Below are 115,343 nucleotides of genomic sequence, written 5' to 3' on the forward strand. Positions count from 1 at the left end.
CTCCTGGATCGACGCCTACAACACCCGACGACCCCACTCGGCCCTCAACGGCATCCCGCCATTCCAGAGGCTGAACAACCTTCTTGGAAACGACATCTAGAGCATTGTTACGCGACATGGATGCCGGTCCGCGCGAAGATAGCGCGCGGAACAAAGCTCTGGCGGCCACGGGCGGGCAGTCGAAGCGGGCGACCTAACCTATTGAACAATAATGCGGATACTCGTTCCGGAACGCGCCAGGCGCTTGCTTCGCAACGCTTGGAGGTGTCGCATCCTCAATTGTCCTCTTAGGTTCCATAATCATGCTTATGCGTATTCAGCATCTCGGCGTAAGTGGTTTTCAGTGTCCCATCGGCCGTAGATCGAGCCCCCTCGGCATTCCGCCTCGCCGCCTTAAAGATAAGATTTCACAGCGGGTTATGGTCCTGATCTCGCGCTTGTAACGACCGCTTACGGACGAGATGGCCTCGTCCCGGCTACCACCGCGGCGTCTTGCGGGCCGCGTCCAGAGCAAGGCCATCTTTTTTCGGACTTGCTCCGATCCTTCTCGTCGGATCTGTTCTCAGCTGCACCGGCAGGCATGCTGCTGTCTGCCGGCGTAGGCGTTGACACGTCTCTGCGTGGCTCAGCCGGCCTGTCTCTGGAAAACATCCGCGAAACGCTGGCGCAGGATGTTCTTCTGGACCTTGCCCATGGTGTTGCGCGGCAGCTCATCGACGATGAACACGTGTTTCGGCTGCTTGAACTTGGCGAGGCGCTCGGCCAGCGCCGCCGCGATGGTTGCGGGATCGGCCGGGTTTTGCGGATCGGCGACCACGGCGGCGACCACGCCCTCCCCGAAATCCGGATGCGGCAGGCCGATGACGGCGCTCTCAACGACGCCCGGCAGGTCGTCGATCGCCTCCTCGATCTCCTTGGGATAGACGTTGAAGCCCCCGGAGATGATCAGGTCCTTGGCGCGCCCGACGATATGGACATAGCCGGCCGTATCGACCTTGCCGAGGTCGCCGGTGATGAAGAAGCCGTCGGCGCGGAATTCTTCCTGCGTTTTCTCAGGATTCCGCCAGTAACCCTTGAAAACATTGGGGCCCCTCACCTCGATGACGCCGATGCCGTCGGGGCCGACGGCTTGGCGCGTATCGGCATCAACAACCCGGAGGTCCACGCCGGGCAAGGGGTAGCCCACCGTGCCGGCGATGCGATCGCCGTCATAGGGGTTCGAGGTGTTCATGTTGGTCTCGGTCATGCCGTAGCGCTCGAGAATGGCGTGGCCGGTGCGCTCGCGCCATTCTCGATGCGTCTCGGCCAGCAGCGGCGCCGAGCCGGAGACAAACAGTCTGATATGGGCGGTGGCATCGCGCGTCAGTCCGTCATGCTGGAGAAGGCGCGTGTAGAAGGTCGGCACGCCCATCATGCTCGTGGCCTCAGGCAGAAGCGCCATTACCTTGTCCGCATCGAACTTCGGGAGAAAGAGCATGGTGGCGCCGGCCGCCAGGATGGTGTTGGTGGCGACGAACAGGCCATGGGTGTGGAAGATCGGCAGCGCATGCAGCAGGACGTCCTGGTCCGTGAAGCGCCAGTAGTCGACCAGGGTCAGCGCGTTCGACAGGAGATTGTCGTGGCTGAGCATGGCACCCTTGGAGCGCCCTGTCGTGCCGGAGGTGTAGAGGATGGCGGCCAGGTCATCCGCGCCGCGGGGCGCGTCGACGAAAGCCGCCGCGGCGGCGTCCGGCAGTGCGGCGGCCTTGTCGACGAGGCTGCCCCTGCCCTCGCCGTCAAGGGTTTCCACCGCCGCGATCCCGTGCCGGCCGGCGAGTTCCTTGATTCCATCGTATTTCGCCGGGTCGCAGACGACGAGGCGCGGCTCGGCATCGCCGAGGAAATAGTCGAGTTCGGTGAGCGTATAGGCGGTGTTGAGCGGCAGAAAGATGGCGCCTGCCCGGACCGTCGCGAGATAGAGCACGATGGCCTCGGCGCTCTTGTCCACCTGCACGGCAACGCGATCACCCGGCCGAACCCCGAGCTCGACCAGTGTCGCGGCCAGCCTTGCGCTCTCCTTCACCAGATCGCCATAGGTAATCGTGCGTCCGCCGGCGACTTTAATGAACGGCTTGTCCGCGGCAGGGGCCTTGGCCATCAGTCCGGAGAGCAGGTGTGAGGTCATAGGGCGTAAGCTCCATTCGTTTCTTGGTCTGATAGCCTCAGTCCGTCACCGTGGCGAGCGCGCGTTGCGGCTTATCGGCCTTGACGAGCTTGCGAATGGCGGGTGCGGCGATGATCTCGCCGGCGCGCGCATAGGCTTCGTGGTTCGCCTCGATATCGTCAAGGGCATAGAGATAGTTGACCATCAGACCGTAGGACTGCGTCAGCCCCTTGGGTGAGGGATCGCCCAGGAAGTCGAGCTTTTCCAGCCGCGCGCCGTTGCCGAGATGGAAGCGTGCGACCGGGTCGACCGGCGTGCCGCGCGGGCTCTTCGCCTTCAGGAAATAATAGGCGGCGGCCTGCAGCATCACCTTGCGCAGCGCCGGCAAGCCGGCCTGGTTCTCGTGCCAGCCCGGCTCGTCGAGGGCGGCGAGCGTGGCCTTGTCCGCCTCGTCCAGCGCATCGGACACCTCCGCCCGGCGTTCGCGGTTGAGCCAGGCGGCGAAGCCCGGCACCGGCGAGAGGGTCACAAAGGTCTTGAGGTTGGGAAGGTCGCGTTTCAGGTCCTGCACCACCTGCTTGATCAGGAAATGACCGAAGGAGATGGCGGCAAGGCCCTTCTGTGTATTGGAAATGGAATAGAACACGGCCGTTGTCGCATCCTCAGCGCGGATGGGATCACGCTTCTGGGCCAGCAGCGGCGCGATCGCACCCGGGATCTCCCGGGTCAAGGCGACCTCGACAAAGATCAGCGGCTCGTCACCGAGCTGCGGGTGGAAGAAGGCGAAACAGCGCCGGTCGGCGGGCTCCAGGCGCCCGCGCAGGTCGTTCCAGTCACTGATGGCGTGGACGGCCTCGTAGCGGATGATCTTCTCGAGAATATGCGCGGGTGAGCTCCATTCGATCGGTCGCAGCACGAGAAAGCCGCGGTTGAACCACGACGAGAAGAGATGCCGGAAATCGCTGTCGACCGACCGGAGCGCCGGCTCCTCGCGCAGATGTTCAAGGATGTCCTCACGCATCTTGACGAGCGCCGCCGTGCCGCCGGGGGCGAGATTCAGCCGGCGGATGAGTTCCTGCCGCCGTGCCTCCGCCGCGTTGTGGAGCTCGTGGATCGTGTCGTCGTCAGGATTGGCGCGAAAGGCCTCCAGCGCCCGGTCGAGCCGCGCCCGATCGGCGCCGAAACGCTCCGCGAGCACGCGCAGGAAGGCAAGGCGCGCCTCAGGCGGGGCCGCGGCATAGCTGTCGAGGAGCGCCTGCGCCAGCGCCACGCCCGACGCCTCGCCACGTTCCGACAGGAGTTGCTCCGCAAGCGCGCTCGGATCGGCCCTCAGCGCAGGATCAGGTGGCAGGCCCAGGAACGTGCGGCCCCGGTTGGTCAGCGTTTGCAAGAGGTCGTTCAGAAACGACGTCGGCATGGTAGCTCCTCGACAGGCTCTCGATGATCCGGGATTGCCTCCCCTGGCGCCGGCAATACTGTCCGATCAGACGGCGGCTGTCAGCGAAAACAACGGGTGAACGGTCTAGTTCCCGTTTCCGGATCCCGAAGCGTCTGCGCGCATGTGTGACGGGACGCACGCAACGCATTCAGCTTGCGTTATCGCAATCGGACGGACCACCAGCGTCGTCAGGTCGCATTGGCTCCCACGTGGATTGGCGAAGCTTGCCCTCTTACCTTAGAATGATAATAGACGCCCGAGGTGGGGTCGAAATGGGAGGTTACGGGTCATCATGTCTCAGTCGCGCCACGGGGACGACCGGACAGCGGTCGAGCCGAAGGATTTGAGTGGCGCGCAGCGCGATGAGCTGTCGGCCATCATCGCACGCTTCGAGACGGTGGAGGGGGCGACGCTGCCCATCCTTCACGCGATCCAGTCCGCTTTTGGCTTTATCCCCCCGGCGGCGGCGCCGATCGTCGCGGAGAAGCTCAACCGCTCACGCGCGGAAATCCATGGCGTGGTTACCTTTTACCATGATTTCCGCAGCCAACCGGCCGGCCGGCATGTCCTGAAACTCTGCCGGGCGGAGGCCTGCCAGTCCATGGGGGCCGAGCGTGTCGCGCGGCTGGTGGAGGCAGGCCTCGGCGTCACCATGGGCGAGACGACGGCGGACGGCCGCGTGACCCTCGAGCCGGTCTATTGCCTCGGCTTGTGCGCCGTCGCACCCGCCGCCATGGTCGATGGGCGGGTTGTCGGTCGCCTCGACGAGGCAAAGGCCGGCGCTCTGATCGCCGAGGTGGCGCCATGACGATGCGCATTTTCGTCCCTGGTGATTCGGGCGCGCTGGCGGTCGGCGCCGATGCGGTTGCGGCGGCGATCACCGCCGAAGCGGCCCGGCAGGAGCTTGCGGTCACCCTGGTGCGCAACGGCTCGCGCGGCCTCTATTGGCTGGAGCCCCTCGTCGAAGTTGAAACGCCGGCCGGCCGGATCGCCTTCGGGCCGGTCGCACCGAGCGACGTGCCGGAGCTGGTGGCAGCTCTGGCCGATCCCTCCCCTCGAGGGGAGGGTCCTCCGCGCGGCGGAGGTGGGGCCGCGCCTTTCACCACGCATCCGCTCTATCTCGGCCTGACCGAGGAGATCCCCTTCCTCAAACGCCAGACGCGCTTCACCTTCGCGCGCTGCGGCGTCGTCGATCCCTTGTCGCTGGACGATTACAAGGCCGCTGGTGGCCTCAAGGGGCTCGCGGCGGCGCTGGCGCTGGCGCCGGAAGCGATCGTCGACCAGGTGACGCAATCGGGGCTGCGCGGCCGCGGCGGCGCGGGCTTTCCGACAGGCATCAAGTGGAAAACGGTGCTGGCCGCCGAGGGCTCGCGTAAATTCGTCGTCACCAATGCCGACGAGGGCGACAGCGGCACCTTCGCCGACCGGATGCTGATGGAGGGGGATCCCTTAATCCTCATCGAGGGCATGATCATCGCCGGTCTCGCCGTGGGGGCGAGCCACGGCTATATCTACAGCCGCTCCGAATACCCCCACGCCAACGACGTGATGGCGAAGGCCTTGGCCATCGCCGAGAGGGCTGGCCTTCTCGGCACCGATATTCTCGGCTCCGGACGCAGTTTTTCCATCGAACTCAGGATCGGCGCCGGCGCCTATGTCTGCGGCGAGGAAACGGCGCTGCTCGAATCGATCGAGGGCAAGCGCGGACAGGTGCGGGCCAAGCCGCCCCTGCCTGCCATCAAGGGGCTGTTCGGCGCGCCGACCGTCATCAATAACGTGCTCTCCCTTGCCTCGGTGCCCTTCATTCTGGCGGAGGGGCCGGCTGCCTTTGCGGCAGTCGGCTTCGGTCGCTCGCGCGGGACCATGGCGGTCCAGCTCGCCGGCAATATCCGCCATGGCGGGCTGTTCGAGACGGGCTTCGGCATCACCTTGGGCGCATTGGTCGACGACATTGGCGGTGGCACGGCAACCGGCCGGCCGGTCAAGGCGGTGCAGGTCGGCGGGCCGCTCGGTGCCTATTTCCCCCCTGCCCTGTTCGACACGCCCTTCGACTACGAGGCCTTCGCCGCCCGTGACGGGCTCATCGGCCATGGCGGCATCGTCGTCTTCGACGACACCGTGGAAATGGCGCGGCAGGCGCGCTTTGCCATGGAATTCTGTGCCATCGAGAGCTGCGGCAAGTGCACCCCCTGCCGCATCGGCTCGACGCGCGGCGTCGAGGTGGTGGATCGCATCATCGCCGGGCGCGATGTCGACGCGAATGCGGCACTCCTGGCCGATCTCTGCGAGACGATGAAGTTCGGATCGCTCTGCGCGCTTGGGGGCTTCACGCCCTACCCCGTGATGAGCGCGCTGACCCATTTCCGCGAAGATTTCGGCCTTCTCCCGCCCAATGGTAGAATGGAGGCGGCGGAATGAGCGGCATGATGGACCTGGGTGAAGTGTTACCCCCCTCCCTAACCCTTCCCCGCCTAACCCTCCCCCGCAAGGGGGGAGGGAAACGCTGCATTGCGTGTGTCGCGATACGATTAGCGTGCTCTCCCCCCTTGCGGGGGAGAGACAGAGAGGGGGGTGCCGGTGCCCGCCTCGGACCTATCATGAGGCCCCTGCCATGACCCTCATCCACGAAACCGATTACGGCACGCCTGCCGCGCGTTCCGAGGCTATGGTCAGCCTCACCATCGACGGACGGACCGTCGCGGTGCCCGTCGGCACCTCCATCATGCGCGCCGCGATGGAGATGGGAACGCAGATCCCGAAGCTTTGCGCCACCGATATGGTCGACGCCTTCGGCTCCTGCCGCATGTGCCTTGTCGAGGTGGACGGCATGCGCGGAACGCCGGCCTCCTGCACGACGCCGGTCGCCGCCGGCATGGTCGTGCGCACCCAGACCGAGCGGCTCGCGCAGATCCGCAAGGGGGTGATGGAGCTCTATATCTCCGACCACCCGCTCGATTGCCTGACCTGCGCGGCCAATGGCGATTGCGAATTGCAGGACATGGCCGGCGCCGTCGGCCTGCGCGAGGTGCGCTATGGCTACGAGGGCGAGAACCACGTGGTCGCGAGCCGCGCCGGCGCGGTCAACGACCGCTTCCTGCCGAAGGACGAGTCGAACCCCTATTTCACCTATGATCCCTCGAAATGCATCGTCTGCTCGCGCTGTGTGCGGGCCTGCGAGGAGGTCCAGGGCACCTTCGCCCTGACCATCGAGGGGCGCGGCTTCGACAGCCGGGTTTCGCCCGGCATGCACGAGAGCTTCCTCGGTTCGGAATGTGTCTCCTGCGGCGCCTGCGTGCAGGCCTGCCCGACGGCGACCCTGACCGAGAAGTCCGTCATCGCCATCGGCCAGCCCGAGCATTCCGTGGTGACGACCTGCGCCTATTGTGGGGTCGGCTGCACCTTCAAGGCCGAGATGCGCGGCGAGGACGTCGTGCGCATGGTGCCCTGGAAGGACGGCAAGGCCAATCGCGGGCATTCCTGCGTCAAGGGACGCTTCGCCTGGGGCTACACGACGCATCGCGACCGCATCCTCAACCCGATGATCCGTGAGAAGATCACCGATCCCTGGCGCGAGGTGAGCTGGGACGAGGCACTCGCGCGCGTGGCGAGCGAATTCCGACGCATCCAGGCCACCTATGGCAAGGACGCGATCGGCGGCATCACCTCGTCGCGCTGCACCAACGAAGAGACCTATCTCGTCCAGAAACTGGTGCGCGCCGGCTTCGGCAACAACAATGTCGACACCTGCGCCCGGGTCTGCCATTCGCCGACGGGCTACGGCCTGAAGACGGCCTTCGGCACCTCGGCCGGCACCCAGGATTTCGATTCCGTCGAGCATAGCGACGTCGTCATGGTGATCGGCGCCAATCCGACCGACGGGCATCCGGTCTTCGGCTCGCGGCTGAAGAAGCGCCTCCGGCAGGGTGCGAAACTTATCGTCGTCGATCCCCGCCGCATCGATCTCGTGCGCACGCCCCATGTGGAAGCGGCCTTCCACCTGCCGCTGAAGCCCGGCACCAATGTCGCCGTGCTGACGGCGATGGCCCATGTCATCGTCACCGAAGGTCTCGTCGATGAGGCCTTCGTGCGCGAGCGCTGCGACTGGAGCGCCTTCGCGCATTGGGCGTCGTTCGTCGCCGAGCCGCGCAACAGCCCGGAGGCCGTGGAGGCGATTTCCGGCGTGCCGGCCGAGACCATCCGCGGTGCCGCGCGGCTCTATGCCACCGGCGGCAACGGCGCGATCTATTATGGTTTGGGCGTGACCGAGCACAGCCAGGGCTCGACCACCGTGATGGCCATCGCCAATCTCGCGATGGCCACCGGCAATCTCGGCCGGGAGGGCGTGGGCGTCAATCCGCTGCGCGGCCAGAACAACGTGCAGGGCTCCTGCGACATGGGCTCCTTCCCGCATGAACTGCCGGGATACCGGCATATCTCGGACGACGCGACGCGCGACATCTTCGAGAAGCTGTGGGGCGTGACGCTCGACAACGAACCGGGCCTGAGGATCCCCAACATGTTCGATGCCGCCCTCGACGGCTCGTTCAGGGGCCTCTATGTCCAGGGTGAGGATATCGTCCAGTCCGATCCCAATACGCACCACGTCACCGCAGGCCTCAGCGCCATGGAATGCGTGGTCGTGCATGATCTCTTCCTCAACGAGACGGCCAATTACGCCCATGTCTTCCTGCCGGGCTCGACCTTCCTGGAGAAGGACGGCACCTTCACCAATGCGGAGCGTCGCATCCAGCGCGTGCGCAAGGTGATGACGCCGAAGAACGGCTATGCCGACTGGGAGGTGACGCAGCGCCTCGCCCAGGCGATGGGGCTGCCGTGGGCCTATACGCACCCCGGCGAAATCATGGACGAGATCGCCGCGACGACGCCGAGCTTCGCCGGTGTCTCCTATGACAAGCTCGAGGCGCTCGGCTCCGTGCAATGGCCCTGCAACGACAAGGCGCCGGAAGGCACCCCCGTGATGCATGCCGCCGGCTTCGTGCGCGGCCAGGGCCTGTTCATGATCACCGAATATGTGGCGACGGATGAGAAGACCGGGCCGCGCTTCCCGCTGCTGCTCACCACGGGGCGCATCCTCAGCCAGTACAACGTCGGGGCGCAGACGCGCCGCACCGCCAATGTGGTCTGGCATGAGGAGGACCTTTTGGAGATCCACCCGCATGATGCCGAGAACCGCGGCATCCGCGAGGGCGACTTCGTGCGGCTCGCGAGCCGGGCTGGCGACACGACGCTGCGGGCGACGATCACCGACCGCGTGGCGCCGGGGGTGGTCTACACTACCTTCCATCACCCCCTCACCCAAGCCAATGTGGTGACGTCAGACTATTCCGACTGGGCGACCAACTGTCCGGAATACAAGGTTACGGCCGTTGAGGTTGCCCCCTCGAACGGGCCGAGCGACTGGCAACGGAGTTATGGCGAGCATGCGGCTCAAAGCCGCCGGATCGCGCACCGGCTGGATGCGGCGGAGTAGCGGGACGTGATCGCACCGACGGAGACGCGCGCCGTCTTGCGATGGCAGGATGGCACGGCGCGCCAGGCGCGCCGGGAGGTTGCCGAGGAGACCGCCATCGCGCTGACCTATGGCGGAAGCACCCAGGCCGTGATGATGGCGACCCCCTGCGATCTCGAGGATTTCGCGGTGGGCTTCAGCCTGACGGAGGGCATCGTCACATCGGCTGCGGACATCGAGCAGATCGCTGTCGAGGAGACCGAGCTTGGGCTCGACATCCAGATCGAGCTCGCGTCACCGCGCAACGCGGCCTTCGTCAGCCGCCGGCGGGCCATGGCCGGCCCGGTGGGCTGTGGCCTCTGTGGCATCGAAAGCCTGGCCGAGGCCATGCGCCCCCTCCCCGCACTCGCGCCCGGCAGGTCACGCCTGAAGGCGGATGTGATCGCCAACGCCTTGCGCCGCCTACCCAAGGCTCAGGTGCTCAACCGCGCCACGCGCGCCGTCCATGGCGCGGCCTTCGCGACGCCGGCGGGGTTCTTCGTCGTGCGCGAGGATGTCGGCCGGCACAATGCGCTCGACAAGCTCGTGGGGGCGCTCGCCCGCGCGGGGATTGACCCGGCCACCGGCTTCATCATGGTCACGAGCCGTCTCTCCGTGGAGATGGTGCAGAAGGCCGCCATTGCCGGCGCGCCCGTTCTCGTCGCGGTCTCGGCGCCGACCGCGCTCGCCATTCGCAGCGCCGAGGCGGCGGGCATGACCTTGATCGCCGTCGCGCGCGAGGATGGCTTCGAGGTGGTGACCCATCCCGACCGTATCGACTTCACGCGTCTCGAAACCACAGCCGAGGAAGGCCACATTGATGTCGCCTGAAACGCTCATCCGCATGGCCAACCAGATCGCCGCCTTCTTCAAGGCGCAAGGAACGGCGACGGCACCGGCCGCCATTGCCGAGCATCTCCAATCGTTCTGGGATCCGCGCATGCGCAAGGCGATCATCGCGCTTGAGGCCAATGGCACGGCAACCGGCCTCGATCCCCTCGCCGCCGCGGCCGTGCGGATGCTGAAGCCCGTGGATGCCGCCGCTAAGGTGGTCTGAGATCCAGCGAGGCCCAACGGATATCACCGTCATCACCGTGACAAGCCCGGCCACGACGGCGGCATGATGCTGTATGTCGATAGCTGGCCGGCCATGTCTGCGTGGCCAAGCCTCGGCGCAGTCTCTATCATGCGCATGCAGATTAACCGGAGCCCTTGCCTTGCCCGAGACCGTTGCATTGCCCGCGACCATGATCGCCATCGCCATGGATGGCTTTGGTGCCCCGGAGGTGCTGAAGCCCGTGGAGCGCCCCCTGCCGCAGCCCGGCAACGGCGAGTTGCTCATCCGGGTGGAGGCAGCCGGCATCAACCGGCCTGACGTCGCCCAGCGCAAGGGGGGGTATCCGCCGCCGCCTGGCGCGCCGGACATTCCGGGGCTCGAATGCGCCGGCACGGTCGTCGCGGTCGGCCCGGATTGCCGGCGCTTTCGGCCCGGCGATAAGGTCTGCGCCCTGGTCGCCGGGGGTGGCTATGCCGACTATTGCCTGGCGCCCGAGCCGCAGGTGCTCCCCATTCCCGGCAGTCTCTCCATGATCGAGGCTGCCGCCCTGCCCGAGACGTTCTTCACGGTCTGGAGCAACGTCTTCGACCGCGCCAAGCTTGAGCCGGGCGAGAGCTTTCTCGTCCATGGCGGCACGAGCGGCATCGGCACCACCGCCATCCAGCTGGCACACGCCTTCGGCGTCCGCGTCTTCGCCACGGCCGGCAGTGCCGAGAAATGCGCGGCCTGCCAAGATCTCGGCGCGGATGTGGCGATCAACTACCGCGACGAGGATTTCGTGGCGCGCGTGAAGGCGGAGACCGACCGCCGCGGTGTCGATGTCATCCTCGACATGGTCGGCGGCAGCTACACCCAGCGCAATATCGATGCGCTCGCCGTCGACGGGCGGCTGGCGCAGATCGCCTTCATGGGCGGGGCGAAGATCGAGGCCGATTTCACCAAGCTGATGACCAAACGCCTGACCTGGATCGGCGCAACGCTGCGCCCGCGCTCCATCGCCGACAAGGGCCGTATCGCCGCGGCGCTGGAGGCCAAGGTTTGGCCGCTGATCGCCAACGGCCGCATCAAGCCGCTGATCTTCAAGACCTTTCCGATGGCGGAGGCGGCCAAGGCGCATGCGCTGATGGAAACGAGCGAGCATATCGGCAAGATCGTGCTGACCAACGGTTAAATCACGCTGGTTTCACACGCAATCCAGCCGGTCATTCCGGGGCCTCGCGTCAGCGAGGAGCCCGGCACCCATGAACACGAGGTCGGATAAGAAGACACGTCAGATGGGGCCCCTTCCTGGTTTACCGTCGCGTTCATGGGTTCCGGGCTCGGGCCTTTGGCCCGCCCCGGAATGACCGCGCAATTCCTAAGCTTGCACTGCGCGTCGATTGATCTTACTTTGAGCACGTGATGATCAATTTGCGACTGGATGCTGTCATGAACGCCGCAGCTTTGGAAATTGCCGTAACCCGCTTCCGCGAAGGTGACGCCCCTTTCCTGTCGGCACGGCGCATCGCCGCGCTGCTCGGCGTGACCTTGACGGAGCTCGCAGCGCTGGCGGGTGTCGCCCGCAACACCCTCACCGCCAAGAGTGGCGCCCGCAAGGTGGATCAGGCCCTGAGCCCGGTCGCCCGGATCGTGGCGATGGCCTCGGAGATGGCCGGCGGCGACGAACGCGCCGCGCTCTGGTTCAAGCATCAGCCCATCCCCGGCTGGGCCGGTAAGACCGCTTATGATCTCGTGCGCGAAGGCAAGGCCGACAAGGTGCTCGCCTATCTCGAGGCGGTGCGCTCAGGCGTCTATGCCTGACCAGCTGCGCCCGCACGCGCGAAACCGCCTGTCCAATGCAAGCGTCATTCTCTGGCGCGCCTATGTGCCCCGCTGGGCGCATGCCCCCCTGTCCGGCGACGGCGCGGCGCAGTTCGGCGGCCGATGGAACCCTGTCGGCGCACCGACCCTTTATGCGGCGCGGGAATTGTCGACCGCCTGGGCGGAATACAACCAAGGCTTTGTCCAGCATCCTGCGACCATCGCGCAGATGAGCCTTCGGGGCGCCATGCTGGCCGATCTCTGCAACGAGGCGGTCCTCGCCGCGCATGGCGTCGATAAGTCAATCCACACGTGCGAGTGGCGCGCGCGTCTCGATGAGGGGACAGTCCCGGCGACGCACAAGCTGCGTGAGCGCCTGCTCGCGGCCGGGTTCGATGGCGTGATCTATCCGTCCTTCATGTCGCCCGGCGGTAGCTGCGTCGCCCTTTGGCGCTGGAATGAGCCGGATGGGCCTGAGCTCACCGTGATCGATCCCGAGGGCCGCCTGCCGCAGTCGGCCGCCTCGTGGCGATAGCGCCAGCGCCGTCATTGCGCAGCGCAGTCATTTCTGCAGCGTGAATTCCGCCGCTTGCAGGTCGGCGGCATTGGCCCCGGTCATCACGCGGAAGCGCCCGGCGTCGGTGGCCCACCGTCCATCCTGATGCCAATAGGCGAGATCCGCGTCCGTGAGGGACAGCGTGACCGTGCGCGTTTCGCCGGGTTCCAGCGCAACATGCTGGAAGCCGCGCAATTCCTTCACCGGCCGTGAAATCTCCGCTACGGGCTGGTTGACATAGAGCTGCACCAGGGCCGTGCCCGGCCGCCGGCCGGTATTGGTGACATCGACCGCGACCGCGATGGGCTCACCGGCCTTGACGATGGGTGAAATGCGCGGCGGCGAGAAGCCGAAGTCGGTGTAGCTCAGCCCGTAGCCGAAGGGAAAAAGCGGTTCCGTGCCCTCGTCGAGATAGCTCGCGGTATAGGGGCGTGGCGGATTGGTCGGCGGCCGCCCGGTCCTGAGATGATCGTGATAGATCGGGATCTGTCCGACCGCGCGCGGAAAGGTCACGGGCAGACGGCCGCGCGGCTCGTTCTCGCCGACCAGCGTGCGCGCAATCGCCAGCCCGCCCATGGAGCCCGGGAACCAGGCCGAGAGGATGGCCGGCGCGTCCTTCACGAGCGGCGTCAGCACCAGCGGTCGCCCATGGAACAGCACCACCGCCGTCGGCCGGCCCACGGCGAGCACGTCCCGGGCGAGTTCCATCTGATCGCCGGGAAGGCCAAGATCGGTGCGGCTCGCCGCCTCGCCGCTCTGCGTCGATTTCTCGCCGAGCGCGAGCACGACGACATCGGCGGTGCGGGCCACGGCGACGGCCGCGGCGCGCGCCTCCGGCGAACTGCCATTGACGGAGCCGGCGGAGACGACCTCGACCACGGCCTTCGGCAGCACCTGGCGCAAGCCGGCGGCCAGCGTGATGGCATCGTCCGGCTGACCGTTCGCCGCCCAGGGGCCGAGCGTATCGGCGCGGTCGTCGGCGAGCGGTCCGATAACCGCGATGCGCCGCACGTCGGGCGAGAACGGCAGCGTTTCGCGATCGTTCTTCAGAAGAACGAGCGATTTTTCGGCGAGTTCGAGCGCCGCCTGACGATGGGCGGGCGCAAACAGCGCCGTCCGCTCCCGCGCTTCGTCCATGCGGCCGAAGGGCTTGTCGAACAGGCCGAGTTCCTCCTTGAAGGTCAGCACATGCCGGACCGCGTCATCGAGGACAGCCATCGGGATCGCACCCGATGCGACGAGGCGCGGCAGGTCGCGACGGAAGGCCTCCCCCTGCATCTCGATATCGGTCCCGGCCGTGAGCGCACGCTTCGCGGCTTCCTCGCGGTCGGCCGCGATGCCATGCGTCACGAGTTCCTCGACCGCACCGAAATCGCTGACGACAACGCCCTGGAAGCCCCATTCCTTGCGCAGGATATCCGTGAGGAGATGGCGGTTGGCGACGCCGGGCACGCCATCGAAGGTGTTGAAGGCCGCCATGAAGCAGCGCACGCCGGCGGCGACGGTTGCCTTGAACGGCGGCAGATAGATCTCGCGCAGGGCCCGTTCGGAGACCGATGCGGCCGTATAGTCGCGGCCGGATTCCACGGCCCCGTTCGCACCGAAATGCTTGACGCAGGCCGCAACCGAATCATCTGCATCGAGGCGCTCGCCCTGGAACCCCCGGACGCGGGCGGCGCCGATCTGGCCGCCGAGCCACGGTGATTCGCCCGCCCCTTCGACGATGCGGCCCCAGCGGGGATCGCGGGTCACGTCGAGCATCGGGGCAAAGACCCAGTTGATGCCGGCGGCGGCGGCCTCGCGCCCGGCGATCCGCTCCGCGCCTTCGATGGCCTTCAGGTCGAAGCTCGCTGCCTGCCCGAGCGGGACGGGAAAGATGGTACGGTGCCCGTGCAGAACGTCGAAGCCGAAGAGCAGGGGAATGCCGAGGCGCGTGTGCTTGACGGCCGTCTCCTGCAATTGCCGCGTGAAGGCCACGTCATAGGTGTTGAAGATGCCGCCGAGTTCGCCCCTTTCGAGGGCGCCGGTCACATCCGGCGTGGTGTAGGGGCCGGTGACCGCGCGGTTGCTCGACAGAAGCACGAGCTGCCCGACCTTTTCCGCGATGGTCATGCGGGCGATGAGGTCCTCGACGCGCGCCGAGGCGCGTTCTGGCGCGTGCTGGGCCACGACCGGCGCAGGTGCGGAAGGCGGCTGCCCGGCCACCGGCGTTTGCGCCTGCGCCGCGGAGGCAATGCCGGCCACCAGCAACGCCGCGGTCAGGATCCCGATCTTACGGCCATGCGTCATGACGTGATGCCGCTCGTCGCGGTCCCTGGATGCGCCAAACTCGATGATCAGCGGGTGATCGGTGCCATGGCCTTCGGAACATTCGTCTCCGATACGGCGGGCTCGCCGGCGGTCAAGGTGGGCTTCGGCGTAGCTGCCTCGACCACAGCGGCCCGGAACCGGCTGAGGCTTACATCCGGCGCGCTGGTATTGTGGCGCGAAGGCAGAACCCGGCCGAGCCAGAACTCGGGGGTCGAGGCCTTCGTGAAGCCCATCACAGGCGCCTCTCCCCAGCCCTTGCCGTCCTCATGGACCCAGGCGACCCGCGCTGCATCGGCGTTGGTCTCGGTGACATACATGGAACGCAGCGCGGCGAAGGGATGGTCGGCCGGCACGGCGCCTTGGAAATTGATCGACAGAGCCAGTCTGTCCCGATCCAGCGCTGCGATGGCAAGCGAGCCGGAGCCGCCCCGCGCGAAGTCCAAACGAAAATCGCCAGTGGCGGGATCAAAAGACAGGGCCTTCAGGGCAACGATTGGCCTGCCCTCCGTCTCCACCGGCCCGACGAGGAAGGACGTGCCATAGGCGCTGTTGCCGAGATGCCTGGGGCTCAAAGGCCGACCACGCCAATAGCCGTCCTGGGGGTAGACGACCAGCACCTCTTCGGACGGGCCGTCCTTCTCCTTCGCCCAGAGTTGGAGCAGATGGATCCCCTCCTCCCGCTTGTCGCCGATCAATACAGGCACCGTGCTCGGCCGCCAGAGAGACGGGTAGGAGTAGGCGACCAGCTTGTAGCGCGCGTTGTCGACGAGCATTTCCTCGCGCGGCTTGCCGAGATGAACCGGGTCCGCCGTCATGTCGCACTGCGCCCAATCCGGAGCCTGCCGATCGGCCGCGAGCATGCCGATATAGGCCGGATGCAGCACCTCGATTTGGAAACTGCTCAGCACCGGACCATTCGCGGCCGCCTGGAACGGCAGATACACATTGTCCTTCTCAGCGCAGCGGACCGGCTCACTCAGGTTGCGGACCTCCACCGCGATATCACGCGGATCGGCGAGCGCCGCATGCGGGAGATTGACGGTCCCGAAAGCAGCGAGAACAGGGCATGCGAAGGCAACGAACCGGAACAACGAACAGCGATCGGGCATGGGGCCCTTCCGGGGTGATGTTGAAGGGTGGACGATTGGACGGCGAAGACAATCAGGATTCAGCGAGCCGCAGGAGATGGCCCACTGTCAATCAGGCCCCGCAACCGAAAGGATTGTTGATGGCGGAGTTATGACGATTTCGACATTTCGTCACGTTTCTGCAACGCTCGGCAACTACGGGACCCGCGGTGCCGCGATCTCCCCTCCAAGCGTGAGCTCTTGACGCCATCGCCCGGCCATGCTGTATTTGTAACTATACGGTTACTTACAAATCGCCGCTCCTCCGGCGATGTAAAGGGGAAACACCATGGCGGTACAACGTCTCGGCCTCATCATGCACGGCATCACCGGCCGCATGGGCTACAACCAGCATCTCGTGCGCTCGATCTGCGCCATTCGCGATCAGGGCGGTGTTGCACTGCCGAACGGCGACCGGGTCATGCCCGACCCGATCCTGGTGGGACGCAATGGCGAGAAAATCGCCGAGATCGCCAGGAAGCACGGCATTGCCCGCACCTCGACCGATATCGACGGCGCACTCGCCAATCCCGAGGACACCGTCTTCTTTGATGCCGGCTCCACCGTCATGCGCGCCGGCTTGCTGACCCGCGCGATCGAGGCCGGCAAGCATGTCTATTCGGAAAAGCCGATCGCCGAGACGATCGGGGAGGCGCTGGCCGTCGCCGAGCTCGCCCGCAAGCGCGGCGTCAAGAACGGCGTGGTGCAGGACAAGCTCTATCTGCCGGGCCTGCGCAAGATCAAGATGCTCAACGAAGCCGGCTTCTTCGGCCGCATTCTCTCGGTCCGCGGCGAGTTCGGCTACTGGGTGTTCGAGGGCGACTGGGGGCAGCCGGCGCAGCGGCCGAGCTGGAACTATCGCAAGGGCGACGGCGGCGGCATCATCCTCGATATGCTCTGCCACTGGCGCTATGTCCTCGACAACCTGTTCGGTGAGGTCAAAGCCGTCTCCTGCCTCGGCGCCACCCACATCCCGACGCGCATCGGCGAGGACGGCAAGCCCTATACCGCCGATGCGGACGACGCGGCTTACGCCACCTTCGAGCTGGAAGGCGGCATCATCGCCCAGATCAACTCCTCCTGGGCCGTGCGCGTGAAGCGCGACGATCTCGTGACCTTCCAGGTCGACGGCACCCACGGCTCGGCAGTCGCCGGCCTCACCCGCTGCTTCACGCAGCACCGGGTGAACACGCCGCGGCCGGTGTGGAACCCGGATCAGCCGCAGACCATGAAATTCGCGGATCAATGGGACGAAGTGCCCGACAACCAGGTCTACGACAACGGCTTCAAGGCCCAGTGGGAGGATTTCATCCGCCATGTGGTGGCCGACACGCCGTGGAAATTCGATCTCATGCAGGGCGTGAAGGGCGTGCAGCTCGCGGAGCTCGGCCTGAAGAGCTGGGCGGAACGTCGCTGGCTCGACGTGCCGCCGGTCGAGACGCTGGCACAAGTGCGGTGATGGCCATGACCCATCTCACACTTCCCCGCCCTGGCGGCGTCCTCGAGACCTATACGGTCCGCAACGCCCCGCTGCCCGCGCCAGCCGCCGGCGCGGCGCCCCAGTTCAACCGCATCGCCTATGCCGCCGTCCACGTGGTCGCCGATCCGTTCGCCGACAACGATCCGTGGCTCGACATCGCGATCGACTGGGACAAGACGATCGCCTTCCGCCACTACCTGTGGGACCTCGGCTTCGGCGTCGCCGAGGCCATGGATACCGCCCAGCGCGGCATGGGCCTGGACTGGGCCAACGCCCGGACACTCATCCGGCATGCGCTGGAAGCGGCCCGTAGCCGCCCCGGCGCGCTGATCGCCGTCGGGGCCGGGACGGACCAGCTTGCCCCCTCCCCCGAGGTCACCATCGACGACGTGATCCGCGCCTATGAGGAGCAGATCGAGACCATCGAGGCGATGGGCGGGCGCATCATCCTGATGGCGAGCCGGGCGCTCGCCAAGGCGGCGAAGGGTCCGGACGACTATGCCCGCGTCTACGGACGCATCCTCGCCCAGGTCAAGGAGCCGGTCATTCTGCATTGGCTCGGCGAGATGTTCGACCCGGCGCTGGAAGGCTACTGGGGTTCGGGCGATCATGACGCGGCGATGGCGACCTGCCTCGATGTCATCGCAAGCCATGCCGACAAGGTCGACGGCATCAAGATCTCCCTCCTGTCCAAGGACAAGGAGATCCGCATGCGCCGGCTCATGGCCGCCGGCAACACCACCTCCGGCGTGCGCATGTATACGGGCGACGACTTCAACTATGCCGAATTGATCGCCGGCGACGCGCAAGGCTATTCCCACGCGCTGCTCGGCATCTTCGATGCGATCGCGCCGGCGGCCTCCGCGGGGCTCGCGCGGCTCGGCGCCGGTGACGCGGCGGGCTTCCACGATATTCTGGCGCCGACGGTTCCGTTGTCGCGCCATATCTTCAAGGCGCCGACGCGGTTCTACAAGACGGGCGTCGTTTTCCTCGCCTATCTCAATGGCCTGCAGGACCATTTCACGATGCTCGGCGGGCAGCAGAGCGCCCGCTCGATCGTGCATCTGGCCGAGCTCTTCCGGCTGGCTGACGCCGCCCGCTGCCTGAAGGACCCGGAGCTGGCAGCCGCGCGCATGCGCAAGGTGCTCGCTGTGGCGGGCGTGGAATAGGGCCTTTTAAAGCGGTCATCAAATCTGTGCGTGTGAACAAGATTCTCCGCCGACTGGATGGCGCACGACCACTTCCGCTTGTCATCCCCGAAGCCGCCACAGGCGGCTGTCGGGGATCCATGAACACCGGCGGTATTTATCTGGATCGACAGTGTTCATGGATCCTCTTCCCGGCGCTACGCGCCGCCGAGGATGACACCCAAGACATCGCCCTATGCGCATCATGTCATCCTCCGCGGCGCGTAGCATCAGCGCCGGCGAGGCGCGGAGATGCAACGACAGGCGGCGTGAGCCGCGATGAAGGAGAGAAGCGTGCCCGTAGAAGGTCTGTCCATCAATCTCGCGACCGTGCGCCAGCAGTGGGACATGCGCCAGGCGGTCGATGCCTGCCTCGCGCAGGGGATCACGGCGATTGCCCCGTGGCGCGACCAGGTTGCGAAGATCGGGCTTGACGAGGCGGCGCGTCTCGTCGCGAACAACGATCTCAAGGTTACCGGCCTCTGCCGCGGCGGCATGTTCCCGGCGGCGGATCCGGCCGGTCGGGCGGCGGCGATCGACGACAACAAAAGGGCGATCGACGAAGCCTGCACGCTGCGCGCCGATTGCCTGGTGCTGGTCGTGGGCGGCTTGCCGGAGACGTCGCGCGATATCGTCCACGCCCGCGAGATGGTCGCCGACGGCATCGCCGCCATCCTGCCGCATGCCCGCGCCGCCGGCATGCCGCTCGCCATCGAGCCCCTGCATCCGATGTACGCTGCCGACCGGGCCTGCGTGAACACGCTCGCCCAGGCGCTCGACATCTGCGAGCTCCTCGGCGACGGCGTCGGCGTCGCCATCGACGTCTACCATGTGTGGTGGGATCCCGATCTCGCCCGGCAGATCGCGCGCGCCGGGGCCATGGGCCGCATCCTCGCGCATCACATCTGCGACTGGCTGGTGCCGACGCGCGACCTTCTGCTCGACCGCGGCATGATGGGCGACGGCGTCATCGACTTGAAGGGCATCCGCGCCATGATCGAGGCGGCCGGCTTCCACGGCCACCAGGAGGTGGAGATCTTCTCCGCCGAGAACTGGTGGAAGCGCCCGGGCGAGGAGGTCCTCGCCACCTGCGTCGAGCGCTTCCGCACGGTGTGCTGAATCCGGCCTCAAGCCGCCTTTGGCGCAATCCCCGCGACGATGGCCTCGGCGTCCGCGATGGCAGCGAGCACGTCCGCTTGCGAGACGGGCTTGCCCGCCACCGTCAGGACCTCGCGCACATGCTCGATGATGAGATGGCGATAGGACTTCGGCCGCCGCAGCACCTCGCCCGCGAGGAAGATGCGGATCGCCGGCGTCCAGATCTCGTTATAGCGTTCGCGCTCCGGACCGAAGGCGAACTGCGGCACCGCGCCGTGGGGCCGTGAGGCGCGCTCCGCCTCGGTGGCCGCTACGTCGACGGCCTCGGCCGTGGCGATGACACCATAGCGGGCCTTGGCCTCGGCCACGCTGAGGAGTTCGGCCTGGACATCGCGGCGCACGAGGTCCGGATCGCGCGCGAAGGGGTCGCCGAACCCGCCGCCCGACGGCGTGACGATCCGCACCGCATCGCCGCGCTTCATCTGCAGCACCCGGATCTTGCCGATCGATTCCTCGGGCTTGCCGGCCGGCTTGAAGATGACTTCGCCGAGCTTGCCGAAATGCCCGCCACGGAAGCCCCACGGGCGGAAGTTGAAGCGGTTCATGCCGCGTACGGTCATGCTCGCCTCAAGCCCGGTGTTCTCGATCTCCATCACCAGCGCCGCGCCGCTACGCCACTCGCCGGCCGACTGAGTGTCGGGCATGAGATGGCAGGCGCGCATATGCATGACTGTCTCGACCTCGATGACCTCGGTCGGGATGCTCTTGAGCGCCCCGGAGCGGCCGTCAACACCGTCGATGCCGTCAAGACCCGTGCGTCCGCCGCCGCCGCCGATGATCGGGTTGAGCACGCTGACGCGTGGCCGGCCGGTGGAGGGATCGCGGGCATTGACGACGATGATGCCGACCATGCCGGCGCCGGCGGCCATCAGACCGTCCGGCAGGGCCTGGTTGAGACAGCCGAGCACGGTGTCGAACACGCGCGTGCCCGCCGCCACCCGCGAGCCCATGGCCGCCGGGAATTCGGCGTTGATGACCGTGCCGCGCGGCGCCTTCATGGTGATGGGCTTGAGCAACCCCGCGTTCTTCGGCGCGCTCGGCTCCAGGCTCATGATGTAATAGGTCAGGGCTTGCGTCACATAGGGATGTGTGCGCTCGCCGATGATGAAGTTGTAGGCGGCCGCCACCTGCGGATCGGTGCCGGTGAAATCGAGTTCGATCTCCTCGCCCTTGACGCGCATGGTCGTGATGACATGGGCGTGCTGATTTTCTTCAAGCCCTTCGAGATAGTCCGAAAAGGTGTATTCGCCGTCGGGAATGCGCGCGATGACGGACCGGGCCTTCAGCTCGGCGAAGTCGATGACCTCCTTCATGCCGGTGCGCACGGTCTCAACGTCGTAGCGGTCGCAGAGCTGGTTGAGGCGCCGGTCCATGCTCTTCAGCGCCGACAGCATCGCCTGGAAGTCGCCCCACATTTCTTCGGGAATGCGGCTGTTGTCGAGGAAGATGTTCTTGGCGTCCGGATTGAGCTCGCCGCGGCGGAACAGCTTGATCGGCCGCACCCTAAGCCCTTCCTGGAAGGACTCGGTGAAAGCCGGCGAGATGCTGCCCGGCACCGCGCCGCCGATGTCGGAAGCGTGGACGAAGGACCAGCCGAAGGCGATGAGTTCGCCGTCGCGGAAAACGGGATAGATCATGGTCACATCCATCATGTGCGTGACCAGGCCGTCCGTGAAGAACGGGTCGTTGGTGATGTAGCAGTCGCCCGGCTCGAAATTCTCGCGGCCGATGCGGTCCAGCGTTTCCTGCAGGGGCAGGCCGATGAACACGGTGACGCCGGACTGGCTCGGATAGGCGAAGATGTCGCCATCGGGCGTCGCCAGCGCGCATTGATAGTCCTGCACGAGCTTGACGAAGGTGGTATGCGCGGTGCGGTGCAGAACGGCCGAGGCTTCCTCGACGATCGCCGTGAAGCGATTGTTCATGATGGCGGTGCGGACGGGATCCATGGCGGTTACTCGCGGGACAGGATGAGATCGCCGAAGTCGTTGACGACGGCGGTGAAATCGGGCGGCACGAGGATTGTCGTGTCGTCCTGCTCGATCATGGCAGGCCCAGGAATGCGCGAACCGGCGGCGAGGCGCGCGCGGTCGAACACCGGTGCCTCGCGCCAGCTGTCGCCGATACGGATCGGCCGGCTGCCCGCCTGTTCGACGGGGATATCGCGCAGCTTCGCCGCGTCGGCGCCGGGCGCCGGCAGCGCGCCGGAGATGCGCACGCGCAGCTGCAGATATTCGACCTCGGCGCCGGGGTCGGAGTGGCTGTAGAGCCGGTCATGCTCGGCGTGGAAGGCCTTCGCGAGGCGTCCCAGATCGCCCGCGGCGAGCACATCCTCGGGAACATTGACCTGCAACTGGAAGGACTGGCCGCGATAGCGCATGTCCACGAAACGCGCGATCGCCACCTTGACGAGGAGCTCCGGCGCGATCTGCCCCGCCAGCCACGCGCGGGCGCGGGTCTCGATATCGGCGAATTCCGCCTTCAGGACCCCGGCATCGATCGTCTGGCCCTGGACAGTCGCCACCGTGTCATGGACGAGCTGGGTGACGAGACCGCCCGAGGCGCAGAACACCGACGGCGTCGGCGGAATGAGCACCTGGCCGATGCCCATCTCGCGGGCGAGCAGCGGGCCGTGCAGCGAGCCGGCACCGCCATAGACGACGAGCGTCACGTCCTCCGGGTCCACGCCATGGCGGGCGAGATAGGGTAGCACGCGCGCCACCATGTTGGAGGTCGCGACCGTAAGCGCCGCTTCAGCGGCCGCCCCCACGTCGAGCCCCGCCGCATCGCAGACAGGCTGCATCGCCCGTTCCGCGGCGGCGCGGTCGAGGCGCATGCGGCCGCCCAGGAAGTTCTCGGGATTGAGATAACCGCAGAGGAGATAGGCGTCGGACACCGCCGGCTCCGTCCCGCCATGCCCGAAGCAGGCTGGCCCCGGCCTCGCGCCGGCGCTGCGCGGACCGACGCGCAGGACGCGCCCGTCGAGCGAGATGATGGAACCGCCGCCGGCGCCGATCGCCTCGATTTCCGTGACCGGCATACTGAGCGGGAAGTCGCCGACCTCCGCGCTCGACGAGACGGTGGCGGTCGCATTGCGGATCAGCGAGACGTCCGTCGAGGTGCCGCCCATGTCGAAGGTCAGGAACTGCCCGCCGCCGAGCCGTTCCGCCACCGCGAGCGCGGCGGTGACACCCGAGGCCGGGCCCGAGAGAAGGGTCTGCACCGGGAACTGACGGGCCTCGGCCGCCGCCATCGCCCCGCCGTTCGAGCGGGTGATGAACAGGCTCGCCTTTGGCAGGGTCTTGGCCAGGAACGCCTCGATATCGGCGATATAGCTGTTCATCTTCGGCTTTACGAAAGCGTTGAGCACGGCCACGACCGCCCGCTCGTATTCGCCGATCTGCGGCCAGATCTCGCTGGAGAGCGACACATCAACATCGCCGAGCTCTTCGCCGAGTTCTTCGCGGATCGCCTCGCGCGCCGCCTGTTCATGGTCGGGGTTGCGATAGCTGTGGTAGAAGGCGATCGCGAAGCCTGTCGCGCCCCGCTCCTGCGCGGTGCGGGCCGCCCGGCGCACGCCATCGAGATCGACCGGTTTGCGCACCGAGCCGTCGGCCATCAGCCGCTCCTCGATCTCGAAAACGAGATGGCGCGGCACCAGCGCCGGGACGCGCTGGTTGAAGATGTCGGTCGGCTGTTTCAGGCGCAGGCGCTGGAGGTTGAGCACATCGCGGAATCCGGCCGTGGTCAGAAGCGCGATCGGCGGTGCAGAGCGTTCGATAACGGTATTGGTGCTGACGGTGGTACCGTGGACGATCATGATGTCCTCGTCCGCCCCGGCGCCGACACGTCCGAGCATTTCCGTCAGGCCTGCCTTGAAGCCCTCGGCGTAGTTCGGCGGGGTCGACGGCACCTTGAAGGACACCGTCTCGCCGCCGGCAGAACGCCAGGCGACGAAATCGGTGAAGGTGCCACCAATATCGATGCCGATGCGAAGCATTTCACAATTCCTGTTCAACGACGCGATGGGCCCAATCACGGGCCAAAATCCATGGGCCGAAATCATCGCAACTTGGGATCGAGCCGGTCGCGCAACCAGTCTCCGGACAGATTGACGGCGAGCGCGGTGATGAAGAGCGCGAGACCGGGATAGACGGACACCTCGGGATAGGTGCCCATGTAATTGCGGCCCTCGGCGAGCATCCGCCCCCAGCTCGGCCATGGCGGCTGCACGCCGAGCCCGAGGAAGCTCATGCCGGCCTCGAGGATGATGACGCGCGCCAGCTCCAGCGTCGCGATGACGAGGACCGGCGTCAGCACGTTGGGCAGGATATGGACGAAGATGATGCGCAGGTTGCCGACGCCGATCGCATAGGCCGACTGGACGAATTCGCGCTCCCGCACCGCCAGCACCTGGCCGCGCACCACGCGGGCGTAGCGGACCCAGCTTGTCAGCGCGAGCACGATGATGAGGTTCTGCAGGCTCGGCCCGAGCGCCGCCACGACCAGGAGGGCCAGCAGCATCAACGGGATCGAGAGCTGCACATCGACCAGCCGCATCAGCACGCGGTCGACCCAGCCCTTATAGAAGCCGGCGAACAAGCCGACGATAACCCCGATCACGCCGCCCAGCCCGACGGCGAGCGCGCCGATCGCGAGGCTGACCCGGCCGCCGTAGACGATCCGGCTGAAAAGATCCCGCCCGAGATGGTCACCGCCGAGCGGATAGCGCGTCAGATCGAGAAAGTTGAACGACGGCGGTACGAAGCGGCCACGCAGATTGTTGCGGACGGGATCCGGCAGGCCGAACAACGGGGCGAGCACGACGATGAGGATCACCGCCGCCAGCAGCACGAGGCCGATCCAGCCGCTATGGCCGCCGGCGAACGTGCGGACTTTGCGGAGCGCTGCGATCATCGCGTCACCCGGATGCGCGGATCGAGAAGCGGATAGATCAGGTCGATCAGCAAATTCGTGAAGACGAAGATCACCGCGATCAGGAAAACGCCCGCCTGGATGACCGGGAAATCCTTGTTTTCGATGGCTTGCAGCAGAAGCCGGCCGACACCGGGCCAAGAGAACACGGTCTCGGTTACGGCCGAGCCGCCGAGAAGTTCCGCGGTGAGGATCGCGACCATGGTGACGACGGGAATGAGCGCATTGCGGCCGGCATGGCGGGTGTAGATCGTGCCCGGCGGAAGCCCTTTGGCGCGCGCCGTACGGACATAATCCTCCGACAGCGCGTCGAGCATGCTGGAGCGGAACAGCCGCGAGACAGTGGCAGCGACGAAAATCGAGAGCGTCAGGACGGGCAGGACGAGAGAGGCGAGGCTGTCCCAACCGCCGGTCGGCAGCCAGCCGAGGTTCACGCCGAAATACAGAATGAGCATGATGCCGAGCCAGAACACCGGTGTCGCCTGCCCGAGCAGCGCGACCGTCATGGCCAGGAATTCGAGGAACGAACCGCGTTTGACGGCGGCGACGAAGCCCGCGAGCGAACCGATGATCACGCCGAGCACGATCGACGTGCTGGCGAGGATTGCGGTCGCCGGCAGACGCTCCAGCACGAGGTCCATCGCCGGGCGGAAAAACTGGTAGGACAGGCCGAAGTCGCCCTGCACCGCGCGGATGAGAAAATCCAGATACTGGATGACCATGGGGCGCTCCAGGCCGAGTTCGGCCCGGAGCGCCGCCACCTGGGCTTCCGGCGTCCCGAGGGGGAGGAGAAGGACGGCGGGGTCGCCCAGCATGCGGGTGACGACAAAGACGATCGTCACGATGCCCCACACCGCAACGAGCGCTTCACCGAGACGCTCAATGATGTAGCGGGACATCGTGCGGGCCTTACTTCTTCACCACGTCGGTCGCGCGCACCCAGTCGCCCCCCCGCGCCTTCCAGGTGATCTTTTTCGACGTGCCATAGGTGAAGGGCTGCGCGAACAGGAAGATCACCGGCGCTTCCTCGCACATGCGCGCGGTTGCAGTCTTGTAGGCCTCCAGACGCTTGGCGGGATCGGTCGTGCCGCGGCCGGCCTTGAGGGCTTCGTCGAAGGGCTTGTCGTCGAAATAGGCGGTCGGGTTTGCGGCGGCGTAGAGGCTCAGCATGCCGTCGGCATCGAGCGTCGGCCAGGCCTGGCCCAGCAGCGCCATCTGGCCCATGTCGCGGCCCGCATAGGTCTTGACCCAGGCGCCGAAGTCCATCTCCTTGATGGTCGCTTCCACGCCCACGTCCTGCAGCTGGCCGGCGACGATCTGTCCGATCTCGCTCGCCATGAAATAGCGGTTGAGCGGGACTTCGAGATCGATCTTCAACGGGGTCGTGACGCCCGCCTCCTTCAAGAGTTGCTTGGCCTTGGCAGGATCATAGGGATAGGGCTTGAGATCCTTGTTGAAGCCGAAATAGGCCGGCGTCATGATCTGGCACTGGCTGACGGTGCCAAGCCCGCCCAGCAGCGCCTCGACCATGCCTTCCTTGTCGACCGCGTAGTTGAGAGCCTGGCGCAGCTTGGTGTTGCCGGCGAGCGGCGCCTTCAAGGTGTTCATGCGCACGACCATCGAGCGGCTGCTCGGCACCCAGCCGGCGTCCGCGCGTCCGCTCTTCTTGATGCGCTCGACATCCTCCAGCGGCAGGTCAAAGGCAAGGTCGAGCTCGCCCGCAAGGATGCCGGCGACCCGCGCCGAGGCCTCGGGAACAACCCGCATGGAGACTTCGTCGAACGTCGGCTTCTCAAGAACCGCCTTGTCGTTCGGCGCGAGAATCAGCCGGTCGCCGGCGACGAACTGCTTCAGCGTGTAAGGGCCGGTGCCATAGGCCTCGGTCGCCGGATTATGCGTCTTCATCCATTCCGGCGAGAGGAAGAAGATCATCGACAGCTGGTCCGGCAGCGTGGGGTATGGACCCTTCGTCTTGATGCGAACCTGGGTCGGGCTCACGACCTCGACCTCGGAGACCGGATCGAACCAGGCGCGGTTGCGCGACTTCGTCTCGGGATTGCGGATGCGGTCGATGTTCCATTTCACCGCTTCGGCATCCAGCGGTTCACCGCCCGGGAAGGTGACGCCCGGCTTCAGATTGAAGAGCCATGCGGCATCGCCTTCCGGCTGCCAGCTCTCGGCAAGAACGCCATAAAGCTTGCCGTCCGGGCCGCGCGCCACGAGCGGGGAATAAAGATGCGCCGCAACGCTGACGTCCGTACCGACGACCTGTGCCTGGGTGGGGTCCAGGGTATTCACAGTCGAGGACAGCGCGATGGTCAGCGTCTCCGCCGAAGCGCTGGAGGCGAGAGCCCCGGCGAGCGACGCACCCAGCCAGGCCGCGACAGTCAGGGATCGCCAGGATCCCGGCGCGGCGCCGGCCAATTTCGAAATCGTTGTCACCATGATCACCTCCCGAAAGGACGATCTGCCCGCTACGCCCGGGCCAGCGAATGTTCCCTTGGCCTCATTAGTAGTCAGAGACTGAATATTCTTTCAAGAGAAAAATGGGCGTCGGCGCGCGGCAAATGCACGCGATCGCTTCTTAGTGTTGGATGGGACGTTGGTGTGATGGCGCCGCTTCGTGGATCCCTTCCCGTCGCGACGCGACACCAGGGATGACACAGAGCTGTGGCCGCCCCTCACCTCTCCCTGGCGGGGAGAGGGAGAAGCGCGGGTGGTCCTTCCACATCCGTGGAACGACGAAAGCGCGCGGCTTGCGCACTGCAACCGCCTTCATGGGCATAACCGGAACGGATGCGCGCCTGTGAACGTCGATCCTTTAGCCAGCCTTGGCTTTCCGTTTGCGCGGCTCTGGCTTCGGCACGCGTTTGGCGGGGGAGAAATCCTCCCGATCCGGCTCGAAGGCGGGTTCGTAGGGCAACCGGCTGCGCACGAAGGAGCGAATTTCCTCGCCCAGCGGAATCATGCCGAAGGACTGGCGCAGCTTGTAGAGCGCCGGACCGAAGGCTTCTTCCACCTCCTCCTCGAAGCGCATCATGATCTCGGCGAGATAGAGCTCGTGCCGCAGAAATACGCCTGCGAGATAGACGAAGGAACGGTTCTCCGAAAACGCGCCTTCCTGCCTGTCCTGCGAATGGATGAGAGCGCTGCTGAAGTCAGCGCAGATCGTGAAGAAGTCGGGGCCGAGACTTGCGCCGTTGCCCTCGTGCGGCCAAAGCCTCACATGCGGCAGGTCCGGCAGATCCGGCCTTTCGCCGTAATACACGAACAGACATTCGACCTTGCGGTCGATGGCCTTGCAGAGCTCCTCCCAGACGGCCGCCGGCAGGATCGACGGGCCGCGCAGCACGAGCTGACGCGTCGAGCCGGCGATGAGGGCGATCAGCCGGCGTTCGATGGCGTTCCAGCCATCGAGCATCTCCACATAATCGGCGTTGGCGGGCGGGCTCAAGGTCGACAGGCGACTGACCAGTGCGTCACAACGCTTCTGGGTCTCGCTCGCCAAAGTTCCGAAGAACTGGTCCGGTGGAACAGCGATGTAACGGGCCGGACGCGCGGAGATCTGGACAGTCGCGGCCCGCTTCATGAGGCCGCGTATGACATTGTAGGTATTGGGCACCGGCAGACCCGCCTGACGCGCAAGCTCATAGGCCGTGGCCGGGCCTATGGCCACAAGAGCCACATAGACCTTCGCCTCGTGATCGGAGAAGCCCACCGCGATCAGATCGCGCTGTACGTCCTGCAGGCCGCGCTCCAACGCCATGTCCCGTCCTCGCCAAGTCGTTTGATCGCCCGTCGTCCTTGCCTGCCCTATCACGGCTCGCACATCGGCACCAAGGTCGGCAGATATTATTCAATTGTTGACTATCATAAATGCCGCGACTACGAAACAACGCGTGGCGAGCAGGGAAATGGAGCGATCGGGCCATGAGCGCGAGCGATGTGCAGGCCGTTGTGGCGATGATCGATGCCGAGACGGCCGCGATCCTGAACCAGGAGCCAGAGGAGGCGAGAAAGCTGCGTGAAGGCCGGCTCGATGACAAGGCAGGCGCCTATGGGCAGTATTTCGGCACCTGGGACATCGCCGCCGGAATGCTCCGCGACTGTTCCATGTATGCGCTCTATCCCTTGTTGCGGCTGGCGCGGCAGCAGCGAAGCGACCTGAATATTGCCGCGATGGCGGACGAGATGCTGCCGCCCTACACGAACTACCTGGGCTATAGCGGCTTTCCCACCTTGGAGCGGCTGGGCGATGCGCTGCGCCCGGTTCTGAGGGAAGCAACGCCCGAAGAAGCCGATGCGCTACTCTCAGCTTATCTGCGTTATGCCAACCGGCTCTACTGCTGGGTCTATCACTACTTTCCCTGGAATCTCGGGGAAAACTTTCGTTATCCCGATGATGCGGGTTCCCGCGCGGCCGATGCTGACGCGGCACGCGCGGCGGCCGCGATCGTCGATGGTTTCAGCCCGAGCGATACCTTCATCACCCTGAGCTGGCAGCCGCTCGGCGTCAGCGTCCGGGCCTGGCTCGCCGTCAACCAGAACCCCGAGCTCTGCCGCGACCTCCTCGAGGCCCTGCCCTTCACGGTGCTGCAGGAGCATCCGATGGTCACGGGCGAATCGATGTTCGCCTGGACGCCCCTGACGACGACCGCGCCGGTGCATGTCACCGAGGAAATCCGCTTCGCGCCGCTTGGCCGCCTCCGCTTTTCGCAGCGCACGGGCCAAAAGCTCGTGGTGCAATATGGCGCGACCAAGGAGACGATCCGCGCCCCGCTTCTCGGCGGCGTGGTGGCAGAGGACAAGGCGAAGCTGCCGGCCGTCGGCCGCGCGGTGTGGGATGCGACCTATGCCTCGAAAGAGCTGATCTGGCTCACCGTCGCGCGCGCCTGACCCTTTTCAGGCGCTAACGCGGCGCTGCGCGCGGGCGTCGCGCAGCATCGCGAGGAAGGCGCGCATGACGAAGGCGTGGTTTTCCCAGGTGCGGCCGCTGACCAGGTTGCCGTCGACGACATAGGGTTCGTCGACGAAAGTGCCGCCGCAGACCTCGAGGTCGAAGCGGCATTTGCGCACGCAGGCCATGCGCCGTCCGCGCACGCGGTCGGCGCGGGCGGGGATCTCGACCCCGTGGCAGACGCTGGCGATCGGCTTGCCGGTATCGAAAAAATGCTGCGTGATGCGGATCAGATCCGCGTCGTCGCGGATATATTCCGGCGCGCGGCCGCCGCTGAAGAAGATGCCGGCATAGTCGGCGGGGTCGATGTCGCTGAAGGCGACATCCGCGTTGATCTGATAGCCCTCCCACTCGCGGGTGATGGTCCAGCCCGGACGCACCTCGTGCATGACCATCTGGAACAGGCGCCGTTCCGGGCCCGCGACCACCGGCAGGAAATCGTCCTCCTGCAGCCGGATATAGGGATAGAGCGTATCGAGCGTCTCGGACGCATCGCCGACGATAATCAGAACCTTGTCTTGAGCCATATGCAGTCTCCGGCAACGAAGCGTCGTTGGCGTCCCGGCTGATGGTCCGGTGCGGCCTCAGGCGACGAGCGAGGGTCGATGGTCATCGAAGACGCCCCGCTCGAGGAAGATGCGGGTGATCTTGTCGACGAGATCGGCGAAACGCGGATCAACCCGCGCGCCGAGCCCCCGCGGGCGCGGGAGATCGACCTCGAAGATGCGGTCGATCGTGCCTGGCCGCGGGCTCATGACGACCACCCTGTCGGCAAGCAGCACGGCCTCGTCGATCGAATGGGTGATGAAGAACACGGTCATGCGATCGCGCGTCCACAAGGTCTCGAGATCGAGCCGCATCTGCTCGCGGGTCAGCGCGTCGAGCGCGCCGAACGGCTCATCCATCAGGAGAATGGTCGGCTGATGGATGAGGCCGCGCGCGATGGCCGCGCGCTGCTGCATGCCGCCCGACAGTTCGAAGGGAAAGCGATCCATGAACTGGCCGAGGCCCACCGCATCGAGCAGGCTTTCCGCCCGGGCGCGATAGGCCTTCACGTCGAGCCCGCGCAGCTGGATCTGCAGGAGCACGTTGCCCAGAATGTCCCGCCAGTCCACCAGCGTCGCCCGCTGAAAGACGATGCCGGTGTCGGAGCGGGGACCGCTGACCTCCTCCCCCGCCACGCGCACGACGCCGGAGGTGGCGGGCGTGAGACCTGTGACCAGCCTGAGGAGCGTGCTCTTGCCGCAGCCTGACGGACCAACGACGGCGACGAACTCGCCCTGGCGGATGTCGAGGTCGACCTGTTTGAGCGCAACCGTCTGCTGAAGGTCGCGGATGAAGACCTTGCCGACACCCGCGAGCTCGATATGTGTGGCCGTCATGGCGCGCTTATTCAACGAATGCGTTGGTGAAGAAGGCAGTCGCCGGCTTGTCGGTCTCGACGCCCTGGTATGTCTTCAATAGGCTCAGCGTATTGGCCCAGTCCGCCTCGGATCCGGCGCCGATCGGCTTGCCCTTGGTATTCGGCGATTCCATTTTTGCGAGAGACACATCCATCTGCTGGCGCAGGATCTTCGCGTCGAGAACGGGCTTGCTCTTGAGGGCCGCAGCGATCACGCCCTCGGGATCCTTCTTCGCTTCGGCGAAGGTCTTCTGCGTGGCGCGGGCAAAGCGCTTGACGAGGTCGGGCGATTTCTCCGCGGTCTGATTGTTGGTGATGACGGTGAGGCCGACCAGGCTGACGCCGAGATCGTCGAAGGCCATCACGGAGGCGGGAACCCCCTGCGCCTCCATCACGAAGGACTGGGCGTCGACACTGCCGAGCGTCGCGTCGGCGCGCTTTTCGAGGACGGCCACGACTTTTGCCGCGGCATCGACATTGACCAGCTTGATCTTGCTGGCATCGAGCTTGTTGGCCGCCACGACGGCAGGAAACAGCGCGGTCAGCGCGTCGCCGGCGGTGATCGAGATGGTCTTGCCCTCGAGATCCTTGGCCGTCTTGATGTTGGCGTCCTCGCGCGCGACCACGGCAAAGATGCCGCTGTTCATCAGCGACATGACGGTCTTGATGGGGAGGCCCTTCGATGCGGCGACAATGAGGGTGCCGGCGTCGACGATCCCGAAGGTGTCGCCGTTGGCCCCGAGCGCCTGGGCGGTCGCGGCGCCGCCGCGCCCTTCGTTGATGGTGAGATCGATGCCTTCGTCGCGATAGAAGCCCTTCTCCACGCCATAGTAGAACGGCGCGTGGAAACCGAGCAGCTGCCAGTTCAGCCTGAGGCTCGCCTTGTCGGCCGCGGCCGCACTGCCAAGCCCGATGGCCATCGATGCGGCCAGGCCCGCGGCAATGCCAAGGATGCGCTTTATTGTCATGTTATATCCTCCCCTGTTCGACGTTGAATCTTAGTCGTCACGTCTTCTTGTTGTATAGATTACGTACCATGGCCCAGTCTTGCGACATGCCAAGGCAGAACGATCTTCTCGAGAACCTCGATGATATAGTAGAATCCAAGTCCTATGACGCCCAGAACAAGGATCGTCGCAAAGACCATCGCGGTCATCAGCTGGCCGTTATAGGTAATGATGAGATAGCCGAGCCCGTTGTCGGACGAGACGAATTCCGCGACCACCGCGGCCGTCGCCGCCAAAGCGGCAGCGACCTTAAGGCCGGTGAAGATCGAGGGCAGCGCGCTCGGAAACTGGATCCGCAGGAAGGTGCGCAGGCCCCTGGCGCCGGTGGCGCGCGCGAATTCCATGACGCCGGGATCGACCGTCTTGAAGCCGACGACGGCGTTGACGATGATCGGAAAGAAGGTCAGCAGGAAGACCAGCAGCAGTTTCGGCATCGCGCCGAAGCCGAACCAGATGATGAAGAGCGGCGCGATGGCGATCTTCGGCACGATCTGCAGGAACACCACGATCGGATAGACGGCGCGCTCGAACAAGGCGGAATAGGCGAGCGCCATGGCGAGCGGAATGCCGACCGCGGCGCTGAGCAGGAAGCCGCCGACCATGTTGACCGTGGTTGGTACGGCATTATCGGCGACATGCGTCCAGTTGCCCGCCAGGCTGCCGACGATCATGCTCGGCGACGGCAGGAGATAGGCGGGAATGGCCAGGACCCGGACCAAGGCCTCCCACGCGACGACGAGACCAACGGCGGTCACGATGGCGAGGGTCGGGAAGCGCCGCTCCGTCATGATCCTGTCCTCGATGGCCGCGTTTGCGCGTCTGCGATGCGGCGGCAGAACGGAGCGATGGCCGCTTTCGCCGCGATCGCCGCGGCCGCCTCGTTCAACGCGGGAGCAAGCTCGCTGAGCTTGGCCTTGGTCCACCGAACGGTCGGGCCGACGACGGCGACGCTGCCGAGAAACGCACGGTTCTTCGGGTCGAGGATCGGCACGGCGATGGCGGCCGCGCCGAGGTCGCCTTCGTCATAGGCGAGCGCATAGCCCTGCCGCTCCACGCGCGAGAGCTCGAGCGCGAGTTCGTCCTCGGTCTGGATGGCGTTGGGGCCTGTATCGGGGCTGCCCATCAGGCCCTGCTTGCGCAGGAGACGCAGCGCCTCGGCCCGCGGCTGCGAGGCGAGGAAGACCTTCCCCGCGGCCATGGTGTGCAGCACCACGGGGCGGCCGAGATTGGCATCGAAACGCAGCCCCGGCTTCGCGCCCTGCGCTTCGCTCAGGATGACGAGACGATCCTGATCACGCCAGGCGAGGCGCACCAGTTCGCCCGACAGGGCCGCGAGTTCGTCGAGCGTCGGCTGGCAGACGTCGAGGAAGCCGAGTTCGCCGAGCTGCTTGAAGGCGATCAGCGCCAGCTCCAGCGTGAGCGCGTAGTTCCCGCTTGCCTTGTCCTGGCGCACGATCCCGCGCCCGATCATGTCGGTCAGGAGACGATGCGCGGTAGGCTTGGACAGCCGCGACGCCTGCGCGGCCTCCTGCAAGGACAAGCCGTGCGGCTCGCCCGTGAGGGCACCCAGAAGGTCAAAAATTCGATCGACAGCGGTGCGCATGAAAAATCCGGAATGTCATTCCGACAATTTCTGCCCCACAGGTCCGCGGCCGTCAAGACATTTATGCAGGCTGTAGCATTGCGCGGCGTGCCAATCGCCGGGACATGGGCTGCGACATGGGCGCTTGACTTGTATCGAATTTGTATCTTTTATGCTTGAAACATTCATCCAGGGGCCGTTCGTGATCCGTTATCAGGAGATCGCCTATGATCTGCGCGGGAGCCTTGAGGCTGCCGGCGATCTGACGCGGGCGATCGCTTCGGAGAGCGAGCTCTGCCAGCGCTACAGCGCAAGCCGCACAACGATTCGCGCGGCGCTCAAGCAGCTCGAGAATGAGGGACTGATCGAGCGCCGGCAGGGCAAAGGCACCTTCTACAAGCCCCCTCACATCGCCAAGAATCTCGGCAGCATCGTCGACTTCCATACGGAAGCGCGCCTCGCCGGTCGCACGCCCACGACCCACGTCGTCGCGATGGACACGCGCATGGCGACCCCGGCCGATACGGTCCTGTTCGGGCTTCCCATGGCGCGAGCCGGTGTCGTTGAACTCACCCGCCTGCGCAAACTGGACGGGCAGCCCGCGGTCCTCCAGCGCTCCCTGCTCGGCCGGTCCGTGGTCAAGGGCATCACGGCCGGAATGCTGGAAAACGCTTCGCTCTATGGACTGCTCGCGGAACACAACGGGATACGGGTCGCGACGATCGAGGAAACGCTCGTGCCGTGTCAGGTCGAGGCCCAGGACGCCCATCATCTCGACATCCCCGTCGGCAGCGCGGTATTCCGCTCGCATCGCGTAGCCCGCGATCACGAGGGGACGGTCATCGAAGTGAGTGACAACCTCATTCGCGGTGACATCTACCGCTTCACCATTCGCCGACAGGTCGACACCGCCATGCAGGACACCATGCGGGGGGCGATATGAGCGTCGTCCTCGCCTTTGACCTCGGAGGCACGAGCTTCCGCGCCGCCCTGATCGACGCCGAGGGCGTGACCCGCGCTGAATGTGCGATCTTCGGGCCGACCATCATCGATCGTCTCGGCTGGTCGGAGATCGACGCCAACGACTGGTGGCAGACGCTGGTCGAGGCCTGTCGCCGGCTGGCCGACGACGCGCCTGACCTGTTCGCGACGGTGGCCGGCATCGCCATCTGCGGCGTCACGCGCACGCAGGTCTTCCTGGGACGCGACGGGCGCCAGCTGCGCCACGCCATGACCTGGAAGGACACCCGGGCCGATGCCACCGCCCGCCGCTTGCAGGGGTCCCTGCCCCAGGCGCATCCTGAAGTGGCCAGGATCAACGCCTTTCATCCGCTTGCGCGGCTGGCGTGGCTGCGCGAGCAGGAGGAGGCGACCTTCCGCAGTCTCGCAAGCGTCCTGGAGCCCAAGGATTACCTCAATTTCCGGCTCACGGGCATGCAGGCCGGAGATCCGGTGTCCATGGCGCGGCTCCTCGCATCGGCGGAGAGCGTGGCGGGTGCGGATCTCTTTTCCGCCATCGGGGCGTCCACAACCCTTCTGCCCCGCGCGATCGAGCCGTGTGATCAGGTCGGCGCCATCCTCGACGGCCTGCCGGCGCCGCTCGATCAGATCGCCGGGGTGCCGGTGTTCTGCTGCTCCAGCGACACCTGGACGGCAGCGGCCGGCCTGGGTGCGCTGCGGGCGGGCTATGCCTACAACATTTCCGGCACCACGGAGGTGCTGGGCCTCATCAGCGAGACGCCAGCCGAGGCGGAAGGTCTCCTGACCGTCGACTGGCGCGGCCTGCACCAGCTCGGCGGCCCGAGCCAGAACGGAGCCGATACGGTCGCCTGGCTGCTCTCGCTGATCGGCCGGATCGACGGCGATTATTCCGGTGTCGGCAAGGCGATGGACGCTTTGCTGGCCGGGCGACGGCATCCGCAGCCGCTCGTCTTTCTGCCCTATCTGCAAGGGGAGCGCGTGCCCTATTGGGACCCGACCTTGCGCGGTGCCCTCATCGGCCTCAACCGCCAGCATGGTGCCACGGACGTCGCCTGGGCCGTGCTGGAAGGCATCGCCTTCCTCAACCGCATCGTGCTTGAACGCGCCGAGCAGGCCGCGGGCCTGAAGGTCAAGGAAATCCGCTTCGGCGGCGGGGCGGCTGCGAATGCAGCGTGGCGGCAGGTCAAGGCCGATGTCTGCGGCCGGCCGATCGTCGTCGGCACCTCGAAGGAGCCGGGACTGCTGGGCGCGGCCATCGTCGCCTGGACCGGCCTCGGCCGTTTCGCCTCGCTTGCCGCGGCGCAGGAATCCCTCGTGTCCGTTGCCAGCCGTCATGAGCCTGATCCGGCGCGTGCGGCCATCTACCGCCGGCTGTTCGACCTGTTCCGGCAGAGTGAACGGGCCCTCGCCCCCATTTCGCATGATCTCGCTTCGCTCTCGCGCCAGTCCGAGGCGCTGCCGGGCGTTCATGCGTCACCAACGATCGCTACCAAGGATCCATGACATGAAGACCCTCGTTCGTGACGAATATGGCCTCGATCATCTTTTGATCGGCTGCGTCCACACGCTCGCTTTGCCCGGCACCCCGCTCTACGATCGCACCGGCGGCATGCGCAAGATCGTGGCCCAGGCCCGCGAGGAAGCGAAAATTCTGGAAGACGCGGGCTTCCACGCGCTGTTGTATACGAACGAATCCGACATGCCCTATGAGGCCAACATGCCGATCGAGGTCATCACGGCGATGACCGACGTGATCGCCGAATGCCAGGCGCAGACGAAGCTGCCGCATGGCGTGAACATGCTCATCGATCCGCCGGCCTCGATCGCCGTCGCCCACGCGACCGGCGGCCGCTTCGTGCGCGCCTTCCTGACGGGTTCCCTCGTCGGCGATATCGGCACGATGACGCCGGATGGCGCCCGCGCGCTCAGGCTCCGCGCCAATCTCGGCGCCGAGCACATCCGCATCATCTGCAACGTCACGCCGGGATTCTCGATCAATCTCGATACCCGGCCAGTCGAGCAGCAGGCGTCCGGCGCTGTCTTCATCGGCCTCGCCGATGTGGTCTGCGTCGGCGGCCCGGCGGCCGGCAAGGAGGCCGACGTGTCGGTCATCGAGCGCGTCGCCAAGCATCTACCCGACACGCCGGTCGCCGTCGGTACCGGTGTCGCCGAGGAAAATATCGCGCGCCTCGCCCAGGCGGCCGACGTATTCATCGTTGGCACCTCGATCAAGAAGGACCGCCAGACGCTCAATGCCGTCGAGCCGGCCCGGGCGCAGGCCTTCGTGCGCGCCTACGAAAACCGGAAGGCGGCCTGACCATGACGGCTCCCGTCACCCTCATCACCGGCGCTGCCGGCGGCATCGGCAGCACCCTCGCCCATCTGCTCGCCCGCGCGGGTCACAGGCTCATTCTGTCGGACCGGGATGCGGATGGCCTTGAGGCGCTGGCGCGGAGCATCGAGCAGGCCGGCGGCGAAGCCGTCTTTCTCGCCGGCGACGTGCAGGACCGGGCGTGGCCCGGGACACTCGTCGCCTTCGGCGTGAAACGCCTCGACCGTATCGATAATCTCGTGACCGGTGCCGGCGCGTCCCGCCCCGTCCCGATGGTCGAGATGGATGACGACGAATGGGACCGGCTCGTCGACATCAATCTCTCGGCGGTGTTCCGCATCTCGAAGGCCGTGACCCGGCAGATCGTCGGCCAGGGCGACGGTGGCGCGATCGTCCATATCTCGTCCATCGCCCATTCCAATGGTGGCGCCAATCTGGCCTATGGTTCGGCCAAGGGCGGTGTCGCGACCCTGACGCGCGGCATGGCCCAGCAACTTGGGCCGAAGGGCATCCGCGTCAACGCGGTGGCGCCGGGCATCATCGACACGCCGATGGTGCGCAATGGCTTTGCCGCGCAGTTCAACGGCCTCGTCGCCGGTGCCGCGGTCCGCACCCCCCTCGGTCGTCTAGGCCGGCCGGAGGATGTCGCTGAAGTGATCGCTTTCCTGTTGTCGCCGGCTGCAGCCTTCGTGACAGGCGCGCTGATCCCTATTACAGGCGGAATAGAAATTCTTTCACCGATTTCGACGATCGCCAGGGGAGACTGACGACGATGAGCGTGACAACCGTGCAGTCGCCCCAGAACCGCCGGGCCATCCTGAGCGAGATCGTCGGCCACTACGGCACGGCGATTGCCGGATTGGTCCTCATCGCCTTCTTCGTGACCTTCGCACCCAACTTCGCGACGCCGGTCAATATCGTCAATGTCATCAAGGATACGAGCTTCCTCGCCATCCTGGCGATCGGCTTCACGCTGGCCTTCACGGTGGCCGAGCTCGATCTGTCGATCGCCGAAATGGCGAGCCTCGCCGCGGTGGTCGCGGGCTGGCTCGTGCAGTCGCAATATCCGCCGCTTGCCGCGGTTGCAGCCGCGCTTGCGGTGGGGGCGGCGCTTGGCGCCATCAACGGCTATGGCGTGACCAGGCTGAGGGTGCCTTCGCTGATCATGACGCTCGGCACGGCTGCCGTCGCTAAAGGGCTCGCCTTCATGATCACCCAGGGCGTCGCCTTCGTCGGTCGCTGGCCGGTCGGCTTCACCGGGCTGGCGCGCGGCACCACCTTCGGCCTGCCCAATCTCGTGCTCTGGCTCGCCGGCGTTTCCCTGTTCGCCTATGGCCTGGTGAAATGGACGCGGACCGGCGCCCATATGGTGGCGACGGGTGAAGCGGACGAGGCCGCGCGCCTCGCCGGCATCGCGACGGCGCGCATGAAGCGCATCGGCATGCTGCTGTCGGGCGTCTGTGCCGGCATTACCGCCGTCTTGCTGGCCGCGAACCTGTCCTCCGCCGCACCGAACATGGCGGGTGATTATCTGCTCTATGCCATCGCCGCCGTCCTTCTCGGCATGACGATGTTCGAGCCCGGCAAGCCCAATATCGGCGGGACGCTTTTTGCCGCGATCGTGCTCAAGGTACTCGGCAACGGGCTCGTCCTGATGGGCGCGCCCTACTACGTGCAGGACATCGTGCTCGGCATTATCATCATCGGCTCCGTCGCCTTTTCGGCGAGCGCCATGAAGAAAGCGGCCTTCAAGGTTTGAAGCCGCAGAACGCGTGACAACAAGGCAATCGTGAGGGGATCACACATGTTTGGGTTGAGGAAACTTGTCATATCGGCGGCCGCCCTGCTGGCGCTCGGCCAAGCAGCCCAGGCCTTCGAGCTCGGCGTCATCGGCTTCCAGTTCACCTCGGAGACGCACGCCCGCGTGGCCAATGCCGCCGCCGCCGCCGCCAAGGAAAAGGGCTGGAACGTCACCCTCCTAAACTCCGAAGGCTCGCTGCCTAAACATGCCGAGCAGTTCGATGCGCTCATCGCCAAGAAGGTCGATGCCATCATCGTGGCCATGGGCAAGCCTGTCGAGGCGGACGCCCAGTTCAAGGCCGCCAAGGACGCCGGCATTCCCGTCATCACCGTGCAGTCCGGCGTCAGCCCCTATGCGTTGTTCGATATCCAGAGCAACGAATACAAGATCGGTGCGGAAGCCGCGCTCTATCTGCTCGGCCAGCTCGGTTTCCAGGGCAATATCGTCACGGCCCGTTTCGACCTGAACATCGCCTCGCGCATCCGCGGCAAGATCCTTGATGTGGTGCTGTCGGAAAACCAGGGCGTGAAGGAACTCGGCAAGTTCTCCATGGCCCGCACCCAGAGCTGGCGCGACGACGTCCGCGCCGGCATGCAGGCGCTCCTGCTGCAGAACCAGGGCAAGATCAACGGCATCTGGGCCTCCTTCGACGGCCAGGCCTATATCATCGACGATCTCCTGCAGGCGCAGGGCGTCAAGAAGGGCGAAATCCCGCTCATTTCCGTGGATGGCGGCAAAGAGACCTATGAGCGCATCGCCGATCCGGCGTCGACGCTCGTCGCCAGCGTGTCCATTCCCTTCGAGGCGATGGGCAAGCAGGCCGTCGACGCCGTGCAGGCGATCGTCGTGGACAAGAAGCCGAAGGAAGGCGTGACGAGCGGCCCCTATCTGTTCGTCGATGCGGTGCTCGTCGACAAGAACAACGTGAAGCAGTTCCTCAAGTGAGCCGAACGCCACCCGCGTCACGGGTGACGCGGGTGGCACGACCTTTGACTATCTCCACGCCCGAACATTTCTCTGGTCTGAGAGCAAGACGATGACCGACGTTGCGGCAAACGCATCCCCTCTCCTGTCCCTGCGCGGCATCGGCAAGAACTACGGCCCCGTCGTGGCCGTGCGCGATGTCGATCTCGACATCCATACGGGAGAGGTCGTCGCCATCTGCGGCGACAACGGCGCCGGCAAGTCGAGCCTGATCAAGGTGATGTCCGGGGCTGAGGAGCCGACATCGGGCACGATGCAGATGCGCGGCAAGGATGTGCATTTTGCCTCGCCCCATGACGCCCTGGAGCACGGCGTCGCCACGATCTATCAGGATCTCGCGCTCGCGCCGCGCCTGTCGATCGCCCAGAATGTGTTCATGGGCTCCGAATTGACGCGCCCCTTCGTCCTCCCGTTCCTGCGCCTTCTCGACAAGGCGAAGATGATCGAGGAATCGCGGCGCTATCTCTCCAAGCTATCGGTCGCCATCCAGGATATGACCCGTCCTGTGGAGCGCCTGTCCGGCGGTCAGCGGCAGGCGGTCGCGATCTCCCGCGCGCTGCGCTGGAACGCCGACATCATCATCATGGACGAGCCGACGGCAGCCCTCGGCGTCAAGGAGACGGCGCTGGTGCTTGACCTCATCCGCACGCTGAAGGCGGGCGGACACACCGTCATCCTGATCAGCCACAACATGCGCGACGTGGTGGCGCTGGCTGATCGCGTCGTCATCATGGGCGCGGGCCGGAAATTCGTCGATCGGCCGATCGACGGCCTCACCGCCGACGACCTGACCCATCTCATCATGAGCGGCAACGCGCGCGCCGCCTGACGCGGTTACGGGACGCCCGGCGTCCCGGCCATCTCGCCCGCCGCGCTGGAGGCCACCATGCCCACACCGATCATCATCGATACCGACCCCGGCCAGGACGATGCCATCGCCATATGGCTGGCGATCGCGGCGCGTGAGGTCATCGCCATCGACTGCATCACCGCCGTCGCCGGCAATGTTCCCGTGGCGCAGACGACCGCCAATGTCATTCGCATCCTCGATTGCGCGGGCCGGAGCGACCTGCCCGTCCATCGCGGCGCCGAGGCGCCGCTGGTCGTGGCGCTCGAGACCGCCGAGTTCGTCTGTGGGCCGGACGGGCTCGATGGCTCTGGCCTGCCGCCGCCCTCGCGCGACGCCGACCCGGGCCACGCGGTCGAGGCGATCATCGCGCGCCTGCGCGCCGCCCCCGCCGGCCTGACGCTCTGCCCGCTCGGCCCCCTGACCAATCTGGCGCTGGCGATGCGCCTCGCCCCGGACATCCTGCCGAAGATCGAGCGCATCGTCCTGATGGGCGGCGCGATCGGCCTCGGCAACATCACGCCCGCGGCTGAGTTCAACATGCATGTCGATCCGCATGCCGCCGCCGTGGTGCTCGGATGCGGGCGGCCGATCGTGATGATGGGGCTCGGCGTGACGCTGAAGGCAATCGCCACCCATGAGCAGATCGCGCGGTTCGCGACGCTCGGCACGGCAACCGGTCGCTCGATTCACGGCATGCTCACGCGTCCGCGTCCGGGCGGCCTCGGCACCGCCGGCCATCCGATGCACGACGCCTGCGTCATCGCCTATCTCCTCTGGCCGGAGTTGTTTGCCGGGCGCGACTGTTTCGTGAGCGTCGCCACGGAGGACGGTCCCCTGCGCGGCCGCACCACCATCGACTGGAACGGCCGCCTGAAGCGCCCGGCCAACGCCCATGTCATCGCCGAGGTCGAAGCGCACGAACTCTTCGAGCGCATGACCGGCCTGCTCGCGACGCTGCCGTGACGGCCTTTCGCCCAATCCCTCCCGCCTGCAAGGATCACGCCATGGCGCATTTCGTCGAAGATCTTCAGCATGAGGCCAGTGCGGCGATCGCGGCCATGCAGCAGGCGGCACTGGCGGCCCGACACGCCCATGCGCGCGCGGAACTGATGCGCCATATGCTGACCACGGCGCGCAAGGTCAAGGACAAGCCGAAGGCCGAGGCGGTCGAGACCGTCGTCACCGAATGGATGGATGCCTGGCATCTCGCCCGCGCCGAATGGCCCCATATCGCCCGCGAGATGGAGGCGTTCACGGAAGCGTTCTACGACTATGCGAACGCGCCGACCGACGCCCATGACACGCGCCTCAGGCAGACGGTCGAGGCGCTGGACGCCGCCCTCGCCCGGGAAGGCACCACCATTTCCGACCAGATGGCTTTCCGCTCGCAATGCGCCCACGGCTGGTGGGAGTGGGTGCGCCCGACGCCGGTGGATCTGCCCGGCCGCAAGGAGCGCCCCGGCGTGCCGCAGCCGTCGGCGGGCGTGCCCTTCTGGCAGGCCGGCTGTCCCGACTTCTGCAAATAGGGGCGGTGACCCGCGCTATTCGGCGCCCGCGAGAAACGCGATCTCGCCGGATGGCGCATCCCCCAGGCGCACCGCCCGGCTGAAATCCGGACGTCCAGCGCTTCGCCCTATCCACAACGGATCGCCGTAGCTGCGCCCGAGGGCCAAAGCCTCCCCCCAGACCCGCATGGCCATCGTGAGGCGCATCGCCTCATCCGTCGCCGCGATCGGATAGGAGATGGAAAAGGCCAGAATGTCGGATCCGCCGGCATCGCTGACCGCTGCGGCTATGGCCGCGACGCCGGGGGTTCCGGTGCTGACGGCCAGGCTCACGCCACGTTCGCGGATCGCCGCGAGAATGCCCGGCACCATCTCGGAGCGCTCCCGCCAGACCGGGTCGGTCGCGACGATGGCCAGCGCCTGGTCTTCCGGCAACTGGGCGAGAAGCGCACGGCCACTGGCGGTCTGAAACGCGGGCGCACGCTGTCCCACATCGCGGATGAGCCGCAGGGGGTAGCTGCCGTATTTCCGGCGCAGGATGAACAACTCATCTTTGTCCAGCTTGCTGATATAGCCGACAAAGCCGAATTCCCCCGTAAGCTTGTCTGATACGCGCTCCATCGTCGTCACAAGGCCGTGCTGGGCAAGGTAAAGCTCTCCGAGAACGAGCCCGCGGGGACCAGCGATATAGCCTAAGCCATCGCTCTCGCGCTCCAGCAAGCCGCTCTCGCCCATGGCCTTGAGCAGCCGCGAGACGGACGTCTTGGGCAGGTCGATTTGGCGGGCCACTTCCCCAACACGCAGAACGGGATTCTGCGCATTCAACAGCGACAGAATGCGTAGCGCGTTGTCCAGAGAACTCATCAGTCCCTCAATGGAAGGTGTACCACATACAGCAACGGGGTTGACAAATATGCTGCACGTAATTTTGGTTATGCGTCAAGTACCGGAAATGACGTGCTCCCCGTGCGGCACGCGGTGGCCAACCTTGTGGCGAGAGTGGACGAATGCTGAGAATTGGCGTCGATATCGGGGGCACGTTCACCGATTTTGCCATCTGGAAGGATGAAGGCGACGGCTATGTCGACATCGGCAGCCATAAGGCCCCGACCTCCCGGCCGAATTTCGCGGATGCGGTGAAGCAGGGCGTCCGGGATCTTGTCGCACGATACGGCGTGGCCGAGGATAGCCCGATTCTCGTCGTCCATGGCACGACGGTCAGCACGAATGCGGTGATCGAGCGATCCGAACCGCCCATCGCCCTCATCACCACGAAGGGCTTTCGCGACATCCTGGGCATTGCCCGTCTGAGGCTGGACAAGCCGGTCGACCTGTTCAACAGGCGGAGCATCCCGCTCGTTGCGCGCGAGAATGTATTTGCCATTACAGGGCGAATACTTGCGGACGGATCGGAAGACATTCATCTCGACGAGGCGGAACTCCTGGACGCCGTCGAGACGGCTGTCGCCCGCGGGCTCAGCACCATGGGTGTCTGCTTCCTCAATGCCCATCGCAATCCGGCGCATGAACGCCGGGCCGTCGCGCTGATCCGCGGGCGTTTTCCGGATGTCGAGGTCATGGCCTCCCATGAGGTCTGGCCGCAGCAATCCGAGTATGAGCGGGCGATGCTGACGCTCCTCAATGTTTATGTGAAGCGGCTGATGCAGGGATATCTCCAGGACATCGACGATTTTCTGGTGGAGACCTATCCGAACGCCAAGCTTTACATCACGAAGTCCAACGGCGGCATCATGTCGGCAGCGGAAGCCCGCGAATTGCCCATCCACACGCTGCTGTCCGGGCCGGCCGCCGGCGTCACGGCTGCGCACACCCTCGGGCGCTATCTCGGGCTCGATCGCATCCTCACCTTCGATATGGGCGGCACCTCGGCCGACGTCTCGTTGATCGATGGCGGGCGGCCGATGATCACCGCCCAGGCGGAGGTCGGGGATTTTCCGCTGATGATGCCGGTCACGGCCGTCGAGGCGATCGGCGCCGGCGGCGGCTCCATCGTGTGGCTCGACGGAGGCGTGCTGAAGGTCGGTCCGCGCAGCGCCGGATCGCTGCCGGGGCCGGCCTGCTATGGCCTTGGCGGTACCGCGCCAACCTTGTCCGATGCCTATCTCATTGCCAACTACCTCTCCCCCAAAGGGCTGCTCGGCGGACGCGTGGCGCTTGACCGGGCCTTGGCAGAGAAGGCTTTCGCGCCGATAGCGGATGCGCTCGGCACGGATGTCGTGGCGGCGGCGGAAAGCGCGATCGATGTCGCGACCTCCAATATGCTCGCCAAGATCTCGCCGTTCCTGGCCCGGCTCGGCGTTGGCGCGTCAGACCTCACGCTGATGATCTTCGGCGGGGCCGGCGGGGTTCATGGCCCGATCCTTGCCAGCGAGATCAATATCGGCCGGATGGTTGTGCCACGACTGCCGTCGGTGTTCTGCGCCTTCGGCGGCCTCGTCTCGGACCTCATGCATGACGCCGTCCGGACCGTTCAGGGGCAGCCGCTCACGGAGGCAGAGATCTTCGATATCTTTGCGACACTGGCCGCAGAAGGGCGTGACTGGCTGAAACGCCAGAGCCACGAGGGTCAGGTGAAGGAAACCGAGTTTATTCATCTGGCGGATATGCGCTACGCCGCGCAGTCCTTCACGTTGTCGATCGATCTGTCGACGGTCTTGGCCGCACGCGGCGGTCTGGATGCGATGGTCGCAGCCTTCCATGCCGAGCACGCGCGCCTGTTCGGTCATGCCAACCCCGACGCGCCGGTCAGCATCGACACCTTGCGCGTGCGCACTATAGGGCGTCAGGCCAAGCCCGGGGCGGTTGCGCTTGGCAGTGCCGGCGCATTGCCGACACCCCTCGAGCACCGTCGCATCCGATCGGGCGGGCGCTGGCTCGAGGACGTGCCGGTCTATGCCTGGCGCGACCTGTCCCCACATTGGGCGGGCGCCGGGCCGGCCATCATCCAGCAGGATCTTGCCACCATCCTCGTCCCGCCCGGCTATGGCGCCCGCGTCGGCGCGCTCGGGGACCTCGAACTCGTGAAGGACTGACGCCATGGATCCCGTCCAGACGGAAATCATGAAGAACCGCTTCACGGCGATCGCCGAAGAGGCGGCCACGGTGGCCTATCGCACCGCCCACACGACCTTCGTGAAGCAGACGCAGGACTTCCAGGTTGCGGTCGCTCGGATCTCAGGCGAGTTCTTCGCCTATCCCATGCTGACGGGCGTCGTCTCCGGCAGCGGCCAGACCATCGCCGGGCTGACGCGGCACTTCCCGGACGATGAGCTCGAACCCGGCGACGTGCTCATCTCGAACGATCCGTTCAGCACTTGGGGTCTCGTCACGCATATGATGGATATCCATCTGGCGCGCCCCATTTTTGTCGATGGCAAGCTTGCCTGTTTCGCCTGGTCCTTCGTGCATGCGTCCGACATCGGCGGCGCCGTGCCCGGCAGTATTTCCCCTGATCTTTTTGAATGCTTTCAGGAAGGCCTGCGTCTTCGTCCGACGAAACTCGTCAAGGCCGGCGCCGTCAATCAGGACATCGTCAATATCCTGAAGGACAACTCGCGCATCGGCGATGCGGTCTGGGGCGATCTCGAGGCGCTTATGGCGGCCATGCGCCTTCTCGACCTGCGCATCAACGCGCTGTGCGCCAAGGTCGGCGTCGAGGCTTTCCACCGGGGCGTCGATGACGTCATGACCCATGCGGAGATGAAGGCGCGTCGGGTCATCGGCGCCTTGAAGGATGGCACCTATACGTTCGCCGACTATATCGAAGGGGACGATTACGGGGCGGCCGTGCACATCTATTGCCGGCTCACCATCCGAGGCGATGGGGCGGAGGTCGACTATTCCGGCTCCTCGCCCCAGGTGCACGCTGCCTTCAATTTTGCCACGGGCAGCCGCACGCATCCGTTCCTCTGCCTTGGCCTGACCAACTACATACAGACCATGGAGCCGGACATCCCGATCAATGGCGGCGTCATGCGGCCGATCAAGGCTTACGCGCCGCCCGGAACCGTGATGAATGCCGAATATCCGGCGGCCATGGGCAACCGCTTCGTCGCCGTCATGCGGTGCTACGATGCGCTGATCGGCTGCCTCAACCAGGCGTTGCCGGACGGCATCGCCGCCTGCGGCGCCGGGCAGGCCGGCATCATCTCGTCGGCCTGGGCCGATCCCGCATCCGGCCGCAACCGGGTCGCCGTCGTGGAGCCTTTTTCCGGCGGGTCCGGCGGACGCGTCAGGGCAGATGGTGTCGATGCCAACGACACGATGATCGGCTATCTCAAGAGCACGCCGATCGAGCATGTCGAGGTGGAGACGCCGCTCGTCGTGCGCCGTCACGAGCTCGTGCCTTCAAGTTTCGGCCATGGCCGCTATCGCGGCGGCGCGGCCGTCGCGATCGAGCTCGAGAGCCGATCGCCGGAGGTCACGATCACCGTGCGCGGGCTCGACCGGTTCCGCTTTCAGCCCTGGGGGGTCTTCGGAGGCACCGCCGGCGGCAATAGCGTCACAACGCTCAATCCCGAAACGGCGCCCGCGCGCATTGGGCGCATCAAAGTTCTGCGCCTCGGTGAGCGTGATGTCCTACAGATGATCTCGTCATCTGGCGGCGGCTTCGGGCCGCCGGTGGAGCGGAAGCCGGAAGCCGTGCTGCGCGATGTCCTGGACGAGATGCTGAGCGTGGAGGAGGCGGAAGCCATCTACGGGGTGGTGATTGCCGGCAGGGAGATCGATCGCGAGCGGACCGCGGCGCTGCGTGCCGGGATCGCAGATGGTCCGCCGCGCTTCAGCGTGCAGCATGGTCCGAGCCGCCGCGCCTTCGAGGCCGAATGGCCGATCGAAGCCAGCATCGCCCTGGCCGATGCGGCGCTCGCGACACCGCCGGGTTTGCGGCGCTTCATCATGGTCAAGAGCCGGGCGGCTCTCGACGACGCGACCAAACCGATAACGCCGGCCATGGTCGCCGACACGGTCAAACGCATCGCAAGCCAGTCGCGCTAGAGGGGACCATGTGAGGCGCGCTGCGCCTCATATCTCGGTCTGGCCGGCTTCGATGAGACCCGTCAGGGGGCGGCGATTGATGACGAGGTCGAGCACCCCCGGCCGCGCATAATGCCCGGCCGTATCGACGAGAACCTTGGCCCGCGCGATCGCGTCGAGGTCGATCTCCGCCACGACGAGGGTTTCCTCACTGCCGGTGTGAGGCCCGGCAATGATGTCGCCGTTCGGCGCGTAGATGGCGGAATAGCCCCCGCCGGTGCCGAGCACGTCCTGCGGGCCGAGCACTTCTTGCATGGCCTCGAGATACTGCTCCGTCACCGGGTTCTCCGCGACGATGACGAAGCACTGACCTGTGATCGCATGGGCGCGCATGATGGTCTCGACCGTCACGTCATAGGCGGAGCCGCGGCCGGCCGTGCTGGCAAAAGTTGGCCAACTCGCACAATGCACCTCCATGCCCTGCGCGATCAGGGCCTGCCGGGCGAGATTCATCATGTGCTCATAGCAGATCAGGCCGCCGATCCTGCCGACGGACGTCGGGAACACGGAGAGGGTGGAGCCGTCGCCCTGCCCCCACAGCATGCGTTCCGCGAAGGTCGGCTGCAGTTTCCGGTGCTTGCCGAGTAGCCGTCCGTCCGCGCCGATGAACACCTGGCTGTTATACATCGTTCCGCCGTCGCGCTCGCTGATGCCGAGCACGACGATAACGCCCGCACGCGCGGCCGCCTCGCAGACCGGAGCGAGATCGCCGGCCGCGATATCGACGGACTGCTTGAGATACCGGACATGGATGCCGTGCTGCTGTCCCGGCGGATAAAGATTGATCCAGTAGGGAAAGCCCGGAACGAAGGTTTCGGGAAAGCAGAGCAGTTCAACGCCGCTGCGACCCGCCTCTGCAATGAGCGCGCAGGCCTTGGCGATCGAGGCGTCGCGATCGAGCAGGATGGACGAGGTATGTGCCGCCGCCACCACATGCCGTCCCATGATCCCTCTCCTTGCTCCGCCGAACCGACCCTCCAAAAGTCTTATTGATAGAACAAGCTGTCAATCGAACAATCGCAATCGACTGGTCACACCATCGCGCAGGCCTTGTCGAAGGGCAGACGCGGCAGGCGTTCCATGGTGCCCGACGGGTCGGCATAGCCGAGATTGACCATGAAATTGGCCTTCCAGCCGGTATCGGCGAAAAACTCCGCCTCGATCTTGGCGGCGTCGAAGCCGCTCATCGGCCCGCAATCGAGTCCCAGCGAACGCGCGGCCATGATGAGATAGGCGCCCTGCAGGCTGCCGTTACGAAAGGCCGTCTGATAGGCGACCTCGGGGGCGGCGAACCAGGGCCGTGCATCCTGATGGGGGAAGAGGAACGGCAACTCATCGGCAAAATGAGGATCATAGGCAACGACGACATTCACCGGCGCGGCCATCGTCTTGTCGCGATTGCCGGCGGACATGGCCGGGCTCAAGCGCTTCTTGCCCTCAGGCGTGTGGACGAAGAGAAACCGCGCCGGGCAACAATTAGCCGAAGTCGGGCCAAACTTCAGGAGATCGTAGAGGGCATGGAGGACGTCCTCCCCGACCGGCTTATCCTGCCATTTGTTCGCTGTGCGCGCCTCACGAAACAATTGATCGAGCGCGTCGTCATTCAAGCGCGACATCTTGAACCTTTCCAGGGCTTAAATCTTTACACCACCGGCGAGCACGATCCTGGCACGGCTTCTTGCCGCGCCCTATGGCTGCAGAATCGCGCCGTCGAGGCTTTGATAGACGACTTCCGCGATGGGCAGCAACTCGGCTCGGTCGGAATTGGCCGTCACCGCGAAGCCGTAGCCCTGGTCGAGCCATGCAAAGGTCGCGGTCTCCCCGTCCTGCCGGAAGCGGAACGCAGTCTCGCCACCCTGGGTCGCCTGCACATAGACAGTCAGCCGTCGTCCTCCGTCGGTCTCATACATGAGCTGCGCGGCGGCGCCGGCATCGGCCGAGAGGAGCCGCCCCCCCATCAGACGGAAGCCGAACCTGGCCAGATCCGGGGCTTTCAGGGGGCGGCCGAGGCGCTTGGACAGCCAGCGGACGAGATGGGCCTCCTGCGCGGCACCGACCTCCACGGGATGCGCGACTTCCACGACGAAGGTCCGATAGGCTGCGACCGCGTCACGCGTCACAGTCGTCGTGCCGGACGACGACGCGGCGCTCTGGCCGCGCGCGAACCAGCCGCCGGCTCCCCCAACCACGAGCAGGACAAGGGCAGCCGCCACTGCAGCAACTCGCTGCCGCCAGGATCGCCTGCGGGCGGCGCGGATCGCGGCCACCCGCAGCCGCGCCGGCACGGGTTCGGCAAATTTGGCCTGCAAGGCGGCCCGCAAGGCATCACGCTGCTGGCGCTCCAGAGTGACACGTGTCCTGGCCTCGGGGTTGCTCCCGAGATAGCCCTCGACGAGCGCCAACCGCTCGCCCGCGAGGCGGCCGTCGACAAACGATTGCAGGTCGTCTTCGCCGATGGGTGCTCGCGAGCCGTTCATTTCACCCTCCGCAGCCACGTAGCACCACCCCGGTCCAGCAAGCCGCGCAGGCTCTGGCGCGCTCGCGCGAGGCGCGACATCACGGTGCCGCGCGGGATACCCAGAATGTTCGCGGTCTCCTCATAGGACAAATCTTCGACGCCAACGAGCAGCAGGACCGTCTTGTGCTCCTCGGACAGCCGATCGAGCGCCGTCAGCACGTCCTGGGTGTCAAGGCCGTCATCCTGGGAGGGGTGGATGCTCAGCGCGACGGCATCGATGTCGACTTCCGTGCCTCGCCTGCGTTTCTGACGGAAATCACTGATGTAGCGATTGCGCAGGATCGTGAACAGCCAGGCCCTGAGGTCACCGTCCCCGCGGCGCAGATACCAGCGCGCGATGGCCCGTTCCAGGCAGTCCTGGACCAGGTCATCCGCAACATCGTGGTTGCGGACGAGCGCATAGGCATAGCGACGCAGCGCCGGGATCTGTGGTTCGAGGAGCGTGGCAATGTCATCCAAGACGGTGCACCGTGGGGACTGCGCCCTTCGGCGGGAGCCGCCGGGCGAATGGCCCTATGTGACAGCAACAGGAGGCGGAGCGCCAGCGGCGGGTTGTCGGGGCGCTCCGGCCCTTGTTTCAGCGCCGTCGCCGGTCAGGGTGCTGCGACATGCCAGGTGTTGTTGGCCATGCCCTCGCCCGTCACATCGCCGGGCTTCATATCCTTGACCCAGGTGTAGAGGGGCTTTGTCTTGTAAGCCCATTGCTTGGAGCCGTCGTCCCGGGTCACAATCGTCCAGTCGCCGCTGGCACTGGCGCCTGCGGCCACCATCAGCGGCGGCCAGTTCGTGGCGCAGGTGCCATTGCAGACGGACTTCCCCGCGGTATCCTTGTCGAATATGTAGAGGGTCATGCCCTTGGCATCGACCAGCGCTTTGCCCTTGGACGTTTCGGCGACCTTGGCAGGGGCCATCGCCTGGGCCAGCGCGCCGCCGGCGACGGCGAGGGTTCCAACCAGCATGACTGCGCGCAATATGGATGTCAGCATCGTTTCATCTCCCACGGTCCGAACGGCCGCGCATGGAAGACGCCCGGTGCGGAGGCTTATTCCATGGGCCCGTAATTTTTTTTTTGTAATGTTGGCGGCGATTGGCCGAAGAAGGCATGTCACCCACCATGCCGTCACATGGATCGCGGCCAAGCTCATGTATGGTGTGAGCCAGTTCACTGATTCAGGCTCACGGGATCGATGCAGTTCATAGAGACTTTCAATCTTACCGCGTTGCTCGACACCTTTGTGAGTTTGCTCGGCGCCTTCCTCCTCGGCACGCTGATCGGCGTCGAGCGGCAATACCGGCAGCGCAGCGCGGGCCTGCGCACCAATGTTCTCGTCGCGGTGGGTGCCGCAGCCTTTGTCGATCTCGCGCTTCTCATCGCGGGAACCGATGGTGCCGCGCGCGTCATCTCCTATGTCGTGTCCGGCGTCGGCTTCCTCGGTGCCGGCGTCATCATGAAGGATGGCGGCAATGTCCGCGGATTGAACACCGCCGCGACCCTGTGGGCATCGGCGGCGGTCGGGGCCTGCGCCGGCGCGGACAGGCTCGCCGAGGCAGGCCTCGTCACGGTCTTCATCCTGGCCGGCAACACCCTGCTGCATCCGCTCGTCAATGCCATCAACCGGTTGCCTATCGACGAAGGGGGGTCCGAGGCCAATTACGAGGTCCGCGTGCTCGCGGAAACGCATCTGGCACCGGAGATCAGGGAACGCATCACGGATGTCTTGAAGCAGGCGAAGTATCCGGTGGCCGATATCAAAATGGAACCGGGCACCGATGACCGGACAGAGATCGTCGCGACGCTTGTGAGCACCACGGTCGATGCCCAGGAGCTCAATGCGGCTGCCGGCGCCGTCCGCCGGCTTGCCGGCGTGCGCCGCGTCAGCTGGGAGGTCAGCACACTGGACAGTTGAAGCCGGCAGCGCGACGTTTGTCCGGTGCGCCCACCCCGGCTTCAGGGGAAATCGGTCGTGCCACGCGCCATCAGATCCGGCTCGATCAGGATGCCATGCTGGGTGTTGCGTCCGTCGATCCTGTCGAGGAGCATCCGCATCGCCAGCTCGCCCAGGTCCTGCTTGGCGACACGCAGGGTCGTGAGCGCCGGAGAAACGAATGCCGCCACCGGGATGTCATCACATCCGGTCACGGCAATCTCCTCCGGCACGGCGATGCCCTCGCCCTTCATCACGGACATCGCGCCGATCGCAATGAGATCGTTGTAGCAGACCAGCGCGTCGATCGCGCCGCGATGGGCTAACAAGGCCCGGCCAACCGCGGAGCCACCCGCGAGATCCGGAGAACTCGACACCTCCGTCACGAGGCCGAGCCCATGTCGCGCAAGGGCCCGGTCGAGGCCGCTGCGGCGCTTCTGACCGCCGTAGGATGTGGAGAGCCCGGAGGCGAAGGCAAACCGGCGGCGCCCCTGCGCGATCAATTTCTCGACCAGCGCTTCGACCGCCGCGGCATAGTCGATCTCGATGGTCCCGGCGATTCGGCGTGGAAGGACCCGGTTGATGAGAACGACCGCACGGTGCCCCTCGATCGCCCGGAGCAGACGTTTCTCCTCAAGACGCGCGCTGCAGAGGATGACGCCGTCGACGCGGCGTTCCAGCAGCGTGCCGATGACCTCCTCCTCCCGCTCGGGATCCTCGACGACATTGCAGGTGAGCAGCGTATAGCCCGCCGGGCGCGCGGCGAGTTCCGCGCCGCGAATGATCTCCGGGAAAAAGGGGTTGGCAATATCGGGCACGACGATGCCGACGACTTTCGAACGATCGACGCGCAAATTCTTGGCAAAACTGTTCGGCCGGTAGTTCAGCGCGCCGGCAACTTCCAGGACCCGAGCGCGCGTCTCGGCGCTGGCGCCACCCCGGTCGTTGAGGACGCGCGACACCGTCATCGGGGAAACGCCGGCGGCGGACGCAACATCGGTGATCGTCACCGACCGTCCCGCCGTCAGCTCCGGCGCTGCTGCAATCGATGTCCGGGAGGATCGCATAGGGCTCTTGGCATCCATCGGGCTCTTGGCATCCATCATGATTTAACGATAGCGTTATCGTTCCTTATTCCGCCGCGCAGCAGCCATTCATCCTCATCATCATCTGACTGTTAGCACAGCAATAGGGGGTTATCCAACGCCTCACAGCGGTCGCGAACAAAAATCCGCCCTCGGTCCTTGACGACATTCGAACGATAACGATAACGTAACTGCATCGCCCCGATCTCGATCGAGAAGGCGCATAGGGAGGGTCGCTCATGATCTCGAGCCAACGCGCGCTCGGACGCGCGATATTGTACCTGTCCATCGGCTGCGGTGTTCTTGGTATCCCGGAACTGACGATGCGCGCAGCGCTGGCCGCTGACTACAAGGAGGCGCCGAGCCTTGCGAAGGAGGTTGCCGCAGGCAAGCTTCCGCCTGTCGCCGAACGCCTCCCGACGAATCCGCTGGTCGTCAAGCCCGTCAATTCCATCGGCAGCTATGGCGGCACGTGGCGGCAGGCGCTCGTGGGAGCCTCAGACGGCCTGCTTGAGCGGACAATAGGGTATACGCGCCTCGTGCGCTGGGATCCGCAATGGACCGGCGTCGTGCCCGACGTCGCCGAAAGCTATTCGGCGAATAGCGACGGCACCGTGTATACGTTCAAGCTTCGCAAAGGTATCAAGTGGTCCGACGGGACACCGTTCACCGCCGACGATATCCTGTTCTGGTACAACGACATCTTGATGAACAAGGAGATCACGCCAGCCGTGCCGCGCTGGCTGAGATCGGGCAATGATCCTGTGGTTGTCTCGAAGGTGGACGATGAGACGATCCAGTTCAGTTTCAAGTCGCCGAACGGCATGCTTCTCTACTATCTCGCCAGCAATATCGGCTCGGATATCCTGGCGGGTTCCCCCGCGCATTACCTGAAGAAATTCCACAAGGCCTATAATCCTGACGTCGATCAACTGGTGAAGGCGGCCGGCGCGCCGAGCTGGGTCGCACTCATCCAGGCCAAGGTCGGCAACTGGCAGTCGCCGGACCGGTGGCGCGATGCCGCGCGGCCCGTCCTCGATCCGTGGAAGCTGACGGTGCCCTACACCGGCACCACGCAGGTGGTCGCGGAGCGCAATCCCTACTATTTCAAGGTGGATCCCGAGGGCAACCAGCTCCCCTATATCGATCGTGTCACCTATGACGTCATGGGTGATGTCCAGTCCGTCATCCTGAAGGCGACCAATGGCGGCCTCGACATGCAGGCGCAGCGACTCAATTCGCTGGAAACGGGCATGGTCCTCGCCGCGCATCGTGAACAGGGCGGCTACAAGCTGTTCAAGGTCCAACCTGCCTGGTCGAACGGCATGCTCATCTGCCTTAATCAGACCGTCAAGAACCCGGTTCTGCGGCAAGTCTTCCAGAACAAAGACTTCCGGATCGGCCTGTCGCTGGCGATCAACCGCGATGAAATCAACGATATCCTTTACGCTGGCCAGTCGCGCCCCTATCAGGCCGTGCCCCGGCCCGGGACGGCGCTCTATGATGAGAAACTCGCCACCCAATATACGCAATTCGATGTAAAGGCCGCCAACGCCGCGCTTGACCGAACGGGCTTCACCAAGCGGGACGACCAGGGCTATCGCATCGGCCCCGACGGCAAGCGCATTGCGTTTTCCATCGACGTGCAGACCGCGCGGAAGGATCATATCGACGCGCTCGAATTGATCCGTAAGTATTGGAAGGCCGTCGGCATCGACATGCAGCCCAAGCCGATCGAATCGTCATTCGCTGTGGCGCGCATGCTGGCCAACGATCAGGAAGGCCTCGTGTGGATCGGTGGCGGCGGCTATGATTTCCTCGGACTTCTTGATCCCAAATGGTACTTCCCCTACGAGAACCAGTCGGCGTTTGGCTCGGCCTGGGGCATCTACTACCAGAACCCGAAGGATCCGAACGCCGAGGAGCCGCCGGCCTGGGCCAAGAAGCAGCAGGATCTCTACACCGAACTGCTGAAGACCGTCAGTGACGAGGGCAAGCTCGCACTGATGCGCCAGATCCTGGCGATCACCGGCGAGGAATTTCCTGTGATCGGCACGGATATGGACCCCGATAACTACGGCGTCGTGAAGACCAATTTCCACAACGTGCCGGACATCATGCCGGATACGGCCTTCTACGTGACGCCCGGACCGACGAATCCCGAGCAATACTTCATGAAGTAGGGGTTGCGAGGCGCGCGCCAAGCGCGCCTCCTTCCCAACGATCGACAACGCCATCCACGACGAGCGGTCGGCGCCCGCGGACGGAAAGCGCGTGGGCGCGCAGACGGTACAGCGAAGGAGTGATCATGTGGCGCTTCATTGCACATCGTGTCGTCTATACGGCGCTGACACTGGCTGCCGTATCCCTGGTGTCGTTCCTCATCATCCAGCTTCCGCCTGGCGACTTCCTGACGTCGCTTGCGGGCAAGATGGCCGAGCAAGGTGGCGACCTCGATAGTGCTTCGCTCGCCGGTCTCAAGGCCCGCTATGGCCTGGACCAGCCCTGGTACATCCAGTACTGGCGCTGGATAACCGGCATTCTTCTGCACGGCGACTTCGGCCAATCCTTCGAGTGGAACAAGCCGGTCTCCGAGTTGCTCTGGGATCGCATGGGGATGACCCTCCTCCTGTCGCTGGTCACCTTGATCGTAACCTGGATGCTGGCTTTGCCGATCGGGATCTACAGCGCGGTCCGGCGCTATTCCCTGCTCGACTATGTCGTGACGTTCCTCGGTTTCATCGGGCTTGCGATACCGAGCTTCCTGCTCTCGCTCGCGCTCATGTATATCCTGTCGCGCTACGCCGGCATGAGCGTCGGTGGCCTGTTTTCGCCAGCCTATGTCAATGCGCCGTGGAGCTGGGCGAAGCTCGTGGATCTCGCCGCGCATCTGTGGCTGCCCGTGCTGATCCTCTCGACATCCGGCACAGCGGCGCTGATCCGCGTCATGCGCGCCAATCTGATCGACGAGTTGCACAAGCCCTATGTGCAGACAGCCCGGGCCAATGGTCTCGGCGAGATGGAACTGCTGTTCAAATATCCTGTGCGCGTTGCGCTCAACCCCTTCGTCTCGACGATCGGATGGGTCTTGCCGCATCTCTTCTCCGGTGCGGTGATCGTCTCCGTCGTCTTGAGCCTGCCGACCGCCGGCCCGCTCCTTCTCAGCGCGCTTCTCGCGCAGGATATGTATCTGGCCGGCAGTTTCATCCTCATCCTGTCGGCCCTGACAGTCATCGGCACCTTGTTGTCGGATCTGCTGCTCGCCTGGCTCGACCCGCGCGTGCGCTACCAGTGAGGTCCTTGCAATGACAGACGCAACGGCCACCGGTGGCCTGTCGCCACCTCGCCGAAAGCTCGTGGAGCTCGGCCAATGGGGCCTTATCTATCGGCGTTTTCGCAAGCACAAGCTCGCCTACTGGAGCGGCTTCATCGTGCTGGCGATCTATGCGGTCGCGCTTTTCGCCGAATTCGTGGCGCCCTATTCCTCGGACCGCTACAACCCGCGCTATATCTATTCACCACCGCAAATGCTCAAGATGTTCGGCCGCGATCAGAATGGCGATCTCGCGCTGTTATACGTGAACGGATACAAGGTCGAGCTTGACCCTGTGGCCTTGCAGCGGCGCTTCGTCATCGATGAAAGCCGGGTTTATCCCGTCGGCTTCTTTGTGAAAGGCGAGCCCTATCACCTGTTTGGCCTGATCCCGGCGGAACGCCATCTGATCGGCCCGGTCGACCCCGATGCACCGATGTATCTCTGGGGCACGGATCGCCTCGGCCGGGATCTTCTCAGCCGCACCATCCATGGCACCCGCATCTCGATGTCGATCGGCCTCGTCGGTGTCACCATCAGCCTCGTGCTCGGCATCCTGCTTGGCGGCATCTCGGGCTATTACGGCGGCTGGGCGGACCAGGCGGTGCAGAGGACGATCGACTTCCTGAAGTCGATCCCCACCATTCCGCTGTGGATGGGACTGGCCGCCGCCATTCCCGACCGCATGGACCCGCTGCTCGTCTATTTCTGGATCACCGTCATCCTGTCGTTGATCGGCTGGACGGATCTGGCGCGCGTCGTGCGCGGCCGCTTCCTGTCGCTCAAGACGGAGGATTTCGTGATGGCGGCGCGGCTCGACGGCTGCAGCCGCCAGCGTGTGATCTGGCACCACATGGTGCCCTCCTTCACCAGCCATATCGTCGCCTCGGTGACGCTTGCCATTCCGGCGATGATCCTGGCCGAGACGTCGCTCTCCTTCCTCGGCATCGGCCTGAAGCCGCCGGTGGTCAGCTGGGGCGTCCTCCTGAAGGATGCGCAAAGCCTTCTTGCGCTCACCCAGGCACCCTGGCTCTTCCTGCCGGGCATCCCGGTGGTCGTTGCCGTCCTTGCCCTCAATTTCCTTGGAGATGGGATCCGTGATGCGGCTGACCCCTATTCCTGATGCGGGCCTGGGTGTGCCGCCTGTGCCGCGGCCGGCGGCCGAACCGCAAGACCTGCTTTTCGAGGTCGAGAACCTCAAGGTTCATTTCGCGACGGACGACGGGCTCGTCCGCGCCGTCGATGGCGTGACCTTCGGCATTCCGCGCGCGAAGACCGTCTGCATCGTCGGTGAATCCGGCTCCGGCAAGTCGATCACCGGCCGTTCGCTGATGAACCTGCTGCCGCATACGGCGCGCATCGTCGATGGTCACGTGCTCTATCATCCCGAGCCGGGGCGGACGATCGACATCGGCAAGCTCGACCCGCGCGGCAAGCCCATCCGTGCCCTGCGGGGCAAGGATGTGTCCTTCATCTCGCAGGAGCCGATGGCGGCGCTCTCCCCGGTCCACACGATCGGCCAGCAGATGGTGCCCGTTATCAGCCGCCATCTCAAGCTCGGCCGCCGGGAAGCCACCGAGCGGGCCGCCGCCATGCTGGCGCGCGTCGGCATTCCGAAGCCGGCCGAGCGGCTCGGCAGCTATCCCTTCGAGTTCTCGGGCGGCATGCGCCAGAGGGTGTGCATCGCACTCGCCCTCTCCTGCCGGCCGAAGCTGGTGATCGCGGACGAGCCGACCACGGCTTTGGATGTCACGACCCAAGCCAATATCATCGATCTGCTGGTGGAGTTGCAGGAAGAATCCGGCCTGTCGATTCTCTTCATCACCCATGACCTGGGCGTGGTCGCGGAGGTCGCGAGCGACGTCGTCGTGATGTATCTCGGCAAGGTGGTCGAGCGCGGCAGCGTCGAAGAAATCTTCCACGATCCGCGCCATCCCTACACGCGCGCGCTGCTGAGATCCGTACCGCGGCTCGGCGCCGGCCGTGATACTCGGCTGGCCGCGATACGCGGGATGGTGCCTTCCCCCTTCGACAGGCCGAAAGGCTGCGACTTCCATCCGCGATGCGATTTCGCGATCGCCGGCACCTGCGATGTGACGGCCCCGCCGGATGTGGCCCTTGGGGGCAGCCGTTCCGTGCGGTGCGTCTTGCCGGAGGCCATTCGCCCGCCCGTGCAGCGCGCAGAGACCCCGCCCAGCTCCACACAAAGGACCCTTCGCCATGGCTGAAGCGATTGGCAGTGCGGCGGGCGCGCAGAGCCTGCTGGAATTGCGCGACGTCGCCAAGGTGTTCGCGCCTCGCACGACGTTCTTCGGGCGCGGCAAGAGCCGGCCCGTCAGGGCCGTCGACGGCGTGTCCTTCGATATCAGGGCCGGTGAGACGCTCGGGGTCGTCGGCGAATCCGGGTGCGGAAAGTCCACCGTCACCCGCTGCATACTCGGCATTCACGAGGTTTCGTCCGGCACGATCCGCTATCGCGATCGCGACGGTCGGATGATCGACCTGACGGCCTTGAGCGAGCACGAGCGGCTTGCCTATTGCACCGACCTCAGGATCGTTTTTCAGGATCCCCAGGCCTCCCTCAATCCGCGCCTGCCTGTCATCGACATCGTCGGCGAGGTGCTCAAGGTCAACCATCTCCTGCCGCGCTCCGAAATCGAGGGGCGGGTCCGCGAGCTGTTGCAGCGCGTGGGGCTCCGGCCGGAATATGCGCGTCGCTATCCCCATGCCTTTTCCGGCGGAGAGCGGCAACGGGTCGGCATCGCCCGCGCCTTGGCGACCAATCCCCGCCTCGTCATCCTTGACGAGGCCGTCTCGGCGCTCGATGTCAGTGTCCGCGCGCAGACGCTCAATCTCCTGAAGGATCTGCAGCAGGAATTCGGGCTCACCTATCTCTTCGTCAGCCACGATCTCAGCGTCATCGAATATATCTGCGACCGCGTCGTCGTGATGTATGTCGGTCAGATCGTCGAGATCGCCAATGCCGCGGACCTCTTCGCCCGCCCGATGCATCCCTATACCGAGGCACTTCTTTCGGCCCTGCCCGTGCCGGATCCCGCCTTCAAACGCCGCGGTCGCCGCATTCACCTGCCGGGCGAGGTGGCCGATCCCGCCAACCGCCCGGCCGGTTGCAGTTTCCATCCCCGATGCCGTTTCGCGACGGAACGCTGCAAGGCGGAGACCCCGGCCTTGCGCAGCGTCGCAGGTCGCACTGTCGCCTGTCACCACGCCGAGGACCTTGCGTTGCAGGGCGTCAATATGGGCTCGAGCCCAGAGGTTCAGCATGCCTAAGCTTATTCGCCAGGAGGATGGCGCCAACCGTCCCATCCTCATCGAGGACGCGGTGCTTGATCGTGTCTATTTCACCTGTCTCCGGCTCTCCCCGGGAGAGACGTTCGAGCTGCGGCTGCCGCGCCATGAATGCGTCATCGTGCTGATGTCCGGCACCGCCGACGTCCTCGTCGATGGCGAGCGCTTCGCGGCCGTCGGCGGGCGCGCGGACGTATGGTCAGGCGTCGCCGATTCCGTCTACGCGCCGCTCGGCGCCACGATAAAGATCGCGGCTTTGGCGGCGCCTGTCGAGGTCGCGATCGCCGGCGGCTTGACCGAGGAACGCCACAGCGCCTTTCGCATCAGGCCCGAAGAGGTCGAGACCGTGGAGGTGGGTTCGCCGGGAACCCATAGCCGGCGGCGCATCCTGCATATCCTGGGGCAGAACGGCCGCGGCCGCACCGGCCATCTCCTCGTCAGTGAGCTCTATGCGGATGACGGCTGCTGGTCCGGCTATCCTCCGCATAAGCACGACACCGACCGCAACGAGGGCGAGACCGATCATCAGGAGCTCTATCATTATCGCTTCTCGCCGCCATCCGGCTTCGGCGTGCAGGTGACGTATGACGGTGAGAGGGAAACCTGCTTCATGACGCGTGATCGCGACACGGTCCTCGTCGACAGCGGCTATCACCCGACTGTCACATCCCCCGGTCATCGATCCTACATCTTCACGATCCTGGTCGGGAAATCACACCGCGGACTGGTGCAATATTTCGACCCCGCGCATCTTCACCTCACGGAAACGATCCCGGGCATTCAGGCGATGCGTGACAAATTCAAGTAACGCTGCACGACTTTGGCATCCTCAGGCGTCGCCCCTTCCGCCTCCGCGCACGACATCCGGATGACCATCGATGATCGAGGGATTTGACATGGCCGACACCACCGCCATCCGCGTCGACCTCACAGGCGCCGCCACGCCCTTCCGCCGGTTCTGGCGGTCCACGGGTTTTTCCCCGGCCGAACTTCTCCTCGAGCCGGAGATGCAGCAGACGCTCGCCTATGTCGGTGGTGTTCCGCGCCATGGCATCGAATATCTGCGCGTGCATTACATGCTCGACCTTGTCACGGCCGAACGCTTCGGCCGGTATGACTGGACAAGGCTAGACCGGGCCCTTGATGTCATCTCCGAATACCGTCTCAAGCCTTTCTTCGAGCTCATGGGAAACCCGTCCTATCTTTTCACGGATCTCAACGCGCGTGATCAGGTCCACCACTGGCGCGACTTCATGGCCGAGCTCGCGCACCGTTATCGCCAGCGCTTCGGCGCGGAGGAATTGCGCAGCTGGTATTTCGAGACATGGAACGAGCCGGACATCTGGTGGACGCTCGGCGGCGAGACCGGCTTCAACAACTATTATGACGCCTGTCACGAGGGTTTGCGCGCCGTCGAGCCCGAGATCACGCTCGGCGGCCCCGGCGTTGCCCGCCGCATTCCGCCGATCTTCAAGTCTTTCCTGGCCCATTGCGATACGGGCGAGAATGTCTTCACCGGCGAGCGCGGCGTTCGCCTCGATTTCATCTCGGTGCATGAAAAAGGCGCGCGCAAACATGCCGAAGATCTCACGCCGAACTCGCTGGCCATCTGCCAGCATGAGATGATGGCCGTGGATTATGTCAGGCAGCATCATCCCCGCTTCGCCCATCTTCCTTTCATCAACAACGAATGCGATCCCCAGATCGGCTGGCATATCCACCATACCTGGCACGCCTTGCCCTACTTTGCCGGGCTCGCGGCGAAGATCATCGATCAACACCAGCGCCTCATCATCGACAACGAGGGGGTGGACTATCCCGTACTGAGCAACGACAACGGCTTCCTTGGCCGCTGGGGCAACCGTACTCATCTCGCCTATTTCGGCGACAAGGACATCAAGGCGGCGCAGAACGAGCATCTGACGGACATCGGCGCCCTGGACCAGCGCGTCGCGGAGCCGGAACCCTTCGAGCTCATCAAGAAGCCGGCGCTGTCGGTGATGGAACTGCTCGCCTGGCTGGGGGAGGAGCGCCTCAGCGTCAGCGGTGATCCGCTCGATCCGGACAGAGATGGTCTCGGCGTGATCGCAACCCGGCTCAGCGGGGGGGATCCCGCGATCCTCGTCTATTACAGCGTCGATTCCTTCCGGCGTTCCGGGGAGCGACCCGTGCGCCTCACCTTCGACAACGTGGCGCCCGGCGTTTACGCCCTGGCCCTGTTCCGCATCGAGGACGGTCGCGGCGACCCCTATTCGGTCTGGGAGACGCTTGATGATCTCGACAAGCCGGGCGTGGAAGCGCTCGCCGCCATGCGCGCGGCTCAGGAGCCGGCGCTCGCCATCGAGCAGATCCACGTGTCCGCGGCGAACCCGCAGGCAACGATCAAGCTGGATATCGCTCTTCCGGGTGTCGCGCTCGCTGTTCTTGCCCGTCGCGGGGACGAGGGCCCCAGCATGCCGAGAGATCTGAAGCTCACCGCCTATGCGGGCCTCAACGGTGCCGTCAACACGGTGCTGTTCTGGCAGACCGGTGGATCGGACAGCCTCGAGCTGTTCGACGTTTTCTGGAGCGAGAGCGAAAACGGGCCCTACCGCGTCGTCAATCCGGCTCCCCTGCTGTCGACGGTCTATCTGCACAGCGCCGGCGGGGAAGCCGGATTCTACAAGGTCCAGGCGCGTGACGTCTTCGGGCGGGTGAGCCCGCCGTCCCCGGCCGTGCCTGGCATAGCCGCTGCTCCTTCCGCCGCCCGATGAGGCTTCAATCCATGCAACATGCCTTCTTTACAAAACCGTTTCGCGACGTATCGACCGCCACAATGGCTGAAACCGTCCGTGATCTCGGCTTTGGCTCCATAGACCTCCTCATCCGCGATGGATGGCACGTGGCGCCGGCCACCATCGGCACGCTGGGCGACATGGTTCGCGGGCTGCGTGACCATGGCCTCGCCGTCGCCATGGTGACGACCGATATCACGGATGCCGAGGATCCGGCGACGCCATCCATCCTCGACCATTGCGCGGCCGCCGGCATCGATCTCCTGCGGATCGGCTATTGGCGCTATGATCCCGCCCAGGGGTATGCGGCAATCCGCGACCGCGGTCGGCGTGAGTTGGCGGCGCTCGCGCGCCTTGCCGAGCGGGCCGGCGTCCGACTGGCCTTGCAGATGCACGGCGGCACGATCCACAGCTCGAGCGCCCAGATGCTGGCCCTGCTCGATGACTGCGATCCGCGGTTCATGACGGCCTTCGTCGATCCCGGCAATCAGGCTGTTCAGGAAGGCCGCGAACACTGGCAAGTCACCTTCGATGCGCTCGCGCCCTGGCTCTCGGTCGTCGGTGTGAAGAACGGCGGCTGGTTTCCCGGCGAGATCGATGCCGAGGGGCAGCGGCGTTGGCATGCGGACTGGATGCCGCTCTCCGAGGGCATGGTGCCCTGGCATGATATCATCGACCACCTCAAGGCAACCGGCTTCGCGGGCGTGCTCTCCCAGCAGAGCCACTATCGCCTGCCCTATCCCCAACTCATCGACATCAGCCGTGCCGACCATGGCTTCGTCGCACGACGTCTGGCGCAATAGCTATCCGATCCTTTGAATGACTGGCGGAATATTATCATGAGCTTTGCCATCCACACATCCGCGGGCAATGCGGCGAGCAACCATCCCCTCGTCACGATTCTCCTTCCTCCAGAGGCCCGCAGCCTCGTGCTCAGCCAGGCCGCGTTGGAGAAATTGCGCGGCTTCGCGCGGGTGCGGACAACCGACGAGACAGCGCTGACCGAACCGCTCATGGCGCAACTGCTGGATGGCGCCGCAATCTGCATCACCGGGTGGGGAACCCCGCCACTTGAGCCCTATCTCCCCGCCTGCGACCAACTGGGTTTGGTCGCGCATTGCGCGGGGAGCATTCGCCGCCTCGTTCCGGCGGCAGCGGTGGCGGATGGGTTGCGTGTCACGCATGCGGCGGCGGCGATCGGGGACTCCGTCGCCGAGTTCACCGTGGCGCAGATCCTGATGGCGCTTCGCCATGGAGATGCCTTCGACAGCGGATTGAAGGCCGGCGCGGGCTGGGACATGCGGAACCGCTATCCCGGCCGGCTCCTTGGCGCGCTCACTGTCGGCATCGTCGGTGGCGGCTATGTCGGCCGATCCGTGATCCGGCTCATCCGCCCCTTCGGGGCGCGGGTCCTCGTCACCGATCCGGTGATGAGCGACGAGGCCGCGCGGGACCTTGGCGCCGAGCGGGTGCCGCTCGATAGGCTGATCGCGCAAAGCGACGTGGTCTCATTGCACGCGCCGCTTCTGCCGGAGACCACCGGCATGTTTGGCGCGGCCGAACTGGCGCGGCTCAAGGACGGCGCGCTCCTCGTCAATATGGCGCGATCGCCGCTGGTCGACGAGGAGGCCCTCATCGCGGAGTTGCGCAGCGGACGTATCCGCGCGGCGCTCGACGTGTTCAATGTCGAGCCATTGCCCATGGCGAGCCCGTTCCGCGATCTCGGCGGGCATGTGCACCTGTCGCCCCATGCGGCAGGGCACACCCAGGACGGGCACTGGCGGCAGGGCGACCTCATCGTCGCGGAGATTGAACGGTTCATGCGCGGCGAGCCGCTGCGCCATGAAATTACCGCCGCGAGCTACGACCGCATGGCCTGACGGACGGGCGCGGCCTGCGGCGCGCGCGACCGTGCCAGGGTCTCATCCGATGCGCGCCAGCGAGGCTCGCGCAATCTGACCAAGCAGCGGCTTTCCCGCGACATAGCGCTCGATGTCATTGACGATGGCGGTCAGCATGCGCTTGCGTTCGCTGCCCTGCGGGCCGGCGATATGGGGCGTCAGGAAGACATTGGGAAGATCGAACAACGGCGAATCCGGCGGCAAGGGCTCTGGGTGCGTGACGTCCAGGCTTGCGCAAATGCGGCCGGAGACCAGTTCGCGCACGAGCGCCGCGTGGTCAATGAGGATGCCGCGCGCCGTATTGATCAGCGTCGCGCCGTCCTTGAGCAAGGCCAGACGCCGCGCGTCCAGCATATTGATGGTTTCATCCGTAATGGGCGCGTGGACGGACAGAATATCGCAGCGCCCGATCATGTCATCGAGGCTGTCGACCTTCTCCGCGCCCAAGGCGATGGCGTGCTCGCGCGCGAGGAACGGATCATAGACGAGGACCTCGACGTCATAAGCCTGCAGGCGTTCGAGGACGCGCAGCCCAACCCGTGACGCACCGACGATCCCGACTGTCTTGCCGAGGAGCCCGCAATCATGGGTCGTGCGGCCGCTATAGGCGATCTCACGATGCTGCCGATAGCGTTGCGACTGGGCAAAGGCGCGCTTGCCGGCGAAGGTGATCGCCGCCAGGGTGAATTCAACGACAGGCAGGGCGACCGCGTTGACGGCGGCCGTCACCTGGATGCCGCGCTCCCACACCTCCTCCGGCAGAAACTGCTTCACGGTCGCCGCAAGGTGGCCGACGAGCCTGAGGCGCGGTGCCTGTGCCAGGGCAGCCGTATCCAGGAGCGGCGCCCTCCACCCGGTCACGAGAATGTCCGCCTGGGCGAGAAGTCGCTCCGCGCGCGCGTCGCGATAGGTCTGCATGGGCGCGTCGTCAAGAATATCGGCAATGGAGGCCAGCCGTCCGAGGTCGTGGCTGTCCAATGCGCCGTCATAACGCTCCGGGTCGAAGGCGAAGGCAAGGGTCGGGCGGGCAAGCGGGGGGTGGGCAGGAGTGGGGCGGTGCATGGCACGCTGTCGCTTCTGGATGCGGGGAAATGGGATTGGAACGATGCCGGCGCGATCGCTGCGACGGGTCGGCGTCTTTGGCTTGCAGGCTGGCGGCGTCGCGATGGCCGGCGTCAGATCGCCTCGGATCCTCCGCGTCAGGCCGCGAACAATGACCGGAAGGCGGGAAGCACCTCCTCCAAGGGCGCAAGCGCGGGGTGCCACAGGCGCTCCCATTCGAGGCTGACAACCCCGGAAAATCCTGACTCGCGCAGAACGTCGCGGAGATCTGACAGTGGAAACTCGCCCTCGCCCAAGGGCACATAGCGATAGCCGTGACGGGTGTCCGGCGCGGTGATGCTGTCCTTGACATGCATATGGACGATGGCCGGGCCGATCCGCGCCCAGGTCCGGGACGGCAGTTCCCCGCTTCTGCGCCATGTGTGGTGCGTATCCCATAACAGTTTGCAACCGGGATAGCGGACGGCGAAGGCCTCGAGCACGTCGGGCTCAGCAAGGCTGTCATGGGTTTCGACGATGATGTCGACGGGCGTAGTGAGGCGCGCCCGCTCTGCCTCCCACCAGGCCAGCGTCTCTCCCGCGCTCTCCAGTTCCGCGCGATCGCCGTGGGTGCCACCGTCGAACACGCGCAGGAACGGCGCATCAAGAGCGCGAGCCCAGTCAATATAAGCCAGGAACCTCTCGCGATCTTCTTCCGTATTGCCGATCAGCCGCAAGGATGTACCGAGCGCAACCACCGGAACGTCAAGCTTCTTCGCTGCGACGCGCAATTCTGCGGGCGTTCCATAGCGCGCCGCAAAATAGGCCGGCAGATCGACCTGGCCGCCGAGGGCGCGCAGTTCGAGCATCGCGATTCCGTGCCGCTTGGCGAGCTGCGCGACCGCATCGAGCTCCAGGTCCGGGCAGCCGAGCGAGGAAAAAGCCGTGGCATAGGGAGACATGGCAGAGGCCCTATATGAAGGGGCGACGATCGAGCACGAGCTTCAAGGGTCTATCGGTGATGACCAGCCCCGGCAGCGCCTGCTGCACTTCCGCAAAGGCACAGAGATTACCGAACAGGGCATGCAGGTCGTTCAGCCCGTCGTCGGTTCCGGGATCGAGCGACACGACGTATTCGCCAAGACGTCGCGCGAGCCTTTCCATCGCGCTCCTGGCCTCACCGAAACGGTGATCGCAGGCGCGCAGCGCCCGGTTCATGCAGTAGAACCAGTCGATCTCGGCGAAGCCGATGCGCTCTCCGAGCGGGAACTGCCGTTCCGCTTCCATCTCCAGGCAACTGTCGATCAGTCGCTCCGCATAGCGCATGGGCCGTCGCGCATATTGCATGTTGAAGAGATAGTGGAACGTGCCCGCCATATGCGGCACCATCGTTGTCGTGCCGCTGTGGCTGATGCGAGGGAGGTCGCGGCCAGCGAGGAGGCCCGTCGCCGGATCCGTATTGTCCCAGAGCCAGGCGAAATAAGCATCCTGCCAGGCGAGATCCACCTCCTCGGCGAGGACCAGCGCCGCATAGAGGCCCGCCCCGCGATGGGACTCGCGCCATGGATTGCCCCGCCAATCCAGGGAGGCGACGAAGTCCCGCATGCCCTCAGCCGTGGTGTAGCGGCGCAACGCGGTGAGCGGATGCGACGGCCCCGCGTCGAACAGCTCGAGCGCGGCGATACAATGCGCGGTGGTGTGGATAGGATGGTGCGTCGGCTCCTCGAACAGCCCGCTTTCGGGTGACTGCAGCCCCTGAAGCGCCTCCACCCAGCAGGCGCGCACCTCCGGCTCGCGCGGGAAACGTCCGATCGTGTAGAGAATATTGGCCGCGTCGGCACATCCGTAAGGATTGATCCCGAGGTCTCGCGAACCATCCTCCGCCTGCGTATTCCAGCGGCGGTAGATGCCCGGCGCGATCGCGTGGTTGGCAACAATGGCTTCCGCATGGGCGATGTACCGGCGCAGATCGATCGTCATGTGTTTCGTCCCTGTTCGCCACGCAGGAAAAGCGTCATAGCGCCCCATGGCCTTTGTTCATCGATGGTCTGATCAGCCGGGGCTCGGCGGAACGCGCCTCGATCACGAATTTGCGTAATTTCGCAAACTCGCCGTGATCGCGCTCAAGTCGCTGTTCCATAAAGCACTGCATAGGTTTCATAGCTGACAGCCTGCACGAATGTCGAGGCCAGATCAGCATAAAATCACAATTTGCGCAACTTTTCGTTGACAGGAAAATTTGCGTAAGAATGATCAGTGTCGAGATTGAAGCCCGCAGCAAGCCGGCCGTTGCCGATAGGGGAGAACGCCATGAGGGGTATTGTCCGTTTGACGATCGCAAGCGCTGCGGGGAGCATTGCTCTTGCCGCGGCCACCTTCGCCCATGCGCAGGAGATCATGATCTGGCATGACAAGGGCGACGACGGACTGCGCATGATCGAGCAGATGAGCGAGCTTTATAAGAAGGAGCACCCGAACGTCACGATCAAATCGCTGTCCATGCCGACCGACCAGTGGTTCAGCCGTACGATTGCCGCGCTCAATACGAATACGGCGCCCGATATCATCTTCAATGACAACCCGCGTATCGTGCAGATCCAGCAGACGACACGGAAACTTTCGGATCTGAAGCCGCAGCTCGAGCAATTGTCCGCAGACGATAGGAAGGCGATCTCTCCGGCCGATCTCGCGGCCTCCACCTATCAGGATCGCCTTCTGCAAGTTCCCTTCCAGCGCACCATGACGGGCCTTGGTGTCCGCAAGAGCTGGCTCGCGAAGGTGGGGGAACCCTATCCGCAGACCTGGGACGACGTGCTGCGCGTCGCGAAGAAATTCCAAGACGAGGATCCCGACGGGAACGGCCGCAAGGATACGTTTGGCATCGCGATGCAGGCGGGTGACGCCGCATCGATGATCAATGCCGGGATCAGCCTGCTGGTCTACGGCAATGGGCTGCCGCATCCGGTCATCGACGACAAGGGCGAGATCATCATCGATCAGCCGGAGGTCGCGAAAGCGACGATCGAATACTTGAAGCTTTTCACGGACTATAAGCTCGTCTCGCCGGAAACCGTGAACCACACCTTCACGGACATGTACCAGCTCATCGAGGGCGGCCGTGTGGGCATGTTCCGTGTGGGCAACTGGAATGTCGGCAAGTGGGACAAGTCGCCGCCCGCCGGAGACTATGTGGTTGGCGGATATCCGACCTTCGGGCCGGGGCCGGGCGCGATGGTCGTCGGCTCGGTGCGCGGCATGGCGGTGCCCGAGAATGCGAAGAACAAGGATGCGGCCAAGGACTTCGTCAAGTTCATCGTATCGAAAGGCGCGCAGCAGATCTCGCTCAACAATATGGGCGGGAGCCTGCGCGGGGATCTCGACACGGCCGGCCTGACACCAGGGTTGAAGCCGTTCGTCGAGGCGAGCAAGCTTCAGATGGATGATTTCGCCGCAGCCAAATTTCCCTGGTATCTCAAGCTCCAGGAGGCCTATTACAAGCATCTCATCGAGGCCGTGAACAACCCGCCGGCTGATTGGAATGCCTGGATCAAGACAACGGCTGATGCATTGCGCAAGGAGCAGGCAAGCCTTCAGAAGAAGGGCTAGAACCCCAGGCCTCACCGAGATGTGGGTGCGGCATGTCCTGAAAATGCAGCGTTTGGCTTAGCCCGCATCGAAATTCAAGAATTGCCGTAAGACTTGCTGCAAGAGTTCCCACCGTCATCACCGGGCTTGTCCCGGTGATCCCGACCGGAATGGCGCCTCGATGTATCGGGATGGCCGGGACGAGCCCGGCCATGACAGCGGAGAACGCTGAACGTCGTTTGGCCTAAAGGAAACCTATGTCATCCGTCGCTCTTCATCGGGTTCCGGCCGAACGGCTTTCGAGAAAGCCGAGAAACGCTGGCCAATACGCCACGCTGTATCTCTTTCTTGCGCCCTTCGCGGTCATGACCATCCTCTTCGGTCTTTGGCCGATCGCCGACAGTATTCGCATCGCCTTCACCGATTCGAGCACGGCTCTGAGCGACGCACCCGTCTATGTCGGACTGGAGAATTTCCGATCCGTGCTGGCGGACACGACGTTTCAATCGTCGCTGTGGCGCACCCTGCTTTATACAGTGCTTGCCGTTTCCATCAACGTGTCCGCCGCGATCGGACTTGCCGTCCTGCTCGCGCATCCCGCATTGCGGCGTGGACGAACACTCTTCAAGCTCGCGATATTTCTGCCGGTGATTACCCCGGATGTCGCGAGCTTCATCGTCTGGAAATGGATGTTCAACCAGAATTTCGGCATCGTGAACCACACGCTGCTCAGCCTCGGTCTGCCGCCGTTTCCGGGTGTCACCCGGCCCGTCAGTGCCTTCGCGACCTTGCTGATCGTCGAGGCGTGGCAGCATGTGGGTCTTTACACCCTGATCTTCCTGACCAATCTGCAACTGCTCGACAGGACCCTGGACGAGTCCGCGCAGATCGACGGGGCCAACGGCTGGCAGCGGCTGATCTACGTCACGATACCGCAACTGCGCCCCGCTATTACAATCAATACCGTCTACGCCTTGATCGAGTTTCTGAAAACCTTCACCGTCATCTTCGTCATCACCAAGGGCGGGCCGAACTTCTCGACCAATTTCATTTCCTATTATGCCTATACGAAGTTCACAGGCGCGCAATACGGCGAGGCAACAGCCATCGCGACCATTCTATTCGTCATCGTCTTCGGCCTGGCCGCCAGCGCCTATGCCTATCTCGAGCGGAGTGCGAACCGATGAGTGACGCGGAATTCACTGCGGCGCCGACATCACGCCCGGTTACCGTCATCCTGTATGCCGTCGCCATCCTCATCGCCGCCATCTTCATCTATCCGTTCTTCTGGATGGTCGTCAGTTCCTTCCGCACGCAGGAGGCGATCCTGTCGGCACCCATGCGCCTCCTGCCGGAGCATTTCGATACGACCGCCTTCAAGAGCCTCGCGACGATCGGCGGCACCGCCTTGTCCACCTTCGCGTGGAACTCCGTTCTCATCACCGTGCTCGCGACCACCATCGGCGTCGGCGTGATGGGACTTGGCGCCTACGCGCTCTATCGCAATCCGCGCCTGCCGCTCTTCACGAGCCTGCGTTACGGCTTCCTCTTGACGATCATGTATCCCAACATGCTGCTCGTCATTCCGCTGTATTTCGTCTCGTACAAGCTTGGGCTACTGGGGAGCACGCTCGGCATCGTGCTGGTGATGAGCCTCGTGCCGCTCGTCTTCTTCATCTTCGTCCAGTTCTTCAGGACAATTCCCCATGAAATGATCGAGGCCGCGCGCATCGACGGCGCCGGCGAATGGCAGATCTTGCGGCTCATCATCCTGCCGATCGCGCGGCCGGTCATTCTCACGGCCGTGCTCATCGCCTTCCTGATGAACTGGAAGCAGTGGTTCCCGATCATGGTGCTGTCGACGAGCCCGAACACCTATACGTTGCCGGTCGCGCTTGCCGCCCTGAACAGCGAATATGGCGTCGACTTCCAGGCGACGATGGCGCTGGCAACGATAACCGTCGTGCCTGTGGTCGTCCTGTTCCTCGCCACCCAGCGCCGGGTGATGGGCAGTTTCATGGCGGGAGCGGTCAAGGGCTGACGCGTCGCTCCGCGCGCCGTCAGGCGACGGGCCCGATCGCGGCGACGGTCTGCCCCGTCACCGGCACCACGCCGACCTCCACCTGCAGCCTGACCGCCTCGGGATCCGCAAGCCGCCGCGCCATCAATTGCACCGACTGCCGGCCGATGTCCCGTCGCGCGACGCGAAAGGTCGACAACCGCGGCGTGACATGTTCGGCAAAGGGCAGGTCGTCGAAGCCCAGCACCGACACGTCGCCTGGCACGTCGTAGCCGCGGGCATGCAAGGCCTGCATGACGCTGACGGCATAGAGGTCGTTGATGCAGAAGATTGCCGTGGGTGCGCGGCCGTCTTGCAGGGCATCGACAACGCGCTCCACCTGGTCGCGGGTCGGTGCGGCCAGCGTCACCACCGAAAGCTGTGCCTCGGGCCGATCGGCCACGGCCGTCTTGAATCCCCGCAGGCGTTGCAGGGTCGTCCAGCGCAAATGTCCGGACACATAGAGCAAGGAGCGATGTCCCTGTTGCATCAGGATCTGCGCCGCCATCTGGGCGCCATAGAAATTGGACGGGGTGACACAGTCGAAACGCATGTCGGGGTCTGCACCATTCACCAGAACGGTGGGGACCTTGCGGTCCAGCAGGAGTTGGGCGAGTTCGGCGGGCGGGTCGATACCCACCAGGAAGACCGCCTCGACGCGTTGCCGCGCGACATCATCGGCGATGCGCCTGATATCCTCGGTACGATCGTCGGCGAGACGCACCTCGATCGTCATGGATGACACGCGCGCTTCGGCGATCATCCACTTGACGATTCCGTCGTAGAAGCCGGTCAGGCCATCCGTCGTCCGGTCGAGGGTCACATAGGCGTGGACGTGGCGAGAACTGCCGCCCTTGCCGCCCCGCGCCTCATAGCCCATCTCCCGTGCCAGCCGGCGGACACGTTCGCGCAGATCCTCGCTGATGCCCGGAGCGTCCGACAACGCCCGCGATATCGTGCTGACAGAGACACCCAGCGCCTTGGCAAGATCGTTCTGGTTCTTTCGTTGGGTCACGCTGGCCTGCACTTCGCAAATCGTGATGCAAGTCTACGCAAATATGCGCTCACCGCAATCTTTCTAAGCGCTTTCCGCTTTGCGCTTTTCGCCGCCGTGCCGGTGTCGCCTCAATGCGCGAGGAGGTCGAGGGTGCCGGGATGGGGAATTCCGCCGTAAAAGGCCGCGATCGCCTCTTCGAAGGGCGCCTTCGGGTCGCCGCTCGCCCGCGCAAACAAGGTCATCGACGCGTGAAACTTCACGTCATCCGGCGAACCGAAGATGGCATGCGCCGTCAGGCTCGCGTGCTGAAGCACGGCGTCTGTCGCTGACAGGAGCCGCGGCCCGAGAAGGGGATGCGCGAGATAGGCGCTCGCCTCTTCGAGCGAAGCGAGACCATAGAACTGGGCACGCGGGGAATGGCCGAGCCCTCGCAGTTGCGGAAAGATGAACCACATCCAGTGACTGGCTTTGCGGCCGCTGCGCAGCTCGGCCAGCGCGACATCGAAAACGCCGACCTGCGCCTCAACGAAGCGTGTGAGATCAAAGGGATCGCTGTTGGACATGTCAGTCCTCCACGCGGTTGTCATAGGCGCGCCGCGCCGCCAGAACCCGATCGTGGTTGGCCGCGGCCCAATCCCCGAGCGCGCGCAGCGGACAGGAGAGCTCGCGCCCGAAGTTGGTCAGCTCATATTCGACGCGCGGGGGAATCGTCGGGAAAACCTCGCGCGTCACATAGCCGTCACGCTCCAGACCGCGCAGCGTCGTCGTCAGCATCTTGCGCGAAATGCCGTCAACAGACCGTTCGATCTCGCTGAAACGCTTCTTGCCGGTCGCGAGCTGCATGACGATATGCACCGTCCATTTGTCACCGATCAGCGCTATGACTTCATTGGCCTTGTGGCATTTGCCGGGTGAAGGAGCGGCCATCGGTTCCATGAAGGTGCCTCGGTAACGGCAAAGTGCCGTCTTGCGGGGTTATATTCAGTCTCTAATATAGACTGAGTCTCCATTTTATACAGAGCTTGCCATGCAGAATGTCGCCGTCATCGTTGGGTCCTTGCGCCGGGACTCCATCAATCGCAAGTTCGCCGAGAGCATCGGCAAACTGGCGAGCGATCGCCTGAACTTCAGCTTCGTGCAGATCGGCGATCTGCCGCTCTACAACGATGATCTCTGGCAGTCGCCGCCGGATGCCGTGCTGCGGATGAAAAACGAGGTCGAGGCGGCCGATGCCGTCCTCTTCGTGACGCCTGAATACAACAGAACCTACTCGCCGGCGATCAAGAATGCGATCGACTGGGGGACGCGGCCGTGGGGCAAGAACTCCTGGGCGGGCAAGCCCGCGGCGATCATCGGGGCCTCGCCGGGCGCGATCGGCGCGGCGGTGGCCCAGAACGAGCTCAAGGGGCTCGTCACGGTCTGCGGCATGGCCCTGCTGGGTCAGCCCGAGGTCTATTTCACCTACAAGCCGGAGCTCTTTGACGGCGCCAATGAGGTGGCCGACGACAACACGAAGGCCTTTCTGAATACGTTCATCGACGGCTTTGCGGCCTGGATTGCCAAGACGAAGTGAGGGCATGCGTCCAGGGCCGGCCGTGTGCCGGCCCGCGATGACACTGTGCGGGGCGTCGGTTGCTGAACTGCTCCGTCCGACAGGATCGGGCAAAGCCATCGAAAGAGACTGTCGATCGACCGCCCGATCCCTATGAACCGCGGGGCAGCACGAGTTTTCGTCTCGGGTTGCCCCGCATCTATCCGCTCCGCCCCTCCTCGCTCTGCTCAGCCTGCGAGCAGCGTGATCGCTGTGCCCCACGGGTCGCGCAGGTCGAGGCGCTCGGGCGAGGCGGCGCTGGGGTTTGCGACACGACTGCGTGTCGCCGCAAGCCGTGCTTTGCCGACATGGATCTCAAAATCGGCCAGTCCCGTCGACGGATAGGTGCGTTCCGTCGCACCCCGGCTGTTCCAGATATTGGTGGCGATATGGTGGTGATAGCCATCCGCGGCATAGAACGTGCCGCCCTGGTAACGGCAGGTGATGTCGAGCCCCAGTACATCGCTGTAGAACGCTTCCGCCGGGGCAATAGCGCCGACCTGCAAGTGCACGTGGCCAACCTTTCCGCCATCCGGGAAACCCGTCCACGGCTCGTCGCCGGCGCTTGCAAGAAGATCCTCGATATCGAGCGGTTTCGTCGACATCGCGACGCCGCCGTCCGCCCAATGCCATGTGCTCGCTGGCCGGTCGGCATAGATTTCAACGCCGTTGCCTTCCGGATCGGACAGATAGATCGCCTCGCTGACGTCATGATCGGACGCGCCGACGATGGCCGTGCGGATACTGCCGGCATTTCGAGTCCAGCGCCCGAGATCCGCACGCGACGGCAACAGGAAGGCGGTATGGAACAGCCCGGCCTCGCGGGCGGAACGACGGCGCGCCGCCTTGTCCCGGCGCAGCTCCAGCAGCACCGCCTCGCCGGCGCCGAGCTCGGCCGTTTCGCCGTCGCCGCGCAGGAGATGGAGGCCGACAGCACGTTGATAGAACGCGCTGACCGAGTCGAGATCGTTGACGGTCAGCGCGACACGGCCCATCTCGAGCCGACCCATCTCGAGCCGACCCATGTCAAGCCGACCTGTGGCGAGCGTTGATGGCGTTGTCATGATGCAGGCTCCTGGTTTCGGGCGGCGGTGCGCCCCGCGCCGCGGGATTCTCCGCGCGAGGGGCGCTGTAGTCTCTGCGAAGGGCGATGGTTATCTGGCCTGGCGCGCGGTGGTCGGCTTGAGAGCCATCGGGCCATCGCCGATCAAGGCGAGCGCGAAGAGGCCGGCGATCCACAGGCCGAGAAATTCCCAGCCACCCTTCGGATTGGTGAAGAAGAAGCCCGCGGGTCCGTGCACGGTCACGATCGCCCCGACGAGGACCGGAATGAGCGCGATGGCGACAAGGCGCGGCCAGATGCCGAGGATCAAGGCCAGGCCGCCCACCAACTCCCAGGCAATGGTGACATAGGCGAGCCATCCGGGAAGACCGAGCGAGCCGAAGAAGCCGGCCGTTCCTGCGGGCGTGAAAACGAAGAGCTTGAGCCCGGCATGCGCCAGGAAGAGCGCGCCCAGGACAAGGCGCAGAACGAGGGCGGCATAAGGCGCGGTACGCGAATCGGACATGGTCCATTTCCTTCGGCGGGACAATTGCGTTGACGCGAAGAGAATGCCCCCGGCGTCGGGCCATGATTAGCGGGCCCGAATGGCGCTCTTTCTTTCCAAATTGGAAGCAATCCTGCGGCGCCCGCCGCTACCACCCCTCGTCCCAGGCGGGCTTGCCGCGAAAACATGTGACGAGATAATCGACGAGTGCGCGCACCTTCAGCGCGAGATGCCGGCCGGGGGGATAGAGGGCGAAAAGGCCGTGCGGCAGCATTTCCATATCGGGCATCAGCGGACGGACCCGCCCCGCGCGGATGCTCGGGCCGGCGATGAAGCTCGGCACATAGGCGATCCCGAAACCGGCTTCGGCCGCGGCGAGGCAAGCCTCGCCGTTGGAGAAACGCAGGCGTCCCGCGACCGGGACGAGCAGTGTGGTGCCGTCTTCCCGTCGGAACGGCCAGGTCAAGGGATCCCGAAAATTCGCGTCGATGATGCATTCATGGCCGATGAGATCATCGGGATGGAGGGGCGTGCCCCGCGCGTCGAGATAGGCGGGCGCGGCGAGCGGAACGACCCTGACGTCGCACAGCCGGCGCGCGATGAGGCTGCTGTCCTCCGGCTTGCCGATGCGGATCGCGGCGTCGAAACCCTCGTCCACGAGATTGACGACGCGATCGGAGAAATCGACATCGAGCTGTATATCCGGAAAGGCCTGCGCGAAGGCCAGGAGGACCGGGACGAGCTGCGTGGCGCCAAACGACAATGGCGCGGTCAGCCGAAGACGTCCCGCCGGCGCGCCGGAGGCGTTGCGGACCGAGGCGTCGAGCGCATCGAACTCATCGAGCAACGGCTTGATGCGCTCATAATAGGCTTGGCCGACCTCCGTGGGCGACAGGGCCCGCGTCGTTCGCTTGATGAGCTGGACACCAAGATCGGCCTCGAGCTTCGAGATGAGCTTCGAGGCGTGCCCGCTGCTGGTGCCGAGCCGTCGCGCGGCGGCAGCGAAGCTGCCGGCGTCGAGCACCGCCACGAACATGCGGTTGCAATCAAGACGCTCCATGATCCCTTCCAGAAGAACGATGAACGGTGGAGATCGAAACGCCGCACCTTAAAACCTGTCCGAACGCGGCGCGGCTACCGACATCCGCTCGAATGGCCCTCGCCGGCCGCGGCGGTTGCCTCGCCATCACGGATGCCGAACTTAGGCTCGGCAGCCGGCCGGATCGATCCACCCGCAGCGGGATGGACGGGCAGGAGCTTGTGCTGGCCGCCGGGTTCCTCGCCATCGATGGTGCGCACCAGCATGCGCGCGGCTTCCAGCCCTATCTCATAGGCCGGGGACGTCACGCTGCTGAGGACGGGCGTCGAGAATTTACGGAACCAGAAGGCGTTGAAGCCGGTGACCATGATATCGCGCGGCACGGCGAAACCACAGCGTGTACACGCCTGAATGGCTGCGAGGCCGAGCTGGTCGTTGCCCCCCATGATCGCGTCGGGCGCCGGACCCTGGCTGAGCCGCTGCGCGATCTCCTCGACCGATGTTTCGAAATCTTCTTCATGCGACGTGAGGTAGTCGACCACGAGCTGCCCTTCGGCGATCCGGGCGCGGGTCGCATCGGCGATCCCGGCGGCGCGCTGCTCCGTCCCCGGCCAGATCTGGCGTGGCATGACGCAGAGCAGGCGGCGGACGTCAAGGCGCAACAATTCCTCGGTGAGCGCGGCGGCCCCGCCCCTGTCATCCTGGCGCACCGAGCTTGCCGCGGGCAGGTCCTCGGGCGGCAGATCCTGGACGATCAGCATCGGGACATTGAGCTGTGCCAGCGTTCGATACGTGGATAGGCGTTCGTCTCGCCCCCCGGACACCATGACGGCGAAACCGTCATAGCCCGTGCTGCGGCCGACGAAGGCAGCCAAGGCCTCGCGATCCTGCAGGCCATTGACCATGAGGCCATAGCCGATCGTCGCGAGGTGATTGCTCATGCCCGCTGCGACCTGGGTGATATAGGGATCGTCGAGGAAGCGCCGGTCCGGATGCATCACCGTCAGCCCGAGCGCGAATTCCCGCTTGAGGCGCAGGCTGCGGCCGCTGCGTTGCGGCCGGTAGCCCAGCTCGTCAATCGCGGCGCGCACACGCTCCGCGACTTCCTTGCCGACACGCGCCATCCGCCCGTTGATCACGTTGGACACGGTCATCACGGACACGTTCGCACGCGCCGCCACATGGCGCAGGCTCGGCTGTGTCTGGCGCGCAGCAACGGGCTTCTTGCTCATCGAATTCATCTACAATGCTTCGCCATGACCTTGCCATCCCTTTTCCGCGCAGCCTCTGGAAGCGATCTTGATTTAACGATAAATCATCTCTAGACTTCTTGGAAGATGCCGTTCAAAGAACGTGCCTTCCAACGAGGCTTCCATGTCCGGAACACGAAAACGCCTGCGCTCCGCCGAATGGTTCGGCGGGCATGAGAAGGGTGCCTTCATTCATCGCAGCTGGATGAAGAACCAGGGTTTCGCGCCCCATCTTTTTGATGGCCGTCCGGTCATCGGCATCTGCAACACCTGGTCGGAGCTAACCCCCTGCAACGGCCAGTTGCGCGACCTCGCGGAGCAGGTGAAGCGCGGCGTCTATGAAGCCGGTGGCTTTCCCGTGGAATTTCCGGTGATGTCGCTCGGCGAATCCAACATGCGGCCGACGGCGATGATGTTCCGCAATCTCGCGGCGATCGAGGTCGAGGAAGGCATCCGCGCCAATCCCGTCGACGGGGTTGTGCTGCTTGTCGGCTGCGACAAGACCACCCCCGCGCTCCTGATGGGGGCGGCAAGCTGCGACCTGCCGGCCATTCTCGTCTCCGCCGGACCGATGCTGAGCGGCAGCTTCATGGGCCGCATGCTCGGCTCCGGCACGGATGTCTGGCGCCTGAGCGAGGAGATGCGCGCCGGCGCCATCTCCGAGGAGGAATTCACGGCAGCGGAAAGCGCCATGAGCCGCTCTCCCGGCACCTGCAACACCATGGGCACCGCCTCGACCATGGCGAGCCTGTCCGAGACGATGGGCATGACGCTGCCCGGCAACGCGGCCATTCCCTCGGTCGACGCGCGGCGCCGCGTGCTCGCCTTCATGAGCGGCCGGCGGATCGTGGAGATGGTCAAGGATGATCTCCGGATGTCGCAGATCCTGACCCGCAAGGCCTTCGAGAACGCGATACGCGCCAATGCCGCGATCGGCGGCTCGACCAATGCCGTCATCCATCTCCAGGCGCTCGCCGGCCGTGTCGGGGTGGAGTTCAGCCTCGACGACTGGGACCGGCTCGGCCGGGACGTGCCGACGATCGTCGATCTCATGCCCTCCGGGCGCTTCCTGATGGAAGACTTCTTCAACGCCGGCGGCATGCCGGCCGTGCTGCGGCGGCTGCTCGACGCGGGGCTCGTCCACGGGGATGCCCTCACCGTCAACGGCCGCACCATCGCCGAGAACAACGGCAATGCCCGCATTGAAAGCAGCGAGGTCATCCGCCCGCTCGACAACGGCCTGACCGACAACGGCGGCATCATGGTGCTGCGCGGCAATCTCGCGCCGAATGGGGCTATCCTGAAGCCCTCCGCGGCAACACCCGCGCTTCTTACCCATCGCGGCCGTGCCGTCGTCTTCGAGGATATCGACGACTATCACGCCCGCATCGACGATCCCGATCTCGACGTGGACGAGAGCTCGATCCTCGTCCTGAAGAACTGCGGGCCGCGCGGCTATCCCGGCATGCCCGAGGTCGGCAACATGGGCCTGCCGCGCAAGGTGCTGCAGCGGGGTGTCACCGACATGGTGCGCATATCCGACGCCCGCATGAGCGGCACGGCCTATGGCACCGTGGTGCTGCATGTGGCGCCGGAGGCGGCGGTCGGCGGGCCCCTCGCCCTCGTGCGCAACGGCGACATGATCGAGCTCGACGCGCCGAACAACCGGCTCAATCTCGACGTCAGCGACGATGAACTGGCCGCGCGCCGCGCGGAATGGGTCGCGCCGGAACCGCCCGCCAGCGGCTACGAGCGCCTGTTCATCGACCAGATCCTGCAGGCCGACCAGGGCTGCGACTTCAATTTCTTGGCTGGGTGCCGTGGTGCGCCGGTTGCGCGCGACTACGTCTGATAGGGAAGAACGACATGCTGAAAGTGGGAACCGGGCGTCAGGATATGACGCCGCCCGTGGGCATCCCTCACACGTTGTGGGGCGCCCGCACGCGTGAGACGGCCGATCGCATTCACATTCCTCTCAATGCGACCGCCCTTTGCCTCGACAACGACGGCACGCGCGTCATGCTCGTCGAGATCGACGTGACCGGCCTGCCGACGTCCGTATCGGACGATATCCGCGGCCAGTTGAGCCGGGAGACCGGCATACCGGTTTCCCATATCAGCCTTGGTTTCACCCATACCCACAGCGCGCCGGTCTGGAACGCCGAGACGACCAACGGCGCCTCCGCCGATTTGCCGGGCATGAACCTGATGCCGGCCTGGCGCGAGAAGACCATTCAGGCCATTCTCGTGGCCGCCAAGGCCGCGTGCGACACCCTCCAGCCGGCCCGGTTCGCCTCCGGCTACGGGCGCAGCGAAGTCACCGTGCATCGGCGCTTCCGCACGCCCGAGGGCCGCGTCGTGGTCAGTCCCAATCCCGGCGGCGAACGCGATACGACCGTGACCGTCTTGCGGTTCGACGATCTCGACGGGAACACCATCGCGAGCCTCGTCGGCTATGGCACCCATCCCATCGTTCTCGCACATCAGAACTCGGCCATCAGCGCCGAATGGCCGGGCGCGATGAAGCGTTCGGTCGAGGCCTTGCTCGGCGGCACCTGCCTCTTCCTGCAGGGCTGCGCCGGTGACCAGATCCCCTATGAGGCGCTGACCGGCGACGTGCGCGTCGCCGAGCGCATGGGCAATCGCATCGCGGCCGATGCGGCGAGCGCGCTGACCGCGCTCTCCCCTCTCAACCACCGCGACGTCTTCAGCCATGTGGTCGAATCCGGCGCGCCACTCGGCATGAAGACGCGCGAGATCCTGCCCGACACCCCGGCCGCCCTTGCCGTTGCAGAGGTCACGGTCGATCTGCCGGTGCGTCCCTTCGAGCCCATCGACATCCTCGAGCGGCGTGCCGCGGAGACACGGGCGGAATTCCTGGGGCTCGACCGCGAGACCGCCGATCACGCAGACATCGCCGACGTGCATTTCCGCGCGCGCCGCGCCGATATCATGCTCACCATGGCCCGTCGGGCTTTCGGCAAGGAGACGGTGCCGATTGAGATCCGCGCGATCCGCATCGGCGACACGGCCCTCGTCTCCGCGCCGCTCGAGCTCTTTGCGGCAACCGGTATGGCCATCCGCGAGGCGTCGCCGTTCACGACGACCTTCACGGGCGGCTACACCAACGGCACGGAGGGATACCTCCCGCTCGCCCATTCCTATGGCGAAGGCGGCTACGAGACGGAACTCGCCTGTTTCGTGGGACCGGAGGCAGAGGCGATGTTCCGCGCGGCCGCCATCAAGCTCGTCCGCGATCTGCGGGGATGAACGCGGAGCGGGGCGGCATCGCCCCGCTATTCCGCCGTAGGTCCGATCGACCTTGAAAGACAACGCGCGTGGGTCATCCCGGGACGAGCGCAAGCTCGGGACCGGGATCCAGAACCGGTACGCTTCGTGAATAACCGCCGGCCTTGGAGCACCGCGCGCCCTTGTTGGAGCGGCATCGTTTCTGGATCCCGGACAACGGCTTTGCCGTTTCCGGGATGACATCGAGGTTCCGCGGAAGATCGGCATGCTCCAGCGAACAAGGCCCGCGTGATGAGCATCACACGGGCCTTTTGTGTTCCGCGGTTGGCGCGAAGCCCACCTCAGTCGTGGAGCTTCACGCGCGGGTCGAGGACGTCACGCAGGCCATCGCCGAGCAGGTTGAGGCCAAGCACGGTGACCGCGATCGCGACGCCGGGAAAGATCGTCAGCCACGCCGCCTCGCGGATATAGCTGCGTCCCTCCGCGATCATCATGCCCCAGCTCGGCACGGACGGGGCCGAGCCAAGGCCGAGAAAGCTCAGGACCGCTTCGGACAGGACAGCATAGGCGAAGACGAAGCTGAGCTGCACGATGAGCGGCGCCATGCAGTTCGGCAGGATATGCCGGCAAAGGATCTGGATGTCATGGGCACCGGCGCCGATCGACGCCTGCACATATTCCATTTCCTTCACGACAAGCACCGAGGAGCGCAGGATGCGGGCCGTACGGGGAATATAGACGACGGCCAGCGAAATCACCGCCGTCATGGCCGACGGCCCCATCGCCGCGGCGATGCCGATGGCAAGGAGAACCGAGGGGAAGGCCATCAAGGCATCGGCGAGGCGCATCAGGATACCGTCGAGGCGCCGATAGTAGCCGGCGAGCGCGCCGAGGAGGACGCCGAACACGGCGTTCAGCAGCACGACGCCGAGGCCGATCGCGAGGCTGAAGCGGGCGCCCCAGGCGATGCGGCTGAAGATGTCGCGGCCGAGGTTGTCGGTGCCGAGCCAGTACGTGCCCGAGGGGAGCTGGAAGCGGTTGCGGATCGACATCCGCGCCGGATCGAACGGCGAGATCACCGGTGCGAGCACCGCAAGCACGGTGACCAGGAGGCAGAGCGCCATCCCGATCATGAAGGAGCGGTGGCGCAGGAGCCTGCGGACCGTCCGGTTTTTCCAGAACGATCGGCGTTCAACGAGAGCTGCCGCGCCTGCCATATCAGTCACCAGTGTCATTGGAGGCGCACCCGCGGATCAAGCCATGCATAAATGAGATCAACCGCAATGTTGAGTAGGAGAAGGGCCGAGGCGACAAAGAGCAAGCCGCCCTGGATCATCGGATAGTCGCGCGCGAGAATGGCGTTGCCCAGGAGGGCGCCAATGCCGGGAACCGCGAAGATGGTCTCCACGATGACCGAGCCGGAGAGAAGAACGGACAGGATCATGCCGATGACCGTGACGATCGGCATGAGCACGTTCGACATGGCGTGGCGGACGATGATCGTGGTTTCGCGCAGGCCCTTGGCGCGCGCCGTGCGGATGTAGTCCTGCCCGAGGATTTCCAGCATGGTCGAACGCGTGAGCCGTGCGAGCAGGCCGATCTGCATGAGGGCCATGGCAACCGCCGGCATGGTCGCGGCACGCAGCCAGCCGAGTGGATCCTCGGTAAAGGGAACATAGCCGCCGGTCGGCAGCCAGCCGAGCTGGACCGAGAACAGCACGATCATGACGAGGCCGAGCCAGAAATTCGGCACGGAGACCCCGATGAGGGCGATCACCATGGCGATCTGGTCGAGGATGCGATTGTGGCGCATCGCGGCGACCATGCCGATCGAAATTCCAAACAAGATCGTCAGCACGAGCGAATAGATCGCCAGCGATATGCTGATCGGTGAACGCTCGATAACCGTCTCCAGGACCGGCTGTCCGAGAATGAGCGAATGGCCGAGATCACCGTGAAGGAGATTGCCGTAGAAGATGCCGAGCTGGACGAGAAAGGATCTGTCCAGCCCGAGATTCTGCCGCAGTTGCGCCAGTTCGGCGGGCGTTGCATTGGGGCCGGCAAGCATAGCTGCCGGATCGCCCGGCACCAGCTGCATGATGCCGAAGGAGATGAGGCTGACGAGGAACAGGATCGGCACCGCCTGAGCAATGCGCCTCAGAGCATAAGCTAGCATGGGAACTCCGCTGTCATGCCGATCCTTATCGCCGCGCGAATGTTACGCTTTTATTGTTTCAGCCAGACATTGGAGACGCGCGTGTTGAAGAAGGGAATGTAGCCTTCGACATTGGCGCGCGTCGCCTGGATCTTCGGAATGGCCCCGAACGGAATCGCCATGACCTGATCGAACACGCGGGCCTGCGCCTTGGCGAAAGCCTCCTTGCGCTTCTCGAGATCCGGGCTCGACGATAGAATTCTGAATTGCTCCATGAAGTCTTCGTCGGACTTGTTGCCAACCGGCTTATGCACGTTGGACGGATCGGCCAGATTGCGCAGGGACTGGGCCCCGCCTTGCGCCGTGACGGTGATCCAGGTCGTGAAGAAGAAATTCCAGCCCTTGGTGTCGTTGACGCTCATGCCGAGCGCCGTCGGCCAGTCGAGAACCAGAAGTTCCGCATTGATGCCGGCGGCCTTCATCTGCTCGGACATCACAAGTGCTGTCGTATAGGCTCGCGGAATATCGCGCGTCGTGAGCAGCACCACCTTCTCGCCCTTGTAGCCGGCTTCCTTCAGGAGGGCCTTGGCCTTCTCGGGGTTGTTCTGGTTGTAGAGCTGGCTGCCGGCTTCGCTGTAATAGGTCTGACCCGGGAACTGGAAGGACGGATTGAGGCTGAAAGCGCCGTCGCTCGCCGCATCCATGATGTCTTCCATGTTCAGCGAGGCGAGAATAGCCTGGCGCACCTTCAGATTATCGGTCGGCGCCTGCGAGAAATTGGGATAAGTCAGGTTCAGGCCGGCATAGTCGAGTTGAACGACCTTGATATCCTTGTTCTTCGACAGCCGTTCGCGCGAGAGCGTCGGCACGTCCTCGACGATCTGCACCTCGCCGGTTTCGAGCGCCGCCGTGCGTGCGCCGGGTTCGGCCAGCGTGCGGAAGGTGACGGTATCGAGGCAGGCCTCCTTCTGCCCGGCAAAGCCCGAAATGCCCTTGAGCGACTTGTTCGGTACATAGCCGTCGAAACGCTTCACCTTGACATGGCTGTCGGCGACGAACTCGACGAGCTCGAAAGGTCCTGTCCCGATGGGTTTCAGTTGCGTCGGCTCGGCATTGGACTGATCGGCCGGCACGATCACGATCGGCACGGTCGAGGCCGAGATGCTCTCGAGGAAGGTCGCGCGGGGCTCCTTCAGGATAATGCGAAAGGTCGCGTCATCGGGCGTTTCCCAGCGATCGATCGCGTCGAGCGCCGAGCGATCGATACCGATGCGCTTGTAGCGGGCGAAGGACCCGGCGACATCGGCCGATGTCAGCGGCTTGCCGTTGTGAAACTTCACGCCGGGGCGCAACTTGAAGGTATAGGTCTTGCCGTCTTGGCTGATATCGAGTGAATCCGCGAGGTCGAGGACGGGAGCCATGTTCTCGTCGCGCGTCATCAAGGTCTCGAAGATATTCATCGCAACATTGCGTGTGGCATTCGCCGCGTTCACATGCTGATCGAGCGTGCTGAGCTTGGCTTCCATGCCGAAAACGAGATCGCCGCCCTTTCGGCCGCAGATCTCAGCCTGCGCCGCGGCCACCCCCCAGCTCAGAAGGCCAGCCGCAACCGCAGTGCAGGCCAGAAGTCGCGCCTTGATACGTGCCATCTTCATCCCCTTTATCTCGTTTGATGTGATGTGCCCTTCGGCATCTTTGGTGCGGCGCGGCCGGCGCCGGATACGGCAAATGGAACGGCTCAGAGAATTCCGAATTTGGCGAAGACATTGGCGAGGGTTTCGCCCGCCGCGAGCTCGGCCATGGTATTGCGCTCACCCTTGAGGCGGTCTGAGGCTCGCCGGATGACGTCCGCTTCGACGGCCTTCGGCACGACCACGACGCCGTCCACGTCGCCGAAGACGAGGTCGCCGCTCGACACCTTGACACCGGCGCATTCGATCCCGACGTCCAGCGCGACGATCTTGCCCCGGCCCTTGGAGTCGACGGGCGCGATGCCGCCATGGAAGACGGGATATGCGAGGGCCCTGATTTCGCGGGTGTCGCGGACGCAGCCATCCATCAGGGCACCCGCCGAGCCGCGGAATTTGGCGGCCGTGCTGAGAAGCCCGCCCCACGGGGCGATCCGGCCCGATAGGCCGCAGGCAAAGACCGGGATTTCGTCCGGCTCGAGGCTGTCCACAAGCGTGATCTCGAGCTCATAGGGGTTCTCGCCCGGCTGCGGGCGCTCGTAGACCTCGAGATACAGCGCGGTACGCGCCCGTCCCACCATGACACTCGCCTCGTCGAGGGGACGGATGGTGTGGGGCATGGCCTGGTTCACATAGCCCAGATCGTCCAGCACGTCCGACAGAAGGGCGCTGAAGAAGCGCTCCCTGAGATCGCACAACGACGGGTAAGCCTCAATTCTGGTCTCGGTCATCACACACTCGGTCAATGCTTGGCTGTTCGAACCCGCCGGCCGCTCGAACCTTGGCTGCCTCGGCGTTTGATTTATCGTTAAACTATAATTCGGAGACACAGCGAGTCAACTGGCTTTTCGCCAACGCCGCCGCAGGCGCTGATCACGCCGCGCCGCCCACAGATCGGGGCCTGCCGGCCCGGCCACAGCGCAGGTTTACGCGCGCGATCCTTTGCGTTGCGAACAAAACGAGAATTTGTGAACCTGCAGGCTGGCGATCTCAGGATGATTCGCAGGAAGATGTGATTGTGTCAGCGGCCGCAGCCTATCTCGAAACCCTGAATACGGAACAAAGGCAGGCTGTCGAGCATGGCGTTGTGGACGCGAAGGCGACCATCGCACCGCCGCTCCTCATCATTGCCGGCGCCGGTTCCGGCAAGACCAACACGCTCGCCCACCGCGTCGCCCATCTCATCGTCGGCGGCGCCGACCCCCGGCGTATCCTTTTGATGACCTTCTCACGGCGGGCAGCGGCCGAAATGGCCCGCCGCGTCGAGCGCATCTGCAATCGCGTGCTGCCGGCCCATGCCCAGCCGCTGACGGATGCCTTGACCTGGGCCGGGACCTTTCACGGCATCGGGGCGCGTCTTTTGCGCGACTATGCGCAAGAGATCGGCCTCGACCCTGCCTTCACGATCCATGACCGCGAGGATTCCGCGGATCTGATGAACCTCGTCCGCCACGAGCTCGGCTTTTCCCGCACCGAGACACGCTTCCCGACCAAGGGCACATGTCTTTCCATCTACTCCAGGGCCATCAATGCCGAGGCGCCCCTGGAGGACGTGCTCGGCCGCTACTTCCCATGGTGCGCCAGTTGGGCCGAGGAGCTTCGGGACCTTTTCGCCGGCTATGTCGCCGCCAAACAGGCGCAGAACGTCCTCGATTACGACGACCTGCTGCTCTACTGGGCGCGCGCGGCCGCGCATCCCGTTCTGGCTGAGGATATCGGCGGCCGCTTCGACCATGTCATGGTCGATGAGTATCAGGACACGAACCGTCTACAGGCGTCCATCCTCATGGCGCTGAAGCCAACAGGGGATGGCCTCACCGTCGTGGGCGACGACGCGCAGGCGATCTACTCGTTCCGGGCGGCGACGGTCCGCAACATCCTCGAATTCCCCAGGCGTTTCACCCCGCCCGCGCGGATCATCACGCTTGACCGCAACTATCGCTCGACAGAGCCCATTCTCGCGGCCGCCAACGGCGTCATCGATCTCGCAAGCGAGCGCTTCACCAAGAACCTCTGGACGGAGCGCCGCTCCGCGGAGAAGCCACGGCTTGTCACGGTCCGCGACGAGGCCGACCAGGCGCGCTATATCGCGGAGGCCGTGCTTGCCAACCGGGAGGGCGGCGCCAGGCTGAAGCAGCAGGCGGTGCTGTTTCGCGCCACCCATCACAGCCGGCCGCTCGAAATCGAACTGGCGCGCCGCAATATCCCCTTCGTGAAATTCGGCGGGCTGAAGTTCCTGGATGCGGCCCATGTCAAGGATATCCTGGCCATTCTGCGTTTCGTGCAGAATCCGCGCGACCGCGTCGCGGGCTTCCGCGCCATGCAGCTTCTGCCAGGCGTCGGACCGGGCACCGCGCAGCGCGTGCTCGATGCGCTCGCCAGCGCGGACCAGCCGCTCACCCTGCTCCCGACGCTGCCGACGCCGCCGCGCGCCGGCGACGACTGGGCGTCCTTCGTCGCCATGCTCACGACCATCGGCCGGGGCGACGCCGCCTGGCCGGCTGACATCGAACGGGCCCGCCGCTGGTACGAGCCGCATCTCGAGCGTCTGCATGAGGATGCGACGATGCGCGCTGCCGATCTCCTGCAGTTGGAGCAGATTGCCGCCGGCTATCCCTCGCGCGAGCGATTCCTCACGGAGTTGACCCTCGATCCCCCGGACGCGACAAGCGATGAGCCCGGCGTGCCGCATCTCGACGAGGACTATCTCATCCTGTCGACGATCCACTCCGCCAAGGGTCAGGAGTGGTCGTCGGTCTTCGTGCTCAACACCGTCGACGGCTGCATCCCGATTGATCTCGCTGCCGGCACGAAGGAGGAGGTCGAGGAGGAGCGCCGCCTGCTCTATGTCGCCATGACGCGCGCGAAGGACAGCCTGCATCTTGTTGTTCCGCAACGCTTTTTCACCTATGGACAGAACCCGCAGGGCGACCGGCATGTCTATGCCTCGCGCACGCGCTTCATTCCGTCGAGCCTGCTCGCACGCTTCGAGGTGAGCGCCTGGCCGGCTGTCCGCGACGAGGGTGCAGCCCGTTCCGAGGCCCGTAACGTCCGCATCGACATCGGTGCCCAGATGCGTGGCATGTGGCGCTGAGGGCTCCAAGGCTTCCCGGCATAATCGCGGAACGCCGAACCTGGCGAGCGCGTTCGCCTTTCGCAGTCGACCCTTTGGGGTTTAGAACTTTGAGCTTGGGGCATGTCGGCCGCGTGTGCGACTGACCGTTGGACAAACGCGCGAGGAAACGCGAAAGGACAAGCAATGGCAATCGCCAAGAACACCATCTGCCTCTGGTACGACAAGGACGCGGAGGCTGCCGCCCGCTTCTATGCCGAGACTTTTCCGGACAGCGCCGTGCATGCCGTCCACCATGCGCCGAGCGATTACCCCTCAGGCAAGGCCGGGGATGTGCTGACGGTCGACTTCACAGTCGCCGGCATTCCCTGTCTCGGCCTGAATGGCGGGCCCACCTTCAAGCATAACGAAGCCTTCTCCTTCCAGATCGCCACCGACGATCAGGAAGAGACGGACCGCTACTGGAACGCCATCGTGGGGAATGGCGGCCAGGAGAGCGCCTGTGGCTGGTGCAAGGACAAATGGGGCATTTCCTGGCAGATCACGCCGCGCGTCCTGACCGAGGCCCTGGCGGCCGGGGGCGGTGAAGCGAAGCGTGCCTTCGAGGCGATGATGCATATGAGGAAGATCGACGTCGCCGCCATCGAGGCCGCGCGGCGCGGCTGATGGCACCGATGGCGATCTACCGATAGGCGCTTTCCGCCGTCGAGAGCGCGCCGTCCAGGGCTTTGCCCTCTTCGTCCATGAGGGCCGCCTGCTTCAGGCGCCGCAGCCAGGCCGCGCCCTCAGGCTTGGCCGTGAGCATGGGGACAGCTGCCAGGACCCGGTCGAACTTGGACTGGCCGCGCGCATGGGTGTCGGAATAGCCCTTGACCAGGCGCCGGCAGGCGATCGCCTCGACCGCGAGGTCGTAATCCTGCGGCAGGGCCGTGGTTGCCACGTCGAGCCAATGCGCGACATGGGCCATTTCCCGTTCGTGCCGCAGGGTGCGGAGACGGATCGGCTTGAGGCTTGCGACGACGTAGAGGCTGAGGAACCAGCCGATCGTGCCGGTGCGCACGCGCCGGCCGCGGTTGACGAGGCGGTCCATCGCCCGGAACAGCTTCGGCCGCGCTTCGAGGAAGCGGCCGAGGCCCGCCGGGAGCGTGCCCGCCACCTCCTCCATGCGCGGATGCATATATTCGGTCGTATAGACGATCTGGTCACCCTTCGCGCCAACCTCGCGCCGCACCCGATCGAAACGGCTCGCGCGGGTCTTGAGATCGGCGACGCGGATGACGTCGTCATAGGCCATGGCAACCGCGAGATATTTCGCGGTCTCGGTGGTGAACGCGAAACCCTTCGCGGCGCCGCCATGGGCGGCATCGAGGGCGGTCAAAGCTGCGAGCCGGTCGAGATAAGCCCCGGCATAGGCGACGTCCTGATAGTCGACAAGGCGCTTGACGCCGGCGAAGGCCATCGCATGGGCCTCGGCGGGCAGCTCCTTGCGGATGCGCGTGACAAGCGCGTCGAGCGCCGCGTGGCCGACATGGTCCGGCAAAGGCGGTAGTGCCTTCTCGGGCTCGCCGCTGACCGTATCGCGCGGCTTCTCGCGCGTCCGATCATAGGCCGCCGAGAAAGCGCGCAGGCTGGCATCGACGCCCTTGCCGCCCGCCTTGACGGCATCCTCGAAGGCCGAGCGCGGGAAGGGCAGCACCTCGGCGGCGGCGAGCGCACCGAACATCGCCGCGGATATGACGCTGCCGTTCTTGGTGGCGAGCGTCTCCATGTCGAAGGCAATGATGCGCTTGGCGGCGATGCCCGCGGCTTCCACCACGACGCGCGGATCACCGATGCCGTTGCCAGGCTTTTCCTTCTCGCCGACGGCGAAGGAACGGTGGCTGGAGGTGATCAGCGTCGTGCGCTCGGGCGTGACGAGGCCGCGCAGCATGGAGCGGCCGGCCTCCATGAACTCGGCAGCCAGGACGACATCGACATCGCCGGGCGTGGGCATGAGCGACAGGATCGGCGCCTGCCCGTCCTGCGCCGGCAGCATTTCCACGTAATAGATCGTCGCGCCCGTCCGCTGCGCAACGCCGGGCACGGATGTCGACTGCGCCACCCAGCCCTGGGCCTCGGCCAGCGCGACCACCCAGTCGGATAAAACACCGCCGCCTTGGCCCCCCATGGCGAGGATCGCCACGGATATGGGACGCACGGTCGCCAGGCGCGCGGTTGGAAAGGTCTCGTGGCGTGTCATTCTGCCCTCGCTCACGCCGGAAAGACCACACGCCGGCTGTCGCGCCGGCGCTGCAGGAAGGAGATCACCGCCCCGCGGACCCTGGCCAGGAAACGGTCGAGGCCCGTCGGGTTGTGGATGATATCCGCGCGGTAGAAGGAGGGGCAGAGCACGGCCGCCTCGGACACCTCGCCGCAATTGCCGCAACCGACACAGGAATTGTCGATGGCGGCCACCGGGTCGTCCTTCAGCGGATCATCGGTATGCTTCACCGACAAGGATGGACAGCCCGAGAGTCTGATACACGCGTGATCGCCGGTGCAGACATCTTCGTCGACGCCGAAACGCTCGCGGACCATGCGTTGCCCCGCCTTGACCGCCGTGTTGAACTGCGGCTTCACGCGCCGCTGCTTGTTCAGCATGCATTCCGACGAGGCGACAATGACCTTCGGCCCGCTCTCGGGCGACGTCAGCGCCTCCCTGAGCGTGTCGCGCATCTTTGCGACGTCATAGGTCCGGTCGATCTGGCGCACCCATTTGACGCCGATGCCCTTCACCGCGTCGGTGATCGGGTGCTTGGTCGAACGCTCGGGATTGTCGGCGCGGGAGGATAGGATGTCCTGTCCACCGGTGGCGGCGGCATAGTGGTTGTCGACGATCAGGATGACGCCGTCCTGCTTGTTGTAGACGGCGTTGCCGATGCTGGTGGAGAGCCCGTTATGCCAGAAACCGCCGTCGCCCATCACGGAGATCGGCCGTTTGTCGGCTTTCACGTTGAAGGCCGACGCCGAGGCCGGCCCCAGGCCGTAGCCCATCGTCGTCGCGCCGATATTGAAGGGCGGCAGGATGGAAAAGAGGTGGCAGCCGATATCGGCGGAGACATGGTGCTCGCCGAGTTCCTTCTCGACGAGCTTCATTGCCGCGAAGATCGGCCGCTCGGGACAGCCCGTGCAGAAGCCGGCCGGCCGCTGCGGCACGACATCGGCCAGCGCCTTGACCTTCGGATCGGCGAGGACCGGCGCCGCATCCGGCAGGGGCGGCCGGTTGCCGAGGAGGACGCGGGCGTGCGTCTCGAAGAAGGCAGTCAAGCCCTTGATCAGGACAGGCGCCGTCATCTCGCCGCCGAGTGGCAGGAGATCCTTGCCGCTGACCTTCGTATTGATGTCGCGGCGGCGCAGCAGGGTGTGCAGGCTCTGCTCGATATATTCGGGCTGGCCCTCCTCCACCATGATGACAGCCTTCTTGCCGAGGCAGAACTCCACCATCTCGTCGTCGATCATCGGATAGGCGACGTTGAGCACATAAAGCGGCACGACTGAATTGCCGTAGACATCGGCAAGCCCGAGAAACTGCAGCGCGCGCATGACACTGTTGTACATGCCGCCCTGCAGGATGATCCCGACGTCACCCTCAGTGGGGCCGAAGAATTCGTTGAGCTTGCGTTCCTTGATGAAGGCGACCGCTGCGGGCCAGCGTTTCTCCAGCTTCTCCTTCTCATGGACATAGGCCGCAGGCGGCAGCACGATGCGGTTGACGTCGCGCTTCGGGGATTCGACCGCCTGACGCAGGGTGAACGCCGGCTTCTTGTTGTCCTTGGCCACGAACTGGCCATGCACATGACAGGTGCGGATGCGCACGCCCAGCATCACCGGCGTATTGGAAGCTTCCGACAAGGCAAAGCCATCTTCCACCGCCTTGACGATGGATTCGAGATTGGGCCGCGGATCGAGCAGCCACATCTGCGATTTCATGGCGAAGGCATGGGACCGCTCCTGCATGATGGAGGAGCCTTCGCCGTAGTCCTCGCCGATGATGACCAGGGCCCCGCCCGTCACGCCGCCGGACGACAGGTTGGACAGCGCATCCGAGGCCACATTGGTGCCGGCGGTCGATTTCCACGTCACGGCGCCGCGGACCGGATACATCACCGATGCCGACAGCATGGCGGCGGCTGCCGCCTCCGAGGCGGAGGACTCGAAATGGACGCCGAGATCGTCCAGCACGTCCTTCGCGTCCGCCAGGACATCCATCAGATGGGAGATCGGCGAGCCCTGATAGCCGCCGACGTAGGAGACGCCGGACTGCAACAACGCCTTGGTGATGGCAAGAATACCTTCCCCGCGGAAGATCTCCCCTTCACCCAGTTTGAGGTCCTGGACCTCGCGCGCAAACGAACGCTCAGCCATGCAACTGGCCTCCCATCATGATGACCAGAGCGACGGCGCTCATCATCGCCATCGATCACTGCCGGCAGGCCACGGCCCGGATATCTGAGGATACATATTCCCGGAGCATGGCCGGCTTGTTCCCATCTCTTGAATAAGAATAGGGAAAGGATGCGCCAAGGCAAGACCGAAAATACCGCAAAATGAATGCATTTACATATTTCTGGTGGGCATCGCGCCCTCCTGGCAAACCTCCGGCGCGGAACGAAGCTTTTGTTGCATTTCGTCTCCGTCGGCTTAAACTAGTTTGAGCTTGAAATAATCGCCGCGCAAGGCTGAATTCTGGAGGCTTGAACGAGGCCAGGCGCAAGCGGGGAGCAGGACTGGCCTCGTCTGCGCGGGTTCGCGGGACGAAGCCTCGCCCTTGCATGGACGACATCCGGAAAAGGCCTCGCAAGACACCGAGGAAGATGCAATTGCACCGATTCTTCGGCGGGCGGGCCGTGGGCGTCATCCTGCGCGCCTGATAACGAAACTGCATTGGAGCTAATTGGCTCTTGATCCTGTGGGGGTATTTATTGTGTCAATACCGGCAGACCTTGCGCCCGCGCGCGGCATTCGTCCCTCCATGGCCAGTATTCCGATGGAGAACATCGCGCGGCTCGCCGTCGAAGCGCAGGGCCTCGAAGGCGTCATCCCACTCTGGTATGGCGAGGGCGACATGGTCACGCCGGCCTTCATCCGCGATGCCGCGAAGGCGGCGCTCGATGCGGGCATGACCTTCTACGTCCCGGACATGCGCGGTCTGCCCGCGCTGTCGGAGGCACTATCGGCCTACCAGACCGCCCTGCACGGTCGCCCCATCTCCAGGGCGCGCTCCACCGTCACCCCGGGCGGCATGCAGGCCGTCTATCTCGCGCTGTCGCTCATCGTCAATCCGGGTGACGAGGTCATCTATATCGAGCCGCAATGGCCGAATATCCGCGCGGCCATCCATATGCATGATGGCCATCCCGTCCCCTTCCCGCTCGATTTCCGCGACGGCGACTGGCGGCTTGATCTCGATCGGCTCTTCGCAACCTGCACCGCCAAGACGCGGGCGATCTTTCTTCCCACCCCCTCCAATCCGGGCGGCTGGGTCGCGACGAGTGCGGAGCTCGAAGCCATTCTGGCCTTCAGCCGCCGCACCGGCGTGTGGATCCTCAGCGATGAAGTCTATGGCCGCATCTATTTCGAGGGCCCTGTCGCGCCGTCCATGCTCCAGATGGCCGACGACGAGGATCGCGTCCTGGCGGTCAACAGCTTCTCCAAGGCCTGGGCCATGACGGGCTGGCGCGTCGGCTGGCTCAACCATCCCGCCTCGCTGTCCCCGACGATCGGCGCGATGACCCAGTATCTCAACAGCGGCACGGCGGGCTTCGTGCAGGCTGCCGCCGCCGCGGCGCTCAACCACGGCGAACCCGTGGTCGATGAGGTGCGCGAGCGCTGCCGGACTGGGCGCGACATCGCCTACGAACATCTCGCCGGCATCAACCGGCTCGAATTCGGCGCCAAGCCGCGCGGCGGGCTCTATGTCTTCTTCGCCTTGAAGGGTGAGGACGACGCCATGGTCGCCTGCAGCAAGATCCTGCATGATGCCCGGGTCGGGCTCGCGCCCGGACATCTCTTCGGTGGTGTTGCCAAGCGCTTCATGCGCATGTGCGTCCTGCGCGACGCGCACCAGATCGAACAGGCCTGTTCGCGTATCGCCGAGGCGCTTCGGTGATCCTACCGTTTCGATAACCCCTTCGCATCGCGAAAGGACCATCATGTCGGCTCCTCCGGCTGCGCCCCTCTCCGCCAAGGCTGCTCTTGCGCGGCTGATCGCCTTTCCCACCGTGAGCGCCGCCAGCAATCTCGATCTCCTCGACTGGGTCGAGACGACCTTGGCACCGCTCGGCGCACGGTTCCGGCGCTTCCCAAGCCCGGACGGGACCAAGGCCAATCTCTTTGCGAGCATCGGCCCGGACGCCCCCGGCGGTCTCGTCTTGTCCGGGCATACGGATGTCGTACCCACGGCCGGGCAGGACTGGTCGGGCGATCCCTTCGTCATGCGGGAGGACAACGGCCGGCTGATCGGCCGTGGCGCCACCGACATGAAGGGTTTTTTGGCCTGCTGCATCGCGGCGGCGCAGAGCGTCGCCACGCTGCCGCTTGTAAAGCCGCTTCATCTCGCCTTCTCCTATGACGAGGAGGTCGGCTGCACCGGCGTCTGGCCCATGGCCGAGTGGCTCGGTGGGTCCGGTCTGTCACCGCAGCTCGCCGTTATCGGCGAACCGTCGTCGCTTCAGGTGATCGATGCCCACAAGGGGGGCCTCATCGGCTGGACCACCGTCACCGGCAAGCCGGGCCATTCCTCGCAGCCCGATCGCTATGTCAATGCGGTCATGGTCGCGGGTGAGTTGATCGCCTTCATCAATGGGCTCAGGCGTGAGTTTGCCGCCGGCGGGCGCCATGAGGGCCTCGATCCGCCCTACAGCACCATCCAGGTCAATATCATCAACGGCGGCTTGCACGGTAATATTGTCGCCGAGAGCTGCCGCTTCTTCTGGGAGATGCGCGTTATCCCGGGCGTCGATGCCCATGACGTGCTCGCACGGATCGAAGACTTTGCGCGCGTGACCCTCGAACCGGCGATGAAGGCGATCGATCCAGGTTGCGGCATTGCCTTCGAGGTCCAGGCGCATATTCCGCCGCTCGCCCCCAATGCCGACAGGGGGGCCGAAACGATGCTCATGGATCTCGTCGGCCAGACGACCCCGCTGAAAGTTCCCTATGGCACCGAGGCGGGCATCTTCCAGCGCTTCGGCACGCCGGCCGTCGTCTGCGGCCCGGGCGACATCGCGCAGGCCCACCAGCCCGACGAGTTCATCGAAGAAGCTGAGCTCGAACACTGTGTCGCGCTCATCACCCGCCTGGCGGAAGAGCGCCTTTGCTCGGTTACTTAGACACATAGAGCCGGTCATCCCGGGACGCGCGCAAGCGCGGGCCCGGGATCCAGAACCGATACGGTTCAGGCGTTGGGCGGGGTGACTTTTCCTTTCGGCGACAGCGTTCATGGATCCCGGACAATGGCTTCGCCATTTCCGGGATGACACCGCCTTCGCGTCCCGCCCTCTAAGCGGCAAAGCGCTCCGCGCGATAGGCCTGGGGCGAGATGAAGGGCGTCTCGCCGCTCATCATCTCCGCGAGCATGCGCCCGGTCACCGGCCCCAGGGTCAGGCCGTAGTGGCTATGTCCGAAGGCGAACCACAGGCCGGGATGGCGCGGCGCGGGACCGATCACCGGGAGCATATCCGGCAGGCATGGGCGTGCGCCGAGCCAGGGGGCCGGTTCGATGGGATCCCCAAGCGGGAGCATGCTGCGCGCGCTCGTCTCGATCTGCTGGAGCTGGACGGGGCTCGGTGGCGCGTCGCGCGCCGCGAGCTCGACGCCGCTCAACAGGCGAACGCCGCGCGTCATCGGCACCATCAGGCAGGCTTCGTCACGTACATAGACGGGCTGTGTCAGCCGGCACCCCTCATTGTGAGCGAAGTGCCGGTGATAGCCGCGCTTGACGGCAAGCGGAAAGCGATAGCCCAAGCGCGTTGCGAGATCGCCGGTCCAGGGGCCGAGCGCAACGACGGCATGATCGGCCACGACGACCTCCTCGCGTTCCGACCGGATCTGCCAGCCGCCGGCCTCACCGGTGAGCGCCAGCGCATCGGCGCGCAGGATGCGCCCGCCTCGGTTTGTGAACAGCGCCGCATAGGCCTCGACGAGCCCGCCGGGATCGACGATCCACCCTGTATCGCGCCAGGCGATCGCCCCGCTGAGGCCGGGTCGCAGCACGGGTTGAAGCGCATAGAGGGCGTCTTGCTCTATGCGTTCGGCGGTGATCCCGTGGCTTCTGGCAAGCGCCGCCTCGCGGTCGGCGTCGTCCAGTTGCTGCGGCGAGCGGCAGAGTTCGAGCCATCCCTCGCGGCGCAGCAGGCCTGTCGCCCCGACCTGCGCCATGAGCGCCTCATGCTCGGCAAGCGCGGCGCCGATCAGTGTCCGGAAAGCCGGCCCGATATGGGCGAGCGCGCCATCCCGCGAGGCACGCCAATAGGCGAGGAGCCATGATGCGATCTGTGGCAGAACACGCGGATCGTAGCGCAATGCGGCGGAGCGGTTCGTGGCCAGTGTCAGCAGCGTCGACAGACCTCGCGGAAAGGGATGCGGCAGGACGGCCGAGGATTCGATGAGGCCGGCGTTGCCGTAGCTCGTCTCGCGTCCCGGCGCCTTTCGGTCCGCCAGAATGACCGACCATCCGCGCTGCTGGAGATGCAACGCGACTGAAACGCCGACGATCCCCGCTCCCAGCACCAGGGCGCGGCGGCCTGGGGGCGGCCGGTCAGTTGCCATTTTGATCGCTATAGGGATCCATCACGTGACGCAGCCGATCGCCGACGAGATTGATGGCGAGGACGAGCAGCAGCAGCGCGAAGCCGGGAAAGGTCGAAATCCAGTATTTACCGGAGAGCAGATAGCCATAGCCGTTGGCGATGAGCATGCCGAGCGACGGCTCTGTCACCGGCACGCCGACGCCGAGGAAGGAGAGGGTCGCCTCGAGCGAGATCGCATGGGCGATCTGCACGGTGGCGACGACGATGAGCGGCGGCAGGCAGTTCGGCAGGAGATGGCGGAGCATGATGCGCCATCGCGGCGCCCCGAAGGACACGGCCGCCGCGATATAGTCCTTCTCGCGCTCGACCAGGGCGGACCCGCGTACCGTGCGGGCGTAGTAAGCCCATTGCACGATGACCAGCGCCAGGATGACCTTGTCGATGCCGCGGCCGAAAACCGAGAGCAGCACCAGTGCGACGAGAATGGAGGGGAAAGACAGCTGCAGGTCCACAATGCGCATCGCCAGGCTGTCGACGCGGCCGCCGATATAAGCGCAGCCAATGCCGACGAAAGCCCCTATCGCGCTTGCGATCACCACCGATACCACGCCCACGCCGATCGAAATGCGCAGGCCGTAGAGAATAGCGGAGAGCATGTCGCGACCCTGGTCATCTGTTCCGAGCCAGGAGACCGTACCGTCGCCGAGCATAGCACCGGGCGCCAGCATGTTATCCATGATGTCGAGCTTATCGAGATCATAGGGGTTCTGCGGCGAGATCTGCGGCGCAAAGACGGCGAGCAGCAGAAACAGCAGGAACAACAGTAATCCGAAGAGGGCGCCCGGCGATCGCAGGAAAGCCTTGATCCGCTTCCGGGCGATGCTCTGGCGGGGTTGGTCCACCTCAGCCGTATCGGGACCGGTCGGTATATGCGCTGCGACCATGGCTCAAGCCTTCGATGCGCTGAAGCGCACGCGCGGATCAAGGACGGCATAGAGCGCATCCACGATCAGATTGACGGTGACGAAGATCAGGCAGGTCACCATGAGATAGGCGACGATGACCGGCCGATCGATCCGGTTGATGGAGTCGATCAGGAGTTTGCCCATGCCGGGATAGGAGAACACCGTCTCGACGGCGACCGCAAAGGCGATCATCGCGCCAAACTCCAGCCCCATCACGGTGATGACGGGGATGATGACGTTCTTGAGGAGATGCACGGTCACGATACGGCCGGGCGGCACGCCGCGCGCCCGCGCCGTGCGGATGTAGTCCTGCCGGTTGACGGTACGCGTGCCGGTTTCGCAGATGCGGATGATCAGCGAGGTCTTGTAGAGCGCGAGCGTAAAGGCTGGCAGGATCAGGTATTTCAGGCCCTCGAGGGACAATATCGAGAGCGGGATGCCGAAGACATCCACCGTCGGGCCGCGCCCTCCCGACGGCAACCATTTCAATTGCACCGCGAAAATGGAGATCAGCATCAGGCCGATCCAGAAATTCGGCAGCGAGAACCCCAGGATCGAGCCGGACATGATGGTCTTGCCGCTGAGGCCGCTGGGTTTCAGCCCGGCGATGATGCCGAGCGGAAGGCCGATGCCGAGCGCGATCACCATGGCGACGATGGCGAGTTCCAGCGTCACCGGCAGCCGCTCCAGGATGACCGTGGTCGCCGGCTTGCCATAAACGAAGGAATTGCCGAGGTCTCCCCGCACCGCATTCCAGAGGAAACTCGCGTATTGCTCCAGAATAGGCCGATCCAGCCCAAGACGCGCGATCGCCGCCGCGCGCTCGGCCTGGTCGGCATCCGGGCTGACCATGACATCGACGGGATTGCCGAGCGCGAAGACTGCGAAGAAGACCAGCGTCGCCGTGACGAAGAGGACGAGCAGCCCGCCAATCAGGCGGCGTGTCAAGAATACCAGCATCGTCTTACAGCTCCCGTCTGCCGCTCATCGCCGCAAACTGTCTCGTCGATCGTCTCGTTGACCACTTGGCCAAGCCGTCACTTCGCCGGCGCGAACATGAGCGCGGATGTGCGCTCGTCCATACGCGGCGTGATGGTGATCCCGGGCTTGGCGGCCCAGGTATTGGCCTGGAAGTAAAGCGGCACGATCGCGACATCATCATGCACGATCTGGGTTGCCTCTTGAAGCAGCTTCGAACGCGCCGCGTCGTCGATCGTATTCAGCGCCTTGGCCGTGACGGCATCGAGGTTCGGGTTGCAGTAATTGCCCCAGTTCACGGGCCCCCAACCCTTTTCCTTGTTCGTGCAGGCGATCATCGCGCGGATCGGCGACGACGCCTCCGCGGTCTGCGCGCCCCAGCCCATCATGACGGAGGAAAACTCGCCCTTGTTGCCACGGGTGTTGATGACCGCAAAAGGCACGGCATCGACGGACGTCCGGATGCCGACGCGCGTCAGCATCTGCGCCAAGGCCTGCGCGACCTTGGCGTCATTGATAAGCCTGTTGTTGGGCGAGGCGAGCACGAGCCGGAAGCCCTTGTCATAGCCGGCTTCGGCCAGGAGCTTTTTCGCCTGTTCGGGATCATAGGCAGGCTTGATGGCGGGAACATAGCCCTGCATCGTTTCGGTGACGATATTGTTCGTCGGGAATGCGAGGCCCTGCATCAGCCGGCTGGCGATCGCCTCGCGATCGATGGCGAGATTGACGGCCTTGCGCACCCGCAGGTCCTTGAAGGGGTTGGCCTTCAGCGGGCTGCCGTCCGCAGCCGTGACGCCCGGGGTCTCATCCCGTCCGCTATCGAGGAAGAGGAAGATGAGCCGGTGCGACATCTTCTCGGCGACAACGAGATTCTTGTTGTTCTTCACCGCTTCCAGATCGGGCGTCGGGATATTCTCGATCACATCCACCTCCCCCGACAGAAGGGCGCTCAACCGGGCGCTGTCATTGGGCAGGAAACGGATCTCGACATTGTCCCAGGCGGGCTTGCCGCCCCAGTAAGTCTCGTTCGCCGTCATGATGACGCGGTCATCGGGCGTATAGGACTTGAACTTGTAGGGGCCCGAGCCGACCACGCCCTGACCGGTCAGGAACTTGTCGGAGGTCAGGCCTTCCGTCGCCTTCTTGCTGACGATGAAGACATTGGTCAGGTCGGCCAAAAGCAGGGGGTAGGGCGCTGCGGTCTTCAACTGAACCGTGCGGTCGTCGATGATCTTTTTCTCGACGATCGGGCGGGTATAGATGCCGAAGCTCGAGGGGCTGTTCGGAATGGTGGCCGGGCGATTGATGGACCAGACGACGTCTTCCGCCGTGACGGGCGAGCCGTCGCTGAATTTCGCCGGGCGCAGCTTGAACTCCCAGGTCGTGTCGTCGACGACCCGCCAGGATTCCGCGAGCGCCGGGATGATGCGGCTGTCGGGATCCATCTGGACCAGCGTATCGAACATGTTGCGCGACACGGCGATGTTCTGGCTGGCGTTATGGAACTGGGGATCAAGGGTGGTCGCAGGCGCGCTGAAACCGATCTTCAGGTCCGCGGCCCAGCCTGCTGCCGGGAGCGAGGCAAGAACGGCAAAGGCCGCGGCCCGCAACGCTATGTTGACGCCCATCTTTTTCATCAGATTTGCCCCTCGTGACTCGTGTGGTCATTTGATCAAGACCGCTTCGGAGTGCGGGGAGCTTAAACCGACATCGCGCGGAGGTAAACGCTTCAAGCTTAAAACTCCCCTTGAAGTTATCACTCCGATGTCTAGCATTCGCGGGCATATGTGCGGCTCACGCAACCGCGGTCTTGGAAGACAGGAAAAGCCCATGCAGCCTTGTGATCTTTCCGCGATTGAGGCCCGTCGCCTGATCGGCGCCGGCAAGCTTTCACCGGTCGAGCTCCTCGAGAGCTGTATCGCACGGATCGAGGCGGTCGATCATGCCGTCAACGCGGTTGTCACGCGCGATTTCGAGCGCGCCCGCGAACGCGCCCGGGAGGCCGAGGCCGCCGTCGCCAAGGGGGAGCCACTCGGGCCCCTGCATGGCCTGCCCATCGGCATCAAAGATACGTCCGAGACCGGCGGACTGCGCACGACCTTCGGCAGTCCGATCTTCAAGGATCACGTGCCGGCAGCCGACGAGCGCTTCGTCGCCCTCATTCGCGCGGCCGGCGGGATCGTCGTCGGCAAGACGAATGTTCCCGAGTGGGCGGCCGGCGGCAACACCCGCAACCCTGTCTTCGGCGCCACGGGCAACCCCTTCGATCCCACGCGTTCGGCGGCCGGATCGTCCGGCGGTTCCGCCGTCGCGCTGGCCTGCGGCATGGTGCCCTTGGCCTCCGGCTCAGACACCGGCGGCTCGTTGCGCAATCCGGCCGCCTTCTGCGGTGTTGTCGGGTTCCGTCCGTCGCCTGGTCTCATCCCTAGCGAGAAGCGCGGCGCGGCCTGGCTCCAGGTGTCCACCAACGGGCCGATGGCCCGCACTGTCGGCGATGCGGCACTGCTGTTGTCCGTGATGATGGGCGAGGACAGCCGTGATCCGCTGTCGGCGGTCGTGCCCGGCGAGACCCTGCGCAAAGCGGCAGATTATGCCAGCCTGCCGGAGGTCGATCTGTCGACCTTGCGCGTCGCGATCACGCCGGATTTCGGTTTCGCCCCGACGGAGCATCAGGTCGCTCAGACGCTGGCTGACAAGACCGGACTGTTCCGCTCGGTCTTTCGCGAGGCCGCCGATACGACGCCGGATTGCACGGGCGCAGACGACATCTTCGCGGTGCTGCGCGCGGTCGCCGCACTCGCCATGTTCGGTCCCCTCGCCGCCAAGCATCCCGACCAGCTCGGCCCCAATATCAGGGACAATATCGCCGAGGGCGACGGCTACAGCGCGCGTGACGTGGCTGAGGCGATGAATGCCCAGACGGCGATGTACCGGCGCTGGCAGGCCTTCTACAAGGATTATGACATCATCCTCGCACCGAGCGTCACCATCAGCCCCCGGCCGTGGCGGGAGCTCTACCCGCGCGAGATCAACGGCCAGGCGACGCGCAGCTACTACCACTGGCTCGCTTGCGCCTATGCGGTCACCTTGCCCGGGCATCCCGCGGTTTCCCTGCCGGTCGGGCTCGATCGCAACGGTCTGCCGTTCGGCCTGCAGGTGATCGGGCCGCGCGGCGGTGACCGCTTGACCCTCGGTGTCGCGGCCGCGCTCGAGCGGCATCTTTCGGGCGACAGCCGCACCGCGCGCCCCCTTCCCGATATCGCGGCGCTCACGGCAAAGCCCGCGTTGTCAGAGGCCGAAGGGTTCTACGCCTTCGACTGAAGCGCGAGAGCATTTTCGAGCGAAGTGGACACCGGTTCGCGTGAAGAAAATGCGTAGAATCAAAGACCTGGAGCAAATCCCACTGAGATGGAATCGTCTGATGCCATCTCAGTGGGTGAATTTGCTCGTTAATTTTTGAGTGATGGCAAGTCCGCAGGCGGACTTGCCATAGAGCAAAATCCGACCGGAGTGAAACGAGGATCGATAAGATTATGCTTGAAATAAAGGAGGTTAGAACGCTGATCTGATGCAATCAGATCGAAGCGCGCTCTAAACCCTCGGCGTTGTCCGGCTCCACGGCAACGGGGGCCGGCCATGGCGTGTCGAGATCGTCGGGGGGAACCGCGGCGATCAGCTGGCGGGTATAGGGATGCTGCGGATCGCCGAACACGCGGTCGACCTCGCCTTCCTCGACCACCACGCCGTGGTGCATGATGACGACGCGCGAGCAGAGATAGCGCACAACGGCCAGATCGTGGGAGATCAGGACGAGGCTCAGGTCGCGGGCCGCACGCAGGTCGAGCAGCAGGTTGAGGATCTGCGCCTGCACGGAGACGTCGAGGCCCGACACGATCTCATCGGCAATCAGGAGGTGAGGCGTGACGCACAGCGCCCGCGCGATATTCACGCGCTGCTTCTGACCGCCGGAGAGTTGGGCGGGATAACGCTCCAGCAATTCGCCGGAGAGCTTGGTCTCGGCGAGGAGCGACCGCGCGCGTTCGAGACGCTCCGCGCGCGACGCGCCCGTCGGCTCCATTGCCTGGGTGACGATATGGTCGATCGACCGGCGCGGGTTGAGCGCGGATTGCGGATCCTGAAAGACCATCTGCAGGGTTTCAAGGCGCAGGGCCCGCGCCTTGCTGTCGGCGCGCGTGACGTCCTCGCCCGCGACCAGGATGCGCCCGTCGGTCGGCGTTTCAAGGCCGGCGATGAGCCGCGCGAGCGTGCTCTTGCCCGAGCCGGATTCACCCACGATGCCGATGAATTCACCGCGCTGAACCGTCAGCCCGACATTCTTCACCGCATCCGTCCCGGGCTTGCGCCGGCCGAGCCAGTCCGCCTTGCCGGGATAATGCTTGGAGAGCCCCTCCAGCACGAGGACGGGCTCGCTCCCTTTGTCCGCCGCGGGCGGCACGAGGATGGGCTCGGCCTCGACCAACGCGGCCGCCCTTTCGCCGCAAGCGTCGCTGCAACGCACGAAATGGGCCGGCGCGATCTCGCGCAAGGTGGGTATCGCCGCCGCACAGGCGGGATCGGCCACAGGGCAGCGCGTCGCGAAACGGCAACCCGGCAGGCGCGCGAAGGCCTCCACCGTCGGCATCTGGTCCGGCAGGGTGCGCAGGCGGTGGCGCGGGCCGCTGAGCACCGGATTGGCCGCCTTCAACACGCGGGTATAGGGATGGCGCGGTGCCTCGAGAACCTCGCCGGCCGGGCCTTCCTCGATCACCTCGCCCGCATAGAGCACGGCGATCCGGTTGCAGACGCGCGCCGCCAGCCGGAGGTCATGGGTGATGAAGACCATCGCCGTGCCCTGTTCCCGCTGCAGCCGGCGCATAATCTGCACGACGGTCGCCTGGGTCGAGACATCAAGCGCCGTCGTCGGCTCGTCCGCGATGACGAGGGCGGGTTTCGCGGCGAAGGCCATGGCGATGAGCACGCGCTGGCACATGCCGCCCGAGAGCTGGAAGGGATAGCGCTGCAGCAGGTCTTCCGGATTGCGCAGGCGGACATCGGCGAGGGCCTGCACGATATGCTCGCGGAAGGCCGATCGCGGCAGGCCGCCGATGCGGGCCAGGTGCTCGGAAAACTGCTGGCCGATGGTCAGCACCGGATTGAGCGAGGTCAACGGCTCCTGCGGAATGAAGGCGATCTCGCGGCCAAGCAACTGACGGCGCGCCTCGCCCGTGATCCGCGTGAGATCAGCGCCGCCGAAGTCGAGCGAGCCTTCCGAAACGTGGAACCCTCCCGGCAGGTTGGCCGCGATCACCCGGCCGAGCATGCTCTTGCCGGCCCCGGATTCGCCGACGAGCCCGATGATCTCCCCCCGCGCCACGGCAAAGCTGATATCCCGGAGGACGGCGATGCCGCCGGCCGAGGAGACCGTCAGGTTCTTCGCTCGCAACACATCCGCCATGACGTCAGGCCCTCCCGCGGCTGGTGACGAGGCGCGGATCGAGCGCCCGCCGCAGGCCGTCGCCCAGAAGGTTGAACGACAGGATGGTCAGGAAGATCGCGAGCACGGGAACGACGACGCCAAAGGGCGCCTGATTCATGGTGGAACGCGCATCGGCGAGCATGACGCCCCAGGCCGGCACATCGGGCTCGACGGAGAGGCCGACGAAGGACATGATGGCCTCGACCACGACCGCGATGCCCGCCTCCAGGCTCAGCATGGTCAGGACCAGCGGGGCAACCGCCGGCAGGACCTCACGCAGGAGGGTTCGGACGTGGGAGAAGCCGACGAGGCGCGCAGCCGCGACATAGTCCTTGCGGGCCACCACCATCACATCCGAGCGGATGACGCGGCAGAAGCGGGTCCAGTCGATCAGCACGATGGCGAGCACGACCTTGTTGACCCCCGCCCCCAGCGCAAGCAGGAGCAACAGCGTGAGAATGACCGGGGGGAAGGCCATCCAGATCTCGACGATCCGGCTGATCAGCCAGTCCACCGGCCCGCGAAAATAGCCCGCGAGCAGGGCCAGCACCGTGCCGAGCAGCATGGCGCCGAGCGACGACAGCGCGGCCACGTAGAGCGCCACCCGCCCGCCATAGAGCAGGCGCGACAGAATGCAGCGCCCGAGCCCGTCGGTGCCCAGCGGATAAGACGGGTCTCCACCGGCCTGCCACATGGGGGGCAGCAGCGTGTTGATGAGGTCCTGCTCCTGCGGGTCATGGGGCGCGAAGATCGGGGCGCCCAGGGACGCGATGACGATCAGGATGAGAATGATGCCACCCACGAGGATGCGCGGGCTGTGAAGGCAACGCTCGAGCGCCTGGCGGCCATGCGGTGTCATGCCATCCTCAGCTTTGGATTGGCCGCGAGATAGATGACGTCGACGATCGCGTTGATGGCGAGCACCAGCACACAATAGACAAGCCCGACGACCTGGACGACCGGCAGGTCGTGGTTGCGCACGGCATCAACCATCAGGTTGCCGAGCCCGGGATAGGCGAAGATCATCTCGACCAGCACGGTTCCCCCGAACATGAACCCGCCCTGGACGCCGATGAGGCTGATGGTCGGCAAGGCTGCATTCTTCAGGGCATGATGCAGGATGATCTGCCGCTCCGAGATACCTCGCAGCCGCGCCTGGGTGATGTAGTCCTCCATGATCGTCTCGATGAGCGATGAGCGCAGCACCCGCATGATGAGCGGCGCGAGGCCGATCGACAGCGCGATCACCGGAAGGACCATATGGGTGAGCGCGCTGCCCAGCACATCCGGCCGCCCGGTCATGATGCTGTCGAGGAGGAGGAAGCCCGTAACGGAGGGGGGAAGCGACACCGACGGGTCGAGGCGTCCGATGAAGGGGAGCAGGGGAACAGCCACGCCCAGGAAGAGGATGAGCAGGATCGCCCAGAGGAATTCCGGAACCGCCATGATGGCGGTCGTGCCGAGGTCGAGGACCTGTTCGCCGATCGTGCCACGCCAGGCGAACATCAGCATGCCACCGCCGATGCCAAGCAATGTGCCGACGATGAGGCTGAACACCACCAGCTCGACCGTGGCCGGCAGGGCCGTCGCGACGAGATCGATCACCGGCCGGCGGAAGAAGACCGAGGTGCCGAAGTCTCCCCGCAGAAGCGACGATATCCAGATCCAGTATTGCTCGGGAATACTGCGATCAAGCCCCAGCGCCTGTTTCATCGCCTCATAGTCAGCCTGCGACGATCCCGGCGGCAACGACATCGCCACGGGGTCCGCAGGCACCAGCCGCAGGAGGATAAAAATCAGCGCAGATACGCAGATCAGTATGGGAATCGCCAGTATAATGCGACGCAACAAGAGTTCGAGGGCGATGCGGCCCATGAATTCGGCACCTCGATCAAAGAAAGGGCATCGCCCGCGGGTTTAAGGTCAGCCCTTCAAGGTATAGGTGCTCGGCAAGGTCAGGCCATTCGCATATTTCGTGGTCGCAACCTTGTCTGTATGGGCGATCGTCTTGACGCTCTGGTAGAGTGGAATCGTATAGCCCTGCTCCGCCGCGAAGCGATTGACGGCCTTGTAGCCCGCGACACGCTTCGCCTCGTCCACCTCCACCAAGAGCGGATGGATCATCTGCCCGAGGTCGTCCGACTTGAACGCGGAGAAGATCGACTTCGGATCGAGGAGATAGCCGGCATAGAACTCCGGATCACCGGCCGTGTTGCCCCAGCTGTAGAGCGTCGCCTCCTTCAGCGCACCGGCGCGCAGCCGCTCCTGGTAGGTCGATAGCTCGATCGTCTCGAGTTCGGCGTTGATGCCGATTTTCTTCCACATCTGGACGATGGCGCGCGCGACGTCGAAATCGCCCGGATTGACGCCGTTGGTGGTCGAGAGGGTGATCGAGACGGGCTTGTCCGGCCCGTAGCCGGCTTCCTTCAGCAGCGCCTTCGCCTTGTCCTCGGAATAGGCGAATTCGTAGTCCGCGGGATAGCCGGGCGTGCCCTTCGCGGCGGGCACGGAGATCGGCACCGCGGCGCCGCCGAAGAACGCCTTCGACAGAGCGGCCTTGTTGATGGCGTGATGCGCGGCAAGACGCACCTTCTGATCGGCGAAGCCGCCGTTCTTCGTGACCTGCAGGATGGTGATGTCGGTGATCGGGTCGATGGACGTCATCAGGCCCGGCACCTTGCCGAGGCGCTCGGCTTCGCGGATCGGCACGTCGATCGACATGCTGGCGCGCCGCGATTCGATCGCCGCCGTGCGGGCGTTCTGATCGCGGACGATGTCGATCGTCACCCGGCCGATCTTCGGTTTGCCGCCCCAGTAGCGATCATGCGCCTCCAGGACCATGCGCGCGCCTTGCTGGTATTCCACGACCTTGTAGGGACCCGAACCGACCGGCTTCTTGGTAAAGGCATCGATGCCCATCGTTTCCAGCGCCTGTTTCGGGACCACGAAACTCGCAAGAAAATACAGCCAGGAGATCGCCGTCGGCATCGGCTCGCTGAAATGCATCACGGCGCGTGTCGGCGAGATGACCTCGATATCCCGCACCTTCCTCCAGATGAAGGCCGTATCGAGCTTCCGCTGTCCCTCCGCCACCGGCGCGTGGGGACGCTCGAAATAGGTGTAGCGGATGTCTTCCGCCGTGAAGGGGCTGCCGTCGTGGAAAACCGCATCGGCGCGCAGATCGAGGCCGAGCGCGAGACCCTTGTCGTCCACATAGCCCCATTTCGTGACGAGGCCGGGCAGGACCTCCAAAGTCGGTCCCTGGCGCAGCGGCTGATCGAAAACGGTCAGATAAAGGGAGAAGCCGGCGGGAAAGGTGCGCGCATTCGGATCCCATGTCGGAACATCCGCCGGATAGGCAATCGCCAGTTCGCCGCCCGATGCCGCCTGCGCCAGCACGGAGCGGGGAACACCCAGCGCGCTCAGCGCGGCCATGCCGGCCCCAAATCCGAGAAGACGACGGCGGTCGGGTTGAAAGCTCATCGCGCGTTCTTTCATGAAGCCGTGCCTCTTGCTGTGAGAGAGGCCAGGCGTTTGTCTGGAAGTGATTTTTTGCCGCGTCGAAAGCCGCCTGCTTCCCACGAGGCGCGGGTTACGCCCAAGAATTCCACGTCCCGGAATGTTCCGTCCAAGACATTATAGACTTAAAATAATTCATCAGTGCGGCGGCGCGTCAAGCCCGAAATATGGATTTACATATTTTGCCGACAGCTTGTGCAGATTGGGGAAGCCTGCCTTCCATTGGAGCATCAAAGCGTGAGCACGATGCGTCCGCGCGTGACCTCGCCGGCTTCGATACGTCTGTGAGCCTCCCCGATATCGGCGAGCGGCAGCGTGCCGACCACGCCGGGCCGCCAGATTCCGTCTGCCGCCGCCTGGACCACGGCCGCCATCACATCCGGGCGGTCCGTGACCATTGCGCGCGTAACCGTGATGCCGCGCTCGCTCCGCTCAACGAATGGCGCGGCGACGAGATAGACAAGTTGCCCCCCGTCCCGCAGCACATCATAGGAGCGCGCGTGAACGTCACCGCCAATAAGGTCAAATACCACGTCTTGCGGTTCGATTCGCGTGAAATCCTCTTCATCATAGGCAATGGCCCGCTGCGCGCCGAGGCTTCGCACATAGCCGCGATTGGCAGCGCGGCAGGTCGCACTCACGATGGCACCGCGATGATTGAGGAGCTGCACCATCAGGCCACCGACGGCCCCTGCCCCGCCATGCACAAGCACGCGCATGCCGGGCGATACGGCAGCCGTCTCCACGGCGATCAGCGCGCTGAGCCCCGGCTGCAGCAGGGCGCCGGCCTCGGCGGTCGTCAAGGCGGACGGCGCCGGTACCAGAGCCGTGCGGGGACAGGCGATCAGGGTTGCTGCCGTGCCGCTTCCGCGCGGCGCGAGCAGGCAGATGCGATCACCGACGGCAAGATCCACCACACCAGCGCCGAGCGCCACGACGACGCCCACCCCATCCCGGCCCGGGATCTGCGGAAAGCGCGGGGCGAAATGCTGTTGCAGTGCGCCGGCGCGGAGTTTCACGTCGAAGGGCGCAACACCTGATGCCTGCACCTGCACGAGCACCTCGCCGGCGCCCGCCACCGGGTCTGGCGCCTCGACCAACCGCATGACGTCAGGCGGTCCATAACGATCATACTGGATGGCCCACATGCTGCCTCTCGCTTAACGCGTTCCGATGATGTCGGTCGCCATCGGATAATGGGCGTTGCCGCCGTCATATTTCGGGAACTGATAGTAATCGGCGCGAAGATCATGCCGCACGGGCGATTGCAGCGCCGCCGTCAAGGCCTCCGGGCTGTCGAACATCACGCGGTTGCGCTGGATGTGATGGACGCGCTGCCAGGGCATGGCGTCGCACCAGTCGATCCGCGACAGAACCTCGATCTCGCGGATGCCGGGGAAGCGCCGCATGATCTGCGGATGGTGCGTGACATAGTGGGTGAACCAGGCGTTGAGATCCTCCGCCTGCCCGTCGTAGTGGACGACATAGCTGCAAGGCATCCCGCCGGCTGGCGCCTGAACGCGGGGATCATCTACGGGAAACGGCCGGAGCGCCATGGCCTGCTGCGTCACGGTCGCGCCCGTGAGGCTCGGCCAATCACGGGCAAGGGCCTGCAGATGGCCATCCGCTGCGATCGCCGCCTCAAGGTGGCTGAGCTCGTCGAAATAAAACTGCAACCCGAGCTGCGGCGGCGGGCCATCGCGATTGTAGATGTCCTGCGCAGTTTCAGGCGTATAGATATTGGCCCGGCGCAGGTTCGGCGTGCCTGCCACAATGTCCCGGATGGCCCGCGCGTCCGCAGGCGTCACGCGCCGACCGAATTCATCTTGATTCTCGAAGACAACGAAGTAGCAGAAGCGCATGAATAGCCTCCTATACGCCTGCGAAACTTGATAATACTTTTAGCTTTCCCGCCCGGAAAGCGACATAAGACAGTTTTATTTCATATTGCACATTAATTTGCATTTTCATATAGTCGCCCCAGCCTATCGACAGGGATCGGACCTTCGCCATGCCGGCAGACACTCATTCGCCTCAGCCAGCCGAATTGTTCGCGCCGCCGGAGCGCACCGTGCCGACGTTGCTTGAGCGCCAAGCCGCACGGTTCGGCGACCGTCTCCTGTTCTCCTGCGGGGATGCGCGCTGGAGCTATGCCGATCTCTGCGCCATCGTCGCGCGGCGTGCGAAAGTCTTGCAGGACGCCGGCATATCCACCGGCGACCGGGTGGCCCTGATCGCCGGCAACAGTCCGGAACTCATCGAGATCGTGCTGGCCTGTGGCTGGCTCGGCGCAGTATCCGTGCCGATCAACACGGCATCGCGCGGCTTCCAGCTCCAGCATATTCTCGGCAATTGCGCGGCGCGCCTGCTGATCGTGGAGGCCGAGTTCCTGCCGGCTCTTGCCACCATCGACCTCGCGCGCCTGCCGGTCGACACGATCTGGGTCATCGGCGCCGCCGGGGATGAGGCGGCCATGCCCGCGGCGATCCAGGCGCGGGCCTTTCCCGACCGCGGCGACGTGGCGATCGCGCCGGCCACCGTGGCGCCGGGCGATCCCTTCATCATTCTCTACACGTCGGGCACCACCGGGCCGTCCAAGGGCGTCGTCTGCCCGCATGGGCAGTTCTTCTGGTGGGGCGTCGTCACCGGGCGACAACTCGGCGTCGTCGAAGGCGATGTGCTCATGACGACCTTGCCGCTGTTCCATACCAATGCGCTCAATTGCTTCTTCCAGGCGCTGATCCACGGCGCCAGCCAGCGCGTCGAGCGGCGTTTCTCGGTATCCGGCTTCTTCGAGGCCTTGGAGACCCACGGCGCGACCGTGACCTATCTCCTCGGCGCGATGGTGCCGATGCTGCTGTCGCGCGAGCCGAGCGCTGTCGAGAGCCGCCACAAGGCGCGGGTGGCACTCGCCCCGGGCGTGCCTGCCGGTCTCCACGACGCATTCCTGAAACGCACCGGCATCCTGCTGCTCGACGGCTTCGGCACCACGGAAAGCAATGCCGTCATCGGCTCCACCCGCGACAATCTGAGGGCCAACTGGCTCGGAAAGGTTGCCGACGGGTTCGAGGCCATCGTCGCCGACGCAGACGACAATCCTGTCCCCGATGGTGTGCCCGGCGAGTTGCTGCTGCGCGCCCGCGAGCCCTTCTCCATGGCGTCCGGCTATTTCGGCATGCCGGAGAAAACCGTCGAGGCCTGGCGCAACCTCTGGCTTCACACCGGCGACCGGGTCGTGCGCAACGCTGAGGGCTACTTCCGCTTCATCGATCGCATGAAGGATGCCATCCGTCGCCGTGGCGAGAACATCTCCTCCTACGAGGTCGAGCAGGTGCTCGCGGCGCATCCGGCCGTGGGTGTGGCCGCCGTCTTTCCCGTCTCGTCCGAACTCGCCGAAGACGAGGTCATGGCCGCCATCGTGCTGAAGGAAGGGGTTGAGGTCAGCCCGACCGAGATCGTCCATTTCTGTGAGGGCAAGCTGTCCTATTTTGCCATCCCCCGCTTCATCGAGTTCGTCGAGGACCTGCCCCGCACCGAGAACGGCAAGGTCCAGAAGTTCAAGCTGCGCGAGCGCGGACGCTCGGCCACGACATGGGACCGTGACGCCGCCGGCATCGTGCTCAAGCGCTGACCGCCGATCGGTCGAGAAGGCCCCGCCGGCGGCAGGACCGGCAGGGCCTCATCGGTCACGGCTTGTAGAAGTCCTTCACGACGACCTTGCCGAGATCCGTCTTGGTCTTGGTGATCTTCTGCTCCTGGAGGAAGTCCGCGATCTTCTCGTAGTCCTGAACGTCCTTGTCGGTCACGCTGCGGACCTTGCAATCGACCTCCTTGACGAACTGCACGGTCTGGTCGACCGGGATCTTGCCGGCCATCTGCGCCGCCTTCCCGGCTTCCTCGGGGTTGGCGCGAATGGCGTCGCAGGCCTGGGCGAGCGCACGCGCAACCTTCTCGGCGGCGTCCTTGTGGCCCTTCAGCCAGTCGGCCGAGGTCACGAGGACGATGGTGCCGAGATGGCCGACGTCCTCGCTCACCGCCAGAATGGTGGCGCCCTGCTTCACGGCGAGCGACGGCCAGGGCTCCCAGATGAAGAAGGCGTCGATATCACCACGCGTCAGCAGGGCGGGCAGTTCCGGCGGCGCGGAGCGCACCAGCTCGACATTCGGGATATTGAACTTCTTCATCGCCAGCCGAACGGCATATTCGCTGTCACCGGCCGGCGCGAAGCCGATCTTCTTGATCTGGCTCGGATCGGTGATGCCCTTGCGGGCGGCGAGCTTCACGAACTTCCCATGCGTCTCGACGATGGCGAGGATACGAATGTCGACCCGCGAGCCGCGATTGATGGCGGCGGGCGAGCCGACAATCGTCATGTTGAGCTGTCCCGCGCCGACCGCATCGGTCGCCTCACCGCCCGACGGATAGTTCTGCGTCGTGACATTCAGCCCTTCCTTCTCGAAGAGCTTGTTCTGCAACGCGACGAACACAGGCGAGAACGATGCGTCCACACCGGTGCCGATGGTCACCGGCTCGGCGGCTAAGGCGGATGCAGCCGAGAGGCTGAGGCTTGCGACGGCAGCGATGCCCAGACGGCGCAGCGTCAAGGCCGTAGTCCTGCGCAGTGATGTTGTCATGATGATCCCACTCCTCTTTTTTCAGCACGTTTGTATTCAACTCACCGGCGCGTTGCGCGCTTGGCTTTCGGTTGTTGCGATCTCGCCGCATCCGGGACTGCACGGAAACTCGCCTGGGCGTTCGCAAACCCTCGTGCAACCACATCGATGTCATTGGCCACGACCGTCATGTTGTAGCCCTCAGCGGCGCGTCGGGCCGCAGCCTCGGCATGCGGGGTGAAGATGCCGCAGGCGACGCCGGCTTTCCGGCACGCCGCCAGCACCGCTTGGCAGGCCTCCTCATGGCGCGGATCGGCCGCCGGGAACGTGCCCAGCGAAATCGCGAGATCTCCTGTGCCGATGAGGACGAGGTCCAGCCCTTCGACCGAAGCGATGGCTTCGGCCTGCGCCACTCCGGCGACGGTCTCGATCATCACACCCACGAAGGTATGGGCGTTGGCATCCGCGACATAGGCCGCGAAATCCCCGGCGAGCGGCCTGACACCACCGCCCGAGCGTACGCCATGGGGCGGAAAGCGGGCCGCCTCCACGGTGCGGCGCGCTTCCTCCGCCGTCTCGATCAAGGGCACGATCACTCCTGCGGCTCCTGCATCGAGCGCGGTGCTGATGGCCCCTTTGCTGCTGTCCATGGTGCGCACCAGCAGTGGCACCTTGCCGCCCGTCACAGCCACGGCATTCTCCAGCGAATGCCTGTCCCACAGGCCGTGCTGCGCATCGATGACGATGGCGTCCGGGCGCGCGGCGGTTGCAAGCTCGATCAGCGCCGGCGACCCCAGCGAGAACCAGAACGCGCCGAACTGGCCGCCTTCATGGAGATGTCGGCGCAAGCTGCGCCCATTGAACACAAACATCAGATTGACCCGATCCCTTCCCGTTGTTCAGCCAATTGTTCAGCCAAGCCGTGTGATGGGCGGGCCAGGCTCCGCACCCCGCGCTCGGCGGGCAGGACCGCAAGGCCGTCGAGCGGATCGCTGCGCGCCGCCAGGCAATCCAGCCCGAGGTCCGCCACAGTGAGACGGCCGAGGAGCGCCATCGTGCGCAGGACCTCCTGTTCGAGGATCGCGAGCGCCCGCATCACGCCCGCCTCCCCCGCGGCGGCCAGGCCATAGAGCGTCGCCCGGCCCACCATCACGGCGTCCGCGCCGAGCGCGAGCGCCTTGACGATATCGGTCCCGCGACGAAAGCCACCGTCGACCAGAATCGTGAAGTCATCACCGACGCGGCGTCGCACCTCGGGCAGCGTCGCGACGCCCGAGACCATGCCGTCGAGCTGCCGGCCGCCGTGGTTGCTCAACACCACGCCATCGGCGCCGGCATCCGCCGCGCGCGCGGCATCATCGGCCGTCACAAGCCCCTTGATGATGAGGCGGCGCGGCCAGATCCGGCGCAACAAGGCGATGTCCGACCAGTCGAAGGCAAGGTCCATCTGCTCGCGGGTCCAGCTCGCCGTGCGCTTGTAAGTACGCTCGGCAGGCGGGATTTTGTCCGCGACATTGGCGAAAGTCGGCAAGCCCCGCGCCAGCACATTCGCCATCCAATGCGGGCGACGCAGCACATCCAGCTTGTTGGCCAAGGTCGGGTCCATATCCCGGCCGTAATTGCGCCGGTCCCACTCGCGATTGCCGAAGGCGGCAGCATCGACCGTCACGACCAGGGCTTCCGAGCCTGCGGCGTCCGCGCGCGCGACGAGTTCTTCCATGAAAGCGCGGGCGCGAAACACGTAAAGCTGCATCCAATGCCTGACGCCCGGAAGCGCAGCGACATCCTCAAGCCGCGCGTTCGAGACGGTGCTCTGCGTGAAGGGGATGCCGAAGGCGGCGGCCGCGCGCGCCAGACACTGGTCGCCCTCGTGCCAGTACAGGCCGTTCGACCCCGTCGGCGCAATGACGACAGGCAAGCGCAGCGGCCTGCCGAAAAGCTTGGTCGATGCATCGACACCGGCGGCGTTGATCAGGGTGTTCGGCCTGAACAGGATGCGCGAGAAAATCTCGCGGTTCTCGCGCAAGGTCAGCTCTTCCTCGGCGCCGCCCTCGATATATTCCGTCACGAAGTTCGGCAGTCGCCGATGCATGCGGGCACGCAGATCCGAGATGGCGACAGCCCTCTCCAGATTGGCTCCCATGTAGAACCGACGCCGCATCGTGCTCTTCCCCAGCCTATAAGGTGAAGACCTTGCCAGTATTCAGGATATTGCCAGGATCGAGCGCCGCCTTGAGCCGTGCCATCAACGCAAGCTCTGCGTCGGACCGCGTGAAATGGAGATATTTCTTCTTGAGGAGACCGATGCCATGCTCGGCGGATACCGTGCCGCCCGCGGCTCGCACGGCACCGAGAACAAGATCCGTGATGTCATCATGCGGCTGATGATCGCCGGCCGCCGGCACATTGGCAACCAGATGCAGGTTGCTGTCGCCGATATGGCCATAGACCAGCAGAATGGCGCCAGGCCAACGGGCCTGATAGGCCGCCTCGATCCCCGCGATCACATCCGCCATGCGGTCTGTCTGCAGGCCGACGTCGAAGGCGGTGATCGGCCCCATCAGCTTGCCATATTCCGACACGCTATCCCGGACAGCCCAGAGATCGCGCGTCTCGCGTTCGGATGACGCGAGCACGGCGTCCTCGACAATGCCCGCCTCAAGCATTTCGGCCATGACGGCTTCCAGCCGGCCGCTGTCGGCTTCGGGATCGAAACCACTCTGCTCGAGAAGGACATAGACCCCATGCGGCCGGCCCAGCGGACGACGCAGTTCGCTCAGCTTGCCCGTCATGAAGTCGTAGAAGCTCGGCCACATCACCTCGAAGGCCGACAACGCGGGCCCGAGGCGCGCCCGCGCGCCCTTCAACAGGTCGAGCACCGCGGGAAAATCCCGGCAGCCGCAGAAAACCGTATTGACGGTGAGGGGCTTGGCCTGAAGACGCAACACCACGCGGGTGATGATGCCGAGCGTGCCCTCCGACCCGATGAACAGCTGCTTCAGGTCATAGCCTGCGTTGTTCTTGATGAGCTTGTTGAGCGATGTCACGACCGTGCCGTCGGGAAGGACCACCTCGAGGCCGAGCACATGCTCGCGCGCCATGCCATAGCGGATCACGCGGTTGCCGCCGGCATTGGTCGCGAGATTGCCGCCGATCTGGCAGGAGCCGCGCGCGCCGAGGTCAATGCCGAGGAAGAGCCCCGCTTCGTCCGCCGCCTTCTGGACAACTTCGAGGGGCGTTCCCGCCTTGACGGTGATGCTCGCCATCACCGGATCGATCTCCTCGATGCCGCTCATGCGATCGAGGGATAGCACGGCACCGCCGGCAACAGGCTGCGCGCCCCCGGCAAGACCCGTGAGGCCGCCTTGCGGCACGATCGTCACGCCGTGACGGTTGGCAATCTTGAGCGCCGTTGCGACTTCATCCGTCTCGCGCGGCCGGATCAAGGCGATGGGCAGCACAGGTGGCAGCCCGCTCCAGTCGTGACGAAAAGGCGCAGGGATATCCTCGCCGGTGACGACGGCGGCGCCGAGCGCCGCGTTGAGCTCATCGATAAACGCGGCCTTGGCTGTCTCAGTCATGGATCGCTCGCGGTGAAAAGGCAGCCTCTGGGGCCAGCCGGGAGCTATAAAGAATGCATTTGCATGAATATCGCAGCACGACAGTTCCCCGAGGCATTATGAAAGCTTCCAACCGATTGCGCTCTTCAGAAAGAAAACTTCGCTATTTATGCATTCTTGTTCGTTCA

98 protein-coding genes are annotated in these 115,343 nt (G+C 65.0%); 46 read left to right on the forward strand and 52 right to left on the reverse strand.

All coding sequences use genetic code 11. The annotated features are described in order from the left end of the window. Positions 1-100 (forward strand): integrase core domain-containing protein (locus C7450_RS35205; RefSeq protein ID WP_146227229.1); only part of this gene is annotated, 100 nt, incomplete at its 5' end. A gap of 525 nt (positions 101-625) precedes the next feature. Here C7450_RS35205 and C7450_RS25140 read toward each other — a convergent pair. Together C7450_RS25140 and C7450_RS25145 are read right to left on the reverse strand one after the other, a co-directional pair. Continuing rightward, positions 626-2,164: a malonate--CoA ligase gene (locus tag C7450_RS25140; RefSeq protein ID WP_110377231.1), complete on the reverse strand. Its 1,539-nt coding sequence runs from the start codon at positions 2,162-2,164 to the stop codon at positions 626-628. A gap of 37 nt (positions 2,165-2,201) precedes the next feature. Then, entirely contained in the window at positions 2,202-3,560 is a 1,359-nt protein-coding gene (locus tag C7450_RS25145) for a malonyl-CoA decarboxylase (RefSeq protein ID WP_110377232.1), read from the reverse strand. Between the two features lie 313 nt (positions 3,561-3,873). Here C7450_RS25145 and C7450_RS25150 point away from each other — a divergent pair, with 313 nt between their 5' ends. The 8 genes from C7450_RS25150 to C7450_RS25185 all read left to right on the forward strand — a co-directional run bounded on the left by C7450_RS25150 (position 3,874) and on the right by C7450_RS25185 (position 12,482). After that, positions 3,874-4,389, forward strand: a complete 516-nt coding sequence (locus C7450_RS25150; RefSeq protein ID WP_110377233.1) for a formate dehydrogenase subunit gamma — start codon at positions 3,874-3,876, stop codon at positions 4,387-4,389. Beyond that, positions 4,386-5,999, forward strand: coding sequence for a formate dehydrogenase beta subunit (locus C7450_RS25155; protein WP_110377234.1), 1,614 nt, complete (start codon positions 4,386-4,388; stop codon positions 5,997-5,999). Before C7450_RS25150 ends, C7450_RS25155 begins: the two co-directional genes overlap by 4 nt. Positions 6,000-6,192: 193 nt before the next feature. Continuing rightward, positions 6,193-9,072, forward strand: coding sequence for a formate dehydrogenase subunit alpha (gene fdhF / locus C7450_RS25160; RefSeq protein ID WP_110377235.1), 2,880 nt, complete (start codon positions 6,193-6,195; stop codon positions 9,070-9,072). Positions 9,073-9,108: 36 nt separating this feature from the next. After that, the gene (gene fdhD, locus C7450_RS25165; RefSeq protein WP_245450125.1) at positions 9,109-9,921 is read left to right on the forward strand and encodes a formate dehydrogenase accessory sulfurtransferase FdhD; all 813 of its coding nucleotides are present in this window, start codon (positions 9,109-9,111) and stop codon (positions 9,919-9,921) included. Further along, on the forward strand, positions 9,911-10,147 hold the full coding sequence (locus C7450_RS25170; RefSeq protein ID WP_110377237.1) for a formate dehydrogenase subunit delta: 237 nt from the start codon (positions 9,911-9,913) through the stop codon (positions 10,145-10,147). The genes fdhD and C7450_RS25170 overlap by 11 nt, the downstream gene beginning before the upstream one ends. 190 nt (positions 10,148-10,337) lie before the next feature. Next, positions 10,338-11,318 carry an NAD(P)H-quinone oxidoreductase gene (locus C7450_RS25175; protein WP_245450126.1) on the forward strand — a complete coding sequence of 327 codons (981 nt, stop codon included), beginning with the start codon at positions 10,338-10,340 and terminating at the stop codon, positions 11,316-11,318. A 257-nt stretch (positions 11,319-11,575) separates the two neighbouring features. Beyond that, on the forward strand, positions 11,576-11,947 hold the full coding sequence (locus C7450_RS25180; protein WP_110377456.1) for an antitoxin Xre/MbcA/ParS toxin-binding domain-containing protein: 372 nt from the start codon (positions 11,576-11,578) through the stop codon (positions 11,945-11,947). Beyond that, entirely contained in the window at positions 11,940-12,482 is a 543-nt protein-coding gene (locus C7450_RS25185; protein WP_110377239.1) for an RES family NAD+ phosphorylase, read from the forward strand. Before C7450_RS25180 ends, C7450_RS25185 begins: the two co-directional genes overlap by 8 nt. A gap of 27 nt (positions 12,483-12,509) precedes the next feature. Here C7450_RS25185 and C7450_RS25190 read toward each other — a convergent pair whose 3' ends face one another. Together C7450_RS25190 and C7450_RS25195 are read right to left on the reverse strand one after the other, a co-directional pair. Continuing rightward, positions 12,510-14,792, reverse strand: coding sequence for a glycoside hydrolase family 3 N-terminal domain-containing protein (locus C7450_RS25190; RefSeq protein WP_110377240.1), 2,283 nt, complete (start codon positions 14,790-14,792; stop codon positions 12,510-12,512). A 47-nt stretch (positions 14,793-14,839) separates the two neighbouring features. Further along, the gene (locus C7450_RS25195; protein ID WP_110377241.1) at positions 14,840-15,922 is read right to left on the reverse strand and encodes a hypothetical protein; all 1,083 of its coding nucleotides are present in this window, start codon (positions 15,920-15,922) and stop codon (positions 14,840-14,842) included. A gap of 307 nt (positions 15,923-16,229) precedes the next feature. Between C7450_RS25195 and C7450_RS25200 the strand changes: the two genes are divergently transcribed. The 3 genes from C7450_RS25200 (at position 16,230) to C7450_RS25210 (ending at position 19,726) form a co-directional block, all read left to right on the forward strand. Then, entirely contained in the window at positions 16,230-17,399 is a 1,170-nt protein-coding gene (locus C7450_RS25200) for a Gfo/Idh/MocA family protein (protein ID WP_110377242.1), read from the forward strand. Between the two features lie 5 nt (positions 17,400-17,404). Beyond that, positions 17,405-18,589, forward strand: coding sequence for a dihydrodipicolinate synthase family protein (locus C7450_RS25205; RefSeq protein ID WP_110377457.1), 1,185 nt, complete (start codon positions 17,405-17,407; stop codon positions 18,587-18,589). A 312-nt stretch (positions 18,590-18,901) separates the two neighbouring features. Further along, a complete protein-coding gene (locus C7450_RS25210; protein WP_110377458.1) occupies positions 18,902-19,726 on the forward strand; it encodes a sugar phosphate isomerase/epimerase family protein in 825 nt (274 codons plus the stop codon). A gap of 8 nt (positions 19,727-19,734) precedes the next feature. Here C7450_RS25210 and C7450_RS25215 read toward each other — a convergent pair whose 3' ends face one another. The 6 genes from C7450_RS25215 to C7450_RS25240 all read right to left on the reverse strand — a co-directional run bounded on the left by C7450_RS25215 (position 19,735) and on the right by C7450_RS25240 (position 28,466). Then, entirely contained in the window at positions 19,735-21,714 is a 1,980-nt protein-coding gene (locus C7450_RS25215) for a hydantoinase B/oxoprolinase family protein (protein ID WP_110377243.1), read from the reverse strand. A gap of 5 nt (positions 21,715-21,719) precedes the next feature. Then, positions 21,720-23,765: a hydantoinase/oxoprolinase family protein gene (locus C7450_RS25220; protein WP_110377244.1), complete on the reverse strand. Its 2,046-nt coding sequence runs from the start codon at positions 23,763-23,765 to the stop codon at positions 21,720-21,722. A 62-nt stretch (positions 23,766-23,827) separates the two neighbouring features. Continuing rightward, positions 23,828-24,682, reverse strand: a complete 855-nt coding sequence (locus C7450_RS25225) for an ABC transporter permease (protein WP_110377245.1) — start codon at positions 24,680-24,682, stop codon at positions 23,828-23,830. Further along, complete coding sequence (locus tag C7450_RS25230) at positions 24,679-25,599, reverse strand: ABC transporter permease (RefSeq protein ID WP_110377246.1); 921 nt, start codon at positions 25,597-25,599, stop codon at positions 24,679-24,681. The genes C7450_RS25225 and C7450_RS25230 overlap by 4 nt, the downstream gene beginning before the upstream one ends. Before the next feature lie 10 nt (positions 25,600-25,609). After that, on the reverse strand, positions 25,610-27,145 hold the full coding sequence (locus tag C7450_RS25235) for an ABC transporter substrate-binding protein (RefSeq protein WP_110377247.1): 1,536 nt from the start codon (positions 27,143-27,145) through the stop codon (positions 25,610-25,612). Positions 27,146-27,521: 376 nt separating this feature from the next. Further along, positions 27,522-28,466, reverse strand: a complete 945-nt coding sequence (locus C7450_RS25240; RefSeq protein ID WP_110377248.1) for a TrmB family transcriptional regulator — start codon at positions 28,464-28,466, stop codon at positions 27,522-27,524. A gap of 164 nt (positions 28,467-28,630) precedes the next feature. Between C7450_RS25240 and C7450_RS25245 the strand changes: the two genes are divergently transcribed. Then, complete coding sequence (locus C7450_RS25245) at positions 28,631-29,596, forward strand: cucumopine synthase-related protein (RefSeq protein ID WP_110377249.1); 966 nt, start codon at positions 28,631-28,633, stop codon at positions 29,594-29,596. 6 nt (positions 29,597-29,602) lie between these two features. On the opposite strand, the gene C7450_RS25250 is transcribed toward C7450_RS25245, so the two are convergent. The 5 genes from C7450_RS25250 to C7450_RS25270 are packed head-to-tail and all read right to left on the reverse strand — an operon-like array spanning position 29,603 to position 33,669. Further along, entirely contained in the window at positions 29,603-30,184 is a 582-nt protein-coding gene (locus tag C7450_RS25250; RefSeq protein WP_110377250.1) for a DJ-1/PfpI family protein, read from the reverse strand. A gap of 57 nt (positions 30,185-30,241) precedes the next feature. Next, complete coding sequence (locus C7450_RS25255; protein ID WP_110377251.1) at positions 30,242-31,039, reverse strand: ABC transporter ATP-binding protein; 798 nt, start codon at positions 31,037-31,039, stop codon at positions 30,242-30,244. Positions 31,040-31,046: 7 nt separating this feature from the next. Then, positions 31,047-32,027, reverse strand: coding sequence for an ABC transporter substrate-binding protein (locus C7450_RS25260; protein ID WP_110377252.1), 981 nt, complete (start codon positions 32,025-32,027; stop codon positions 31,047-31,049). 59 nt (positions 32,028-32,086) lie between these two features. Continuing rightward, the gene (locus C7450_RS25265; protein WP_110377253.1) at positions 32,087-32,854 is read right to left on the reverse strand and encodes an ABC transporter permease; all 768 of its coding nucleotides are present in this window, start codon (positions 32,852-32,854) and stop codon (positions 32,087-32,089) included. Next, the gene (locus tag C7450_RS25270; protein ID WP_110377254.1) at positions 32,851-33,669 is read right to left on the reverse strand and encodes an IclR family transcriptional regulator; all 819 of its coding nucleotides are present in this window, start codon (positions 33,667-33,669) and stop codon (positions 32,851-32,853) included. The genes C7450_RS25265 and C7450_RS25270 overlap by 4 nt, the downstream gene beginning before the upstream one ends. A 181-nt stretch (positions 33,670-33,850) precedes the next feature. Here C7450_RS25270 and C7450_RS25275 point away from each other — a divergent pair, with 181 nt between their 5' ends. From C7450_RS25275 to C7450_RS25315, 9 genes are all read left to right on the forward strand, one after another. Beyond that, positions 33,851-34,591 carry a GntR family transcriptional regulator gene (locus C7450_RS25275; protein WP_170147426.1) on the forward strand — a complete coding sequence of 247 codons (741 nt, stop codon included), beginning with the start codon at positions 33,851-33,853 and terminating at the stop codon, positions 34,589-34,591. Continuing rightward, complete coding sequence (locus tag C7450_RS25280; protein ID WP_110377256.1) at positions 34,588-36,132, forward strand: xylulokinase; 1,545 nt, start codon at positions 34,588-34,590, stop codon at positions 36,130-36,132. The genes C7450_RS25275 and C7450_RS25280 overlap by 4 nt, the downstream gene beginning before the upstream one ends. A gap of 1 nt (position 36,133) precedes the next feature. Further along, a complete protein-coding gene (locus C7450_RS25285) occupies positions 36,134-36,946 on the forward strand; it encodes a BtpA/SgcQ family protein (RefSeq protein WP_170147427.1) in 813 nt (270 codons plus the stop codon). Positions 36,947-36,948: 2 nt separating this feature from the next. After that, on the forward strand, positions 36,949-37,728 hold the full coding sequence (locus tag C7450_RS25290; RefSeq protein ID WP_110377258.1) for an SDR family NAD(P)-dependent oxidoreductase: 780 nt from the start codon (positions 36,949-36,951) through the stop codon (positions 37,726-37,728). Positions 37,729-37,733: 5 nt separating this feature from the next. Next, on the forward strand, positions 37,734-38,720 hold the full coding sequence (locus C7450_RS25295; protein ID WP_210206533.1) for an ABC transporter permease: 987 nt from the start codon (positions 37,734-37,736) through the stop codon (positions 38,718-38,720). Positions 38,721-38,765: 45 nt separating this feature from the next. Then, positions 38,766-39,707 (forward strand): sugar ABC transporter substrate-binding protein, encoded by a 942-nt coding sequence (locus C7450_RS25300; protein WP_110377259.1) that lies wholly within the window; start codon positions 38,766-38,768, stop codon positions 39,705-39,707. Between the two features lie 91 nt (positions 39,708-39,798). Continuing rightward, positions 39,799-40,575 carry an ATP-binding cassette domain-containing protein gene (locus tag C7450_RS25305; protein ID WP_110377260.1) on the forward strand — a complete coding sequence of 259 codons (777 nt, stop codon included), beginning with the start codon at positions 39,799-39,801 and terminating at the stop codon, positions 40,573-40,575. Positions 40,576-40,632: 57 nt separating this feature from the next. Then, complete coding sequence (locus C7450_RS25310; RefSeq protein ID WP_110377261.1) at positions 40,633-41,559, forward strand: nucleoside hydrolase; 927 nt, start codon at positions 40,633-40,635, stop codon at positions 41,557-41,559. A 41-nt stretch (positions 41,560-41,600) separates the two neighbouring features. After that, positions 41,601-42,122: a hypothetical protein gene (locus C7450_RS25315; protein ID WP_110377262.1), complete on the forward strand. Its 522-nt coding sequence runs from the start codon at positions 41,601-41,603 to the stop codon at positions 42,120-42,122. Between the two features lie 15 nt (positions 42,123-42,137). On the opposite strand, the gene C7450_RS25320 is transcribed toward C7450_RS25315, so the two are convergent. Further along, on the reverse strand, positions 42,138-42,965 hold the full coding sequence (locus tag C7450_RS25320) for an IclR family transcriptional regulator (protein ID WP_110377263.1): 828 nt from the start codon (positions 42,963-42,965) through the stop codon (positions 42,138-42,140). A gap of 143 nt (positions 42,966-43,108) precedes the next feature. On the opposite strand from C7450_RS25320, the gene C7450_RS25325 reads away from it, so the two are divergent. Continuing rightward, positions 43,109-45,154: a hydantoinase/oxoprolinase family protein gene (locus C7450_RS25325; RefSeq protein ID WP_110377264.1), complete on the forward strand. Its 2,046-nt coding sequence runs from the start codon at positions 43,109-43,111 to the stop codon at positions 45,152-45,154. Between the two features lie 4 nt (positions 45,155-45,158). After that, positions 45,159-47,117 carry a hydantoinase B/oxoprolinase family protein gene (locus tag C7450_RS25330; protein WP_110377265.1) on the forward strand — a complete coding sequence of 653 codons (1,959 nt, stop codon included), beginning with the start codon at positions 45,159-45,161 and terminating at the stop codon, positions 47,115-47,117. A gap of 27 nt (positions 47,118-47,144) precedes the next feature. Here C7450_RS25330 and C7450_RS25335 read toward each other — a convergent pair whose 3' ends face one another. The 5 genes from C7450_RS25335 to C7450_RS25355 form a co-directional block, all read right to left on the reverse strand. Beyond that, a complete protein-coding gene (locus C7450_RS25335) occupies positions 47,145-48,101 on the reverse strand; it encodes a carbon-nitrogen hydrolase family protein (RefSeq protein ID WP_110377266.1) in 957 nt (318 codons plus the stop codon). Between the two features lie 86 nt (positions 48,102-48,187). Then, positions 48,188-48,772 (reverse strand): malonic semialdehyde reductase, encoded by a 585-nt coding sequence (locus tag C7450_RS25340; protein ID WP_110377267.1) that lies wholly within the window; start codon positions 48,770-48,772, stop codon positions 48,188-48,190. A gap of 72 nt (positions 48,773-48,844) precedes the next feature. Then, complete coding sequence (locus C7450_RS25345; RefSeq protein WP_110377268.1) at positions 48,845-49,633, reverse strand: anti-sigma factor family protein; 789 nt, start codon at positions 49,631-49,633, stop codon at positions 48,845-48,847. Then, positions 49,630-50,133: an RNA polymerase sigma factor gene (locus C7450_RS25350; RefSeq protein ID WP_110377269.1), complete on the reverse strand. Its 504-nt coding sequence runs from the start codon at positions 50,131-50,133 to the stop codon at positions 49,630-49,632. The genes C7450_RS25345 and C7450_RS25350 overlap by 4 nt, the downstream gene beginning before the upstream one ends. Before the next feature lie 134 nt (positions 50,134-50,267). After that, entirely contained in the window at positions 50,268-50,660 is a 393-nt protein-coding gene (locus C7450_RS25355; RefSeq protein ID WP_110377270.1) for a COG4315 family predicted lipoprotein, read from the reverse strand. Positions 50,661-50,861: 201 nt separating this feature from the next. On the opposite strand from C7450_RS25355, the gene C7450_RS25360 reads away from it, so the two are divergent. Next, entirely contained in the window at positions 50,862-51,581 is a 720-nt protein-coding gene (locus C7450_RS25360) for an MgtC/SapB family protein (protein ID WP_110377271.1), read from the forward strand. 41 nt (positions 51,582-51,622) lie between these two features. On the opposite strand, the gene C7450_RS25365 is transcribed toward C7450_RS25360, so the two are convergent. Next, entirely contained in the window at positions 51,623-52,609 is a 987-nt protein-coding gene (locus C7450_RS25365) for a LacI family DNA-binding transcriptional regulator (RefSeq protein ID WP_245450111.1), read from the reverse strand. A gap of 314 nt (positions 52,610-52,923) precedes the next feature. Here C7450_RS25365 and C7450_RS25370 point away from each other — a divergent pair, with 314 nt between their 5' ends. The 9 genes from C7450_RS25370 to C7450_RS25410 all read left to right on the forward strand — a co-directional run bounded on the left by C7450_RS25370 (position 52,924) and on the right by C7450_RS25410 (position 63,960). Beyond that, the gene (locus C7450_RS25370; protein ID WP_245450112.1) at positions 52,924-54,867 is read left to right on the forward strand and encodes an ABC transporter substrate-binding protein; all 1,944 of its coding nucleotides are present in this window, start codon (positions 52,924-52,926) and stop codon (positions 54,865-54,867) included. Positions 54,868-54,992: 125 nt separating this feature from the next. After that, positions 54,993-55,979, forward strand: coding sequence for an ABC transporter permease (locus C7450_RS25375; protein WP_110377462.1), 987 nt, complete (start codon positions 54,993-54,995; stop codon positions 55,977-55,979). A 10-nt stretch (positions 55,980-55,989) separates the two neighbouring features. Next, positions 55,990-57,120 (forward strand): ABC transporter permease, encoded by a 1,131-nt coding sequence (locus C7450_RS25380; RefSeq protein WP_110377272.1) that lies wholly within the window; start codon positions 55,990-55,992, stop codon positions 57,118-57,120. Continuing rightward, on the forward strand, positions 57,098-58,225 hold the full coding sequence (locus C7450_RS25385) for an ABC transporter ATP-binding protein (protein ID WP_110377273.1): 1,128 nt from the start codon (positions 57,098-57,100) through the stop codon (positions 58,223-58,225). The genes C7450_RS25380 and C7450_RS25385 overlap by 23 nt, the downstream gene beginning before the upstream one ends. Beyond that, positions 58,218-59,288 carry an ABC transporter ATP-binding protein gene (locus C7450_RS25390; protein WP_110377274.1) on the forward strand — a complete coding sequence of 357 codons (1,071 nt, stop codon included), beginning with the start codon at positions 58,218-58,220 and terminating at the stop codon, positions 59,286-59,288. The genes C7450_RS25385 and C7450_RS25390 overlap by 8 nt, the downstream gene beginning before the upstream one ends. Next, positions 59,281-60,114, forward strand: a complete 834-nt coding sequence (locus C7450_RS25395) for a 5-deoxy-glucuronate isomerase (protein ID WP_110377275.1) — start codon at positions 59,281-59,283, stop codon at positions 60,112-60,114. The genes C7450_RS25390 and C7450_RS25395 overlap by 8 nt, the downstream gene beginning before the upstream one ends. A gap of 70 nt (positions 60,115-60,184) precedes the next feature. Next, entirely contained in the window at positions 60,185-62,059 is a 1,875-nt protein-coding gene (locus tag C7450_RS25400; RefSeq protein ID WP_110377276.1) for a GH39 family glycosyl hydrolase, read from the forward strand. A gap of 62 nt (positions 62,060-62,121) precedes the next feature. Then, entirely contained in the window at positions 62,122-62,883 is a 762-nt protein-coding gene (locus C7450_RS25405; RefSeq protein WP_170147428.1) for a sugar phosphate isomerase/epimerase family protein, read from the forward strand. A 36-nt stretch (positions 62,884-62,919) separates the two neighbouring features. Further along, the gene (locus tag C7450_RS25410; protein WP_110377278.1) at positions 62,920-63,960 is read left to right on the forward strand and encodes a hydroxyacid dehydrogenase; all 1,041 of its coding nucleotides are present in this window, start codon (positions 62,920-62,922) and stop codon (positions 63,958-63,960) included. 42 nt (positions 63,961-64,002) lie between these two features. Here C7450_RS25410 and C7450_RS25415 read toward each other — a convergent pair whose 3' ends face one another. The 3 genes from C7450_RS25415 to C7450_RS25425 form a co-directional block, all read right to left on the reverse strand. Next, complete coding sequence (locus C7450_RS25415) at positions 64,003-65,043, reverse strand: hydroxyacid dehydrogenase (protein ID WP_110377279.1); 1,041 nt, start codon at positions 65,041-65,043, stop codon at positions 64,003-64,005. Positions 65,044-65,180: 137 nt separating this feature from the next. Further along, the gene (locus tag C7450_RS25420) at positions 65,181-65,984 is read right to left on the reverse strand and encodes a sugar phosphate isomerase/epimerase family protein (RefSeq protein ID WP_110377280.1); all 804 of its coding nucleotides are present in this window, start codon (positions 65,982-65,984) and stop codon (positions 65,181-65,183) included. A gap of 10 nt (positions 65,985-65,994) precedes the next feature. Next, complete coding sequence (locus C7450_RS25425) at positions 65,995-67,002, reverse strand: hypothetical protein (protein WP_110377281.1); 1,008 nt, start codon at positions 67,000-67,002, stop codon at positions 65,995-65,997. A 330-nt stretch (positions 67,003-67,332) separates the two neighbouring features. Between C7450_RS25425 and C7450_RS25430 the strand changes: the two genes are divergently transcribed. The 3 genes from C7450_RS25430 to C7450_RS25440 all read left to right on the forward strand — a co-directional run bounded on the left by C7450_RS25430 (position 67,333) and on the right by C7450_RS25440 (position 70,648). Next, positions 67,333-68,628: an ABC transporter substrate-binding protein gene (locus tag C7450_RS25430; protein WP_110377282.1), complete on the forward strand. Its 1,296-nt coding sequence runs from the start codon at positions 67,333-67,335 to the stop codon at positions 68,626-68,628. Between the two features lie 236 nt (positions 68,629-68,864). Continuing rightward, entirely contained in the window at positions 68,865-69,794 is a 930-nt protein-coding gene (locus C7450_RS25435; RefSeq protein ID WP_110377283.1) for a carbohydrate ABC transporter permease, read from the forward strand. Next, positions 69,791-70,648, forward strand: coding sequence for a carbohydrate ABC transporter permease (locus C7450_RS25440; RefSeq protein WP_110377284.1), 858 nt, complete (start codon positions 69,791-69,793; stop codon positions 70,646-70,648). The genes C7450_RS25435 and C7450_RS25440 overlap by 4 nt, the downstream gene beginning before the upstream one ends. Positions 70,649-70,667: 19 nt before the next feature. Here the strand turns inward: C7450_RS25440 and C7450_RS25445 are convergent, their stop codons facing one another. From C7450_RS25445 to C7450_RS25455, 3 genes are all read right to left on the reverse strand, one after another. Further along, positions 70,668-71,681, reverse strand: coding sequence for a LacI family DNA-binding transcriptional regulator (locus C7450_RS25445; protein ID WP_146227531.1), 1,014 nt, complete (start codon positions 71,679-71,681; stop codon positions 70,668-70,670). 110 nt (positions 71,682-71,791) lie between these two features. Next, positions 71,792-72,226, reverse strand: coding sequence for a DUF1810 domain-containing protein (locus C7450_RS25450; protein ID WP_110377286.1), 435 nt, complete (start codon positions 72,224-72,226; stop codon positions 71,792-71,794). A gap of 1 nt (position 72,227) precedes the next feature. After that, on the reverse strand, positions 72,228-72,590 hold the full coding sequence (locus tag C7450_RS25455) for a winged helix-turn-helix transcriptional regulator (RefSeq protein WP_110377463.1): 363 nt from the start codon (positions 72,588-72,590) through the stop codon (positions 72,228-72,230). A gap of 100 nt (positions 72,591-72,690) precedes the next feature. Between C7450_RS25455 and C7450_RS25460 the strand changes: the two genes are divergently transcribed. Then, entirely contained in the window at positions 72,691-73,236 is a 546-nt protein-coding gene (locus tag C7450_RS25460) for an NADPH-dependent FMN reductase (RefSeq protein ID WP_110377287.1), read from the forward strand. Between the two features lie 206 nt (positions 73,237-73,442). Here the strand turns inward: C7450_RS25460 and C7450_RS25465 are convergent, their stop codons facing one another. The 4 genes from C7450_RS25465 to C7450_RS25480 form a co-directional block, all read right to left on the reverse strand. Then, positions 73,443-74,318, reverse strand: a complete 876-nt coding sequence (locus tag C7450_RS25465) for a VOC family protein (protein WP_245450113.1) — start codon at positions 74,316-74,318, stop codon at positions 73,443-73,445. Positions 74,319-74,408: 90 nt separating this feature from the next. Then, positions 74,409-74,822, reverse strand: coding sequence for a DoxX family protein (locus C7450_RS25470; protein WP_110377288.1), 414 nt, complete (start codon positions 74,820-74,822; stop codon positions 74,409-74,411). A gap of 127 nt (positions 74,823-74,949) precedes the next feature. Further along, positions 74,950-75,861 carry a LysR family transcriptional regulator gene (locus C7450_RS25475; RefSeq protein WP_110377289.1) on the reverse strand — a complete coding sequence of 304 codons (912 nt, stop codon included), beginning with the start codon at positions 75,859-75,861 and terminating at the stop codon, positions 74,950-74,952. 74 nt (positions 75,862-75,935) lie between these two features. Beyond that, positions 75,936-77,072 carry a LacI family DNA-binding transcriptional regulator gene (locus C7450_RS25480; protein ID WP_170147430.1) on the reverse strand — a complete coding sequence of 379 codons (1,137 nt, stop codon included), beginning with the start codon at positions 77,070-77,072 and terminating at the stop codon, positions 75,936-75,938. 142 nt (positions 77,073-77,214) lie between these two features. On the opposite strand from C7450_RS25480, the gene C7450_RS25485 reads away from it, so the two are divergent. Next, positions 77,215-78,942, forward strand: coding sequence for an IlvD/Edd family dehydratase (locus C7450_RS25485; protein WP_110377291.1), 1,728 nt, complete (start codon positions 77,215-77,217; stop codon positions 78,940-78,942). Positions 78,943-78,956: 14 nt separating this feature from the next. Beyond that, positions 78,957-80,360, forward strand: a complete 1,404-nt coding sequence (locus C7450_RS25490; protein ID WP_110377292.1) for a neutral/alkaline non-lysosomal ceramidase N-terminal domain-containing protein — start codon at positions 78,957-78,959, stop codon at positions 80,358-80,360. 320 nt (positions 80,361-80,680) lie between these two features. Here the strand turns inward: C7450_RS25490 and C7450_RS25495 are convergent, their stop codons facing one another. The 4 genes from C7450_RS25495 to C7450_RS25510 form a co-directional block, all read right to left on the reverse strand. Beyond that, on the reverse strand, positions 80,681-81,574 hold the full coding sequence (locus C7450_RS25495) for an ABC transporter permease (protein WP_425351259.1): 894 nt from the start codon (positions 81,572-81,574) through the stop codon (positions 80,681-80,683). Then, complete coding sequence (locus C7450_RS25500; protein WP_110377293.1) at positions 81,571-82,515, reverse strand: ABC transporter permease; 945 nt, start codon at positions 82,513-82,515, stop codon at positions 81,571-81,573. Before C7450_RS25500 ends, C7450_RS25495 begins: the two co-directional genes overlap by 4 nt. A gap of 50 nt (positions 82,516-82,565) precedes the next feature. Further along, a complete protein-coding gene (locus tag C7450_RS25505) occupies positions 82,566-84,143 on the reverse strand; it encodes an ABC transporter substrate-binding protein (protein WP_170147431.1) in 1,578 nt (525 codons plus the stop codon). A gap of 89 nt (positions 84,144-84,232) precedes the next feature. Next, the gene (locus tag C7450_RS25510) at positions 84,233-84,913 is read right to left on the reverse strand and encodes an RraA family protein (RefSeq protein ID WP_110377295.1); all 681 of its coding nucleotides are present in this window, start codon (positions 84,911-84,913) and stop codon (positions 84,233-84,235) included. 287 nt (positions 84,914-85,200) lie between these two features. On the opposite strand from C7450_RS25510, the gene C7450_RS25515 reads away from it, so the two are divergent. Together C7450_RS25515 and C7450_RS25520 are read left to right on the forward strand one after the other, a co-directional pair. Further along, positions 85,201-87,276, forward strand: a complete 2,076-nt coding sequence (locus tag C7450_RS25515) for an ATP-dependent helicase (RefSeq protein ID WP_245450114.1) — start codon at positions 85,201-85,203, stop codon at positions 87,274-87,276. A gap of 171 nt (positions 87,277-87,447) precedes the next feature. Beyond that, positions 87,448-87,921: a VOC family protein gene (locus tag C7450_RS25520; RefSeq protein WP_110377466.1), complete on the forward strand. Its 474-nt coding sequence runs from the start codon at positions 87,448-87,450 to the stop codon at positions 87,919-87,921. Positions 87,922-87,937: 16 nt separating this feature from the next. Here the strand turns inward: C7450_RS25520 and C7450_RS25525 are convergent, their stop codons facing one another. Together C7450_RS25525 and C7450_RS25530 are read right to left on the reverse strand one after the other, a co-directional pair. Beyond that, positions 87,938-89,494, reverse strand: coding sequence for an indolepyruvate oxidoreductase subunit beta family protein (locus tag C7450_RS25525; protein WP_110377297.1), 1,557 nt, complete (start codon positions 89,492-89,494; stop codon positions 87,938-87,940). Between the two features lie 11 nt (positions 89,495-89,505). Continuing rightward, positions 89,506-91,659: a ferredoxin family protein gene (locus C7450_RS25530; protein WP_110377298.1), complete on the reverse strand. Its 2,154-nt coding sequence runs from the start codon at positions 91,657-91,659 to the stop codon at positions 89,506-89,508. Between the two features lie 559 nt (positions 91,660-92,218). Between C7450_RS25530 and C7450_RS25535 the strand changes: the two genes are divergently transcribed. Both C7450_RS25535 and argE read left to right on the forward strand, forming a co-directional pair. Next, positions 92,219-93,403: a pyridoxal phosphate-dependent aminotransferase gene (locus tag C7450_RS25535; protein ID WP_245450115.1), complete on the forward strand. Its 1,185-nt coding sequence runs from the start codon at positions 92,219-92,221 to the stop codon at positions 93,401-93,403. A gap of 43 nt (positions 93,404-93,446) precedes the next feature. Continuing rightward, positions 93,447-94,625 (forward strand): acetylornithine deacetylase, encoded by a 1,179-nt coding sequence (gene argE / locus C7450_RS25540; protein WP_110377300.1) that lies wholly within the window; start codon positions 93,447-93,449, stop codon positions 94,623-94,625. 169 nt (positions 94,626-94,794) lie between these two features. On the opposite strand, the gene C7450_RS25545 is transcribed toward argE, so the two are convergent. From C7450_RS25545 to C7450_RS25560, 4 genes are all read right to left on the reverse strand, one after another. Further along, entirely contained in the window at positions 94,795-96,063 is a 1,269-nt protein-coding gene (locus tag C7450_RS25545; RefSeq protein WP_110377301.1) for an NAD(P)/FAD-dependent oxidoreductase, read from the reverse strand. After that, entirely contained in the window at positions 96,053-96,988 is a 936-nt protein-coding gene (locus C7450_RS25550; protein WP_110377302.1) for an ABC transporter permease, read from the reverse strand. The genes C7450_RS25545 and C7450_RS25550 overlap by 11 nt, the downstream gene beginning before the upstream one ends. Positions 96,989-96,991: 3 nt before the next feature. Beyond that, complete coding sequence (locus C7450_RS25555; RefSeq protein ID WP_110377303.1) at positions 96,992-97,969, reverse strand: ABC transporter permease; 978 nt, start codon at positions 97,967-97,969, stop codon at positions 96,992-96,994. Positions 97,970-98,046: 77 nt separating this feature from the next. Then, entirely contained in the window at positions 98,047-99,624 is a 1,578-nt protein-coding gene (locus C7450_RS25560) for an ABC transporter substrate-binding protein (protein ID WP_210206534.1), read from the reverse strand. 193 nt (positions 99,625-99,817) lie between these two features. Between C7450_RS25560 and C7450_RS25565 the strand changes: the two genes are divergently transcribed. Continuing rightward, complete coding sequence (locus C7450_RS25565; protein ID WP_110377305.1) at positions 99,818-101,308, forward strand: amidase; 1,491 nt, start codon at positions 99,818-99,820, stop codon at positions 101,306-101,308. A gap of 253 nt (positions 101,309-101,561) precedes the next feature. Here C7450_RS25565 and C7450_RS25570 read toward each other — a convergent pair whose 3' ends face one another. The 6 genes from C7450_RS25570 to C7450_RS25595 all read right to left on the reverse strand — a co-directional run bounded on the left by C7450_RS25570 (position 101,562) and on the right by C7450_RS25595 (position 108,844). Beyond that, the gene (locus C7450_RS25570; protein ID WP_110377306.1) at positions 101,562-103,442 is read right to left on the reverse strand and encodes a dipeptide ABC transporter ATP-binding protein; all 1,881 of its coding nucleotides are present in this window, start codon (positions 103,440-103,442) and stop codon (positions 101,562-101,564) included. A gap of 4 nt (positions 103,443-103,446) precedes the next feature. Beyond that, the gene (locus tag C7450_RS25575) at positions 103,447-104,322 is read right to left on the reverse strand and encodes an ABC transporter permease (RefSeq protein ID WP_110377307.1); all 876 of its coding nucleotides are present in this window, start codon (positions 104,320-104,322) and stop codon (positions 103,447-103,449) included. Next, positions 104,319-105,338, reverse strand: a complete 1,020-nt coding sequence (locus C7450_RS25580) for an ABC transporter permease (RefSeq protein ID WP_110377308.1) — start codon at positions 105,336-105,338, stop codon at positions 104,319-104,321. The genes C7450_RS25575 and C7450_RS25580 overlap by 4 nt, the downstream gene beginning before the upstream one ends. A gap of 48 nt (positions 105,339-105,386) precedes the next feature. Continuing rightward, complete coding sequence (locus C7450_RS25585; RefSeq protein ID WP_170147433.1) at positions 105,387-106,946, reverse strand: ABC transporter substrate-binding protein; 1,560 nt, start codon at positions 106,944-106,946, stop codon at positions 105,387-105,389. 266 nt (positions 106,947-107,212) lie between these two features. Next, entirely contained in the window at positions 107,213-108,130 is a 918-nt protein-coding gene (locus C7450_RS25590; protein ID WP_110377310.1) for an NADP-dependent oxidoreductase, read from the reverse strand. A 12-nt stretch (positions 108,131-108,142) separates the two neighbouring features. Beyond that, the gene (locus C7450_RS25595) at positions 108,143-108,844 is read right to left on the reverse strand and encodes a hypothetical protein (protein WP_110377311.1); all 702 of its coding nucleotides are present in this window, start codon (positions 108,842-108,844) and stop codon (positions 108,143-108,145) included. A 149-nt stretch (positions 108,845-108,993) separates the two neighbouring features. Here C7450_RS25595 and C7450_RS25600 point away from each other — a divergent pair, with 149 nt between their 5' ends. Beyond that, a complete protein-coding gene (locus tag C7450_RS25600) occupies positions 108,994-110,613 on the forward strand; it encodes an ATP-dependent acyl-CoA ligase (protein ID WP_110377312.1) in 1,620 nt (539 codons plus the stop codon). A 55-nt stretch (positions 110,614-110,668) separates the two neighbouring features. Here the strand turns inward: C7450_RS25600 and C7450_RS25605 are convergent, their stop codons facing one another. The 4 genes from C7450_RS25605 to C7450_RS25620 are packed head-to-tail and all read right to left on the reverse strand — an operon-like array spanning position 110,669 to position 115,176. Then, positions 110,669-111,616, reverse strand: coding sequence for an ABC transporter substrate-binding protein (locus tag C7450_RS25605; protein ID WP_110377313.1), 948 nt, complete (start codon positions 111,614-111,616; stop codon positions 110,669-110,671). Between the two features lie 41 nt (positions 111,617-111,657). Then, positions 111,658-112,467, reverse strand: a complete 810-nt coding sequence (locus tag C7450_RS25610; RefSeq protein ID WP_110377314.1) for an HpcH/HpaI aldolase family protein — start codon at positions 112,465-112,467, stop codon at positions 111,658-111,660. Continuing rightward, a complete protein-coding gene (locus C7450_RS25615) occupies positions 112,467-113,756 on the reverse strand; it encodes an alpha-hydroxy acid oxidase (RefSeq protein ID WP_110377315.1) in 1,290 nt (429 codons plus the stop codon). The genes C7450_RS25610 and C7450_RS25615 overlap by 1 nt, the downstream gene beginning before the upstream one ends. Before the next feature lie 16 nt (positions 113,757-113,772). Then, positions 113,773-115,176: an FAD-binding oxidoreductase gene (locus C7450_RS25620; protein ID WP_110377316.1), complete on the reverse strand. Its 1,404-nt coding sequence runs from the start codon at positions 115,174-115,176 to the stop codon at positions 113,773-113,775. Between the last annotated feature and the right edge of the window lie 167 nt (positions 115,177-115,343).

The sequence above is a fragment of the Chelatococcus asaccharovorans genome (assembly GCF_003201475.1).
Classification (GTDB): domain Bacteria; phylum Pseudomonadota; class Alphaproteobacteria; order Rhizobiales; family Beijerinckiaceae; genus Chelatococcus; species Chelatococcus asaccharovorans.

What these genes read in the sequence shown, in the direction of transcription:
- C7450_RS25140 (WP_110377231.1), bottom strand. Translation starts at nt 2,164, where the DNA reads ATGACCTCACACCTGCTCTCCGGACTGATGGCCAAGGCCCCTGCCGCG.
- C7450_RS25145 (WP_110377232.1), bottom strand. Translation starts at nt 3,560, where the DNA reads ATGCCGACGTCGTTTCTGAACGACCTCTTGCAAACGCTGACCAACCGG.
- C7450_RS25150 (WP_110377233.1), top strand. Translation starts at nt 3,874, where the DNA reads ATGTCTCAGTCGCGCCACGGGGACGACCGGACAGCGGTCGAGCCGAAG.
- C7450_RS25155 (WP_110377234.1), top strand. Translation starts at nt 4,386, where the DNA reads ATGACGATGCGCATTTTCGTCCCTGGTGATTCGGGCGCGCTGGCGGTC.
- fdhF (WP_110377235.1), top strand. Translation starts at nt 6,193, where the DNA reads ATGACCCTCATCCACGAAACCGATTACGGCACGCCTGCCGCGCGTTCC.
- C7450_RS25170 (WP_110377237.1), top strand. Translation starts at nt 9,911, where the DNA reads ATGTCGCCTGAAACGCTCATCCGCATGGCCAACCAGATCGCCGCCTTC.
- C7450_RS25175 (WP_245450126.1), top strand. Translation starts at nt 10,338, where the DNA reads ATGATCGCCATCGCCATGGATGGCTTTGGTGCCCCGGAGGTGCTGAAG.
- C7450_RS25180 (WP_110377456.1), top strand. Translation starts at nt 11,576, where the DNA reads ATGAACGCCGCAGCTTTGGAAATTGCCGTAACCCGCTTCCGCGAAGGT.
- C7450_RS25185 (WP_110377239.1), top strand. Translation starts at nt 11,940, where the DNA reads ATGCCTGACCAGCTGCGCCCGCACGCGCGAAACCGCCTGTCCAATGCA.
- C7450_RS25190 (WP_110377240.1), bottom strand. Translation starts at nt 14,792, where the DNA reads ATGACGCATGGCCGTAAGATCGGGATCCTGACCGCGGCGTTGCTGGTG.
- C7450_RS25195 (WP_110377241.1), bottom strand. Translation starts at nt 15,922, where the DNA reads ATGCCCGATCGCTGTTCGTTGTTCCGGTTCGTTGCCTTCGCATGCCCT.
- C7450_RS25200 (WP_110377242.1), top strand. Translation starts at nt 16,230, where the DNA reads ATGGCGGTACAACGTCTCGGCCTCATCATGCACGGCATCACCGGCCGC.
- C7450_RS25205 (WP_110377457.1), top strand. Translation starts at nt 17,405, where the DNA reads ATGACCCATCTCACACTTCCCCGCCCTGGCGGCGTCCTCGAGACCTAT.
- C7450_RS25215 (WP_110377243.1), bottom strand. Translation starts at nt 21,714, where the DNA reads ATGGATCCCGTCCGCACCGCCATCATGAACAATCGCTTCACGGCGATC.
- C7450_RS25220 (WP_110377244.1), bottom strand. Translation starts at nt 23,765, where the DNA reads ATGCTTCGCATCGGCATCGATATTGGTGGCACCTTCACCGATTTCGTC.
- C7450_RS25225 (WP_110377245.1), bottom strand. Translation starts at nt 24,682, where the DNA reads ATGATCGCAGCGCTCCGCAAAGTCCGCACGTTCGCCGGCGGCCATAGC.
- C7450_RS25230 (WP_110377246.1), bottom strand. Translation starts at nt 25,599, where the DNA reads ATGTCCCGCTACATCATTGAGCGTCTCGGTGAAGCGCTCGTTGCGGTG.
- C7450_RS25235 (WP_110377247.1), bottom strand. Translation starts at nt 27,145, where the DNA reads ATGGTGACAACGATTTCGAAATTGGCCGGCGCCGCGCCGGGATCCTGG.
- C7450_RS25240 (WP_110377248.1), bottom strand. Translation starts at nt 28,466, where the DNA reads ATGGCGTTGGAGCGCGGCCTGCAGGACGTACAGCGCGATCTGATCGCG.
- C7450_RS25245 (WP_110377249.1), top strand. Translation starts at nt 28,631, where the DNA reads ATGAGCGCGAGCGATGTGCAGGCCGTTGTGGCGATGATCGATGCCGAG.
- C7450_RS25250 (WP_110377250.1), bottom strand. Translation starts at nt 30,184, where the DNA reads ATGGCTCAAGACAAGGTTCTGATTATCGTCGGCGATGCGTCCGAGACG.
- C7450_RS25255 (WP_110377251.1), bottom strand. Translation starts at nt 31,039, where the DNA reads ATGACGGCCACACATATCGAGCTCGCGGGTGTCGGCAAGGTCTTCATC.
- C7450_RS25260 (WP_110377252.1), bottom strand. Translation starts at nt 32,027, where the DNA reads ATGACAATAAAGCGCATCCTTGGCATTGCCGCGGGCCTGGCCGCATCG.
- C7450_RS25265 (WP_110377253.1), bottom strand. Translation starts at nt 32,854, where the DNA reads ATGACGGAGCGGCGCTTCCCGACCCTCGCCATCGTGACCGCCGTTGGT.
- C7450_RS25270 (WP_110377254.1), bottom strand. Translation starts at nt 33,669, where the DNA reads ATGCGCACCGCTGTCGATCGAATTTTTGACCTTCTGGGTGCCCTCACG.
- C7450_RS25280 (WP_110377256.1), top strand. Translation starts at nt 34,588, where the DNA reads ATGAGCGTCGTCCTCGCCTTTGACCTCGGAGGCACGAGCTTCCGCGCC.
- C7450_RS25285 (WP_170147427.1), top strand. Translation starts at nt 36,134, where the DNA reads ATGAAGACCCTCGTTCGTGACGAATATGGCCTCGATCATCTTTTGATC.
- C7450_RS25290 (WP_110377258.1), top strand. Translation starts at nt 36,949, where the DNA reads ATGACGGCTCCCGTCACCCTCATCACCGGCGCTGCCGGCGGCATCGGC.
- C7450_RS25295 (WP_210206533.1), top strand. Translation starts at nt 37,734, where the DNA reads ATGAGCGTGACAACCGTGCAGTCGCCCCAGAACCGCCGGGCCATCCTG.
- C7450_RS25300 (WP_110377259.1), top strand. Translation starts at nt 38,766, where the DNA reads ATGTTTGGGTTGAGGAAACTTGTCATATCGGCGGCCGCCCTGCTGGCG.
- C7450_RS25305 (WP_110377260.1), top strand. Translation starts at nt 39,799, where the DNA reads ATGACCGACGTTGCGGCAAACGCATCCCCTCTCCTGTCCCTGCGCGGC.
- C7450_RS25310 (WP_110377261.1), top strand. Translation starts at nt 40,633, where the DNA reads ATGCCCACACCGATCATCATCGATACCGACCCCGGCCAGGACGATGCC.
- C7450_RS25315 (WP_110377262.1), top strand. Translation starts at nt 41,601, where the DNA reads ATGGCGCATTTCGTCGAAGATCTTCAGCATGAGGCCAGTGCGGCGATC.
- C7450_RS25320 (WP_110377263.1), bottom strand. Translation starts at nt 42,965, where the DNA reads ATGAGTTCTCTGGACAACGCGCTACGCATTCTGTCGCTGTTGAATGCG.
- C7450_RS25325 (WP_110377264.1), top strand. Translation starts at nt 43,109, where the DNA reads ATGCTGAGAATTGGCGTCGATATCGGGGGCACGTTCACCGATTTTGCC.
- C7450_RS25330 (WP_110377265.1), top strand. Translation starts at nt 45,159, where the DNA reads ATGGATCCCGTCCAGACGGAAATCATGAAGAACCGCTTCACGGCGATC.
- C7450_RS25335 (WP_110377266.1), bottom strand. Translation starts at nt 48,101, where the DNA reads ATGGGACGGCATGTGGTGGCGGCGGCACATACCTCGTCCATCCTGCTC.
- C7450_RS25340 (WP_110377267.1), bottom strand. Translation starts at nt 48,772, where the DNA reads ATGTCGCGCTTGAATGACGACGCGCTCGATCAATTGTTTCGTGAGGCG.
- C7450_RS25345 (WP_110377268.1), bottom strand. Translation starts at nt 49,633, where the DNA reads ATGAACGGCTCGCGAGCACCCATCGGCGAAGACGACCTGCAATCGTTT.
- C7450_RS25355 (WP_110377270.1), bottom strand. Translation starts at nt 50,660, where the DNA reads ATGCTGACATCCATATTGCGCGCAGTCATGCTGGTTGGAACCCTCGCC.
- C7450_RS25360 (WP_110377271.1), top strand. Translation starts at nt 50,862, where the DNA reads ATGCAGTTCATAGAGACTTTCAATCTTACCGCGTTGCTCGACACCTTT.
- C7450_RS25370 (WP_245450112.1), top strand. Translation starts at nt 52,924, where the DNA reads ATGATCTCGAGCCAACGCGCGCTCGGACGCGCGATATTGTACCTGTCC.
- C7450_RS25375 (WP_110377462.1), top strand. Translation starts at nt 54,993, where the DNA reads ATGTGGCGCTTCATTGCACATCGTGTCGTCTATACGGCGCTGACACTG.
- C7450_RS25380 (WP_110377272.1), top strand. Translation starts at nt 55,990, where the DNA reads ATGACAGACGCAACGGCCACCGGTGGCCTGTCGCCACCTCGCCGAAAG.
- C7450_RS25385 (WP_110377273.1), top strand. Translation starts at nt 57,098, where the DNA reads ATGCGGCTGACCCCTATTCCTGATGCGGGCCTGGGTGTGCCGCCTGTG.
- C7450_RS25390 (WP_110377274.1), top strand. Translation starts at nt 58,218, where the DNA reads ATGGCTGAAGCGATTGGCAGTGCGGCGGGCGCGCAGAGCCTGCTGGAA.
- C7450_RS25395 (WP_110377275.1), top strand. Translation starts at nt 59,281, where the DNA reads ATGCCTAAGCTTATTCGCCAGGAGGATGGCGCCAACCGTCCCATCCTC.
- C7450_RS25400 (WP_110377276.1), top strand. Translation starts at nt 60,185, where the DNA reads ATGATCGAGGGATTTGACATGGCCGACACCACCGCCATCCGCGTCGAC.
- C7450_RS25405 (WP_170147428.1), top strand. Translation starts at nt 62,122, where the DNA reads ATGGCTGAAACCGTCCGTGATCTCGGCTTTGGCTCCATAGACCTCCTC.
- C7450_RS25410 (WP_110377278.1), top strand. Translation starts at nt 62,920, where the DNA reads ATGAGCTTTGCCATCCACACATCCGCGGGCAATGCGGCGAGCAACCAT.
- C7450_RS25415 (WP_110377279.1), bottom strand. Translation starts at nt 65,043, where the DNA reads ATGCACCGCCCCACTCCTGCCCACCCCCCGCTTGCCCGCCCGACCCTT.
- C7450_RS25420 (WP_110377280.1), bottom strand. Translation starts at nt 65,984, where the DNA reads ATGTCTCCCTATGCCACGGCTTTTTCCTCGCTCGGCTGCCCGGACCTG.
- C7450_RS25425 (WP_110377281.1), bottom strand. Translation starts at nt 67,002, where the DNA reads ATGACGATCGATCTGCGCCGGTACATCGCCCATGCGGAAGCCATTGTT.
- C7450_RS25430 (WP_110377282.1), top strand. Translation starts at nt 67,333, where the DNA reads ATGAGGGGTATTGTCCGTTTGACGATCGCAAGCGCTGCGGGGAGCATT.
- C7450_RS25435 (WP_110377283.1), top strand. Translation starts at nt 68,865, where the DNA reads ATGTCATCCGTCGCTCTTCATCGGGTTCCGGCCGAACGGCTTTCGAGA.
- C7450_RS25440 (WP_110377284.1), top strand. Translation starts at nt 69,791, where the DNA reads ATGAGTGACGCGGAATTCACTGCGGCGCCGACATCACGCCCGGTTACC.
- C7450_RS25450 (WP_110377286.1), bottom strand. Translation starts at nt 72,226, where the DNA reads ATGTCCAACAGCGATCCCTTTGATCTCACACGCTTCGTTGAGGCGCAG.
- C7450_RS25455 (WP_110377463.1), bottom strand. Translation starts at nt 72,590, where the DNA reads ATGGCCGCTCCTTCACCCGGCAAATGCCACAAGGCCAATGAAGTCATA.
- C7450_RS25460 (WP_110377287.1), top strand. Translation starts at nt 72,691, where the DNA reads ATGCAGAATGTCGCCGTCATCGTTGGGTCCTTGCGCCGGGACTCCATC.
- C7450_RS25465 (WP_245450113.1), bottom strand. Translation starts at nt 74,318, where the DNA reads ATGACAACGCCATCAACGCTCGCCACAGGTCGGCTTGACATGGGTCGG.
- C7450_RS25470 (WP_110377288.1), bottom strand. Translation starts at nt 74,822, where the DNA reads ATGTCCGATTCGCGTACCGCGCCTTATGCCGCCCTCGTTCTGCGCCTT.
- C7450_RS25475 (WP_110377289.1), bottom strand. Translation starts at nt 75,861, where the DNA reads ATGGAGCGTCTTGATTGCAACCGCATGTTCGTGGCGGTGCTCGACGCC.
- C7450_RS25480 (WP_170147430.1), bottom strand. Translation starts at nt 77,072, where the DNA reads ATGAGCAAGAAGCCCGTTGCTGCGCGCCAGACACAGCCGAGCCTGCGC.
- C7450_RS25485 (WP_110377291.1), top strand. Translation starts at nt 77,215, where the DNA reads ATGTCCGGAACACGAAAACGCCTGCGCTCCGCCGAATGGTTCGGCGGG.
- C7450_RS25490 (WP_110377292.1), top strand. Translation starts at nt 78,957, where the DNA reads ATGCTGAAAGTGGGAACCGGGCGTCAGGATATGACGCCGCCCGTGGGC.
- C7450_RS25495 (WP_425351259.1), bottom strand. Translation starts at nt 81,574, where the DNA reads ATGACACTGGTGACTGATATGGCAGGCGCGGCAGCTCTCGTTGAACGC.
- C7450_RS25500 (WP_110377293.1), bottom strand. Translation starts at nt 82,515, where the DNA reads ATGCTAGCTTATGCTCTGAGGCGCATTGCTCAGGCGGTGCCGATCCTG.
- C7450_RS25505 (WP_170147431.1), bottom strand. Translation starts at nt 84,143, where the DNA reads ATGGCACGTATCAAGGCGCGACTTCTGGCCTGCACTGCGGTTGCGGCT.
- C7450_RS25510 (WP_110377295.1), bottom strand. Translation starts at nt 84,913, where the DNA reads ATGACCGAGACCAGAATTGAGGCTTACCCGTCGTTGTGCGATCTCAGG.
- C7450_RS25525 (WP_110377297.1), bottom strand. Translation starts at nt 89,494, where the DNA reads ATGACACGCCACGAGACCTTTCCAACCGCGCGCCTGGCGACCGTGCGT.
- C7450_RS25530 (WP_110377298.1), bottom strand. Translation starts at nt 91,659, where the DNA reads ATGGCTGAGCGTTCGTTTGCGCGCGAGGTCCAGGACCTCAAACTGGGT.
- argE (WP_110377300.1), top strand. Translation starts at nt 93,447, where the DNA reads ATGTCGGCTCCTCCGGCTGCGCCCCTCTCCGCCAAGGCTGCTCTTGCG.
- C7450_RS25545 (WP_110377301.1), bottom strand. Translation starts at nt 96,063, where the DNA reads ATGGCAACTGACCGGCCGCCCCCAGGCCGCCGCGCCCTGGTGCTGGGA.
- C7450_RS25550 (WP_110377302.1), bottom strand. Translation starts at nt 96,988, where the DNA reads ATGGTCGCAGCGCATATACCGACCGGTCCCGATACGGCTGAGGTGGAC.
- C7450_RS25555 (WP_110377303.1), bottom strand. Translation starts at nt 97,969, where the DNA reads ATGCTGGTATTCTTGACACGCCGCCTGATTGGCGGGCTGCTCGTCCTC.
- C7450_RS25560 (WP_210206534.1), bottom strand. Translation starts at nt 99,624, where the DNA reads ATGAAAAAGATGGGCGTCAACATAGCGTTGCGGGCCGCGGCCTTTGCC.
- C7450_RS25565 (WP_110377305.1), top strand. Translation starts at nt 99,818, where the DNA reads ATGCAGCCTTGTGATCTTTCCGCGATTGAGGCCCGTCGCCTGATCGGC.
- C7450_RS25570 (WP_110377306.1), bottom strand. Translation starts at nt 103,442, where the DNA reads ATGGCGGATGTGTTGCGAGCGAAGAACCTGACGGTCTCCTCGGCCGGC.
- C7450_RS25575 (WP_110377307.1), bottom strand. Translation starts at nt 104,322, where the DNA reads ATGACACCGCATGGCCGCCAGGCGCTCGAGCGTTGCCTTCACAGCCCG.
- C7450_RS25580 (WP_110377308.1), bottom strand. Translation starts at nt 105,338, where the DNA reads ATGGGCCGCATCGCCCTCGAACTCTTGTTGCGTCGCATTATACTGGCG.
- C7450_RS25585 (WP_170147433.1), bottom strand. Translation starts at nt 106,946, where the DNA reads ATGAGCTTTCAACCCGACCGCCGTCGTCTTCTCGGATTTGGGGCCGGC.
- C7450_RS25590 (WP_110377310.1), bottom strand. Translation starts at nt 108,130, where the DNA reads ATGTGGGCCATCCAGTATGATCGTTATGGACCGCCTGACGTCATGCGG.
- C7450_RS25595 (WP_110377311.1), bottom strand. Translation starts at nt 108,844, where the DNA reads ATGCGCTTCTGCTACTTCGTTGTCTTCGAGAATCAAGATGAATTCGGT.
- C7450_RS25600 (WP_110377312.1), top strand. Translation starts at nt 108,994, where the DNA reads ATGCCGGCAGACACTCATTCGCCTCAGCCAGCCGAATTGTTCGCGCCG.
- C7450_RS25605 (WP_110377313.1), bottom strand. Translation starts at nt 111,616, where the DNA reads ATGACAACATCACTGCGCAGGACTACGGCCTTGACGCTGCGCCGTCTG.
- C7450_RS25610 (WP_110377314.1), bottom strand. Translation starts at nt 112,467, where the DNA reads ATGTTTGTGTTCAATGGGCGCAGCTTGCGCCGACATCTCCATGAAGGC.
- C7450_RS25615 (WP_110377315.1), bottom strand. Translation starts at nt 113,756, where the DNA reads ATGCGGCGTCGGTTCTACATGGGAGCCAATCTGGAGAGGGCTGTCGCC.
- C7450_RS25620 (WP_110377316.1), bottom strand. Translation starts at nt 115,176, where the DNA reads ATGACTGAGACAGCCAAGGCCGCGTTTATCGATGAGCTCAACGCGGCG.